Below are 115,343 nucleotides of genomic sequence, written 5' to 3'. Positions count from 1 at the left end.
TGGTAGTAGTCCTGCGGATGCAGTGATGTATTGGTTGTTAAAATGTGATTTTTATCAAAAGCCTCCGCGGCTTTCGACGAATTCTAAAACTTCTTCTTGGGTAGGCATAAAGTTGGCGCAGCCCTCGCGGGTGACAATAATAGCACCGCAGGCATTACCCATGCGTACGCTCTGGTAGAGGTCCCACCCACTTAATAGACCATAAGAAAAGCCGGCACAGAAAGCATCACCGGCTCCTAAAACATTGAGTACGTCTACAGGGAAGCCTGGGACTTTTACCTCCTCACAACCCCACTGAAAGATAGAAGCGCCTTCCTTACCACGTTTTACTACCAATGTCTCTACCCCTGAGCGCATTATTTCAGAAATTGCCTCTTCAATATCTCCCTGAATTTCTGGGGCGGAAATCTGCTGGTGCTTAATAAGCAGTTGCTCTTTATCGGTGAGAAAGGTAGCTAGTATTTCTTCTTCGGTACCCACGACGATATTGAATCGGGGCAAGGCAGCGCGTAGGGTAACTCCAAAAGCACGGGCGTCGAACCATTGGTCGGCCCGGAAATCAATGTCGAGGATACAGGTTACCTGATGTTTTCGAGCCTGTTCCAGTGCAAAAAACATGGCCGTACGGCTTGGGTCCTTGCTAAATGCCGTCCCTGAAAATGCTGCCGCCCGGAACGATGCGAAGGGGATTTTGTCCACATGGTCCAAGGTCAGATTGATATCCGAGCAATTGTCGCGATAATAAACCAGTGGGAATTTGTCCGGGGGTTCAATTCCTAATATGACTGCAGAGCTCCTGGTTCCTTCTATAGTGGGAACAAACTGGGTTTCAATGCCTTCCTGCTTTAAGAAATGCCTTATAAAATTACCGACCTGGTCATCTCCTACTCCCGTCAGAATGGCCGTACGAAGTCCTAAGCGTTGGCTTCCGGTAGCAATATTCAGGGGACAACCGCCTACGAAGGCATTAAAAGCTTCAATTTCTACAAAAGGGCTGCCTACATTAGCAGAATATAAGTCAATTGAGGAGCGCCCCAATGTGAGCAGATCGTATGAATGCATGAATTGAGAAGTATAGGGTGAATTATGGACTTTGTTTATGATAGATTACCCCCGTTATTCATCTCTACCGTGACCAAAGGGAGACGGGCATCTCTCCCTTTCCAACTATTGTAAATCCAGTTATGGTCAGGGTCGGAAGAGTTGGCTAGTGACTGATCGCTTCCGGCCAGGAAATTGAGGTAGTAAACATGATAGCCATGGCCTGCAACCACCGGATGATAGCCCTTAGGGACCAGTACTGCTTCGTTATTTCGTACCCTAACAATCTCATCTAATGTTCGGTCGTCGGTATACACTTGCTGAATTGCATAACCTTGGGGCTTGTCGATTTTATAAAAATATATCTCTTCCAGTTCAGCCTCCAGCAGATTGCCCCGATCATCAAGAGTACGCTTGTCATGTTTGTGGGCAGGAAAGGAACTCCAGTTCCCTGATGGGGTATATACCTCCACACAGACAATTTTATGACAGGCAAAACCTGGCTCCAATAGGCTATTAATTTGCCGATTGGCATTATCTCCTCCACGAAATTCTATCTGCACTTCTTCCGGTCGCTTCATACAGGGAGGGTAATTCTGGTCTGTTTTTACCTTGCAGATGGCGATATCGGTTTTGGCAGATTGGGCTGTTAAAAGGAAATCGGTATCTCGGGAAAGATACATGGCATGGCCTATCCCACTAAATACATCCTTTCTTCCATTTTTCGTTTCCCAGATTTTCCCTGAAGATTCTACCGTGAAATTCCCGCCTAAAAGCACAATACAATATTCGAATTCTCCGGTATTTAGCTTAATTTGCTCCCCGTCTTCTAATATTCGGGCCTCAAAATTAAGATGCTTCCATCCTGCTTCATCGGCGGTAAGGTTATGATAGGATGTTGATTCTAAATTTGGTTTGACTAGTAGATCCTGCATGGTTATAAGGTTTCATTTACACAAGTATAGTATGGTATAAATGAAGTACAAAATATAACTATGTTAATATTCAATGCAAACGTTTGAAAAAAACAGACAAACGTTTGCAATTATTTTTTTATTCAATCTTGTAATCGTTCTATTATATGCCAGTCAATCGGCCAGTCACCATTAAAGACATTGCCCGACGTTTTAATTGTTCACCATCAACAGTTTCGCGGGCGCTTAACGATCACCAGGCTATCAATGAAGATACCCGGAAAAATATCCAGGAATACGCGCGGGAGGTGGGTTATCAGAAGAATGAGGTTTCGCTTAGTTTGTTGAATAAGAAAACCGCTACATTGGGCGTGGTGGTCCCTTCGATCGGTCATTATTATGAGACGGCCGTAATTGAGGGACTTCACGCCGTACTGCAACCTATGGGTTATACCTTGAATATTTGCGTAACCAATGAAAACTATTTATTAGAAAAAGAGTATCTGTCAAAGTTGCTCTCCAACCGTATAGAAGGAATATTTTTGTCTGTTGCGCAAGAAACATACGATGGCGGTTATTATGAACATTTGGAACAAGTTACCCATCGACAAACGCCACTGATTTTTATAGACAGGGAATACGAAGCCTTTGAGACGAGTCGGGCGACAGTAGATGATTATCATGGCGCCTATGCGGCCGTAGAGCACCTGATCCAGATGGGCTATAGGCGTATTGCTCACCTTAAAGGCCCCAATGGGCTGACCGTTACGGAGCAGCGCTTTAAAGGATACTTAGATTGTCTGGCTAAATATGAAATTCCAATTTCGGAGGAGTATATTATCAATACCAATTTCAAGGTCGAAAGTTCCATTGTGCCAACGAAAAGATTATTGGATCTTACAGTACCACCGGATGCTATCTTCGGAGCCAATGACCAGGTCGCCATTGGGGCCATGCGTGTAGCCAAAGACCGGGGGTTAAGTATTCCGCAGGATATTGGCCTGGTGGGTTTTGACAATTCGCCTATCACCGCCTATACCTTTCCGTCCCTCACTACGGTAAGCCGCCCAGGCCGTAAAATCGGAATGGAAGCTTCCCGGTTATTTTTAAATCAACTCAATGCATCCGATGACTTTGTGCCAGAAAATATTGTCCTTCCAGCGGAACTGATAATCCGGGAATCTTCCTTAAGACTGAGGTAGGCCCTGTACGTTGTTAGTACACTCACCCACCAAAATTGTCCAGTCGGGGTAGGGGATTGGCCTGATTTTTGATGATAAGGGTTCGTTATTAAATTACTGTGAATAATTGATAAGTAGTTCACAAACATTTAATTATGTAACCTTTTTTTTGACTTAAAGAATATTAATATGAAACTCAACGCTTACAAGAAATTCGGACTTATGCTACTGATCTCTTTTGTAATCATGTATGCTGTAATGTTTTTGAATGTTGATCAGTTTTCCCATATTTACCTGAGCTATACCCGGGTCTATATGACTCTGCTCATGATAGCACCTATGGCCATTCTGATGTTGCTTATGATGCCTCAGATGTATCCCGACAGTGTCAAAAACCTCGTTATATTATCGGTCAGTATCCTGGTTTTTGTCCTGGCTTTAGCGGGATTAAGAAAGCAGGTGTTTATCTCTGATATACAGTACATGCAAGCAATGATTCCGCATCATTCTTCGGCAATTCTGACCAGTGAGCAAGCCAACTTAAAAGACCCAGAAGTACAACAGTTAGCTAAGGATATCATTAGAGCTCAGAAAAAAGAAATTGCTCAGATGAAACAGCGCATTGAGGATCTGAGTAAATAATTAATTTACTTTATAACGTGCAGGGTTAAGCCTTTATCGGGAATGGACTTTCTCCAGCATACATAAGCCCCAAGATAAGGCCTTGGTCTCTTCCCACTTATAATAAACGGCGGATTATATCATCCACCGATATGCCCTCGGCTTCGGCTTTGAAATTTCTTATAATTCTGTGGCGGAGTACCGGTAGAGCCACGGCTTTTACATCCTCTATATCAGGTGAATACTTTCCGGAAATTATGGCATGGCATTTGGCGGCTAAAATAAGTGCCTGAGATGCTCTGGGGCCTGCACCCCATTCCAAATATTGCATGGTGTTATCAGTAGCATGCTCACCACTTGGCCGGGTTTTGTGAACCAATTTTACCGCATATTCAATTACATGATCGGTTACTGGTACCCGCCTAACCAATTGCTGGTAACGTAGAATCTCATCGGCTGTGATAACCTTGGCCACCTCATGTCTGAAATCGTTGGTAGTGGACCGTACTATACTAACTTCTTCAAGGAAACTGGGGTAATCCAGCTGAATCATGAACATAAAACGGTCTAACTGGGCTTCAGGCAAAGGATAGGTACCTTCCTGCTCGATAGGATTTTGTGTGGCCAGCACGAAGAAAGGTTTTTGCAGATCATGTTTGGCTCCGGCGATGGTAACTGAATACTCCTGCATGGCCTCTAAGAGGGCCGATTGTGTCTTTGGAGGCGTACGGTTAATCTCATCGGCCAAAATGATATTGGCAAATATTGGCCCTTTAATGAATTTAAAATTTCGATTTTGATCCAAAGTTTCTGACCCAAGAATATCTGAGGGCATCAGGTCTGGGGTGAACTGTATCCGGTTGAAGTTCAGGTCAAGGGATGAGGCGATTGTTTGTATCAGTAAAGTTTTGGCTAGTCCTGGTACGCCCACCAGCAGACAGTGGCCTTGACAAAAGATGGCAGTCAATAAACTTTTTACGACCTCGTCTTGGCCGACTATGACCTGGCTGATTTCATTTCTAATTTTTTCATATGCAACTTTCATTGCCTCTGCCGCTGCTACATCCGAAGCTGAATTCACCATTATGCTACTTATTTTTATGTGCAAAAACTAAATTAAAGCAAGATACAGGAAAGCCCAATAAAAAGGAGCCATTAATAGTGAATATTAAATGGCTCCTGCAAAAAATTCGATATCTTCTATAGATTATCTCGATCCGTATCCAGACCAAGAATTTTACAATTTTTGTATTCTGGCTCAACGCTGATATAAACATCTCCCTGCGCTTTAATGAACCATTCTTCTAAGGCATTATTTCGTTTATTACTCAGTACAATCTGAGCCATCTTCTCATAGTCATCCTTTAGATTGGCTGTATGAGGCTCCGATTTGCTTTTATACCAGAGGATACGCATACCGCTAGAACCATCGTCGGTTCGGTATGCCAAAGGTGGGCTAATTTCTCCTACCTTCATAGAATCAATGGCAAAGTAAAGGCTAGGGTCCATGGAAGCATCAAGAGTAAGACGGCCAAGTCCGGTATTTCTATCCTGAATAAGGCCTCCAGTCTCTGAAGTCATTTTATCTTCAGAAAAGTCCAGAGCTGCCTTGGCAAATTTCAGACTATCTATTTGTATCAGGTTCCGCAGGCTATCCAAGGTTTGAATGGCGCTTGTCATGTCCGTTCCTTTATTATAATCGGGGCGTAAGAGGATATGTCGGGAACGGTATTCCGCACCCCGGGTTTCAATCAGTTTTATCAGGTGAAATCCGAATTGAGATTCAATGATATCAGACATCTCACCCGGTTTCAGAGCCAATGCAGCACCTTCGTACTCAGGTACCATGGCTCCGCGCTTGGCAAAGCCCAAGTCACCACCCAGCTTAGCTGACCCGAGGTCTTCCGAATAAATTTGGGCTAACATGGCAAAGTCTTCACCTTTTTCAGCCCGAGCCTTTAATTCCAGCAATTGGTTACGCAGTTTATCTTTTTGCTCTTTGGTTACCGTACCCAAGCGAACGATCTGGCCTATCTCTACCTCGGCAGGAATATAAGGTAGGCTGTCTTTAGGGATCGAATTGAAAAAGCGGCGAACCTCACTAGGCGTAATTTTTACATTCCCGGAAATAGTCTGCTGCATTTTCTCAACCACCTTCTGCTCTTTCACTTGCTGGCGGAGCTCTGTTTTAAGGTTCTCAATGCTCTTACCATAGGCTTCTACTATATTTTTTTCAGAGCCAAAACGCTGAATCATATATCCCATTTTTGCATCAAGCTCTCCGCTTACCTCACCGTCTTCTACAATTACGGAGTCAATTTCTGCCTTGGCGAGTAGCAGCTTGTTGATTATTAGCGACTCCAATAACTGGCATTTTTCAGGAGCCTTCTGCCCTTGTGAGATATAAGACATATACATGTCCTCTACGTCCGAGTTAAGGATATAGTGGTTATCAACCCTGGCAATAATTTTGTCGATGCTCACTCCCTGTTGCCCTTGCGCGAAAGTAAGTTGGCTTGTACCCACAATCACAAGCAAAAGGATGTGAAAAAGTCTTCTATTCATGAAATTCATTTTTGTTCTGGTTCCCTGTATATTCTATACGTAAGATCTGATTGCTCTGTTGCCTTATTCTTATTAGAAAATGCTAAATTACACTTTATGGTGCTATTTTTTGTAATTCTTCTTCATTGACTTTTACTGGATACCTGCTTTTTAGGTTGGACATCCAGTTTTTCTCCAGTTCTTTTTGGAAATCATTGATCACACTGCCTCTTGCCTCCATGAATTTTTTGGGCCTGGGCATTTCTATTCGATCAATTTCAACATATTTTTTTCCTTCTGGGGTACTGATGCTCTGAATTCCTTTTTTCCACTCTACACCCTGTAAAAGGGCATTCGTCTTCGTAAAATAACCTTCTTCTATTTGTACGCCAATGTCCTGGTCTTCATTTAATACCATTTCAATGTCTTTAGAGGAGTTGCTAAACAGCTGGAAACTCACTCTTCTGTTTCTTTCTTCTGAAGCACTAGGTCGGTAGGACCCATAATCTTTTTCAATTATTCTGATAATGGGTATCTGGTTTTTTGTTAAATAGTTCACCACATTGCGAATACGACTACTCGAGGTTGGTTCTGGCTCGGTCGCCGTACGGTAACCCGCCACTTCTACCAGATAATTTGGATTCGATTTGAGGAGTACTAATAGTTCCTTTAACGCCACCTCGTGGTCAGCATCCAATTGTGCACTGCTGGCAGTGAAAAGAAGTTCGGGGGTTTTCCTTGAAAGAACATATGGTTTCTGTTCCAGAATATCCTGCACCTGCTTCAGCGTATTCTGATCGGGTGCAATAATTATTTTTCCAAAGGCTCTTTCCGGAAATTTATATTTATCCTGATGTTGGTTGTACCAGGCTACCTGTCCCAGAGAGTCTGACAGGGAACGTTGCCAAACCTGCTCCTCCATAATCTGAGAAAGCAAGATTCCCTCTTTGACCCGGTCCATTTCCATTTTAAAATTATTGTCAATTTCTTCCAGATGGGCAATTTCGTATTCGGATAATTTTTCTGTTAAATAGCTTTCATACAAATGACGAAATACTACCGCAGGAGAGCTCCCCACCTCAGAGGGGAATTGTTTTCTCTTGACATATCCGAAAAAACCCTGAGCGGGATAGGGTGTTTGAGCAATGCTAAATAAGGCTGTATTATTCCAATTATTACTTACGGCTCTATTTTCGCTCCAGTTCGCTGTAAGTAAGCTACTATCCGCGAGGGATAAGGCTTGTTTCCAATTATCCGCATATTCTACTGGCTTGTATTGCTGTCTCAAACGTTGTGCTCTCGCTTGTTCGAAGACTTGCCCCCGGGTATCCGTAACCACGCGCTGGCGCAATGAAGCCAGAAGGTTTTCATAGGATTCCAATGGTTTTTTGGATTCTAATCTTAAAATATGCCAGCCATAAATTGACTTGACAGGTTGGGAGTAGCTCCCGGTCTTAGTCAATGCATAGGCAGCATCCTCTATTTCCGGAACCATCTGCCCCACACCAAACATGGGAAGTATACCATTGTTAGCGATGGAATTTTTGTCATCAGTATATTCCCTTAGGACATTATCCCACGCACTTCCTTCTGATAACTTACGGTAGGCCTCAAAAATCTGCGCCTTAACAATTTCTTTTTTCGTTTCCGAATCCAGAGAATCGCTTTTAATCATGATATGGGCGACTTGAACAAGACCTCGGTTGGGTCTTCGATCGTTCACTTTCAGTATATGATAGCCACTACGGCTACGGACGGGCGATGAAATCTTACCTATGGGGGTAGTATAAGCGGCAGTTTCTAAAGGATAAATCATTTGGAATGCTGTAAAATACCCCAGATTGCCACGGTTCTGGGGAGCAGTAGGGTCCTTGGAGAATCGAACAGCCATCTTTTCAAAATCTTCTCCTTCTTCAAGCCTGCCTTTCATAGCCAGAGCGGCCCGATAAGCCTGTAAAGTATCGGCAGGTGAGGCATGCCAGGAAACGGGAATGAGAATGTGTGAGGCCTTTACCTCTAATTTCATCCGTTCGTAAGCTTCCTTTGCAAGTTGATCGACTAAACTCCTATCTTTTACATGGCTTTTGGCCAATTGAATCCGGTAAGAGGCCACTTGTTCCTGATAATCGGTGGTGGTGTCCTTACCTGAAGCCTGGGCCTGTTTAACTTTGAGTCGTCTCTCCGTATATATGGGGACATACTCATCCGGAGTTAAATTTAAAAGACTATCTTCACTTTTCTTGTAATTCTGATATGCCGTGTTGAATTCCTCTGCTGTCACTTCTTCTTCTCCAATTTGTAAAACTGGCACTTTTTGGGTAATCGCTTGGGGAACTGAAACCGGCTTTTTGCAGGAATACAAGGCAATGAGTGAAACAGATATATATAAACTGGTTTTTCCTAACATGTTCGAAAAATATAAAAACTGTATTTTTTTTAGTACAGTATATTATGACAAAGTTAATCCCTTTAGGGCTACTATAAAAATATCACTAGAGTCTTCAAGTGCTCAACCCTAGAGCATAACGGGAAATCCTTCCAATGAAACGATGGTAATAATAACAGTAATTCATCTTTTTAATTTCATCCAATAAATAGTTTTATGGCAAAAAAGATATAATTCATTCAAATTAAGACGCTTAGGTATGATATTTATCCAGATATAAGACATACTTAACGATAGAAAATATGAAAAACGGAGAAAATGTTCAATTCGAGATGATTTCAAAGATCAGATTACTCTGGAATCAGCAGTGCCTGAGAGAAACGCTGTATTTGAATGCATTGAAAATGGACCGGATTTGCCATTTACGAAAGAGCCTTACTCAGGGTCATTTTAGTTCACTCCTTTTCCAGAGAGAACTGAAATCCGTTTATGATTACTTAAAATGCTTGCTTACTGACGACGGATTGGCTATACCAAGTTATAGTACGGAACAGCACAACGGTATATTTCACCTCAGAGAGATGGAGGGAAGGCAAATGGAGGTGGCGGGATTCTTTAAGAAAACGGAAGCGACATTGTTGAATTCCTACCAAACTGTTTCCCAATATCTGGAATGGGATCAGTCAATACTGGACATGCTGGATGACCACCAGGTAAGTATCAAAGGTTTTTATGAATCTATGGCCCATAGAGAATCGCAGTTAGGAAAACTGGGTTTCGCCATCAGCTAAATTTTTGGTGCACAAGAAGGTTTATACCTGATATAATTCTAAAGGTAGTCCATCTGGATCAGCAAAGAATGTGAACTTTTTACCTGTCAGGGTATCTATGCGTACGGGTTCAGTGGACACACCTTTAATTTCTAAGAATTCTACAGCAGCTTCTAAATCAGTAACTGAAAAGGCCAGGTGGCGGAGTCCGGCAGCTTCGGGTTGGGACACCCGCTTGGGAGGTTCCGGGAAGGAGAAGAGTTCAATACAATACTGCCCCGATAGCGCCAAGTCTAATTTATAAGATTGTCTTTCTTCTCTATAAACCTCCTGTATAATTTCGAAGCCTAGAATTTCGGTATAAAAGGCTTTACTTATGGGGTAATCGGAGCAGATGATAGCAATATGATGAATGTTGTGTAACAGTTGCATATTATGTGGGGTTGTATTTTAAAGTATCAAATATACACCCTTCATTGCTGATTGATGAAATAAGTGTAAAATTGTGCAAAAAGGACTAGACTTTTATAAAGATTCGTTTGTTGAACATCCAGTTCAAAATCCAATATTCAAGTAATAGAATTACCGACCCGCTGATTAGGGTGCGGTAGGGCAGACCCAGTATGGTGTCATATTGATTACCCACATGAATTCGGAAGGATGAATCGATCAAATCATTGAGGGTATGTGCGATCACATAGGCCGCAATGGAGTTAGTGCCTACTACTATCAAGGGATGGGACCAACGGTTGTAGGATTTGTAATCGATGAAATAATAGAAAAAGGATAGTAAAATCATTGCCCAGGCTCCACTATAAAGGGTCCAGGAAGGGGTCCAGATACGTTTTACGATGGGATTAATCCCGGTGAAATCCAGAATTATGGCGATCAAGAAAAGTGCACCCGCTGTGGCCAATATCTTTTTTAGAAAATTCGTCGGCTCCAGACTACTTCTAAGCCATTGACCAGTTAGCAAGCCTAAAATCATAGTTCCTAAAGTAGGAATAAAACTTAAGGTACTATATCCGCCCCCATTATATAAGAAGGGTGACTCCCGCGGAAATAAATTCATAAACCAGGTATCAAAAGCCCAGGCAACATTATAATTTTTATTCCAGTGAGCCGCAAACCCTTTAAGGTGGTGAGGCCAGTCATTAGGCACCCCCGTTAAATTAGGATCCATAGGTATATTGGCGATGGGGTAGAGTGCAAATGCCAGCCAGTAACCTACTAAAATTATACTTAATGTAATCCATCGGAATCTTTGGCTACAGAAACCAAGGGCAAAAAGGAATGGATATCCTAATCCAATTTGAGTAAGGGTATCTTCAAATGTAAAGTTTGTTTGACTGGCGTGCATGGAGCGAAGGAAGATACCCAGCAATATTAAAATTAACGATCTACGTAGGGTATGGGCCCATAATTGCGCCTTACTTTGATTCTTCAGACTTCTGCTGGCCATGGAGTAGGGCAGGGCAACACCTACCAGAAAAGAGAAGGAAGGTTGTATAAGGTCATGGAGAGAACAGCCTACCCAAGGTACATGACTTTGATGCCAAGCTAAAAAAGACCAAAACTCAGATTCAGGAAGGGATTTAGAAACAGCACTTAGGTTCAGGACCTCGGCCATCATGAGAAACATAACAAAACCGCGGAAGGCATCTACAGAGGCTACACGTTGAGGAGCTGGATTTAGGGTTTTACTAGTCAAGTATTCAGGTCGTTTAAGCTTTGCCGATGTGGTCGGTGGAGGGAGAGCTGCTATCATACAACTCATAGTCATTGGGAAAAGCAGGGCAATGTACAAAAATACTATTGTAGCAGCTGGAAAGTGGATATAACGAAAAAAAACCGTTATAATATCCACTTATGGACATTATAACGGTTAGTTTTAAAAGTAGGTTTATATTAGAATCTTATAGATTCTGTTTCTTCAGTTCTTTTACGGCAAAATCTGCAGCGCGGGCAGTAAAGGCCATATATGACAAGGATGGGTTAACACAAGAGGAAGAAGTCATGAAAGAACCATCGGTAACGAAGACATTCTCAGCTCCCCATACCTGGTTATTTTTGTTGAGAACCGATGATTTGGCTTCTCTGCCCATCCGTGCCGTTCCCATCTCATGTATTCCTATTCCCGGATTTTTGGTCTCATCATTATATTTTGTCACATTTTTCAAGCCTGCAGCTTCTAGCATTTCTGCTGCATCGTTCATCATATCCTGACGCATCTTAAGCTCATTATCTCCATATGCGGCATCGAAGACGACAATTGGTAGCCCCCATTTGTCTTTTTCTGTGGGATGTAGGGTAAAGCGATTGGCCTCGTTAGGAAGCATTTCACCAAAACCACCCAGGTTCATAGACCAGCCTCCTGGCTCTGATAAAGAAGCTTTGAATTCGGCACCGAAGCCATCCATTCCTACGCCGCGACCCCAAGAAGCACGACTGGCACCACCTTGGTAGCCAAATCCGCGCAGGTAATCACGCTTGTCGTTCCCCCAGTTTCTATAACGTGGGATATAGATTCCATTGGCGCGGCGACCGAAGTAATATTTATCTTCAAATCCATCCATATCTCCTCGTGCACCCACTGCCAGATGGTGGTCCATGATATTACGCCCCAACTGGTCTCCATCATTACCCATTCCATTAGGGAAACGCTTCGACTTAGAATTCATCAATATGGAAGTAGACGCTATGGCTGATGCGTTCAGGAATATTATTTTTGCATAATACTCCTTAGTTTCCAATGTGTTCTGATTAATGGTACGCACCCCGGTTGCCTTACCCAGTTTGTCGTCATAAATGACTTCAGAAACGATTGTATCTGGAATCAATGTTAAATTACCAGTTTTCTGAGCCGCCGGAAGCGTTGCCGACTGCGTACTGAAATAGGCACCATAAGGGCAGCCACGCATACACATATTTCGGAACTGGCAGGCAGCACGGCCTAGTTCGGTATGAAAGCCTTGAGGCTTAGTGAGGTGAGCGGCTCGCCCGATAATAATATTTCTACCGGCAAATTTCTTTTCTACCTCACCTTTTACATGAGTTTCTACGCAATTCATCTGCATAGGAGGTAAAAAGGCTCCATCAGGAAGTACATCTAAGCCATCACGGTTTCCGCTGATACCGGCAAACTTTTCGACGTAATCGTACCAAGGGGCTATTTCATTATAGCGCACAGGCCAGTCTACCGATATACCATCTTTGGCATTGGCTTCGAAGTCCTCAGGATTTAGTCTATAGCTCTGGCGGCCCCAGAGCAAGGACCGTCCACCCACATGGTAGGCTCTTATCCAGTCGAAACCCCTGGTCTCCTTATATGGGTTTTCGGAGTCGTTTTCGAAGAGGTAACGATGCTCTTCATTGGCGGTATAACCGGTACGCATATTAGCCCAATACTCCTCCTTGGCCACCGTTGTAACACGGCCACGATGCTCAAGCTCCCAAGGAGCCAAAGTGGCGGTCTTATAGTCGGTAATATGTTTGATGTCACGGCCCCGCTCTAGCATGACTACTTTCAGACCTTTTTCTGTAAGTTCTTTAGCGGCCCATCCGCCGCTGATACCGGACCCTACTACGATGGCGTCATAGGTGTCCTGTTTGGTTGCTTTAATATTCAGATTCATTATTGAAAATTCTTTGATATGTGAAACTGGAAAAAATTCGGATATGTAATCCGAAAAACATTCAGCATAAGGGCCTACATGGCCCAGGCTTTTTGTCCAGGTTTATAATCGATACAGCCGTCATAGCGCCCAGGAACAGGTACATATTCCAGAGCCATGGTAGCTCCTTCTTCCGAGGTGAAATAGCCCAATAAAGTGAGTTCTTTCATCAAACGGAAGAAAGGCACGCCAGCGTCGGTGTATTCCTTTCCTGCCTCTGTATATTTTTTCTTATCTTCTCCAGCCTTGGAAAGTTCCTCCTTGGACTGAGCCTCCATATCTGTTAATATTTTGGTTTGCTCCTGGGGGCTAGCTTTTAAGAATCCCTTATCCTCCAATTGCTCCAGCCCTTTTTCAAAGCTAGATTGATCCTTGGCTTCATAACAATCCTTGAGCATCATCTCGATAAAGGGTCCTACCTTGGCATCTTTGGCGCCAGGGGTATCTGTCTTTGGAATAATGAGTTCAGCTACTTCCGAAATCAGATTTTGTCTTTCAGGAGAGAAGGGAAATGTCATTGCCGAGGTCGCGTCGCCTGATTTGTTACAACCTTGCAGGAAAGCCACCATGGTTGGTGCAGAAAGTGCACCACCCATCAATAGGGCCACACGGCCTAGTGCATCGCGTCTATTCATGTTATTTTATAAATTAGGTTAATGGTCTTTTAGTCGTATTAATAACTACAAAAGTGCAATTTTATTTAGAAGACGAAATTAATAAATTTTCGAACACCGTTTATCTTAGAACCATTCTATATAAAAGTTAAGGTATATACGGATGTGAATATCAGGTAACTATACTGATTAAAAAGCGATTAAAGTTGCAAACGGCCGTTTGGATTTATCTTTTACCATCATCAGCTACCGGGAAATACCTATTCTGATCCATAATTCCTTTTGTTCAGGGAAATACACTGGGTGATAATATTGAGTTGCTCTGCAATCCCAGCTTCCGCCTAAGGATTATATTTATCTTAGTTTTCCTTTTCTTGGTAAGCCGCCAAAGTCTAAGGGGACGATCCAGAATGTTGTTTTCGGATTTTCGGCAATTTTTAACCGGCCAGATTTTAAATTAATCCCGAGTAAGTTTTACTATTTTAAGGATATTAGAAGCGATATGCAATATTCTAAAAGTTATGAGCTTTAAGGGAAAAGTATAGCGTTATAATTGCTTCTATTGGTCAGCGGCCATACGACGCGGTTATCCGATTCCTGGGTTCTGTGACCGAATAAGCATGCAGTCCGAAGTTGAATGAAGCGCCAGTATACACGTTTTATTTAGCCAAGTAAAAGGAGATTACAGCCCCTGATGTCTGAATTGTCGAATCGACCTAAGACCCGGAAATGGTTATAATCCTTGCCAAATTGACCTAAATCCTGAGTTTCAATAAAAGAGCAGGAATCCAGGTTAGCAAGATCGATGACGTTAATTCCCCCTGTTCTAATATCTGGATGCGGTGCTTCATATACGGCAAACGGATCATGTATATCGCGAAGCAAAGCTCTGAAAGTATATCGAGAGCAAAATAGGCCATCTTCCTGTGCATATGCCTGGGAGATTAGTTCTGTCATACCATATTCAGAATGTATGGATTTCTGATACATCGAATGGCTTAAAAATTCATGTATCTCCTCCCGAATCCATTCCTTGCGTCTACCCTTCATTCCCCCGGTATCCATCACAATAAGTCTTGGCAGCATTTTTAATAAGGACAAATCATTTTGTTCTGCCATGTCCAGTAAGGCAAAGGTAACACCCATGAGTAATATCTTCTTATTGAGCGGGTCTATAATCAAACGCTCTAATTGCTCGAGAAGTACTTCGGTATTATGTAGGAAGAAGCCAGAGTATGGCGAGTCTGTCTGGGCAATAAAGTCCTCGATCATATATACCAAAGATGAATTATTTCGTTCCAAATAGGAGGGTAACAGGGCCAGAATATGGAATTCGGAGAGCGGACCATAATGCAGTTCGAAAATCTTTCGAGCAACCTTTTGATACAATTCCGGGTCATGTAACTGATGACGGCTCGTATTCATTCCTGTCGTTCCACTACTTTCAAATGTTTTGGCCAAGGGAGGCGGAGTTGCCGTAATAATTTGTTGGCTTTTAAAGAATTGAATGGGGAGGAAGGGGATGTCCTTCAGTTTGGTCACATCCTTTGGATTTTTGCCTATATTTTTGATGAATTGGGCATATATTGGGTTATATTCGGACTGATAATGAAATATGTCCATAGCCAAGGTTTCGAAATCTGAATCTCGAAGATCCAGGATTCGCTGTCTTAACTCTTTGCGCATTTGAGCGCTGGGGGTGTTGTTTGAGAGGCTCAATACTGTTACTTTCGTGAGGTTAAAACAATGTTGACTGTAGATTTAGGATTTAGGCACAAAAATAAGAACCGAAATATATTCTTCAGCTATAGACAGCTGGATATCTTCTGAAAGAATGTTGCTGATGGTTATGATTTTTGATATGTAAAAGTAAATACATTCGACGGCTAACATTGGAAAGAGTGTTATGAGGTTATTTGACAGAATCTGAAAATTTATAAAAATGAAATTAAATATATTCTTATTTGGTTTGGTAGGACTGGCTTTAGCGTCCTGTGTGGATATTCCCGAATATTCGGATACCCCCGTGATCTACTATAATGGAGTCGACCAGTATACCGAAATTGACGAAACGACCAACAAGAAACTTCGCGAAAATGTGATTATCACGGTAGACTTCGAAGATGGAGACGGAGACCTGGGCGCGTCCTCAGAAGAGCGTAGTGACCCTGATTTTACAGCAGCATATGGCGATTGGGGCAATTATGAGCTGGTTACCGTTAGGAAACTGAATGATGGTAGCTGGCAGGAATCCATCCTTTCGGAAGATCAAGTGAAATGGATGCCCCTATTAAAGCCCAGTGGGAAGGCCGGCCCCCTTAAAGGGAAAATTGATCTTAATACGTCTTTCCTTTATGGTAATTCAACCATTCCCGTGACTTTGAAATTTAAGGTCCGAATACGTGACCGTGCCTTGCGGGTAAGTAATCAGATCGAAACCGATACGATTCAGGTGCCAGGGTATCCGCTGTAATTATTCTTTATTTTTATTTAAGACGATGCGAAAGGTCGTCCCTTTCCCAGGCTCTGAGGATTTTACGAATAGTTTTCCATTATGGTAATTCTCAATTATCCTTTTGGCCAAGGTAAGCCCTAGGCCCCATCCACGTTTTTTTGTACTGAAGCCAGGGGCGAATATCTTCGAGGCAGCCGTTTTGGTCATTCCCTTGCCAGTGTCCGTAATGTCAATCAATATTTCTTTGGTATGTGGGGGCGACTGTAGAATAATATGAATGGCGCCAACTCCTGCCATGGCATCGACGGCATTTTTACAGATGTTTTCGATTACCCATTCAAAAAGATTCTTATTCATCGATATTTTCTGCCCAATGGCCAATTCATTGCTAATGGTAAACTTCACCTTCGAAGATACCCGCTTTTCCAAGTAATGAATAAAATTAGTGACCACAGCGGCTATTGACTCATCTTTCATAGAGGGGATGGATCCTATATTAGAAAAACGCGTGGTAATCATTTCCAGGCGGATTACATCCTTTTCTATCTCTTCAGCGATGGAAGAATCGATCTGAGGATCGCTTCTGAAATATTCTACCCATGCCATTAGAGAAGACAAGGGGGTGCCTAACTGGTGTGCGGTTTCCTTGGCCAGACCCACCCATACCCTGTTCTGTTCTGCTTTTCGGGCCGAACTAAAGGCCAAATAGGCCAGATATCCTATAAACAGCATGACGAAAAGGGAAATAAACGGATATAGTCGTAGTTGCGTAAGCAGAAAGGAATTGCTATAATAGATATAACCAACACCAATTCCTGTGATTTCAACTGGAATGGCTGGGTGCTCTTCTTTCATGCGGGCCAAATGACTATTGATGATTTCTTCCTTGAGTTTAGGGCTGGCTCCCAAAGGGAAATCTATATTTTTGATTTCCTGTGGGAATCCATTTTGATCTACATAAATGGCCGGAATTTGATAGAAATTAACAGCATCCTGGAGCACCTGCATCACCACATTAAAATTTTCTCCTGGCTGGCTATTAATGACATACCGTAGTCCTTCGGCATATAATGTTACTTCTCTCTGCTCTCGCTCTTCTAGCTTGTCTACGAGGTAATTGGTATAAAACAAGGAGCCTATGCTTAGGAACAATAATATCAGCGCAATAACATATTTATATAGGCTGGTTTTTTCGAACTTCTCCGTCATGGGTAAGCGTAAGCGTATCCCTTTCGCATTCTTTTTCGAGGACGGATTATTAGAGGATTTTTTCTGGTCAGAATTAGTTATCATCGTCAATGGGGCACGATATTGCCGCTCAAATTGTTGGTTGTTACAAATAACGTAAAATAATCCAGCTTAGTGGATTAAGGTCTTTACAATCTTGTAGGCTTAATCAGTCCATTACCTGATTTATATCATGATTTTTTCTGTATAAGAGTCGGAAATTCGTCCTGGATCTATCCTGTTATTTGTAGAAGTTCTAAATAAGTAAGCTAGTAAGTGAATAGGTTCTTATTCTAAGAATTGTAAAGTATTTTTGTGAATCGAATTGACCACAGTAATGTACAATCTGTTTAAATTAATAAGCTTATCGCATCAAAACGCCGCTCTAGAAGTTAGAGAGCGTCTCGCTTTGAATGAAGACTCTGCCAAGAGTATTATGCTTCGATTGAAGGATTTTTTTGAAATTACCGACGTTTTGGTAGTTTCGACCTGCAACCGAACAGAGGTATATTATTCTTCCTCAGTAGATCATAATGATGAGATTATAAAACTATTACTAATAGAAAAGGGTATAGCCCAGGTCGATTCTTATGCCCCATATTTCCAGAAGTATAATGATGGTGAGCAAGCAGCTCGGCATTTGTTTGAAGTAGCAACAGGACTACATTCGCAGGTGATCGGCGACATGCAAATTCCCAATCAGATCAAACATGCCTACCAATGGTCTGCGGATCTGAATATGGCGGGCCCTTTTTTACATCGTCTCTTACATACTATTTTCTTTGCAAATAAAAGGGTCGCTCAAGAGACTTTTTTCCGGGATGGAGCCGCTTCGGTGTCCTATGCGGCTGTGGAACTCATGGAAGGCTTGATGCCGAATCCCAAAATCTTAGTTGCCGGTTTGGGTGAGATCGGGACTGATGTTTGTAGAAATCTGGTTGGCAAGGAAGGGGTTGAGGTTACCTTGATAAATCGTACCCGAAGTAAGGCAGAGGATCTTTCCGGGGAGCTTGGTTTTCGGGTAGCCGATATGGCTGATTTAGAAAAGGAGGTAGCAATTGCCGATATTATCATCAGTTCAATCGCTATGGATAAGCCCTATTTTACCAAAGAGATGATGGTAAGACTCAGGGGAATGTCCTTTAAGTATTTTGTAGATCTTTCGGTTCCTAGGAGTGTATCTCCCGAGGTAGAAGAGATTCCAGGAGTCATGTTATATACCATGGATTCTATTCGATCCAGGGCGGATCAGGCATTGGAGAAACGCTTAAATGCGATACCGAAAGTACGCGAAATTATCTCTGAAGCCGTTTCTGAATTCAATGACTGGTCTAAGGAGATGGTGGTGTCGCCTACCATTCAAAAACTAAAGGGAGCCCTTGAGCAAATCCGTCGTGAGGAGCTTACGCGTTTCAATAAAAGTCTGAATGAGGTAGAAATGGAGAAGGTAGACCGCATTACAGCGAGTATGATGCAAAAGATTTTGAAGCTTCCTGTTCTGCAGCTTAAGGCCGCATGTAAACGAGGGGAGGCCGAGACTTTAATAGATGTTTTAAATGACTTATTTAATCTTGAAAAGGAGAAGTCAGACCATTGAAATTCTAGAAATATATTGGTAGCCATTTAGAGGCCCATGAATCATGTTCATGGGCCTCTTCATTTCGGAACAAAAAAAGAGCGATAGATATTTTTCTATCGCTCTAAGGATTACCTTACCCTCCACAATAACCTCAAATCAAGATACAGAGCAATCTGTTCTGGATTATAACCGGCTATAGTAAATTTGAAACCGCATCTCTGGGGTTCCATCCTGACATACGATAGGAGGAGCTGTTTAGATCATTCGCAGAAAAAAATAATTAAAAATTTTTTAATTATTTTTTTCCAGACCTTTTAATGGGGCGACCGTATTTCTGTGCTTTCTCGGCGTTATAATCCCGGCGCACGTTGACTTTTTGATTTTTAGCCTTTTTCTCATGAAAGGCGGGGCCCACATCCTCCATTTTAGGACGCTTGACCACTATATTTTTCATATGGACCTTAGGCTCCTCATCTGCAGTAAGAATCTCCGAAATTTTTAGGCCTTCAGGTAAGGATGTTTCGGGGATTTCGTATTTCATTAATGCCTCAATCTCTTCCACATATTCCTGGTCTTTTTCTGATACAAACGAGATGGCTGTTCCCATTTGGTCTGCCCGACCCGTTCGGCCAATTCGATGGATATAGTTTTCCGGTGTTTCAGGGATATCGAAATTGATAACGTGCGAAACTTCGGCAATATCCAGACCTCTGGCTATAATATCTGTGGCTATGAGCAGTCTATAGGTGCCATCCTGGAAGGCAGCGACTGTCTGAAAACGATTGTTTTGCGCCTTATTGGAGTGAATAACGCCTACTTTACCCAGCTGACTTACTTCCAACTGGCCAAATAGCTGGTCTGCAAGTTTTTTGGTAGCCGTAAATATAATGACTCTACTCAGGGATTCATCCTCGAGCAACTGATCTAAAAGATTAACTTTGGTATAGAAATTGGGTACCTTATATAGTCTCTGATCTATATTACTAAGGGGTGTGCCGGTAGGTGCTGCCTCGACCTTTACTGGATCGTTAAAATGCACTTTCATTAAGGCTTCGACTTCCGCCGTCAAAGTAGCAGAGAATAATAAGTTTTGCCGCTTCGGAGGAAGTAGGTCAAGTAACATATTTAGTTGGTGACGGAAGCCTAAATTAAGCATTTCGTCGACCTCATCGATAATCAGTTTTTTTACTGCTTTCGTTTTAAGCGTCCCATTCATGGCCATATCGATGAGTCGACCGGGAGTAGCTACTATAATATCGGCTCCGGATTTCAGTTCTGCCATTTGAACTTTAATGTTTCCACCTCCATAAATTCCCACCACCTGCAGCGTGAGATATTTACTAAGCTTTTCGACCTCTTCAATAACCTGCACCACCAACTCTCTCGTAGGTACAAGTATGATCAGCTGAGGAAGCCGGTCTTTGGAATATTGTAATTGTCGAAGGGATGGTAATAAATAGGCGAAGGTTTTTCCTGTACCTGTCTGCGCAATTCCACAAACATCTTTTCCAGACATGGTGACAGAGAAAACTTTATGTTGTATGGTCGTAGGATGAGTGAATCCCAGATCATTTAATGCATTTAAAAGTGGTTTGTTGATATTTAATTCTTCGAAAGTCATGCCGTAAGTATATGAATATAATGCAAAGATAAACTATTCCCCATGGAAATACTCGCCTTGGTGAAAGCGTATAGTACGGGTTAATTGCTTAGTTTATTAGAGCGTACCAAGAAAGGCACGCAGATTCCGAGGATCCTGCAAAGCTTTGGAGAATTCGCGTAATTCTCTTATTTCTGTTTTGGCCTGCCTTAGTTTTGTCTTAAACTGAATCTCCACAGCCTGAAGATTATGGGTATGGACTACCTCGATTTGACAAATCAATGCCAGCGTTTCTCGAAGGCTGGCAATTTCACTTTCAACTTGACATATCTGATTTTTAAAGCCTTTGATATAATGATTTAAGGCCTTGGATGTCAATTCGCTAAGATTCTGAAGGAGACCATTTTCCATTTCCTGTTGAAGTTGTAAGAGTCGGTAAAGGTTATCTTCGGCATAGCATTTCGTAATTTCCTGCATCAGAACAGTCTTGGTCTGCTTTATTGCTTCGTCCATTTCCCTGTCAGGATGATAGTTCTTGATGAGGTCGAGATAAATTTTTCTGACGGCAGCTTTGGTGAGACCTGCTTCCATCTCGGCTCGGTCATGTAGCTTCTGCTCCAAAGACCAGTCGTGACCCTGGGATCTGGCTTTTTCCTGAAAGGTAAATATTTCAGGGGATTCTAAGGTCCTTTCTGTGATTTCTATCCGTTTATCTTTCTGATTTTCTTCCGGAGCATATCTGTGATATTTTTCCCAAAGCGATTTTATAGCCATGCCATCGCTTTGTTGGAGTAAATATTGACTGTAACTGGCAATCAGACTACCCAATTTTTCCTTTTCCTGGGGGCCATAAAAGTTAGAACCATAGGCTATGTCCAAGGTTTGGACAAGGGCTAGATAATGCTGAAAATATACTTCGTGAAGTGGTCGTAACTCATTTAAAAAGCGATCCCTGAACAATGTATTGGCCCCATGGAGATCCTTTAAAATAGTGTGCAGAGATTCAATTTTTAAAGATAGCAAATTGAATTCCTTCTGTTTTTTGCTAAATCCTTCCTTAGGTTGTTCTATTCTCAGGAGCTGATGTTCTGTCATTTGATTTTATTTGGATACCAAACCTAATTCCTGATATGAAATGAGAATTACCGCTAGAATGGCAAGTAGTAAACCCAACTTATTTATTAAGTTCAACCGCTCTTTATATAAGATCCAAGCCGCCAGTGAAGAGAGAAGCATGGTAAGAATATTATAGATGGGGAATACGAAGGCGGCACTGTTACCGAAGGCTGCCAATGCCTTTAATAGGAAGTACAAGGATAAGAAGTTGGGAATTCCCAATATCAGGCCTCCTATCATGCTGCGCCAGCTAAGGGTTATGTCCTGAACTAATAATTGTCCCAAAAGGAGGGTGCTTCCAAAAATTATAGCCCCACTACAGGCGATGATCATAAAAATAGTGCTCTGATCGGGACCGTAATAGGTTGAGGTAAGGTAATTGATCAGGGTGTTATTAGTGCCAGCACCTAAAAAGGTGAGTAAGGGTAAAAGCATAACACCAGTAGAGATGGAGACAGTATTGGTATGATTTGGAATTTTCTTTTTAATGCCTCCAAGTCCAAGGGCAACTAGGGCGAAAAGAATGCCCATATAATTTAATGGACTAAATTCCTTGTTACTATTTTTGAATATAAATAAACCAAAGACTACAGGAATGACCAGGGACATATTGGCGGCAAGGGAGGAAGCGGTAACGCTAACCTTTTGTGCCGTGAGCCCGATGACCAGGAAGACCGTAATAAATAGAATGCCTAACGCCAGGGATAGCAGACTTCCCGAGCTGAAGTAGTCGATCTGTGAAAATACCTGCAGGTCTGGAGTGAGCAGCAGGCCTGTTGCAACACAGGCGAAATAGTTGAACACGATTGCGTGAAACGAGTTTACCTTGAAACTTGGATAAGCCCTCATAATCAGATAAAGGCATACCGTGAAACCAACAGACAATAAAAAATAAATCATTCTGGCCTAATCAGGGAGTTGGCTTACCAGCTCTTGCAGCACAACGGGGTAATGCTGGTGTTCGAGCTCTAAAACTTTTTGAGCGATTCCGATCGCGTCATCTTTTTCCGACAAAGAACATTTGGCCTGAAAGACTATATCGCCTTCATCGTATTGTTCATTTACGTAATGAATTGTGATCCCTGATTCTTTTTCGGCTGCAGCCTTCACCGCTTCGTGTACAAAATGTCCATACATGCCTTTTCCACCATATTTAGGTAATAAGGCAGGATGGATATTGACCATACGCTTTGGGAACTGTTTTACCAATGATTCCGGTATTAGCATCATAAACCCGGCTAATACGACGAAATCGATTGCTTCATTCTTTAATATTTGTTGAATTTTCTGTGTCTCATAAAAACTTTTTTTATCGAAGACTATCGTTGGGATACCAAATTTTCTGGCTCTTTTGATCACTCCAGCTTCTGGATTATTGGTAAGCACCAGGGTAATCTCCATTTCAGGATTCTTAGCAATATGCGCACAAATCTTCTCGGCATTTGAGCCGGATCCTGAAGCAAAAAGGGCAATACGTTTCATGATAAATAGGGAAAACGAGTCGGATGGTCGGGTGTAAGTATTATTTCGGCCTTTGAAATGCAAAAATAAAAAAAAGAAAGCGGCTTTCTTATTTGAAAACCGCTTTTACCTAATATTATAATTGTATGGTGAACAGGATTCGCTCTCCGAAGCTAGAGCGGATTAGAATACCCGGGACAATTCTGTACGTGAGATTAACTTTCCATTACGATACGATTCCGTGCGTATATCCCAGAGCATATCCGGGGATCTATAGGAAATACTTTGCATATCCAACTTCAGTCCCATACCCATTTTTGTTTCCATCACCATATTAGAATTGACTTTAAAGGTATCGAAGGTTCCTGCACCTACGGTTATGGTTTCTTTAGCCGTAACTTTTCTATCCTCGATAGTCATGTTAAAGGTTACCGGCAAGGGGCCTGAACTCCCTTCTCCTTTCATGGATGCATCGGGTAGGGTTTGACCTACTGTTAGTTTACTTGGATATACTATATCGGTCGAAGTAAACTTCATCTGGAAATTTTCCAGCGATTTTAATTGATCCTGATTAATCATCGAGCCCGCGTCAATGGTCATAGTATTACCATCGCAGACCATTTTATAACTATTCTTCATCTCTGATTTGCCCTTTGTGTTAAAGGATTCGAATTCTAGAGAAATTTCAGTCTTTCCACTCTTTTCCTCTACAGAAAGAATCTTATAGACTATCGTGCCTTCTTCTTTTCCTTTTCCATTAAACGTCTTCATTTCAAAACCCTGTCCGGTCTTCAATTCCACTCCCATACAAGACTGGGCTAGGGAAAAAGATAGTGGAGCAAGGAAAAATAAGAGTAACAGGTATAATGATTTTCTCATGAGTTTAGCATGTTATAATAGTAAATTGATATGGGAAGATACAAAAAACTTCATTGATAGCCCAGAACATTGAGCCATTGGTACTATTGAGGGCGCAGCCGTTACATTTTGTGGTGTAGTCCGAAGATATTGCTGAAAACTAAGCCGCTGCCATAGTTAAAAGTCCCAGAAGCATGATCACTTTACAGTAGCTACTCAATATTTTAAAGTCCTTTTTAGTATCGGCTTTGGATAGTTTGCGGGTAAACAATCCGATAGGTACCAGGAGAATCATAAATAGGCCTATCAGCAGAGGATTGTCTAATACGCTGGCTAAGGCAAAAAGGATAAGTACGAAGGTGCCAATAAAGAGATATAGAAAATTGCGCGTTTTAGGGATTCCCCATATAATTGGCAGGGTGCGACATCCATGGGCCTGATCGCCACGAATATCTTCCATGTCCTTTACTACCTCTCGGATGAAAGAAATAAAAAATGAAAAGATAGCATATATTAGAACCAGCTGCCGATTGGCCGGGAAGTGCACTGTAAGAATTAGCAAACTTGCTCCGGTGAGCAAGGAAACGATAAAGTTACCTATAAAGGGAAGCCGCTTGTAACGTTCTGAATAAAACCATAATAAAGTAATGGAGGCCACATTAATAATAAAAATCCATGGACTAACCAATAATCCTAGTAGTGCACCTGTCACATTTAGCATTTGATGCGCCCCCATGGCCCATCTTCTTTTAAGAAACCGGCCAACTACCACCCGATGTGGTTTATTGACTATATCAATTTTTATATCGAAATAGTCGTTGATTACATAGCCTGCAGCGGCAATGCATACAGTAGACAAGGAGATAAGGAACAGGTCACGATCTGCAATGATGGTTCTCCAGTTCTCGGCCGGACCTATCAGTAAGATTCTCGTGAAGTATTGGGTAAGCGCTACAATGACCAGATTGGTGATCCGAACCAAACGGAAGCTTCCTATTACAAATTCCTTGAACTTGATTTTTGGGCGTGCGGTCACATTCATTGTATTGTGGTATCGAAAAAACGTTGGGATAAAGATATTCAACTTTACTTTACAAATCGAAATTTTCCAACTTTACGTTCCTTTTGGGACGAAAAATAAAGGTTTTGTGTTATAATTCTGTCTGGTCGCTAGGGGCAGGCTAAATACGCTCAATATTTTACCATTTTAGAAGCTAATTTATGAAAATAGGAATTGTATGCTATCCTACCTTCGGTGGGAGTGGGGTAGTAGCCACAGAACTTGGAAAGGCTCTGGCCAAGTCGGGGCATCAAGTTCACTTTATTACCTATTCGCAACCCCAACGCCTTGATTTCTTTAATGAGAATCTATATTACCATGAGGTAAATATACCGGCCTACCCGTTATTTCAATACCCTCCATACGAGTCTGCCCTCTCCAGTGAAATGGTTCATGTGGTAGAAAGTGCAGCCTTGGATGTGCTGCATGTACATTATGCTATCCCCCATGCCTCATCTGCCTATTTGGCCAAACAGATACTTGCACAGCAGGGAATCCATATCCCTGTAATAACTACCTTGCACGGCACCGATATAACTCTGGTAGGAAAGGATGAGTCCTATGCTCCAGTTGTAACATTCAGTATTAACCAGTCTGATGGAATTACGGCGGTTTCAGAATCTCTAAAAAAGGATACGTATAGCCATTTCAATGTGACTAAAGACATCGAGGTTATTCCCAATTTTATAGATTTAGATCGCTTTAGTCGGCAGAAGAAGGAACATTTCAAGTTGGCTATATGCCCTAATAATGAAAAATTAGTGGTGCATACTTCCAATTTTAGGAAGGTAAAAAGGATCGATGATGTAATTTCTATTTTCGAAAAATTACTTAAAAAGATGCCCTGTAAATTATTGCTTGTGGGCGACGGACCCGACCGGGCACGGATTGAGCGGCGCTGCAAAGATCTGGATATTTGTAATGATGTGCGGTTTCTAGGGAAACTCGATGCCATCGAGGAGGTGCTTTCTGTTGCTGATTTGTTCTTAATGCCCTCCGAATCGGAGAGTTTCGGGCTTGCCGCTCTGGAAGCTATGGCATGTGAAGTGCCCGTGATCTCATCGAATGTTGGCGGTCTTCCTGAGCTGAATGTTCACGGATATTCGGGCTTTTTGAGTGATGTTGGAGATGTAGATGACATGGTAAAGAATGCGGCCTATGTGCTGGACGACTCTCGTCTCGATGGCTTTAAAGCGAACGCTCTGGCTAGAGCCAAGGAATTTGAGATTGCCAAAATCCTTCCCTTATATGAAGCCTATTACGAGAAAGTAGTAGAGGAAGCTAAGATGACTATGTAGCAGATATTGATAATAAAGAAAGGACCTGCAAGGAAGGTTGATAGGGATAACCCGCCATTCAGCCTATATAAGATGCCCCTTGTCCACTGGGGATAGAGTTCTTCCTTTTTCTTTTCGAAATTGTGCTATTTTTGGTAAGTTTACGTTATAGAGTAGGAAAATAACCTTTGAAAGATGAAGATTCTATTTAATATATTTCTGATTGTATTATTACTTATTGCATTTGTACCCCTCTTCCGTAGATTTTTGTTTCATTTATTAGTTGGCAGACAACTGGTGAAGGAGCAAAAGAAACAGTATCAAGCCTATTCCAATAAAAGAAATCACCAAGGTGTAAAGGTTGACAATGCTCCCCCAGATGGAACTCAGTCTAAGTTTAAAGGTGGAGAATATGTTGATTATGAGGAAATAAAATAATGCAAACCCGGTTTTACCGGGTTTTTTTGCTAATCTTCATTCTGTAATATTTTCCACTCCAACTGCCCGCATATAGATAACTCCTCTTATCTTTTTCGCTTGGCCTTTTGAATCTCCGAAAGCCTTTTCCCAGTCTCTCTTCCAAAAATGAAATGTTTAGGTTGTCCTATTACCTGTGATTGGTAAATACCCCGATGACCCGAAAAGAAATAAGCGGTAACGCAGGCAAGTGCGACAAATACAGCACTCTCTGCCCCAAAGAGTTCAATAGCCATTAGGGTACAAGCAATGGGTGTATTGGCTGCCCCGGCAAAAACGGCTACAAATCCCATTCCTGCCAGAAGGCCCATGGGTAATGGGATGATGGTAGACAATGCGTTGCCCAGAGTGGCACCGATAAAGAAAAGCGGTGTAACTTCTCCTCCCTTAAATGCAGCGCCAAGTGTAACGGACGTAAAGAGTATTTTCAGTGCGAAGTCATAAGCGGGTACAGGAGTCTGGAATGCTTCTACGATTACGGGGACGCCTAATCCGATATAGCGAGTGGTGCCTATAAAATAAACGGCCAATGCTACTAGGCACCCCCCCACAAAGGGGCGCAGAGGTGGATAGGAAATATATTGCTTAAATAAACTTCCTATTGCATGGGTGCTTCGGCTAAAGGCGACAGAGACAAGTCCGAAGGCAATTCCCGCAGCTATGGCATAAATGATATTGAGAAGATTAAATTCCGGAAGCAGGTCAATCTGGTAACTAGTATGCCCTACCCCCCAGGTGCGAGTGGCAAGATCGGCAAATATAGAGCTGGCAAAAGCTGGAAATAACGCATCATATCTTAGCTGACCTATTAAGAATACTTCGAGGCCAAATATGGCACCCGCCAGAGGGGTTCCAAAGACGGAACCAAATCCTGCCGCTATTCCTGCAATAAGTAGCAATCGTCGGTCCCGAGGCCTAAGTCTGAATAATTTGGTAAGCTGATCGGCAATTGAGGCACCCATTTGAAGCGCAGTTCCCTCTCTTCCTGCCGAACCTCCAAAAAGATGAGTCGTAACCGTTCCTATTAATACCAAAGGCGCCATTTTTAAGGGAATTGTTTTCTCAGGGTGGTGAATCTCCTCTAAGAGCAGATTATTGCCGGCCTCCACATTCTGTCCCCATAAGTAGTACGAAAGTCCCACCAATAGTCCTGCCAGAGGCAAGAGAGCGATAATCCATAGATTCTCTTCCCGCAAAGAAGTGGCCCAGTCTAAGGCTATAAGAAAAAAAGCAGAGGCAGAGCCGACTAAAATACCTATTACTGCAGATATAAGAATCCATTTAAGAATGAAAAATGCTACGGGTTTACGAAAGAAAAGCTTTGAAATAATTGAAACTCGCATACAGGTTATTATGGATTATAACGCTTATAAAGAGGGATCTGCTGTAGTTTTCCCATCCTGGTAGCAGTGCAGATTCCTGACAGTCGTCAGCGGAATCACCTTGTAAAATCTGCCAAAGATACATTTAATTTCAAGAATTTATCTGCCAGCGGTCGCTGACCTTGTTACGATGACCCTGTTCCTTAAATTTAGTCAATTCTTAACAGTCCATTCCACTGGAGGTCCTATTCATTTGGTTAGAAATTTCTTTGATTTATAAACCTTCCTCTACCAATATGTTTCCAAACTCTATTTTTATCAACAAGAACTTACTGTATCGAATCATAGAAATTTTGAGATATTTAAAAAATGATGATTCTATACATTAGGTTTTTAGAATGTTTTAAATCAGAGAAGGGTACAAGTCAAATGAATAGGAATACATTTGACAAAATAGTATGTACTTTGTACCTTGATACATGAATCGAAAATCAGCAACAAATGGAATATAGACAACTTGGTGCTTCAGGGCTACGCGTCCCAGTTTTAAGCTTTGGAACAGGGACTTTTGGAGGTACAGGAGATTTTTTTAAGACCTGGGGTAATACGGGGGTTGACGAAGCAAAGAAAATGGTAAATCTTTGCTTAGATGCTGGCCTAAATCTGTTTGATACAGCGGATGTATATTCTCAGGGCCTGAGTGAAGAGATATTAGGGCAGGCTATTCATGGTCTGCGCGACCAGGTTCTCATATCATCTAAGGCCACATTCAAAATGGGGAAGGGCCCTAATGATTTTGGATCATCCAGGCATCATCTGATCAAATCATGCGAAAATAGCCTATCTCGCTTAAAGACCGATTACTTGGATATTTACCATATGCATGGTTTTGATGGCATCACGCCTGTGGAAGAGACCTTGAGTGCGTTGGAAAACCTTGTTCAAAGTGGAAAGGTGCGGTATATTGCCTGCTCGAATTTTTCTGGCTGGCATGCGATGAAATCGTTGTCCATTTCAGAACGATATGGCTGGTCTCGGTATGTGGCACATCAGGCTCATTATAGTCTGCTGAGTAGGGAGTATGAATGGGAATTGATGCCCTTGGCCTTGGATCAAGGCTTGGGTACGATGGTTTGGAGCCCCTTGTCCGCGGGACGACTAGCAGGGAGGTACAGGCGTAATCAGGGAGAACCTACTGATGGGCGAATTGCTCAGGGTGGGGGTGAAGGTCCGCCTGTAGACAAGGAGTATTTATATTCAATTGTCGACGAACTGGAAGCTATATCCTCTGAGATCAATAAAACCATAGCCCAGGTAGCCCTGAACTGGGTCCTTCAGCGGCCTACGGTCTGCAATGTAATCATTGGTGCGCGTACGGAAGAGCAGTTAAAGGAGAATCTAGGTGCAATAGGATGGAGTCTATCTTCTGATCATCTGAAACGTTTGGATCGGGTGAGCGATAGGCATACCATTTATCCATATTGGCATCAGCGGATGAATTTGGATTTGAACCCCACACCAGATTTTTACAGTTAAGAAAAAGCGCTCCGGAAATACTTTCTGGAGCGCTTTTTCTTCGAATCATTAGTTCCCCTTAAGAATGTCTCAGTTCGGGTACGTAGTAACCATGTTTTATGGCATATACAATCATGTCCATTGTTCTTTTAACCTGGAACTTTTTCATGATTTTACGTTGGTAATATTGCACGGTATGTGAGCTAAGCTTCAGATCATCTGCAATTTCTTTAATGGTTTTACCCTGGCAAATGCTTTGAAGTACGTCTTTTTCGCGTTGTGATAACTGAAATACGGCCTGTTCATCATTGAATACGCTGTTGATCAGACTTTCGCGTACTGACTTACCAATATATTGTTTGCCCGCACTAATCTGCAAAATTGCATCTTTTAGTTCGGCAATGGTGGTGGATTTGGTCAGAAATCCATTTGCTCCGCGACGTATTACATTCCGTACAGTTTGGGAGTCATATGCCGATGAGAATACAATGATCTTGATATTTTCATCTAGATTTTCACGGCAGTAATCCAATAATTGGATTCCATTTACACCTGACATCATAATGTCGGTGATAATCAGGTCAGAGTTATTCTGGGGTTTGCTTTGAATGAACGATTCAGTGGAGTTGAATATACTGACCGATTCCACTTCTGGCATTCGGGTAAGCAGGTTACTCAACGACTCGGTGAGAAGCAAATGATCGTCTACTAGCGCTATGTTCATGATTTAGAGAGTCCTTTAAACGTTTGAATTAAAAAATATTTAGATGGGTTAATTTACTCGGTTTTGCTAAAACGAATTTTTACTAGAGAATGATATTATAAAATATACATCCCCCTTATTTTTAATGATCAAATTTTTTAATTTTTGTGTATAGCGCTATCATATTATAAAACTTGTTGGCCCAAGTGCTTATTCGAAAAATATGGGTGTGTTCACTTAAATTTAGAACTACATAAGACTTTTGTCTAAACTTATTTATCCCGAACTTAGAAGTTCTACGACAAATTAAGCCACTGCAAAGCGGATATGCAAGTGAATTTATAAAATCCGCTGCATATATTATGACTTTTATCAATTTTTATCCGGTAATAGATTAGGCGATCCATATTATATTCTTCTGACATTCTCTGCAAATTCTCACTAGTACTCCTATTAGTGAAGCTGGTTTTTTATGTTATGCCCTATGCATGATTATGGCCAACTCCATCAAACTACTCCGCTTATGGGCTATACCAGTACTGGTTTGTTATAATAAAACATTGACTAGTAATAAGTTGTGAGTAAGTTCCTGTCAGTTGATTTCATTTAGTTACCTTACTGAATAGTTTCTCATTTATGATCTGGTCAATTTAATAACTGCTCAAGTGGGGAAGCCAAATTTATGAATTTGGAAGAAGTTTAGTTTTATAAGGAAGAAAAATTACGATCGAATTTTTTTTTAGAAAATGGAAAAAATTACTCCGTTCTCAAAATTCTTTTAAGAATTGGCTAGCCCATTGCAAGCATTCAAAAAATCTATGAAGTGAAATCAAGCCCTATGTAATTCTAAGCCGCTGTATTAATTCTACTTCTCCTCTGCATTTCCATCGGATATCAGTAAAATCTAAAGATGATAAAAAATGCAATTGATTTTTTATCAATAGGAAGTCAGTTGTACTGCTGGCGAAAAATAACATGATATTCATTAATAATTAGTACGTTATTATCCAGTACCAATCCGCATGCTTCTGCGCAACAAAAAAAACATCCCGCAGGCAAAGCCCAGGGATGTTCGATTTTACTCAACGTTATGAGAACCATTTTACTGGTTTTCAAGAACAAAGTTAAATAATTCTTAATGATAAACTATTTAAATCACGATAATTTAAACAATTACTATATTTTTTTTACTTAAAAACCTATTCATTGAAGGGTTTAAATAATTGATTATCAGTTACATAAATGTCAAATCAATGATTTAGAGGCCTTCCAGAATTTACCTACTTGTTTTTAATGAAAAAAAATTACTTAAAAAATTAGTGGCCTTTTAGTTAATTCTATGTCTAATCTTTACTTATTCTAACTAACGAATCTGGAATTGACCTTAATTCTACCTTTCGGTGCGGTCATTTCCTTATACCCTTAATTGGCTCTTTGTGAAGATTTATTAAATCAGATGGTAAGAGAAATGTTCTATAAAAATTTAGAAAAAATATTAGTCATATAATTTATAAATTTGTCTTAATTTTATTTTGGAAAAGGTAGCATTTTATAAAATTATATTATTTTGATTGATGTTTTTAGAATTTTTTCTAAGTTCCATTTGTTAAGATTGAGGAAAGAAAGTAAGATTCATGCCGTAACCATACTTAGATGAAGCGAAACACAGATATTATTAAGAAATATGCCCTATTCGGCTCTAAGCTTAGAGGAGAAGCTTATGTTGAAAAGTATTTGGCTAACCTACTTAGTGAAATGGAGACTCATGCCAATCTATATCGCATGGGCGTACGTTTGCAACAAGAATGGGTTGAGCATGAGGAGGGGGTATGCTTGTTAACAGAAGCGTTCGGAGGAAAGGAACTTAGCCCAACAAAGGGTTTTCTTACGCTGACAAGTTCTGAACTGCCAGGTAAATCGCGTCCACGTCTGTTAAGAAGGACCACCAAAGGGAACAGGCGTGTTAGGCCTTTTCTTTTTGAAACAGACTAATTTTTTAATAGTTGTATCGCCCTTTCCATAAGTATTGCAGCTTCTTTCTGATCTCCTCTTCCCGGCTGTTATTACCGGGCTCATATATTGTAGTTCCATCCAGATCATCGGGTAAGTATTGCTGATCTATATAATTTCCCTGAAAATCGTGGGCGTAACGATAGCCTTCTCCATAGCCTAGCTCTTTCATCAGTTTTGTAGGAGCGTTTCTCAAATGAAGTGGTACAGGTAAATGCGCCGTATTTTTTGCTACTTCTATCGCTTGATTGATGGCCAAATAGCTCGCATTGCTTTTAGGTGATGTGGCCAGATAAATAGCTACTTGCGAAAGGGTGATCCTACACTCTGGAAAGCCTATAACTTTTACAGTTTGAAGACAGGCCTCTGCCATAATCATGGCTGTCGGATTGGCCATACCTATGTCCTCCGAAGCCATAATTAACATTCTTCTGGCAATGAATATAGGGTCCTCTCCTGCAACAATCATTCGGGCCATCCAGTACAATGCACCATTGGGATCACTGCCACGTAAAGATTTGATAAAGGCGGAAATGATATCATAATGCTGCTCCCCGGATTTGTCGTACCTGGCCATGTTTTGCTGCACTGCCTCTGTGACCATCTCGTCTGTAATCTCCAAACTTTCGGTAGTTGGTTGACTTGCCACCACAAGTTCTAATAAATTCAATAGTTTCCGTCCATCACCACCCGACAAGCGGAACAAAGCTTTCCGAGACAGAAAGCTGATTTGCCGCGATTTGAGCCATGGATCTTTCTCCAGGGCTCTTTCAATCATAGACTCCAACTCGGCTGCTGTAAATGCTTCTAAAACATATACCTGACATCTGGACAATAAGGCAGCATTAATTTCGAAGGAAGGATTTTCTGTTGTGGCCCCAATCAAAGTGATATGGCCTTTTTCAACTGCTCCCAATAAGGCATCCTGCTGGGTCTTATTATAACGGTGAATTTCATCTATAAACAGTATGGCCGGGAAAAGTCCTGTTGGACGGGCCAATATTTCACGCAGCTCTTTTACCCCGGAATTGATCGCACTGAGATTGTAAAACTGCCTTTTGGATACCTCTGCAATCAAAAGGGCGAGGGTGGTTTTCCCTACACCCGGTGGGCCCCATAAAATCATGGATGGAAGTGCATTTTGTAAAATGGCCCGTCTCAAAGGTCCCTTAGGGCCTAATATTTTTTCTTGACCTATATACTCATCCAAATTTCTAGGTCTTAACCGTTCAGCTAAAGGGGTACTCTGGTTCATATTCAAGTCTAATAGTTTCTCTATCCATTAAACAAAAAAAGCATGGCTTAGTTCGCCATGCTTTTTTTGCGGAGGGATGAATATACCCTATATAGTAATATGGTCCATGGCCATTTGTTTCTTCAGATTTCCCAGCGCGCCAAATATTAGATTGTAGACCGATTGAATGTTAATTTTCATCAGCTCGGCTATTTCATGATTATTCATATTCATATAAAATTTCAAGAAAACGGCTTCCTTCTGGCGCTTCGGAAGACAATGAATGGCTGCATTTAAATGATGGTTGGTAAGATCAAATTCTTCCTCAGAAATAATATGGTTTTCGTGAGAAGGCGTATGAATATGCCAGTACTCTACAGGTATGTCTTCATTACTCGTATGCTTTTGCTGAGCATTTAAATGACGCACCAATTTCCGCTTTATCGAGGCCATCAGATAGAAGCGTACCGAAGTGGTATCACCCAGGGTGGCTCGGTTCTTCCATAGTTCTACAAATAAGTCATGGATACAGTCTTTGATTAGCGGCTTGTCAATGGTAAACTGCGAGCAGTACTGGTATAAAATGTGTACGTACGAACTGTACAGGCATGCATAAGCATTTTCATCGCCTTGTCTAAACTGATCCCAGAACTGCAGTTCTTCTTCTTGCTTGTAGCGTAAATGAGCCATTTTAAGGTAGGTTGATTTGGGGTTAGGAATTACTTTTTATTAAGGGTCAATAATACACTTGTAAATATATTTATTTATTAGAAGATAAAAAAAAATATTTCATGCAAAAATGATATTTGTTATGGGCTGTATTATATTCAAGACCTTGAAAATATCATTATTCTAAGGCTACGAATTCAAATTTATTACCATCGAACAGACCTTTATCACTTAATTTCAAAGCGGGTATTACTAGTAAGGCCATAAATGAAAGGGTCATAAATGGGGATTTTAGGGTTGAATGAAGCTCATCTTTAACATATTGATCGAGTTTTGTATAATCCTTAGCCACCTGGTATCCGTCCCGGTCGGTCATTAATCCTGCAATAGGCAAGGGTAGTATCATTTCTCTATCCGGACCTACGGCCGCCAAGCCCCCTTTATTTTCGATGATTAAATTTACAGCCTTGCTAATACTCATATCGTCGCAGCCAACGGCTAGAATATTATGAGAGTCATGACCAACTGACGATGCCATGGCACCTTTGCTTAGGCCAAAGTTGCGTATAAATCCCACAGCTGGTTTGGCATTCTCATAGCGGTTTATAACGGTAATCTTCAACACATCCTGCTTTGGGTCCGATTGATAGCCTCTTTCCGTTAACGGAAGTGAAGCAAGTGAACTATTGGTAATTAGTTGACCTTCAAGTGCATCGATTACCCTTACTGGAACGGGTAAATTTTTTGCTTTAATAATGAAATCATCGGGTTTTGTAGGGAGGCAGTTAAAAAGATTTGGATGTTCACTGCGGAGATCCGGTAAAAGACTTTTGCCGTCTTTTGCCACCAGGGCCCCATCCAGATAGGTTTCGAGGATATTAAAATCGCTCAGGTTATCTATTACAATAAAGTCTGCAGGTTGTTGTGGATATAATAGGCCAACTGGAAGATTATAGTGATGAACGGGATTGATGCAGGCCGCCTTGAGGACATCCCAAAGATTGTAACCCAACAATAATGCTCTTTTAACCAGAAGGTTGATATGGCCCTCTTCCAGATTGTCGGGGTGTTTGTCGTCCGAGCAGAACATGAGGTCTGCAGGATGATGTTTGAATAATGGTACTAAAGCCTCGAAGTTTCGGGCAGCACTTCCTTCTCTGATCAATATTTTTGCCCCGTATTTAATCTTTTCTGAAGCCTCTTCATAGGTAAAGCATTCATGGTCGGTGCTAATACCGGCATCTATATAAGCCTTGGCATCGGCTCCCCTGAGGCCCGGCGCATGTCCATCAATAGGTTTTCCAAATTTTTTGGCCCATTCTAATTTTTTTAATAGATCCTGTTCCCCATTTAGCACACCAGGGAAGTTCATGACCTCGGCAAGGTAGCCTACTTCCTCTTTGGACAGGAGACTGGCTATATCTTCTGCGTCCAAAACGGCCCCCGCCGTTTCAAAGATAGTAGCAGGGACACAAGAGGGAGCTCCAAAGCAAAATTTAAAAGGTGATCGCTTCCCCTCCGAAATCATATATTCCACACCCTGCATGCCCAGGACATTGGCGATTTCATGGGGGTCAGATACAGTGGCCACCGTCCCATGCACAACTGCCAGACGGGCAAATTGGCTTGGAGTAAGCATTGAACTTTCTATATGTACATGGGCATCAACAAATCCGGGTAATACATAGGGTAATTGTTTGTCCTCTCCTCCTATACATGTAAGCGAAGTGATTGACCCATGGGCAAATTGGAGTTCTACAGCCTCTATTTTTCGTTCCAGGATATTAATATAATTAACCTTCATCATAATTTGGGAAGCATTGCTTGATTATTGTTAGTTTTTTGGATAGGCGTATGGGGCGACATGGAGAAAAATCGTCCTAACCATAAGATCCCGCTTTTTTTTGATATTGAAGGGGACTTAACCCGGTAATACTTTTAAAGCTTTTATTGAAGTTAGCAAAATTATTAAATCCACTTTCAAAGCAGATTTGGGCTACTGGAAGTCTTTCTTCCAGTAATAGTTTGCAGGCATGACCAATCCGAAGCTCAATTAAGAACTGAGAATAAGTTTTTCGGCTTCGACTTTTAAAATAGCGGCAGAAAGAATGCTGACTTATATTGGCTATGTCGGCGATCTCTGAAATGCTTATTTTTTTTTGAAAATTTTGAAGGGTGTATTGGTATATTTTATTGATACGATCCGTATCGAAAGAGTCATATCCTTTCAGATTAAATTGATTAGAAAGGCTAGTGGCTTCTGTACTGGAAGCCAAGATATTTAAAATTTGCAATAACTGCAGGACCCTGTTTTCGCCATTATCGACTAAGAGGTCTTGCATGAGTTGGGAAACTTTATTTTTGCCAATACCCGAAAATTTCAATCCTGTGGCTGATCGCTGAAATAGATCGAGAATGGATCTATTTTCGGGCAATTCCATAAAGGTTTCGCCAAATAAATCGGGAAGAAAATGCAATACGGTAGCCTGAGCCCGGAGGTTTTCTCTCCCCTCAAAATATTTGTCGTCGCAGCGCCAGTAGTGGGGGAGGTTTGGGCCTATGAGTAATAGGTCACCATTCTGGAAATTTTGTATGCTATCGCCGATAAATTGAGTTCCGGAACCTTGTTCGATTAGGACCAATTCAATTTCAGGATGATAATGCCAGCGATCATAGAAATATAAAACTACGTCGCGACGAATACTGTAGGATTGTTGGGTAGCTCTGGGAACCTTAATAAGTTGTGGTTTCATGATTAAATTTACAATTCCTGGACCAAATTAATCATTTTAATGCCAATATAGTTTAATATCTTGCTAAAAATGTAAAATTTCCGCTAAGAATTATTCAATTATTTTGCTTCTAAGAATATGAATAAGAAAATACAACATGATTCTGGCAGGTAAACACGTACCTTTTTTACTTTGGGTCGTATAGTTTATAGGTCGGATATACCGCCCTTAGCATCCACTTAAAATATTATTATAAATAGACATGGCGTCAAAACTTTTAAAAGTACATCCTTCTGATAATGTAATTGTGGCATTACGGGATTTAGAGACCAATTCAATTGTTGAATATGATGGTGCTCATTATCCACTGCCTTACGGTGTAATGGCCAAGCATAAGTTCGTTACTGAGGACATCGATACGGGTGGGGCGATCATTATGTACGGTGTATTGGTAGGTCGTGCCACGCAGCCCATTAAGAAAGGTGAGCCCATTACAACTTTCAACTTACGTCATGATGCTCATGATTATAGCACTGCCCTTCGCCAACCATATAGCTACACTCAGCCTGATGTGAGCAAGTGGGCAAACCGCACCTTCCAGGGGTATCATCGGGCCGATGGTCGGGTGGGTACTTATAACTACTGGCTAGTACTCCCTTTGGTTTTTTGTGAAAATAGGAATGTACTTATCATGAAGGACGCTTTTGAGCGCGAGTTGGGTTATGCCCAAACGGATTTATATAGAAGGCATGTGCAGGCAATGCTTCAGGCATACCAGACCGGGGATCAAAGCCAGCTAAAGAAAATTGAGACCTTTGTGGACCAGCAGGAGCGTACCGGCAAGGCGGATCGTCCCTTTCCCAATGTAGATGGGATCAAGTTTCTCACACATGAAGGGGGATGTGGCGGAACACGTCAGGATGCCAATACCCTTTGTGCGCTATTTGCAGCCTATGCCGTGCATCCTAATGTGGCTGGTATTACGGTTTTAAGCCTGGGTTGTCAGAACTCAGAATTGAAAACTTTAGAGGACGAAATCAAAAAGCGGGATCCTGAGTTTAATAAACCCTTCTTTGCGTTTGAGCACCAAAAGGGGACAGAATACTCCCTGATGGCAGGTGCGATTAAAGAAACTTTCAATGGTCTGACACAAATCAACCAGTTTGAACGTTCCGCTGCACCCCTATCAAAATTATCTGTAGGGCTAAAATGCGGCGGATCGGATGGATTTTCCGGAATCTCTGCCAATCCCGTCTTAGGTCAGTTATCGGATATTCTGGTTGGTCTTGGTGGTCAAACCTTACTGGCAGAATTTCCTGAACTCAACGGAGTTGAGCAGGAATTATTGAACCGTTGCAGTACCGAGGAGAAAGCTGCTAAATTTGAGAAGCTCATGCGTGACTATGCGGGTAAAGCTGAAGCGGTTGGATCTGCTTTTGCCTTCAACCCATCGCCTGGAAATATAAAGGATGGACTGATAACCGATGCAATAAAATCGGCCGGAGCGGCAAAAAAGGGGGGTAATGCTTTTATTGCCGATGTTCTTAACTATACGGAGCGGGCCACTGTTCCCGGCCTGCATCTGGTATGTACTCCTGGAAACGATGTAGAGGCCACTACGGGTCAAACTGCTGCCGGAGCCAATATAATACTCTTTACAACGGGACTAGGCACGCCCACTGGCAACCCTATTTGCCCTGTTGCAAAGGTTGCTACCAATACTAAGCTTGCAGAAAGGATGCCTGATGTAATCGATTTTGACTGTGGACCTGTTGTGGATGGCACCGAGTCCATTGAGGAAAATGCTGACAATTTATTGGAGTATGTGATTAAGGCTGCCAGTGGGGAGCTCACCAAAGCACAACAACTTGGCCAAGACGATTTCATTCCATGGAAGAGAGGTGTTTCCCTTTAATCTATAACATCTGCGCCAATTTTGAACGAGAGTTAATGAGCGCAAGAGAACAAAATAAAATATATGTTTAGTCTAGATAATAAAATTGCCATTATTACTGGAGGAGCTAGCGGCATAGGTTTAGCCATTAGCCAGACCTTCGCCAAACAAGGTGCTTTTGTCCATATTTTGGAACTAAACCAGGACTTGGCTTCACAAGTAGCAGCCGACATCGTCAGAGGGGGCGGCAAAGCCCAAGCTCATCCCGTAGATGTCAGTGATCAGTCTCAGGTTGTAAAAGTGGTGGATGCCATTGCCGGGGTAGCAGGAATTGACATTTTGGTAAATAACGCCGGAATCGCTCATGTGGGTAAGGCGGATACGACCTCAGAAGAGGATTTTGATCGCATTTATCGGGTCAATATTAAAGGAGTATATAACTGTCTTTTTGCTGCCTTGCCTCATCTTAAGGCTGGGGGCGGAGGCGTAATATTAAACATGGCATCCATCGCAGCAACAGTGGGTATCACCGATCGCTTTGCATATTCGGCTGCCAAAGGTGCAGTTTACTCTATGACTTTATCGGTAGCCAGAGACTATCTGGCCGATAATATACGCTGTAACAGCTTGTCTCCAGCCCGGGTGCATACCCCGTTTGTGGATGGATTTATTGCAAAAAATTACCCAGGAAAAGAACCCGAGATGTTTGAAAAACTCTCTAAATCGCAGCCCATAGGCCGTATGGCAAGGCCTGAAGAAATAGGTGCGTTAGCCTTGTACTTATGTTCGGATGAGGCAGGTTTCGTTACCGGATGCGATTACCTGATCGATGGCGGTTTCGAAAAATTAAATAACTAATTAATTCCCAGGGCCCGAAAAGCCCATAGTGAAATTTTTATTCATCATGGCCCGTATTTGTTGGACGGCCATTAAACATAAATAATAAAATGAAATTATTTCGATTTGGTGCTTTCGAACAAGAAAAGCCGGGTGTAGAACTCTCTGATGGTACTCAACTAGACCTTTCCTCATTTGGCGAAGATTATAATGAAGCTTTTTTTGCTGCCGATGGAATAAATCGTCTGGCTGCCTGGCTGGAAACCAATCAAGCGTCATGTCCAGTGTTAGCGTCTGGATTTCGTTTTGGTTCTGCCATAGCCCGTCCCTCCAAAATCATATGTATTGGGATGAATTATGCCAAACATGCCTATGAGTCTGGTGCTACTGAACTCCCTGCTGAGCCCATCATATTTTTTAAGGCTACCTCGGCACTTTGCGGACCTTTCGATGAAGTTGTCATTCCACGGGGTTCTGAAAAAACGGACTGGGAAGTAGAGCTTGCGGTGGTTATAGGCAAGAGAGCGAGTTATGTAAATGAGGAAGAGGCCATGAATTATGTGGCCGGCTATACCATCCATAACGATATTTCGGAACGGGCCTATCAGCTAGAAAGGGGTGGGCAATGGGTTAAGGGTAAAAGTAATGATACTTTTGCTCCTATGGGACCCTATCTGGTTACTGCCGATGAGGTAGCCGAACCTAATAACTTGGATCTATGGTTGTCGCTGAATGGCAAAAAAATTCAGGACAGCAATACCTCCGACATGATCTTCAGAATTCCATTTTTAGTGAGCTATCTTAGCCAGTTTATGAGCCTTCTTCCTGGAGATGTCATCACTACGGGAACCCCCGCCGGTGTTGGGTTAGGAATGAAACCTCAAGTATACCTTAAACCAGGTGATGTGATGGAGCTGGGTATCGAAGGACTCGGTCAGCAACGGCAGGAAACTATTGCCTGGCAGGCTAAATGATACCTGTAGATTGAGAATTCTTTGTAAAAAAATATAAGCATGCAAATCGATTCACATCAACATTTTTGGGTTTTCGATCCGGTTCGTGATTCCTGGATAACGGCAGATATGGCCGTTATCCAGAGGAATTTTTTGCCAGAAGACCTTGCCCCGATTCTCAGGGCTAATCATATTCAGGGCTGTGTAGCCGTTCAGGCCAGTCAGTCGGATTCGGAAACCACCTTTTTATTGCAGATGGCCGAGGCCAACGAGTTTATAAAAGGAGTGGTAGGTTGGACAGACTTAAGAGACCCTCAGATTTACAATAAATTGGAGAGTTTGAGCCAATTTGAAAAACTCAAGGGCTTTAGACATGTAGTTCAAGGGGAACCAGATGGTTTCTTGCTTCAACCCGATTTCATTAAAGGGGTGAAGGCTCTGGCTGCCTTTGATTATCGTTACGACATTCTGATATATCCTCACCAAATAAAGGAAGCATACCGCTTTGCCAGTCAGCTGTCCAATGTTCGTATGGTAGTCGATCATCTGGCTAAGCCCTACATAAAATCGGGTGATATCAAAGGTTGGGCTGAGGATATCACTATGCTTGCGACTCTTCCTAATATTCATTGTAAGGTATCGGGAATGGTGACTGAGGCTGACTGGAACAATTGGAAGCCATCCGATTTTACGCCTTATCTGGATATTGTTTTTTCAGCTTTTGGAGTGGATAGATTAATGTTTGGGTCCGATTGGCCGGTTTGTTTGGTGGCAGCCCAATATCAGGAAATGAAAGGAGTGCTGGATCACTATTTAGAATCCTTTGACCCGGCAGATCGATCAAAAGTGATGGGAAGCAATGCGATTGCCTTTTATAATATTGAAATATGAGGTAATTGAGTAGACCATTGCAATAGCTGTTACACCAGGACTGGCAGAAACAGGTCATGAGAATTTGAACAAAAGAATTTTAGACCATTATATTTGAAAGAATGCTTCAATTTTAGTTATTAAGCATGGAGTCCGTCAAAAATAATGTGTCCGAATATGAAAGGAAAAAGAAGTAATTATAGGGAAGTTGTGTGTATGTTCAATTTGCTGTTGCTGATAGGCAGCTGTTTGATACTTACAGGATCTCAACCCCGGAAAGCACTTGAAATAAAGGTAATGAGTTTCAATATACGACACGGGGTAGATATGAATGAGCAAAATAATCTGCTGGGTATCTTGAAAATCATTGCAGAGGAAAAACCCGATTTAATTGCCTTACAAGCTGTGGATAGTCTGATTATGGATGGTAAAATACAGTTTCAGTTGCGGCAACTAGCGGTTCAAACGGGTATGTCCTACGCTTATGGCATTACAGATCAATCTCAAAATGGTAGCCAGGGAGTAGGTTTGCTTTCGCGATGGCCTTTCGAACGGACCCAGACAATCAACCTTCCGGCGACGGCTGGTGCCGACCCCAAGGTATTATTATGTGGTTTGGTGAAACCATACCCTGGTTTTTCCTTTCGCTTTTGTAGCAGCAGATTAGAATATGCTTCTGTGCTGGATAGAGCCTTACAGGCAGCTTACATCAACAGGATGCTTGAGGAAAGCATTCAACCGGTTATTTTAGGTATGGACATGGGCGCACGTCCCAATGAACAGCCGTATTTTTCTTTTAGAAAAAAATGGAGAGATGCTGCTAGTGGGTCCCTGCTCTCCACCTGGAACGAAGGTATTCCAGGAGATAGGTTAGATTATATTTTCGTTTTATTGAATAACAAGGTAAGGGTAAAAAATTATAAGGTCATCCGGCAATTTCCGGAGGTTTCTGATCATTACCCGATTACAGCCACAATTGAATTTTGGTAAATATGCAAGCACTCAACAGGGTTAAAGTAGGATTATTCATTCCTTGCTATGTAGATCAGTTTTATCCAAGGGTAGGGATAGCCTCTCTGGAGTTATTAGAGAAGCTAGGCTGCCAGGTAGTATTTCCTACCACCCAGACTTGCTGTGGACAGCCCATGGCCAACTCTGGATTTGAAAATATGACTGGAGCTTGTAATCAGTTATTTTTAGACAGTTTTTCAGATTGCGACTATGTAGTTTCTCCATCCGGGAGTTGCATCTTACACCTGAAAGAGCATATGAAAGTTGCGGGTAAAGAAAACCAATCTAAAATACTCCGTGCCAAGGTATTTGAGCTGGTAGAGTTTTTGACAGATATATTAAAAATTAAGGAGATAAAGTCCGAATTTCCTTATCGGGTGGGCCTTCATCAGGGCTGCCATGGGCAGCGTGGATTGTTATTAGCTCAAATGAGTGAGCTGAATGCACCTGCCTATTCAAAACCTTTAGGCTTATTAAGGAAAGTTAAGGGTTTGGAACTTGTAGATTTGGATCGGGCAGATGAGTGCTGCGGATTTGGGGGGACTTTTTGTGTGAGCGAAGAAGCTATTTCGGTGAAAATGGGCAAGGATAGGGTCGCCGATCACATCCGAAATGGGGCCGAGTTTATTACTGGTTCTGATATGAGTTGTTTGATGCACCTTGAAGGTATTCTTCGGCGTAGAGAGTCGAAGGTGAAGGTGATTCATATTGCAGAGATTTTGAATGGTAGCTATATAACAGCACCGGCCCTCAGTTGAAGACCGGTGTTATTACTGGAAATAATAATTCAGAGCTCCCTTACGCTTACTCTGCCGATGCCACACGGCTCGTTTCCGTTAAAATGTCAAAAGACTGCTTGTGCAAATCTGCTCCTTCTCGCACCTCAAAAGTATAAGTGCCGTCGGCTAGGTGGGAGAGATCAAAATATTTAATAAGATGATTCTCGACACGACGATTTTCAGTGTAGAGTAAGTTACTGTTATGATCGTAAATGCGTAGGTTAATCGTTGCCGACTCTGGGGAATGGTACGTCAGGCGAAACTTCATAGACTCTGTTTGTCGTACATTGAGTTTTTCTCTGCCTAGAGTAAGACTGTCTTGAATCGAAGGCGCTGTTTGCGCCTTGGACACAGCAGAACTGAAAGAAAATAGTAGGGCCATGACGGCCATGGTGGTAAGAGATTTTAAATTTTTCATAGGAGTGAATATTTGTGTTATCTAAAAATAGTTAAATCTTATTTTTCGAATGATGTCGGGAGATTTATCTCTGAACTTATAATTCAAATATATAACTAGTTGCTATACAATAAAATAGCTTTTTAGAAGAATTTATTGAACTGGTGGTTATAATAAAGGTAGATCTTTAAATAGTACAGTGATTGTGAGGGTATTCACGTAAGTTCTTCCTATTGTACTATTAACTAAATGTTAAAATTACTATGAGCAAACCTAAAATGGATCACGCGACGGCTTCTGAGGCCTTCAATAAGGATGAAAATTATGTCGACTGGCACGATGAAACCCTCTGGTTTGTGCGCCAGAAGCGAGATAAGGCCTCTAAGGTTCTCCCGGAATGGGAGGCCTTGAGGGAAGCAGGCTCTCAGATCAAACATTATGTGCTATCACATTTGGACGAGCTGTTGATTCAATTTGAGAAAAATGCCCAGCAGAACGGGGTAAGGGTGCACTGGGCGTCCGATGCGGATGAACATAATGCAATCGTGCTAGACTTACTTCGGAAGCATCAGATTACACAGATGGTCAAAAGTAAGTCGATGCTCACCGAGGAATGCCATATGAATGAGTATCTAGCCGCCAACGGGATAGAGGTCATTGATACGGATTTGGGCGAGCGGATTGTGCAACTCCGGGAAGAGCCTCCTAGCCATATAGTACTACCAGCCATTCATTTAAAGAAAAAGGATATCGGCGATCTTTTCCATACTCATTTAGGAACCGAAGCAGGTGCAACAGATCCTCAGTATCTGACCGAAGCCGCCCGGCAGCATTTAAGAGATAAGTTTGTAACCAGAAGGGCGGCTCTTACGGGTGTTAACTTTGCAGTCGCGGAAACGGGGGGCTTTGTAGTGGCCACCAACGAAGGAAACGCTGACATGGGAGCACATCTGGCCGATATTCATATTGCTTGTATGGGTTTTGAAAAAATAATTCCTAAACAGGAGCATCTGGGCGTATTCCTTCGCTTGCTCGCCAGAAGTGCTACCGGTCAGCCCATCACGACATATAGCAGTCATTTCAAGACACCTCGTCCGGGTCAGGAAATGCATATGGTTATTCTGGATAATAACCGAAGTGTACAGTTAGGGCGGCCCGATTTTAGAAATTCCCTAAAATGCATCCGCTGCGGCGCCTGTATGAATACCTGTCCTGTATATAGGAGGAGTGGCGGCCATAGTTATCATAATGCGGTGGCAGGACCCATCGGGTCTATTCTGGCGCCCAACCTGGATATGACCAAAAATGCTGATCTTCCTTTTGCCAGTACCTTATGCGGAAGCTGTTCCAATGTTTGCCCGGTGAAGATTGACATTCATGACCAATTGTATAAATGGAGACAAGTGCTTGCTCAGCAAGGGCATGTGCCTAAGGCCAAACAAATGGGTATTAAGGCCATGTCGGTAGTGTTGTCTCAGCCCCGGTTTTATCAATGGTCTGGTAGGATAGGCCGAACTCTGATGCGCTCCGTTCCTTTTATGGTGAATAATGGCTTAAATCCTTGGTTCAAACAGAGGGAAATGCCTGAGCCACCACAAGAAAGTTTCAGAGATTGGTATGTTCGTAATCGTCAGGATTAAGCTAGGCATTGCGAGCTTAAAGAAATAGATATGCTAAACCAAATATGTGATGAATGCTAGAGAAAAGATCTTAGAACGGATTAAAATAAATAAACCGGAGGAGACCTCTTTGCCTGAAGTTTCCACTTTTCCTAATGAATTTGCCAATCTTCAGGAGACCTTCACTGAAATGCTGGCAGCGGTGTACACCGAAGTAGTACCTGTCAAAAATATAGGGGCCTTGTTGGCTCAGGTAACCGATCGATATCAAGGTGTCACTAATAGGGCTACTACCATAGATGCCCTCATGCCTTGGGCTGATTTCAGCTTGACTGTTAACGACCCACACGAGTTGGAGACCTTAGAACTTGCCGTTTTGAAAGCAGAATTTGGAGTAGCGGAAAATGGTGCCATATGGATATCTGATGATCATCTTTCGCACCGTGTGTTACCCTTTATCACGCAAAACCTGGCATTGGTTATTCCAGCATCTTCCCTGGTAGGCAATATGCATGAGGCCTATCAAAAATTGACAGATACATCGGGGTGGGGATGTTTCATTGCTGGTCCGTCTAAAACCGCCGATATTGAGCAGTCTCTGGTTATAGGAGCACATGGCGCACGCAGCCTGGTGGTATATCTCTTAGAGGATCAATGATTTCTTTGTTTAATCGTCATTCTTAGAGAGACGGTCTTACTATTAACTCATTCATCCAGAAAATTTTAATGGTCGAACTATACCTTTGATTTCTAGCAAAGGTAGCTACCGAATGAAACGTTATATGGAATAGGCGCATAGCGGCATTATGGAATTTTGTTGAAGAATGCCTTATAAATTCCGCTATATTTACATAATTTCGATTTTTAAATCACGATGTAAGTACGAATTGGTACGCCTTTTATACCCCTATCTACTAATGGTGAGGGCATGTACTGGGTTGCAGGGTAGAGGATGCCCCCTAAAAGAGTAGGTCTGCACCCTGTTCCAATATCCTATTTAACGCAAGTTCTATATGCCCAAAATAATTGTTGCCATCGATGGCTATTCTAGCTGTGGCAAAAGCACAACGGCCAAATTAGTGGCCAAACAACTAAATTATCCCTATATCGATACCGGTTCGATGTATCGGGCCGTCACTCTTTATTTTATCCAGAACCACATTTCCGTTTCCAATCCTAAGGAAGTGGAATCTGCCCTGGGTAATATTCATATCACTTTTAGGCTCCATGGCGAGTCAGGAAAAAATCACACTTATCTGAATGGTCTGAATGTAGAAGAAGAAATTCGGAAGATGTATATTTCTGATAAGGTCAGTGAGGTGAGTGCAGTGGCTTCCGTTCGTCATGCCCTGGTTGCTCAACAACAGCGTATGGGCAAACAAAAGGGTATAGTAATGGATGGCCGCGATATAGGCACCGTGGTATTTCCTCAGGCAGAGCTGAAAATATTTATGACAGCTGACCCTACTATCCGAGCACAACGACGGCAGTTGGAACTTATGGAAAAAGGAGAGCTGGTAGGCATAGAGAAAATACTTGAAAATTTAAGATACCGCGACGAGGTGGATACCACCAGAGCGGAAAGCCCCTTGAAACAGGCCGAGGATGCTGTTTATATTGACAATTCACTGATGACTTTGGATGAACAAGTGGACATGGTAGTGCGACTGGCAGATGAACAGATTGGTCTTACACTTCGTAAGCGAAACTTTGGTGAAGGGTAAAATGTCTGAAAATAAATATGATTTCGACTACCTGATAGTCGGTCAGGGGGTTGGTGGAAGTGTGCTAGCCTGGAATCTGATGGAAAGGGGCCATCGTGTATTGGTCCTTGACGATCCTTCTCTTCCCTCATCTTCAATGGTAGCGGCGGGAATATTCAATCCGTTAACAGGGAGAAAACTTGTAAGAACCTGGATGGCTGATGAGTTATTTCCTGTTGCACAAAACTTTTACAAAAGGCTCGAAGACAGATTAAGTGCCTCATTCCACCATTCCATGTCTTTTGTAAGACCTTACCGTTCTTTGGAGGAACAAAACGCATATATGGCTCAGTCTGCGGAGCCGCATATTGCCCCCTATATTGGCCCTTCGATGGATACCGCCACCCTGCTTCCTTACATTCACGCGCCCTATGGAGGACTTCCTATCATTCACTCGGGATGGGTGGACCTGCCCGTTTTTCTGGAAGCATCCCGCAGGTTCTGGCAAGAGCAGGGGCTCTTTCGCGATGAATGTTTTCAGGTACAGGACCTGGCTTTCAATGAAAGTGGAGTATCATGGAAGGGCCTTAGTTTTAGGAAGGCCATTCTGTGCCAAGGAGCCCTGGCTATGGAAAATGATTATTTCAATTGGCTACCCTTTACCCCCGTAAAAGGGGAAATTTTGGAGATTGAAACGGAGCAAAATATCAAGCCTTATTTAATTAATCAAGGAATATTCTTCCTGCCGCTCGACCGTCATAGGCTAAAAGTAGGGGCTACCTATTCCTGGGATCCGTTGAACTGGGAAACTACCATGGAGGCCCGTAAGGAGCTGGAAGATAAAATTCGACCAATTTTTACGGCTCCATTCCAGACCGTCAATCAAAAAGCAGGAATTCGGCCTTCGGTTCGAGATCGCAGACCGCTCGTAGGGATGCATCCAGAATTGCCACAGCTGGGTATTTTTAACGGATTGGGTACAAAAGGGGTGACCTTAGCCCCATATTTTGCTAATAATTTCGTAGAACACCTCGAATATGGCAAAGAATTGAACCCATTAGTGAATATTAAAAGGTATTTTTCGTTATATTTCCGTTGAAGACTGACCATTAAATTATGCGGATAAAATCTATATACAAGCGGATCTTCCTGATCTCCCTCAGCCTCCTGATTGGTGCCTTTTCAAACCTTTCGGCACAGAGATACCCTTCTCAGGAAACTTTTGGTAAAAACCGAATTCAATACAAAAAGTTTAACTGGAAAATTTTCAGGACGACTAATTTTGAAATCTATCATCATCAAGGTGGGACGGCACTTGCTAAATTGACAGCGCAGCACGCGGAAAGTGAGTTTGACCGAATTACCGACTTGCTGGGTTGGACTCCTTACAACCGGGTGAAAATATTCCTGTACAACTCCCCCGCCGAGCTGGAACAAAGCAATATGGGCTTGACTAATATTGACAATCTGGAAGATCAGAAACTAGACTTGGCTCAATCAAGAATCGAGATCGCTTATACCGGCGATCAGGGCGGGTTTAAAAAGAAACTCGTCAATGACATTAGTCTGCTGTTTGTCTACGATATGCTTTATGGGGGCAATATGAGAGAAGCCCTTCAGAATTCCCTATTACTCTCCGTTCCGGAGTGGTTTATGTCTGGGACTGCTGCATACATCGCAGAAGGTTGGTCTCCGGAGCTTAACGATTATATGCGAGATTTCTTCCTTAACAGAAAAGTGCGAAAGCCGACCCTTCTGGAAGGTAATGATGCTCGTTTGATTGGTCACTCCATATGGAACTATGTGGCGGAGCAATATGGGAAGGATAAGATTTCGGATATTTTAAATCTTACCAGAATTATTCGCAACGAGCAATCGAGCATTTCCAGTACATTGGGCTCTCCCTCTTATAATAGATTTTTAAGAGACTGGAAGGCATATTACGTCGACCGTAATAAGCTGGCTGAACAGAGTTATATAAGGCCAGCACAATCCCTGACTATCAAGTTAAATGACTTTGGTGCCATAGACCATCAGGACCAGGTACAGATTTCCATGGATAATAAATGGACGGCCATTAGCGAGATCAAGAATGGCCGCTATCGTGTAAGTATAGTTGATAATGTATCGGGAAATAAAAAGATAATTCGCCAGGGAAAAGTGGATCAGACTGGAGGGGCAACTAAAACAAAAGCTCCTTTAATTGGCTGGACGAAGAAGAATTTATTAGCTATTTTGGCGTACGAAAGCGATCGAAACAATCTTTATATCTATGAAAATATAGGGACCAGAAAGATTAGGGTAAAGCTGAAAAGAAATATTAGGGGCCTCGATCAGGTCAATGATATGGATATTTCCGAAGATGGAACCATGTTAGCTGTGAGTGCCGATAAAGGTGGGCAAAATGACGTATTCCTTATAAGTGTTGCCCGGGCTTCTGCCTTACCGCTTACCAACGATATTTTTGATGATGTATCTCCTCGCTTCGTGGCAGGATCGACAAGAAAGATCGTCTTTTCGAGTAACCGCCCCACAGACACATTGGTAGTAGGGAAGGGTGACTACAAAATGATCACACCCTATCTTTCTATATTTGAACATGATGGTTCGCCACGGTCTGAGTCTATCCCCCTCTTATTACAGGGGAAAGGTCAGGCTAAAATGTTGCCAGTTTATGCTGATGATAACAAAGTGATCTATCTTTCCAATGAAAAAGGAATAAACAATCTTTTCCGCATCGAACGATCTTCAGGGAATTCTTCGCAGCTGACCAACTATATCTTTAGCCTCCGGGCAGCCGATTTAATTTCAGAGGGGAGCGGCGCTCTGGCTTATACTTATCTGGAGGATGGTCATTATCAGATGGGGTACCAAAATAACTTCAACCTGAATGCTACCGTCACGGCACCCTCTTTGAATGAACCAAAAAACAACCCTGCCGGGCAGCCCGATGGGTCCGAGACGGTAACGACAGATAGCACGAAGGTTAATAATCCTGTCGAACAGCGACTGGTACTGCGCGAAGGTGAAGTAGATACCGATCATTATGAATTTGATGAGGATGTACTCAAGACCTTCGAAAGTCGTGCCAGACGGGGAACCTTTGCCAGTGCTCCTTCTGGTGTATCACGAAAGCGCCCTGTACGTGAAAATATCGCAATTAAGGGCCCCTATCCGTATAAAGGACTATTTATAAATAATAATGCTGGTTCTGACTGGCGTATAGATCCCATACGAGGATTTGGATATGCTCAGAACATCGTGATGAATGATCTTTTGGAAAATCATGTGATCAAAGCAGGCTTGTTTGTGAATTCAACCTTTAAGAATTTAGATCTCTTCGCCGAATATTGGAATAATACCAACCGTATCGATTTTGGAATCAGGGTCGATCGTAAAAGCTTAAATCTGGCCACAGAAAACTATCCTCAGAAGTATAAATTCAATCAGGTAATGTTTTCTCTTTCCTATCCATTTAGTACTTCGAGTCGGCTCACCGTGTCGCCGATGTTTTCTTCGACGAGGATGATAGATGTATATATTCTTGCTAATCCTGATTTGGCATCCAGCTATGGTGGGGTAAGAAGTGAATACGTATTTGATAATACAAAGGTTCGTGGGGTAAATATGCTGGAAGGTACCAGATTCAAAATACGTTATGACAATCATCTGGGTCTTAGCAATAGCAATGAGAGTTTTAACCGTGTCAGTTTGGATTTTCGTCATTACCAGAAAATCCACCGGGAGATTATCTTCGCTATCCGGGCTGCTGCCAGCCACTCGGGGGGGAAGTCGCCTAAGCAAAATATATTAGGAGGGATGGAGAACTGGATTTCTAACCGTCAGGACTCCCGCGCCACGGATGATCCCTTAAATTTTGGCCCCACCATTGATAACCGCGATATATTCTTTGCCGATTTTGCTACTAATCTTCGAGGCTTTAACCTTAATAGACTCTCAGGATCTAGTTATATGCTGTTAAATGCGGAGCTTCGAATTCCACTTGTTAAATATCTTTACAGAGGTTCCATTACCTCTAGTTTTTTACGGAACTTCCAGGTGGTAGGCTTCGGGGATATTGGAACAGCCTGGACAGGAAAAGGTCCATTTAGTGAGGATAATAATTTAAATACTAAGGTGATCGGAGTAGATGGAGATCCGTTCAGAGTAACAGTTACCGATTTTAATAATCCTTACCTCATGGGATATGGAGTAGGCGTACGCTCTACCTTGTTCGGTTTTTATGTAAAACTTGACTATGCCTGGGGCGTAGATAATGGGTATACCAATAAGCCAATTCCTTATGTAACCCTAGGATACGACTTTTAAATCAGAAAAATAGGTAGGGAGGGGCTTTACTTTGCTCGTCACCATTATTGATGCAGATTGGATTAACACCATTTATGAAGAAAATACTAGGTTTGATACTGTTACTAGGATCACTCACGGAGACCTATGGCCAAAGGGAAGTGATGTTTGAGCAGTATGTTCAAAATCCTATGGCCATCAATCCGGCTTTTACCGGGGTACGAGGTGATTTTAATATGACTGCCATTTTTCGAAGAAAATGGTTTACCATCCGGAACTCTCCTTCCAGCCAAACTTTCGCTGCTGATGGGCTAACTGCCAATGGGCGTTGGGGAATTGGATTTCAAGCACTCAACGACCAGACCAGTTATTTTACAACCACAGGATTTTACGGTTCATTAGCTTACCATATGCCAGTGGCCTCCAACTGGAAGCTTTCTTTGGGAGGTCAAGGAGGTATTAATGTTTTGCCTATTGTAGATGTTAGTAACCTAGGTAACAACCGCGCTTATGGAAGTTTTGGACTGGGTGCTTGGTTGTACTCTGACCATTTATATTTCGGCCTTTCCAAACCAGAAATACTCAATCAGAATTTCGGTTCGCAACGCGTAGCTGCTTTGTACCGCCGGCCCCTGTATATGACTGTAGGAGGAAGCTATGACTTAGGAGACGAGCTGCTGTTATTGCCTTACGTACTTATGGTGCAGGAGAAAAGCAGAAGCTTTCGGGTCGATTTGGGAGGCAAACTTTGGGTTCATCAGAAAGTGGGGCTGGGCCTGTCGTATCGAATGGGTGGTAAGCCAGCGTATAGCAGCGAAGCGGTTAATTATTTTCAGATATCTGGAGAAGTTCAGGTAGGCCCCAATGTACGCTTAGGTTATAATTATAACAGTCGCCAGGCGGAACAGCAGTATATCTCGGCTCAGGGGCCTAAGGGAATACATGAGTTGATGTTGAAGTTTACACCTTCGCCAGTCGGCTTTCAAAAATTTTAAATTTTGTTTTTTAATTAATATCATTTTTAGCTGGGTAAAATGGAGATTTTTTGCTCGTTGTAAGCATAACTCTCTTAACTTTGTCGGTCAAAAGCAATAATCACATTGGTGATGGAAAAATACACGTATATAGCAAATTCCGAAGGCGCTTACATTGAGAATTTATATAATTCCTATAAGCAAGATCCGGCCTCTGTAGATGCAGGTTGGCAGAAATTTTTTGAAGGGTTCGAGTTTTCCCAGAAGTATCCCGCAACAGGCTCAGCGCCAGTGAATGGCACCTCCAATGGTGTTGCCACTATTGCTAAACCCAGCGATCCTTCGCAAACCAGAAAGGAAATGGAAGTAGTCCATCTCATTCGCGGTTTTCGATCTAGGGGGCACTTATTGGCCACTACCAACCCTATTCAAAAACGAAAGGATCGTAAACCCCAGCTCGACATCGCCGATTTTAATCTTGGCGAAGGCGACCTGGATACGGTATTTGAGGCGGGTATTGAGGTGTTTGGGCGACCGGCCACACTCCGGGAAATTGTAGATTCTCTCACCATTATTTATACTAAAAATATTGGTTTCGAGTATTTATATATTCGTGATCGTGAGCAAAAGGGATGGTTGCGCCGGAAGATCGAGAAAGAAGCCCTGGATATGAATTTTACCATTGATGAGAAAAAACATATTCTTTCTAAACTCAATGAGGCTGTAGTTTTTGAAAACTTCTTACATACAAAGTATCTGGGTCAGAAACGCTTTTCACTGGAAGGTGGGGAGACTACCATACCAGCTTTGGATGCAATGATCAATACGGCTGCTAAAATGGGTATTGTGGAAGTGATGATTGGGATGGCTCATAGGGGACGTCTCAACGTACTTGCGAATATCATGCAGAAGACCTATGGTCAGATATTCAATGAATTTGAGGGTAATATGCCGGACCAAGTTTGGGGAGATGGGGATGTGAAATACCATATGGGTTTCGATAGCCAGATCACCACTGCCGACGGGCATAAGGTTCATTTGAAGTTAGCCCCCAATCCATCGCACCTGGAGGCTGTAAATCCTGTAGTGGAAGGCTATGTTCGTGCTCGGGCCGACGGTATGTATGATAGCGATTATGACAGAGTACTACCTATTCTGATTCACGGCGATGCTGCAGTGGCAGGACAGGGCATAGTATATGAAGTAACCCAGATGTCTGGGTTGAAGGGATACTATACAGGCGGTACCATACACTTTGTAATAAACAACCAGGTCGGTTTCACCACCGACTTCAGCGACGCACGGTCTAGCATTTATTGTACTGATATTGCCAAAATCGTTGATGCGCCCGTATTGCACGTCAATGGTGATGATCCTGAGGCTGTGGTATTCTGTATGCGCCTAGCGGTAGAATATCGTCAGAAATTTAATAAAGATATATTTATTGACATGGTGTGCTATCGTCGCCATGGCCATAATGAGGCTGATGAGCCTAAATTTACCCAACCAGTTTTATATAAAGCGATCGATGGACATCAAAATCCTAGAGAGATTTATCAAAAAACATTGGCCGATCGGGGAGATGTAGACGCGAAGCTTGCCCATAATATGGACAAGGAATTCAAGCAGCTTCTTCAGGAAAGATTGGACATGGTAAAACAAAAGGCATTGCCTTATACTCTGCCCAAATTGGAGCAGGAATGGCATTCCTTACGCAAATCCCGACCCGAAGACTTCGAACAGTCACCCGATACCGGTGTTCCTTTAGAGGTATTGGAGCGTATAGGCAAGGCTCTTATTAAGACTCCCGATGGTTTTAATCGACTTAAGCAGATAGATAAGCTACTGAAAGATCGCGAACAGATGATCTTTAAGAAAAAGCAGGTTAACTGGGCTGCTGCTGAACTCCTCGCATACGGCTCCATCCTGACAGAAGGTAACATTGTCAGGCTCAGCGGACAGGATGTGCAGAGGGGGACCTTCTCACATCGTCATGCCGTATTGAAAGATGTGGAGACCAATGAGGCTTATAACAGCCTAAGCCATATACAGGAGGATCAGGGAAGATTTATGATCTATAACTCGCTTCTTTCAGAGTATGGCGTACTAGGTTTTGAATTTGGTTATTCAATGGCCAATCCGAATGCTTTGGTTATATGGGAAGCTCAGTTTGGTGATTTTGCCAATGGTGCGCAGGTTACCATCGACCAGTTTGTTACATCCAGCGAAACCAAATGGGATCGTTGGACAGGATTGGTTATGCTTCTTCCCCATGGATATGAGGGGCAGGGGCCGGAGCACTCCAATGCTCGTCCGGAAAGATATTTACAGCTGTGTGCGAACTACAATCTGATTGTTGCCAACGTTACTACACCTGCCAATTTCTTCCACCTGATGCGTCGTCAGTTGCATTTCCCATTCCGTAAGCCATTGGTGGTAATGTCTCCCAAGTCAATGTTGCGTCATCCCTTATGTATGTCTCCTATAGATGAGTTGGTGAATGGTCGCTTCCAAGAAACCATAGGAGATTCCTATGCCGACCCGGCCAAGGTCACCAAGGTATTGCTTTGTACCGGAAAAATTTATTATGAATTATTCCAGAAGCAACAGGAAGATAAAAGAGATGATATAGCCATTATTCGTCTGGAACAAATGCATCCTTTCCCGCAAAAGCAGATCGATGCGCATATGGCACAGTATAAGAATGCCAAGATGTATTGGGTTCAGGAAGAGCCCTTTAACATGGGAGGTTGGACCTTTATGCTCCGGATGTATGTAGGGCCTGAGCCACTTCAGGTGATTGCCAGGGAGTCCAGTGCTTCACCATCTACAGGATTTTCTAAAATCCATGCTAAGGAGCAAGAAGAAATAATTAATCGCGCTTTTGAAGCATAATTTATATATTTAAGACACTAACTACGATAACGAGATAGCGTAACAATGGCTGAAATAGAAATAAAAGTACCGCCGGTAGGCGAATCTATTACCGAGGTAACTATAGGAAACTGGTTTAAGAACGATGGCGAATTTGTGAAGTTGGATGAGGTGATCTGTGGCTTGGACTCCGACAAAGCGACCTTTGAACTCACTGCTGAAGCAGAAGGGATTTTGCACATTAAGGCACAAGAAGGCGATACGTTAAATATCGGCGATCTGATAGCGACCATCGATAAATCGGCCGATGGAGCGTCTTCTGCTCCCAGCGAATCGAAAGAGGAGTCTAAAGTGGAAGTTAGCGACGCACCAGTAGCCGAAGCCCCAAAAGCGACGGCAGCCCCAAAAAACTATGAGATGAAAGTTCCTTCCGTAGGAGAATCCATTACGGAAGTGACCATAGCGTCTTGGAATAAACAGGATGGCGATCAGGTGCAGCTTGATGAGATCCTTTGCGAGCTGGAATCTGATAAGGCTACCTTCGAGCTTCCTGCTGAAGCGCAGGGTGTTTTACGCATTGTAGGTCAGGAGGGAGATACCCTGGCTATTGGCGACGTAATCTGCGTGATTGAGCAAGGTGCCGGAGCTGCTGTTACCTCTTCTTCCGATAAATCGGAAGCTGCTCAAACATCATCAACTTCATCAGAAAAAGGGTTTTCTGAAAAACATACTTCTCCTGTAGCCGCTAAAATTTTGGCGGAAAAGGGTATCGATCCTAAAGATGTAGATGGTTCTGGTGCAGGTGGCCGGGTAACTAAGGAAGACGCCCTCAAGGCTGGATCCAAACCCGCACAACCTGCGAGCGCCCCAGCTCCTAAATCAGCCCCTGCTCCGGTTGCCGCTACCAACGGAAACCGTGGTCAGCGTCGCGAGAAAATGTCCTCACTACGCAAAACTATCGCTAGGCGTCTGGTAGCCGTAAAAAGTGAAACAGCCATGCTAACTACCTTTAATGAGGTAGATATGAAGCCGGTTATGGATCTGAGAGGTAAGTTCAAGGATAAGTTTAAAGAGAAACATGAGGTGGGGCTTGGCTTTATGTCATTTTTTGTGAAAGCCGTATCGGTGGCCTTGAAAGACTTCCCGGTAGTGAACGCATATATGGATGGCGAAGAATTGGTATATAACGATTATGCCGACATTTCCGTTGCCGTATCCACCCCTCGCGGGCTGGTAGTCCCTGTTATTCGCAATGCCGAAAATTTATCATTCGCTGGTGTAGAAAAAGAAATTGTACGTCTGGCCGTTAGAGCTCGGGATGGTAAGTTAGGACTGGACGAAATGTCCGGAGGTACTTTCACTATTACCAATGGCGGAATATTTGGTTCTATGCTCTCTACTCCAATTATCAATGCCCCTCAGTCAGCGATTTTAGGAATGCATAATATAGTTGAAAGAGCAGTGGTGGTAAATGGTGAGATCGTCGTTCGCCCCATCATGTACCTGGCACTTTCATATGACCACCGGATCATTGATGGAAAGGATTCTGTATCCTTCTTAGTGCGCGTTAAGCAACTTCTGGAGGATCCTACCAGATTACTATTAGATATGTAATATTTTTGAAGGCTGCCAGACTTTGGCAGCCTTCAATGATTATAAGCTACCTATTTTAGCTTATCATTCTCCCAATGCCTGTCCTTGTCTCGACTGGTTTTCTTCGCCATATTCTTTTCAAATGCCTCTGTGAGGTTTATTCCTGTTTGGTTTGCGAGACAAATAAGCACCCATAGCACATCAGCCATTTCATCGCCCAGATCTTTATTTCTGTCAGACTCTTTGAAGGACTGATCCCCGTAAGTCCTGGCCATTATCCTTGCCAGTTCCCCAACCTCCTCGGTCAGTATGGTCATATTGGTTAATTCAGAAAAATAGCGAACGCCATAGGTCTTAATCCATTCGTCTACGGTTGCTTGAGCTTGTTCCAGAGTCATATTTATATTCTGTTTTTAGAGTCAATAAGAATGGTTACGGGGCCGTCGTTGATCAGAGCTACTTGCATATCCGCTCCAAATTTTCCGCAGGCAATTTCCTGGCCCAAAACAGTCGATAGGTAATTTTTCATAGATTCATATAAGGGAATAGCCTGGTCGGGATGTGCAGCCTCAATAAAAGATGGCCGATTTCCTTTTTTTGTACTCGCATGCAAGGTGAATTGACTAACTAATAAAATCTTCCCTGCGACGCTGTTAAGGTCCAGATTCATTTTTCCATCTGAATCACTGAATATTCTCATCCCTACAATCTTTTTACCTAACCATTGGACGTCCTCTTCTGAATCCTCATGGGTAATCCCCAAAAGGATCAAAAGTCCTTTCCCTATGTGCCCTACTTTCTCTCCTGCTATGGTAACCTGGGCCTCCGCAACGCGCTGAACTACTGCAATCATTATTTAATTTAGGATTAATATCTGTTGTTCTGACAAATCTAAGCAAAAGCTGGAGGTTTCATGATTGTTTTCTTAAAATGCCTTCAGCACCCGGAACTGAATGAAAAAAGACTATATTCGTAACGTTTATAATTTCCATTTTGATTGACTTTAAAAATGACGGATGAGCAAATTTCGGTTTTTGATATATTCAAAATAGGGGTAGGCCCTTCGAGCTCTCACACGCTGGGGCCATGGCGAGCCGCTGAAAAATTCCTTGATGAACTTGATCAGAAGGACTGGCTGACCGAAGTGAAGAGCATTCAGGTACTCTTGTATGGTTCCCTGGCTAAAACCGGTATTGGGCATGGTACCGATCAGGCCGTAGCACTAGGCTTGTCGGGACATGACCCCATCTTAATAGATTGTCAACAGATTGGCACATATATATCGGAAATAAAAGAACAGAAACATTTAGAACTGAAGGGGATGCATCGTATCCCTTTCGATTATAAAAATGATATCGTCTTTCTTTTTAAGGAGTCCCTGGCCTTTCACCCCAATGCCCTACGTTTCAGAGTGAACCTCGCTAATGGGGCCACGCACGAGCGGGTATATTTTTCCATAGGCGGAGGATTCGTGATTCAGGAACATGAAGAGGTCATAACCTCCCCTGATTTCCAATTGCCATACCCTGTAGATACAGGGTCAGATCTTTTATCCCATTGTAAGGGCTCCCAACTATCTATTTGGGAATTGGTAATGGCCAACGAGTGCTGCTGGAGAGAGGAACAGGAGGTGCGTGCAGGTTTGCTTCATATTTGGAAGGTGATGACCGAAAGTATCTTTGCCGGTTGTAGGAATTCGGGTATTCTTCCAGGAGGGCTTCAGGTGAAGAGACGTGCTGCTGCATTAAGTAATAAATTATTGCATCAGAAGCCAGCACAAGATTATGAGCAATGGCTGAGTTTAATTACCCAGGAGGGGAATGGATTTCATTATACCCTGGACTGGGTCAACTGTTTTGCCTTGGCCGTTAATGAAGAGAATGCATCTTTTAGCCGGGTAGTTACAGCACCCACTAATGGAGCGGCAGGTGTTATACCGGCAGTGCTCCAGTACTATATGATATTTTGTGAGGGGGACGAAGCGTCTGTCGTGAAGTTTTTACTGACCGCTGGGGTCATAGGAAGTATCTTTAAGAAAGGCGCTACCATATCGGCAGCTATGGGTGGTTGCCAGGCTGAAATAGGTGTATCGTCGGCAATGGCTGCTGCCGGACTGACTCAAGTACTTGGGGGCTCCGTGGAGCAATGTATGGAAGCGGCCGAAATTGCCATGGAGCATCATCTGGGCCTGACTTGCGACCCCATTGGTGGGCTGGTTCAAATTCCCTGTATCGAACGTAATACTATGGGCGCTATTAAAGCCATTACCGCGAGTCAGCTCGCCTTGCAAGGAGAACCGGGTGACGCAAAGGTATCGTTAGACCATGTGGTGCAAACAATGTGGGAGACGGCCCAGGACATGCATCACCGCTACAAAGAGACCTCCGAAGGCGGACTGGCTCTCCGTATCCCTATTAGCCTGAGCGATTGTTAGGATGAAATTAACTCCATTTCAGGTGCCTCAGTACCATGAAAGCCCCTGAAATGGAAGTTGGTTATAGGTTGAGTAATAAATGGGCCAATCCGAAGTACACCGCATAGCCGATCAAGTCGTTTGCCGTAGTGATAAAAGGCCCTGAAGCAACGGCGGGATTGATACCAATTTTATCCAGAAAGATGGGAGTTACCGTTCCCATAAAGGACGCCAGAAATACTACAGACATCAGGGCAGAGGAAACGACCAGCGCTAGGCGCATCTCATTTCCTATTAACAGGTTAAATCCAAAAACGATACAGCTGATAATAAATCCATTGATAAAAGCCACGGCAAACATCCTGATCAGGCGTTGGCCAAGACTATCATCCATCCCCGATTTGTCGGCCAGGCTTTGAAGGATGATGGAGGACGTCTGAATTCCGACATTTCCTCCTGTTGAGCCTATGATGGGAATGAAAGCTGCCATGGCGGGTACAATTTTTAGGTCACCTTCGAAAAAACTGATAAATTTTGCCGCCAAAATCCCCCCCATCATACCTACTAGTAACCAGGGAAGACGAGCTTTGGTTTGCTCCCATATGGTGTCATCCACCTCCACATCTCCGGTAATACCAGCCATGGCCTTGGTGTCGGAACTTGCCTGCTCCGTAATAAAATCCACAACGTCATCAATCGTAATGCGTCCCAATAGTTTGCCTTGTACATTTACTACTGGGAGGGCGTCAAGGTCATACCGCTGCATGAGTTCGGCCACTTCCTCGGCAGGGCGATAGGTCTCTACGTAGATAACATCTTTTTCATAGAGACTCTCAACTTTGGTATTTTTGTGGGCTAGAACTATTTTTTTCAGAGATAAAGTGCCCAACAATTTTCCGTTATCGTCGACAACATAAACTGTATATACCCGTCCAACATCCTCGGCCTGCTTCCGTAATTCTTCTATGGTTTCATTTACATTCCAATTTACGTTGGCCTTAACGAGTTCCTTTTGCATAAGGCCTCCAGCCACATCTTCGTCGTAATGGAGTAGGTCCAGAATGAAGCGAGCTTGTTCCCGATCCTCCAGAAGGGCAATAACCTCTTCACGGATGCGGATGGGCTGCTCGTTTAGCAAATCTACGGCATCATCTGAGTCAAAGAGGTTCACATACCTGGAGATTTCTTCAGAGGTAAAGTGTTTCAGAAACTCTCGCCTGTCATGAGGATCCAGATCGGCCAGAATTTCAGCCCCGGTCGACACATCCAGATTGGTAAGCAGAAATTTGGCAGGTTCAGTTTCCAGCTCGATGAGCAGATTGGTGATATCAGCAGGGTACCATTCTTCCATTTCAGCCCGAATGGCGGTCCGGTTTTTCTGCTCTACCAGTTCTTCTATATGTTCTACATATTCACGTGTTAACTCAAAATTCATAAGTGATGGCTGTTAGGCATTAATTTTTTTATTCACTGAAGGTTCTGGGTAGCTTCTTTTTCCTTCTGTGCAGCGGCTACCATTTGAGTTAAGGTAACAAATTCTGCAACGCCCAATCGTTCCGCCCTAAGTGTCAGCAATGGATGTTCCGGGAGGTCGGCCAGTGGTTTAAGGGCATTTTTCAGGGTTTTTCTACGCTGATTAAACGCCGTTTTTACGACAGTGAAAAATAACTTTTCTTCACAGTCCAAATTTTTTATGTTATTTCTACGGAGTCTAATCACACCCGATTGAACCTTAGGGGGAGGGTCGAAGGCGCCCGGAGGAACGGAGACCAGGTAGTCGATGTCGTAAAAGGCCTGTAGCAAAACACTTAGAATACCATAGTCCTTATTGCCGGGAGCAGAAGCAATTCTTACAGCAACTTCTTTTTGGAGCATGCACACAATTTCAGGAATCTGATCGCGGATTTGCAGAGCCCTGAAAAAGATTTGAGACGAAATATTATAGGGGAAGTTTCCGATGATAGCAAATGGCTTATCAAAAACGGTTTCCGTCTGATATTTCAAGAAATCACCTTCTATGATATTGGGTGTGAGACCAGGGTAATGTAACTTTAGATAGGCCACTGAATCCCTGTCTATCTCGATTACATAAGTTTCGTACTGCGGCTTTTCCAGCAGGAGCTTCGTAAGAACCCCCATTCCGGGGCCTATTTCCAGTACCTTATCGTAGGACATATGGCTAGAGAGTCCATCGACTATCTGTTGAGCAATATGCTGATCTTTTAGAAAGTGTTGGCCCAAGTGCTTCTTGGCGCGAACTTTCCCGTCGTTATGTTTTTTATAATTTGTCTTCACGATTCAAAATTAAGCCTTAATTTGTAGATTTAGCGAATAATGCCTGCGATCAACATTAAAATCTGAAGACAACATCATTTATGGAACTGATATCCTCACATACCAACTGGCAAACCCTTCATGCGACGCTACAACATCTGAACCTGATCGGGATAACGATTACCCCCGAATTCGAAATTCAGAGCGTAAGTTCTCATACCCTGGCAAAAACAGGATGGGAGGAGCAGGAACTGATCGGGCGGAGTATATTCGAGAGTCTGGTGCCCAAGGAAGATGAATACGAAATCAGACAAATGCTTGAAGAAGGTTTTCAGGGGAAGCGTAAACTGGAAAAAAGAGAAATTCCTTTTTTAGCGAAAAAAGGGACGGTTCGTACCTTTTCTATCAATTCAGTGCTTATTCAGACTCAGGGTAAGAGAATGCTGGGGATCACCTTGATTGGAGACGACATCACAAGACGTCGCCGCATGGAATCGTCTATTACCAAATCCAATTCGCAGCTGCAGGATCTTGTTGACAATACGAGTGACTTGATTCAGCTTGTGGCCATGGATGGTAAATTTATCTTTGTGAATAAAGCCTGGAGGGAGGTTTTAGGTTATGGTGTAGATGAAATCGCTTCTATGCAGATGAGTGATATCATTCATCCCCAACATTTTACCGAGGTGAATTTGCAGCTCGAGGAAATAAGGGAAGGCAAATCGAAACCCGATTTTGAAGCAGTTTTTCAATCTAAAAAGGGAAAAAAAGTCTTCGTAAGAGGTAGCGTAAATTGTCGATTTGATAATGGCAAGCCCACTGCTTACCGTTGCATCTTAAATGACTATACCGAAAAAATACGGGCAGAAAAAGCGCAAAATCTGTATTACAGCATTGCTAACTGGACGGTCAATACCCAAAATCTTTACGATTTCTACCATGCTATTCACGAGGAGCTAGGGAAAATTATTGACGTAAAGAACTTTTTTATAGCCCTTTACGATCCGAATAAGAGTTATCTCTATTTTCCCTATTACGTAGATCAGTATTTTAAAGGGAATGTCCGTTTTACCCGGCGCCGATTAGGAAATGGACTTACGGAATATGCTATTGCTTCTAACCGGCCCCTTTTTCTTTCGGATGGAGATATAGAGCAGTTGGCCAAAACGAATAGCCTATATCTATATGGCGTTACTCCCAGGCAGTTGCTTTGCGTACCCTTGCGGATAGGAGATCGGGTGACAGGCATTATTGGCGTGAAGTCTTACGATGATCCGAAAATGTTTGATGCCAGAGACCTGGAACTTCTGGAATTTATCTCCGGGCAGGTGGCATTGGCCATTGCTCGAAAACAAAGCGAGGAGGAACTCAGCCGCTATGTAGCACGCCTTAATGCGATATTCGATAGTAGCTCACACCTTATATGGTCAGTTAACAAATCACTACAACTGACCTCATTTAACAGCAATTATGCCGATCTGATACAAAAACAGATCGGTATACGCCCTACTTTGCAGGTAACTCCAGAAAAATTTGGCTGGCGCATGGTCGGGAATGCTAACCGCCGGATTCTGGAATCGAAGTATCGGCAAGCCTTACGGGGAGAGCCCCAGTATTTCGAATTTAAGATTGATAGTAATAATGGCCCAGATATGTGGTTGGAATTTTACCTGAATCCGATCCGCTACGCCGAGGGGGTTATAGAGGAAGTATCTGGAATTGCCCGGGACATTACCCGTAGAAAGGAAGCGGAGCTATCCCTTCGTCATTCAGAGGAACTTTTCCGGGGGATATTTGAAAATTTGCAGGATATCTATTGCCGTATAGATCGGGAAGGAAGGATTACCATGGTAAGTCAATCGATTTTGAAACGTTTGGGATATCTACCCGAAGAGGTAATTGGTCATAAAATGACGGAGTTCTTTTCCGATAAAAAGCGCATACATTCCGCCCTGTTCCGGCTTCGAAGGACGAAAAGTCTCAGGAATTTCGAAATTTCAATGAACCGGAAAGATGGTACTGAACGCCAGTTTATGATCAATATGTTGATGTTTGTGAATGACAAAGGGCATACGGCTGAAGTAGCAGTATTAGCGCGCGACATTACCGAACTCAAGCGCAATGAACTGGAGCTGCTCAAGGCCAAAGAGCATGCCGAACACTCGCTCAAGGTCAAAGAAGGCTTCCTTGCCAATATGAGCCATGAGATCAGAACCCCTATGAATGGAATAATTGGGATGATCGATCTGTTAGGTGAATCGGAACTAAACGAAGAACAGCGCGATTTTGTTATGACCATCAAAAGGTCTTCTGAAACCTTATTGACTATTTTGAATGATATTTTGGATCTATCCAAAATAGAAGCCGGCAAAATGGCGCTTCATCATGCCCCTCTTTCAGTTCAGGAGTTATTGCTCAAACTGGTTTCATTATTTGGTCAGGCTGCCAAAAGCAAAGGAAATACTCTGTCCTATCAGATCGGGCCGGATGTACCTCCATTCCTGATGGCCGATCAAACGCGTTTGCTGCAAATAATGTCGAACCTCACCAGCAATGCACTAAAATTTACTGAAAAGGGAACCGTCGAAGTAAATTTATCCCTCGTGGAGAGAGATGGAGACAATGCCAAAATCAAGGTTGAAGTTAAAGACTCTGGAATAGGCATTAGCGCCACCGATAAACAAATACTCTTTACCTCTTTCACCCAGCTAGATAATTCCTCCAAGAAATCCTTTGGCGGTACTGGGCTAGGGCTTTCGATCAGCAAACAACTGGCAGCCATGATGAAAGGCGAGATTGGAGTGGAATCGGTGATAGGAGAGGGGAGTACTTTTTGGTTTACTTTTGTGGCAGAGATCACGACTGGAGCCTTGGTTGCCAGTGCAGAAAGCGAAGACAATCAACCGATCGATATGGTACTTTCCGAGGTCAGTCCACTTATCCTGCTGGTGGACGACAATGCCGTGAATAGGAAAGTGGCCATGGAAATTCTGAAAAAGAGTGGCTGCATAGTGGAACTTGCCGAAAGTGGCTTTAGGGCGATAGAAATGGTTGAACAGAGACATAAGGGGCAGGAAAAAATGTATGATGTCATATTTATGGACATCCAGATGCCGGATATGGATGGAGTCCATGCCACCCAGGAAATCAGGAAACGGGTGTTGGCACTGCCGCCCATTGTGGCGATGACGGCCTATTCCATGAAAGAAGATAGGGATCGATTTATAAGCAAAGGAATGGATGATTACCTGGCTAAACCCATCAGAGCGCATTTATTAATTCAGAAGGTAAAAGAACTGATAGGGTATAAGGGGAGGCCAAAATCTGGAACCTCTGCTAAGCCTGTCCCGGTCGAACCCACCATTCCAGTTCTGGACAAAGAAATTATCTACCAATTGAAAAGTATTGGAGGTAGTGATTTGGTTTATTCTGTTTTTGAGGATTTTGTAGAGGAGTCCGGGCAGCTCGTTACTGAGTCGCTAGCCGCATTTGAAGCCGATGATATAGCTACTGTAAAGAGCCATTTGCACACTCTGAAAGGAAGTGCAGGGACTGTAGGTGTCTCACAGCTTGCAGAAATCGCCAGAGATGCAGAGTGGTTGTTGAAGTCGGACGATAGAAGTTCGCTACCTACAGCCCTGCCGGCACTCAAGAAGGCCTATGATTTGTTTTTGGAAAGCTATCAGGATTTATTAAAATCCTGGATGTAGACTTTTGAGTGGTATAAAAAAATTGTGAGTAGGCCAAATCTTTATTTTTTTCTAGAAAATGGTCGGGTATAATTGATGTTTCGTCGATTAAAAGGGCTTGTTCATCGATTGTCTTTAAATGAAGTACGTATAGGGTTAAACTTTGGGACCTGTATTGCCTCTAACCAGCGAAACAATTCCAGAATCCCCTTATGAACAAGTTTCTTACTATCGTTGCCCTGTTATGTATATGGGCCATACCAGCAGTTTCTCAGAACGCTACGCTGTCTTTGACAGGAACCGTAGTGGATAGCACCCAGCAGTCGGCCGTTGTAGGTGCCTACGTGTCCGTCACCCAAAAGGCTGCCAACGCCAAACCGGTATATGTTACAACCGATCAAGATGGTCAATTTATGTTCGGAGGACTTTCTGCCCAAACCGACTATGAGCTTAAGATATCCTATCTGGGATATCAGGATATTCAGCGTTTTTTTTCAACGAAAAACAGCTCTATAAAACTGGGGAAGATTTTATTATCTGAAGTCGCCTCAGAACTTAACGAAGTTAAGGTTATAGGTCAGGTGGTGGCCATGGAACAAAAAGGCGATACCACCCAGTTTAACGCTGCGGCTTTTAAAACGAATCCTGATGCATCTACGGAGGATCTTATCCAGAAAATGCCCGGGATCACCGTGACAAATGGAACTGTTACGGCGCACGGAGAAACAGTAACAAAAGTATTAGTCGATGGAAAGCCCTTTTTTGGAGAGGATGCTGCTTTGACACTAAAAACCATTCCTGCTGAAATCGTAGATAAAATAGAGGTTTTTGATAAACTTAGCGACCAGTCACAGTTTACCGGCTTTGATGATGGAAGTGGTCAAAAAACCATTAATATTGTTACGAAATCTGACCGCCGGAACGGGCAATTTGGCAAGGTATATGCGGGAGCTGGTCTGGATGAACGTTATCAGGCGGGAGGTAATGTTAGCTATTTCAACAAAAATCAGCGCATTACACTTATTGGTCTTAGCAATAATATTAACCAGCAAAACTTTTCCAGCCAGGATTTACTCGGCGTATCTAGTTCTTCAGGCGGTGGTCGGGGAGGACGAGGCGGAGGAGGTGGAAATAGTAGTAGCAATTTCCTGGTTGGAAATCAAAGTGGCTTGACGGGTACCAATTCCTTTGGCCTTAATTATTCCAACAAACTGAGCGATAAAGTAGAACTTTCCGGGAGTTATTTCTTTAACCGAACTAGTAATACCAACGATCAGATAATGCAACAGGAATACTTCCTTGGCGACGGCTCAAATAATCAATTCTACAATAATAATAATCTGAGTTCATCAACCAACAGTAATCATCGTCTGGATCTGCGTCTGGAATACAAGATGAATGAGAAGAATTCATTTGTATGGACACCTAACCTGAGTTTTCAGGACAATCGGTCGGGTAGCAGCAGTTCGGGTCGCACGGACCTGGCCGATGGAACCAGACTAAATGAATCGAAGACCAATTCCTTAAGTCTTAATGATGGTTATAACTTCTCCAATAATATTTTATGGCGTCATTCTTTTGAGAAGCGTGGCAGAACCTTTTCGGTTAATTTGAATACCCGTATCAACGACAAAACAGGAAATAACGAGTTATATTCTCAAAATTTATTCTTCGATAACACGCGTATGCCCGGCGACACCATAGATCAACGGAGTTATACGGCCAGCGATGGGAAATCCTTGGGTGGAAATGTGAACTATACGGAGCCAGTAGGGGAGAATGGACAGATCCAGGTTAATTATGGTCTGACATTGTCCAACAGCAATTCCATGAAAGACACTTATAATATGAGTCCTGACATGGGGGGATATACCTCGTTGGATACGCTTTTGACCAATAATTTTGATAATCGGTATATTACCAATCGTGCCGGATTGGGGTACCGCTATCGACTGGGTAGCTGGATGGCAAATATAGGTCTTGACTTTCAAAATACTGGGCTGTACAGCGAGCAACTGGCCCCCAATAATACTAAGGTAGACCAGTCTTTTACCAACTTTCTGCCTAATCTAATGTTAATATACCGCTCGAAATCAGGAACGCAGTTTCGCACCTTTTTCAGAAGTTCTACAAACCAACCTTCTATTACCCAGCTTCAAAACGTGGTTAATAACAGCAACCCATTAGCTTTGACCGCTGGAAATCCCGACCTTAAGCAGGAGTACCGGAATATGTTGAGCATGCGCTACTCCAAGGCTGGTGCCGATGTTCCCTTTAGCTTCAACGCCATGTTATATGTGACTCAGACCAATAATTCAATTGTTAATTCAACCTTTATAGCTCAGGAACCCACCACTTTACCCAACGGATTGTTTCTAGAAAAAGGATCGAAACTCACTGCGCCTGTCAATATGGATGGTACCTGGAGCGCCCGCAGTTTCTTTGCGTATGGAAAACCCGTTTCGAAATTGAAGTTGAATGTCAACCTTACGACCGGTCTTAATTACACCAGAGCTCCTGGATTAGTCAATAACATAGCCAATTTCTCCAATACCTATGCTGCAAGTCAAGGGGTAGTGCTAAGTAGTAATATAAGTGAGAAGGTAGATTTTACCCTGTCCTATTCAGCCAATTATAATGTCGTACGAAATACCATTCAGCCCAATCTTAATAATAATTACTTTACCCAAGGTATCACTGGGGGAGTCAACTGGATTTTTGGGAATGGCTTTGTGTTCCGGACCGACTTTAATAATCAATCGTACCGAGGTTTGGGAGAAGGGTTTAACCAGAACTTTACCTTATGGAATGCCAGTATTGGCAAGAAGTTCCTGAAAAATAATGCTGGTGAATTGAAGTTGTCAGTATTTGATATACTTAAACAGAATAACAGTATCAGTCGTGACATCACTGAAACCTACGTTCAGGACTTATCCAATACCGTATTGACCCAGTATGCGATGCTTACCTTTACCTATACCCTACGTAATTTTGGCAAAATGCCCGTACAAAACACAGAGCGTCGTCGTGGTGACTGGGGTGGTGAAGGTGGTGGAGGCGGAGGACGCCAGGGTGGAGGAAGGTTCTGAGAAGATGAAAAAAATAGATCCCGGATCTCTTTCTGATCCGGGATCTATTAGTCAACTGGATTTGCCATTGGTTATTTCTTTGACGGAAACGGGATAATGAGTTTTTCACCTCTTGCTGCGTAATCCTTGGTCTTACCATTGGCTTGCATAAGGGCACTTTTGCTGATACCGTACTTGCCTGCTACTACTCTAAGGACGTCTCCCGGACCTACGGTATGGATGTCTTTTACCTGAATGTTCAAAGTCGTAATATTGGCTTTCAGACTGGTCGTTTCTGAATTCAATCCCTGGAGTGTTTCCAGTTTTAGGTTGTATCTGCCTGCAATACTGGTCCAGGTTTCACCACTTTTAACTTTATGGGAAATTGTTTTACCTCCAATAGAGCTACTACTGATTTTGGCGACTGTGGGTTTGGCAGGTTCTACCTTTTTGGGCTCCGGACTTACCGTCGGCGAATTGCTCTGCTCCGCTTCAAAATCATCTACATCTTCCCTTGAGACCTCTGAGTCTACTACAACTGTAGTGAGTTCCTCGGAACTAGAAGCATCATCTGAGATGTATTCATAGCCAATGTACAATATGGCAAAAACCAATAGTACCAATACGGATAACGTGATAATCGGCAAATTAGATTTTTCAGTCGGACGTATATTTCTTTTTTTTGGGAATTGGTCTTCCATAGCGTGCTTTTGTTCTAAATAAATTACGAATAGTTAGTCTTCAAAGTCGATGATCTATACTACACAACGTTAATTTTTCAACTCCTCGTTCATCAGAGCCACTTTTTTCTTTAGATTGAGCTTAAAATCATCGAGTCGACTCCCAATTTCAGGATCGGAAGCGCCTAGAATCTGAGCCGCTAGGATTCCGGCATTTCGAGCCCCATTTAGGGCTACAGTAGCAACGGGAACCCCTGATGGCATTTGGAGAATGGACAAGATCGAATCCCAACCATCAATGGAATTGCTCGACAGTACCGGAACACCGATCACTGGAAGACTAGTAACGGCTGCTACCATACCAGGAAGGTGGGCAGCCCCACCAGCACCAGCGATGATAACCTGCAACCCTCGCTCACGTGCTGTAGCAGCATACTCCAGCATACGCTCGGGAGTACGATGAGCCGAAACGATTTCCATTTCGAAAGGTATATTCAATTCTGTCAGTGCTTCTGCGGCTTCCTGCATTACTTTCCTGTCGGAAATGCTGCCCATGATAATTCCTACCATATTAGATTTTAAAGGTTTTTGCAGAGAACGCCACGGCTCTCCAGTAGTGAGTTCCTTCTTTATTTTGATTTAACCTTGATATGTTTCTTTACAAAGTCTACTTTTTCCTTCAGAGACGAAAGGTCCTCGTCCAGAATGGTGATATGACCCATCTTACGGAACGGCTTGGTATGTGTTTTCCAATAGAGGAAGGGATATACCTTCGGGGTAGCCAGGAGCAGTTCCATACCCTCGTAGACGGCTGTTCCTTCATAGCCGTCCTCTCCGAGAAGGTTGACCATGGCAGAAGGGGCCAGGGCCTTGGTGTCTCCTAATGGAAGATTCAGAATCGCGCGCCAATGCTGTTCATATTGAGAAGTTGCATTGGCCCGGATGGTATGATGGCCACTGTTATGTGGACGTGGAGCCACTTCGTTAATTAAGATTTTGCCGTCCTTGGTCAAAAACAACTCTACGGCTAAAATACCGATAATGCCAAATGCCTCCGCCGTTTTACTGGCTATGGCCTTCGCCTCCCGATCGACGCTCTCCGAAATCTCTGCAGGAGCGAAGAGATATTCAACTAAGTTGTGCTCGGGATGGAAAACCATCTCCACCGTAGGAAAACAGCGCAGTTCACCACTCTCATTACGTGACACAATAACGGCTAATTCTTTTTCGAATGCTACGGCTTTTTCCAATAAACCCGGCTGGTCGAAAGCTTTATGGAAATCGGCTGGTTGAGCGATTCTCTGCACACCACGCCCATCGTAGCCATCTTTACCTAACTTATGGAAAGCAGGAAGAAATGACTCGTGACGGGCGGCGTCCTCTTTGTCCTCCGTTAAGATGAACTCGGCGGTAGGCAGACCATGATCGGCGTAGAACTGCTTTTGCGTCCTTTTGTCCTGTATTTTTCGAATAACAGAGGGTTGGGGATAGATTTTCTTACCCTCCTGTTCTAGTCTCTCCAGAGCCTCTACATTTACTTTTTCTATTTCAATAGTTATAATATCCAGTTCCTTGCCAAAAGCGTAAACCGTGTCGTAATCTTGCAAGGATCCTTGCTGGAAATGGGGAGCAATTGATTTACAAGGTGCATGGGCGTCGGGATCCAATATATGAACATCCAGGTTCCAGTCTATGGCTGCCTGAAGTAACATTAATCCCAACTGACCGCCACCTAATATTCCTATTCGGGATGAAAGCATTGGTTCTTTAGTTTTTATCCCTGCAAAATTGGGTTAAAAACTCATAAACAGAAAGTATTTGCCCATGCATATTACATTTTTATCCATATTTACCCGTTATGCACGCATAAATCGCAGAATTCCAATCTCCACTAAGAGGAAGAACAGTGCCGCATACAGAAAGTACTTCCATAGATCGCTGGATTGCTGCTGGCTGGCAAATGCCTGAGTAAAGGATGCTTGTTGAATGTCGTCATATACCTTAACCTGTCTATGATTCCGAAAAATCTGGCGCAGGGTGTCGGCAGAGTAATACAATAATTCGGATTCTGACTTCTCATAATTTAGTCCCAACCAACCTCTGGTCTTGCCGTCTTGTTCCAAGGAATAATAGCCTGGACTGAGTATATCAGTTTCATCTGAAGTAGGTAATTCTAAGAGTAAATTATTACCGACAATGCGTTGGGAAGGAATAACCTCTGCCTTCCCATTTCTGAGCTTAAATAAGGCTTCTGTATTGGGTTTGTCCAGTAAAGGATACACAATAGGATTTTGGTCAAAGGTGTAAGCCAAAGGAGGTGCCTTCATGCTGCTGGCTGCTATTTTGTAAAAGGTTGGAACGAATAGGGCATGTTCGGCCATACTGCCATGGGTTGGCAGGAGTGGGGCCGATAGCAGGTAAACCAAGCCAGCTCCAGAAGAAATTTGATTAAGGTAGGGGAGACCACTTCGAAGCGCCAGTAAGCTTTGCCCACTTTGCCGCCATTGCCATACCGGACGGGCAGTGGGCATAATGGTATTGGCATCCTGTTGAACAGAGGCTTCAAAAACATCCCGGTAAAATGGAATGTTTCGGTCTGCTGGTTGTAATGCTACCATGTTATGCGAGTCCGAGCCGACCATGAGCTGACCAATCCCCATGGGGCTTAATAACTGATTATAAGTAGTGACACTCGGCGTGGGAGCAGGGATGACCACTAGGGCGCTTCCCTTGAGAATCCGTTTTTGAATCTCCTGCTGTATTCCATTACCCAGTTGGTTGACACCATTTAACACGATAAGATCTGATGAGGCAATGTTTCCCGGATCGATGGATCCCGACTTTTGTTGCTGATAGGAAAACAGACTGTCATTAGAAAAGACTTGTCGTATGGCCTGATGGTTCGCTAAATCATCATAGATATGGAGAATCTTAATTTTGGGTGAAGCCTCCAGGATAAAATAGTATTCATTATCAAATAGGATAGGGTAATCATCAAAACTCACCTTCCCTTTCTTAAAGCCCGCTCCAGTGACGTTGAAATTGAATCGAGCCGTGCTGCTGCTATTGGCCTTAATGCTTACCGATGCAGTGGAGGTTTGGGTATTGTCCAGAGTCAGTTTCAATACTAAATTTTGGACATCTTCGGCTCCCGAATTCTTGATTTTGACATTCAAACTATTGTTTTGTCCTTCTCTGACAAAAGGTGTATTGAGCCATAGCGTATCGATGTAAACATTTTTCTGGGCAGGTGCCTGTATGGGAATAATATGTAAGGTGGAGGTGCTGTCTATGTTAAGTTCTGACAGATCGCCTGCGGTGCTTTTCTGAAAGTCAGAAAACCAAAATAAGTGATTTCCCTTCCCCTGATGATGGCGGTTGATAAGGTTGACTTGCCTATTAAGAATATCTTGAAAACTGCGAGAAGTGGTAGCAAGTTGCATAGTGGTCAGTCTGTCTTTAATTTGACCGGCATCGGAAAGGCTACCTTCCTTTGGACTGAAATCGTTGGTAATGAGCTGTAGATTTCTTGCATTTGTAAATTGTCCTAGTAAGTCATCCAATCGGCCCGTGGCTATGTCCAGGTAACGCTTCGTATTCAGCTCCCCCTGCATACTATAAGAGTTGTCCAGATATAGACTGGTAACAGCGCGCTGGGTTAGGGGTTGATTTTCTCCGCTGTTAAGATAGGGCTGGGCGAATGCCAGAACCAAGGCTGCAATGCATAGAATCCGGGTGGCCAGAACCAGCCAGTGTTTGATGTGTCTAATGGTTTTGGTCTTGGTGTCTACAGCCTTTAGGAAGGCCACATTGGAGAAATATACCCGCTTAGTCTTACGGAAATTGAACAAATGAATCGCAATGGGGATGGCCACCGCCAATAGGCCCCACAAGAATGACGGAAATAAAAAGCTCATGTGTCTTTATTTAGAAACGGCTAGGCTGCCTTATGACAAAGTAAATTGGCTTTTTGAAAACGAAATTTTACTTATTTCATTTTTGCAGCATATACCCTGCAAATTAGCTTAATTTCTTTTAACCCCTTTTTATTTCAATACCTTTCTGAATAAGTCTTTGGCTTTTTTCTAACTTTGCATTTTAATTGGGGCCTTTTTCCTGTTTTTTGAGAGCGAATTGGAGCCAAAAGGTTCTATAATCCTTGCAACTGATCTAATTACTAATAATAAAGTTATGGCCAAAATATCGGTAAATAAACACCAGCCAGTTTATCAAATGCCCTCGAACCCAGCTGCGGTTCGTACCAAAAAGTATGCCCTGCCGACCAAAAAGTATATTCGTCTTGCTATGCTGCATTTTTTTAAGTCGCAGTACAAGTGGTCCTTAATTCCTATAGCTCTTATTTTTATCAATGCTGTATTGAACCTGACGGGAGTTTACCCTAATCTATGGATTTATATCACGGTATTCGTGGCCACTTTATTATATGTTCTGTTTTGGTTGGTTCAGTTCGCTGGAATCACCCAATTGGATCAATATAAAACGATGTTCCAAAAATTTAGCTACGAAATAGATAGTCGTCAAATTTTAATGAAGCTAAATCAAAAGGAAGGTAGCATTATGAAGTGGGAACAAATTCAAAATGCTTATAAGGACAAGGAAGGTTATATTTTGGTCATCTCCAAGGGTCAATTTATTTATCTGCCGTTCACCGTTTTTAATTCGGATCATGAACATAAAATGTTTGAAAGAATATTGAAGCAAAAGGAATTTTTAGAGGCCTAAATTTTTCTTTGGTAAAACCCTAGCAAAAGAGCCCCTTAGCCATATTGGCTAAGGGGCTCTTTTGCTAGGGTCTGTTTCCCCCATTACGAATTTGACAATCTGTCAATCTCGGTTTCTACTTCGGAACGGGTTTTACCCATTTTTTGCTGTAACTTTCCTAATAATTCATCTTCCTTACCTTCAGCATAGGTCAAATCGTCGTCAGTAAGATCGCCATATTCCTGCTTCAACTTACCTTTCAATTCATTCCAATTACCTTTTATTTTTTGCGTGAATGCGCTCATAGCTAATCTGGTTTAAGTTTTAATCAGTTTGACCTACCAGAGGGTAGGTCGTTATCTGCTGGTAAACTTAAATAAACTATACCAGTTAAATCCATAACTAGCCCAAACAGGTTTTAATTCTAGGTAAGTGGCTTTATGTCAGCTAGATAATGTTTTGTAATTGCCGGGTACAAAATGGGTTCAATCCATGTCATCGATTAGAATATGAGTAAAATATTCCCTATTACCCTCTTTTTTTCAACAGTTCACTATAAGGTATGGCTTTCAACCGAATTCATCTTATTAATAAGTTTATCCAGACGAATGATACTTTGAACCATCGAGCGCACTGAGTGATAATTCACCTTCCAGGAGTGGCTCATATGTCTCCATATAGGTTCTCCATCCCTGCTCAGCAATGGGAGCCATTCCCCAACCGGGGAAATCATATGGTTAAAGACAAAACGATGGGTTGCGTCATAAGCTTTTAAATATTTTTCGTCCTGATACACCCTATAGGCATCTAGCATGCCTATCAGAACTTCTGCCTGTTGCCAAAATTCCTTCTCTCGGTCGTAGACCATTCCTTTGTGAGATCCTTCGACATACACGCCACCATATTCCCAATCTATACCATAATCGACTGCATGATTGAATGACTTTAAAATTTGATTTTCATAGCAGTCATAAGGTTCGCCAGCTATATCCAGAGCATGCATAAGTAGCCAAGCAAATTCTACATTATGTCCATAGCTTGTATTATCTTCTGCTGAACTCTTAAAACCGTCTTCAGAGAACCGGTCCCAACCCCAGATAATATCAAATTTGATTTGCGGTGCCACCCGCCAGTCTGCCCAAAATTGTGGGATGCCGGTTCCATATTCCGGATGCATCACTTTTGCTACCAACAGTTCTATAATTTCCAGGAGTTTTCGGCGGTGAACCTGCTTGCCACTGGCCTCGTACAGAGTTGTAAATGCCTCCATAAGGTGCATATGTGCATCTAAAGTTTTCCTGTCCCCCCCTTCAGAGCCGGATCCTTTTAAGTCCCAGTTTTTTAAGAACATTTCAAAATAACCCCCATAGTGGATGTCAGCGCCATGGATTTGAAGTAAGTCAAATACTTTCTCTGCATATTCCAATCCCCTGGGATCTCCGGTTGCTAATGTATACTCACTAAGGCTATAAATGGCGAAACTATGCCCGTATACTATTTTTTCGTCGATAGCAACATCTCCTTTTCTGTTCATCAGCCAATAAAAGCCCCCGTTTTCTTTGTCCCACATCTTTTCGATCATAAAATCGACGCCATGACCTGCGATTTGCGCATACCTTCCTTCTCCGTAGCCTGCTCTATGGGCAGCAGAAAAGGTGTATACTGTTCTGGACTGAGCAATTAACGATTTCTCATCCTCACCCGAATCGTTACCCGCATGGTCGAAGTGAGTGATGAATCCTCCGTTAACGTGGTCTACACAGCGTGTTTCCCAAAAGGGTAAAAGCGCCGTGGTGAGATGTTGATAGGCTTGGTCGCGATAGCCTTGAATTTGCTCGATACGCATATTGAGTTTCTTAATTGTATGAATAATTGGTAAATTCAAAATATAGCGACCAAGACCAGCATTCCCCTTAAGCGAGCTTCACACTTTTACCCGTCTTGGCCGCTTGATAAATGGCTTCCACCACCCGGATATCCCGCATGCCCTCCTCGCCAGGGACAAGTTGTGGCTGGCTCTTTAGGATGCTCATAGCATCCTCGTCCATCTGTTTGGCCTGCTGACTGTCCAGGGCAAAATTAATTTCACCTAATGTACTATAACCCTTATTTCCCTTGTAAGAAGAAAATGGCTCCATATACAGCTGGCCTTTTTCATAGTTTACCTTCAGAAAATTAGACTGAATTCCAAAGCTACTCGTACAGGTAGCGATGGCGCCACTTGGAAAATGTAGTTGAAAATTAGTCGTCTCATCCACTTCGTGATAGATATCGGGCCTGTTATTGATATGCTGAGCAGTCACCAATATGGGTTCCTCTCCCACGGACAGTCGGGCTCCTTGTAAGGCATATACCCCCATGTCGTACATTGAGCCACCACCCAGGGCTTTGTTTTGTTTCCAATGAGTAGTCCGTTTGTCATAATAGCCCGCCGCACAGGATACAAGCTGAATCTTACCGAGTGATTGCTCCTTGGCAATGCGCATAAATGCTTGCGTATTTGGATCGTGCTGACAACGATAACCTATAGAAAGACTTTTTTTATTGTCCTTACAGGCTTTAATCATTTCCTCACACTCTTTCACGTTCATGGCCATGGGCTTCTCACAAAATACATGCTTGCCCGCCTTCGCTGCGCGGATGGTGTATTCCTTATGCATGGAAGGGGGTAATACTACATATACTACGTCGATATCCGGATTATTGGCTATTTGGTCGAAGTTTTTATAATTATAAATATTTTTTTCAGGAATATTGTACTTCTTTTTCCAGGCCTCTGCTTTCTCAGGTGTACCGGTTACTATGCCTGCCAAATAACAGTTTTTAGTTAACTGAAGGGCTGGGGCAAGTAAGTCAGTACTGTAATACCCCAGCCCAACCAAGGCTACACCCAATTTTTCTTTCGGCTTGTTAAAAGCGAAAATATGAGGAGAAAACATCGCCGTAGCGGAAAGTCCAGCTCCGGTCAGTATGAATTTTCGACGAGTAACATTTGTCATAGTGATTTCAGATTAAGTAGTGGTTTTTTAAGATGAGAACAAAATGCAAAACCTTGGGTCATCATTTAGCCAAGGTCTTGCATAGAGGACGAATAAAAGGTGGGGCCGATCCGACAAAAAGCTTGTAGAAAGTTATAAATTCTGTTTTTTAAGTTCGGAAACAGCATGGTCTGCAGCCCGGGCGGTTAGTGCCATATAGGTTATAGAAGGGTTTACGCAAGATGATGAGGTCATTGCGGCTCCATCCGTAACGAAGACATTTTTACAGGCATGCACCTGATTAAATGCATTGAGTACCGAATCCTTGGGCGACCTCCCCATCCGCGCTGTACCCATATCGTGAATACCTAGTCCTAGGTGCGTATCCTGGCGATTATTGCCCGAAACGTTTTTAAAGCCTGCTGCTTCTAGCATCTCTGCTGCCGAGTTCATCATATCTTTCCGCATGGCCAACTCGTTTTCTCCAAAAGCTGCATCGAACACAATTTGAGGAATACCCCAAGCATCAACCTTGTCCGGATGCAGGTACATACGGTTTTCCGGATTTGGAAGTACTTCCCCAAACCCGCCGAATCCGATAGACCAGCCGCCAGGCTGGGTAAGATCCTTTTTAAACTCTAATCCAAAACCTTTTGCGCCTACTCCTCTTTTCCAGTCACTGCGACTCGCTCCGCCTTGATAACCGAAACCTCGGAGATAGGCCTGCTTGTCGTTCCCCCAGTTTCTAAATCGAGGAATGTATAAGGCATTGGGGCGCTGGCCATAGAAATATTCCTTTTCGAAGCCCTCTACTCTTGCGCTGGCGCCTACGCCCAAATGGTGATCCATAATATTACGTCCAACCTGATCGCTGTCATTCCCCAAGCCATTCGGGAATCGGTCCGACTTTGAATTGAGCAATAGGGCGGCAGTATTCATAGATCCCGCATTCAGGAATATGATTTTTGCGAAAAATTCCTGAGTCTGCTTTGTATGCTGATTGACCACCCGCACTCCTGTGGCGCGCTGGGTTTTTTCGTCATAAATAATTTCTGAAACTATACTGTCGTGAAGTACGGACAGCCTGTCTGTTTTCCTGGCTGCAGGAATCGATCCGGAAAGAGAGCTATAATACGCACCATATGGGCATCCTCTGGAGCATTTGCTGCGGTACTGGCAGGAAGCACGGCCAAGGCTAGTGTGAATGTCTTGCGGGGCGCTAAGGTTTGCCACCCTGCCTATGGTAACGGGCCTGCCTAGTTTTTTCTTCATCGCTTCAGAAAAATGCCTTTCTGGAGCATGCATGGGCATGGCAGGCAAAAAATGTCCATCGGGTAAAACAGATAAGCCTTCCTTTTGACCACTAATTCCTACGAATTTTTCTACGTGCGTATACCAGGGCTCCAGGTCCTCATATCGGATGGGCCAGTCTATAGCAATACCATCTTTGGCGTTAGCTTCAAAATCAGCCTTGTTCCAACGATAGGATTGCCTACCCCAATGCATGGACTTTCCCCCTGTATGATAGGCACGGATCCAATCGAAAGGTCGTTTCTCTATGAAAGGATTTTCTTTGTCATTGGTGAAAAATTTGCCTGTTTCCTCATTTGCCAGGCTTCCAAATCGGCTGTTGGACCATAATTCTTCGGCGGAATAATGTGGTACCTTTCCCCGATGTTGAAATTCCCAGGGGGCCATTAATGCCGTGTCATAGTCTTCTATATGCTTTATTTCTTTTCCTCTTTCAATCATCAGCACCTGAAGGCCCTTCTCGGTAAGTTCCTTCGCTGCCATTCCTCCCGTCATTCCCGAGCCTACCACAATGGCATCGTACCGATGGCTCTTATCTATAGTTAAATTTAAAAACATGTCTCCTGAGGTTTAATTAGTAGGCGTATATTTTTTGCCCCGGTGCTAAACGGGTTAGCTCAAATTTTCCTGGTACCGGCACATATTCAAAAGAACCTTTAATGCCTTCTTCAGAAGTGAAATATCCCAGGAGCGTGAGTTCTTTCATTAGTCTCCAGAAGGGTAGGCCAGAGGCCTGTTTTTTGATTTGCTCCCTATCTTCATTATCACCCATTTTGGTCTGTTTAACCTGAAAGGCTTTCATCTCCTGAATGGTCTCCTCTTCCATTCTGGTAAGCGATTGAAGGCGCTGCTCTGCAGACAAGCCCATAAAATTCTGACGATGAAGCCGGTCCAGGCCTTCCCGGAAACTAAGTTGTTCTGGCTGGTGATAGCAGTCTTGAATCATCATAATAATAAATGCAGGCACCCCGGCCCTGATAGCTCCTGCCGTATCTGATTCCGGGATGATCATTTCAGCTACCATTCCTATCAGTGCATTATCATCTGCTGAGATGGCACTGAACTGAGACTCTGGCCCCGCTTCCCCTGCTTCCCGCCGATTCATGGCCATTAGGGTTGGCGAAGAGAAGGCCATGCCTGCAGCCATGGCGATTTGTTTAAGGGCATTTCTTCTATTGAGCATAAATCATACGTATTAAGTTGGCAAAATAGCTTCCCCATTAAAAGCCGAATCAGGTTTTTATTAGATAAAACTGGATTTGTCTGGGAACTATTGTCAATATAACAATTAATAATGTTAAATCTACCTTCCTTTGTAAAGAATAATTTTTAGTGGAAGTAAATAACAGGAAGAAATGGGAGGGAATTTTTTAAATATTTTTTGAAATAGTTTAAAAAATCTGGGTTGAAATGAGCGCTTGGCCCTTTAATTGCGAGGAAAAGGACATAGGGATCGTGGACGTACCCGGAAAAGATTGTGGGGAGGGGAGAGGGGGAGCTGAAGGATATTTTTTCGTAAGGTGTTGTTTGTCAATGGATTGTGGGTCCAGTATAAAAAAACACGCGGGTTTCAAGGTGAACCCGCGTGTCAAATTACACTTCATCAACAAACTAAAAACCAAATAAAACTAATACGAAAATAATCGCTTGTCAAGTTTTTTTTGCTGTAGGAGGGGGATTCGAACCACCCACGGTGAGGTTAGCTACGATACAAATACTGTTGGTGGTCCACCCCAGTCGGCATGAGCCGGCATTATATCGCGTTTATCCCTGGATCACCACCCCCGAGACAGGAGGGCATGGCTGCCAATTTCATCACCCTACAAGGTAACTCAATTTTCGAACAGGTTCGTTTACCTTTCTCGATTGATGATGCAAATTTAGACCAAAGAAATTTAATTATAAAATATTTTCATTAAAAATTATCAAAATTTACAATTATGGCATAAATTCGTCAGTATTATTGTAAATCATTCAATCGGAAAGCCAGAAATGCAAAAATATTCGGATATTGATAATACCGATCTGCGAATCCTCGCCCTGCTGATCGAGAATGCGGCCCTCCCATATACGGAAATTGGAAAGCGAGTTTTCGTTTCGGGAGGTACAGTACATGTGCGGATGAAAAAGATGGAGCAGATGGGCATAGTCAAAGGTTCTCAGCTAGTCATCGAGCCTGCTCGCTTGGGCTGGGACATTAGCGCCTTCTTAGGGATTTATCTTGATAAAAGTTCATTATATGAACAAGTCGCCTCAGCCTTGGAGCAAATTCCGGAAGTGGTGAATATTCATTATACGACGGGTATATATAGTATCTTTATAAAAATTGTCTGTCGGGACACCAATCACCTGAGGGAAATACTACATGACAAAATTCAAAAAGTGAGTGGGATTCAGAGGACGGAAACTTTCATTTCATTGGAAGAACGTATTAATCGTTCCATTCCATTGATTGAAGAGCCGGAAGAATAAAAAATATAATTTTAATTGCGGTATGTATCAAATAATTATATATTTGGTATAAATATTTTAAACGATATGGAAACGACTCCCACTAGTAATGAATTTGTACGTGGCACACTCAAGACCATTGTACTGAACCTCTTGGCTGAACATCAGCGTATGTATGGATATGAAATAACTCAGGAGGTAAAGGACCGTACGCAAGGTGCAATAGCCCTTACCTTTGGTGCTTTGTATCCTGTTCTGCATAAGTTGGAGCAGGACGGGCTCCTAATCACGGAAACGGTGCAGGTAGACGGGCGCACCCGTAAATATTATTCCCTAACTAACCCTGGATCGGAAATGGCTCAGACCAAAACAGATGATCTAGAGCGATTTGTAGAAGCCCTTAAATTACTTTTAGCACCAAGGGTGGAACCGGGGCTGGCTGCTTCAGCCATTAAGTAATAAGAAGCCTTATATTGAGCTTGCTGAGAACTAATTCGCTTGATCATGATTCGCTTACACCAAGACCGACTCGCACTTTTACGTAAATACCTGAAAGAAAGCCAGGTGAATCCAGCCCTGTTTGAGGAATTACTGGATCACCTGGCTTGCGAGGCCGAGGAACGCTTATGGGATGGTGCAGCATTTGAAGAGGTTCTTAAGCTTATAGAAGCGGAAGCATCTCCACAAATTCTACTGGACTTAAACGCGGATCTTCGCGCGCTCTTAGAGGAGGAGCAATCGTTAACCGATATGGTCTTTGAGGGGCGTAACAAACAGTATGGGGCCTACGACTTGAGGAAAGGATATGGGCACACGATTCAACATTCCTTGGTGATGGGGGTGTCGTTTTTTTTACTGCTGGTACTGTTGCCTGATCTTTATGCCAGGCTAACACCTTCTCCCGATGCGACTTCCATAGGTTATGAACTGGAATTGAATCGAGTGGATATTCGCCCCACGGTTACCCTTGACTTAGGGTCAGATCTAACTTCTCAGCCGGAATCGGCTCTTGATGAAGTAATCCATCAAGAACCTATAAGTTTGGAATTGCCTGTTCGGGATACGGATGAAACCGCTTCTTTACCTATACTAATTCGCCCTACTTCGGTGCCGGAGGAAGCTGTTTTGCCCCATGCACAGCAAGGTTGGATGGATCCCAATGACTGGCATCGTAAGCCGGAGTTTCCTGGGGGAGTGGAGCGTTTAATGGGATATATAGAAACTCAATTGGAATATCCATTGCCGGCCATTCAGAATAAAGTAGAAGGAAGAGTGATGGTAGAATTCACCATTAATCCCGAAGGTAGAGTACAGGATGTAAATATCATTGAAGGGATAGGCTATGGTTGTGATCAGGTAGCTAAAAAGATTGTTGCCACAATGCCCAATTGGAAACCTGGGAATAAATCTGGAAAACCCACTTCCTATCGGTATATTTTGCCTGTTTCATTCCAGATTAATAAATAAGAATTAAGATTATATTTGCTCATGGCCTTAAGTTCTCTTAATTGGAGGACTTTTTGTTTTTTAATGGGTAGCCATATAATCAGTTCAATATATAAATCATGATTTTACGGAATGTACGCAATAGTTGATATTGAAACTACCGGGAGCGGACCCCGTGCCGGTATTACAGAAATCGCCATTTTTCGGCATGATGGCAAAAATGTGATCGACCGGTTTCACTCTTTAATAAACCCTGAACAGCTTATACCTAGCTATATAACAGGAATTACGGGTATTACCAATGAAATGGTGAGGTCTGCACCCACGTTTGCTCAAGTGCAGGATGAGGTACGACATCTTACAAAAGACGCCTGGTTTGTGGCTCATAACGCTCATTTTGATTATGGATTTATTAAAAGAGGATTTGAATCAATTGAGGAATATTATGAAAGAGATCTATTGTGTACCGTCAAACTTAGTAGAAAAATATTCCCAGGCTACCGCTCCTATAGCCTAGGCAACCTTTGCCATAGTTTGGCTATCAGTCTGGAAAACAGGCATCGGGCCGAAGGAGATGCCAAGGCCACTGTAATATTATTTGAAATGCTGCTTAAAAATGATGCTAAAAATCTAATCCCTATCGATAATATTGGCTAATCCAGTCAGTGGTATGGTTATTGTGTGTAAGCCTTCATTATAACATTAACTTGCTTACGACATGAGAAACATAACGAATTTTTTGGTAATTTTTATATTGGCCATCTCCCTAACCAGCTGTGAGTTGGTAGGCACTATTTTCAAAGGAGGCGTATGGACCGGCGTCATCATGGTAGTGGCCGTATTAGCATTTATACTATGGGGAGTCGCTAAACTTTTTAGTGGAGGAAGATAAACACTTTGATATTTTTCAGAAATATTTTCAGGTATTGGGTTGCTTATCAAATATTTAAAAAATTTGAGTTGAGAGAGCAAGGATAATTTTTCCTATGGTACTAGGATATTCATAATTTATCGCACATATTTGCAGCCCAGTACGAGGGGATGTAGCTCAGTTGGCTAGAGCGCTTGCATGGCATGCAAGAGGTCGTGGGTTCGAATCCCATCTTCTCCACACAATCCTGATAATGTTCTCATTGTCAGGATTTTATGTTTTCTGGCCTTAGACTGCGACTGTAATTATGTCTAATCCACGTAGCTCCTCAACGTTTGGTCTTGATCCCGGACCAGCGTCACTCGCCTTAATCTAACCCGGATCGAAATATAAACTTCCTACTTTCCAGTAATAGTCTTAGATTGTCGGGGCAGTGTCTCATTTTTAGAGTCTACAAAAGATAACATATTAAGAAGACGCAGCTTTTGAAGCTATTGGGTACGCGTCCTATTCAAACATCCAACACATCAGAGATATGAAAATTAATTTTATAAAAGATCAGGAGCTGGACTGGGAAACGGTAGGGGAAGGAGTGAGAAGGAAGATTATGGCTTATGACGAAACGATGATGCTGGTAAAAGTGTCATTTCAGAAGGGTAGCATCGGGGCCATACATGACCATATCCATAGACAAATGAGTTATGTAGAACGAGGTTCCTTTGAGGTGACTATAGGAGGTGAGCAAAATATCCTTGGTCAGGGCGACGTATTTTTCGTACAACCTGGTGTACTCCATGGCGTATTGTGCTTGGAGGCAGGTATCCTGGTGGACATCTTCAATCCGATGCGTAAGGATTTTTTAGCTTAGCGATGTGGTTCACGCTATTGGTTATAAACCTCGGACCTCGTAGCAAAGAAAATAGGCTACGAGGTCCGAGGTTTATCTATAAAGCATATCGTTGATTCGGAGCTGCTCTTTGAACTGCCGAAGATTTGTATCCTTTCCAATTTGGAGTAGTTCCAGATCAAGCATTTCGGCTAAATCTGTAAAATGTTCTAGGCTCAGATTTTGACTGTAAAGAGTATGGTGCGCCCCTCCAGCTAAAAGCCAGGCCTGAAGGCCAGTTTGCATGTCGGGTAGTGGTTTCCATAATGCTCTGGCCGTTGGGAGGTAAGGAAAGCCCTGAGTAATTTCTACTGCTTCAACCTCATTTATAATCAGCCGGAAACGATTTCCCATATCGACCAAAGAGACATTGAGGGCAGGTCCACTGTCGGCATTGAAAATCAGGCGAACGGGGTCGTCCTTTCCACCAATGCCAAGGGGGTAGATGGCGCAGTCTATGGAGCCAGTTGTGATACTGGGGCAGATTTCCAGCATATGCGAGCCTAATACCATGGGATTTGCCGGGTCAAAATGGTAGGTATAGTCTTCCATAAATGAGTTGCCTCCTGGAAGCCCAACTGCCATTACTTTGGCCACATGTACCAAGGCGGAGGTCTTCCAGTCTCCTTCACCGCCATAGCCAAAACCTGAGGCCATCATACGTTGTGATCCGATCCCTGGGAGCTGACTCATACCATGCAGGTCCTCAAATGTATTCGTATAGGCACCATAATTCCCTTCTTCCAGGAAGGATCTGATACCCAGCTCTATCCGAGCTGCCTCTCGGAGTGAGCTGCGTTGCGAGCCTCCTTTCCGAAGGTCGACGGACAGCTGGTAACTATCCTCATACTCCTGAATGAGTCGGTCTACTTCTTCTTCTCCCAGCTGCCGGATTCTATGAACCAGGTCACCTACTCCATGAGTGTTTACCTCCAAGCCCAGTTTCATTTCAGCGGCTACCTTATCCCCATCTGTAACGGCTACATAGCGCATATTGTCACCGAATCGGACCACTTTCATATTCTGTAAAGTGTGCTTACCTACTGCGGCCCGGACCCAGTTCCCGATTTGAGATTGCGCAGATTCGGACTGCCAGTGACCCACTACCACCTTGCGGCGGATTTTCATTCTTGATAAGATGTGTCCAAACTCACGGTCTCCATGAGCCGACTGATTTAGATTCATAAAATCCATGTCAATCCGTTCAAAGGGGATGTCCCGGTTAAACTGGGTATGGAAATGCAAGAGCGGTAATTGGAGCGAATTAAGTCCTGATATCCACATTTTCGCAGGAGAAAATGTATGCATCCAGGCGATTATCCCTACGCAATGATGAGTAGCATTGGCTTCTTTTATAACCTTTAATATGACCTCAGAACTCGTTACAGCTGGTTTGAATACCACCGTAACGGGTATGGAGGCAGATAGATTTAAATATTCCGCAATGATTTTGGAATGTTCGTTTACTTGCCTGAGGGTTTGTTCCCCATATAGATCCTGGCTTCCGGTAAGAAACCAGACTTCAAATTTTTTAAGATCAATCATTTGCTTCTATAAATTGGCCTAGAGATAGGTATCTTTTGTATAAATCCTCATATATCTTTACCCGTTCCTCTCTGGGGGTATAAATTCGGTTGTAATCGGAGGCCATGGCTTTTTGGGCTTCCTGAACGTTGGTATAAACAGCACTGGCAACGGCGGCATTTATGGCAGCCCCCAGGGCACAGGCTTGGTCGGAGCTGGTAATTTTGATGGGCAAGTTGAGTACGTCGGAAAGGGTCTGCATGGCAAAAGGAGACTTAATAGCCACCCCTCCCAGGGCGATTACCTCTTTTATGGGTACTCCTTCCGCGCGATAGCGGTCCACAATGGCTTTGGATCCGAAAGCTGTAGCTTCTACAATGGCCTTAAAAATTTGCTCAGCTGATGTGCCCAGGTTAAGTCCGGAGATGGCCGCCTTTAAGGTATGTTTGGCATCTGGAGTCCGCCTTCCGTTAATCCAGTCTAAGGCCACCATATCATCTTTGCAAACCGGCAGAGCAGCAGCTTTTTCGGATAGGTAAGGCAAAAGTTTGTCCCTCATCACCTGGTATGCTTTTTCCCCTACTAGTTCTCTTACCGGCTCTAGAAGGATATCTCTGAACCAGGCATAATAGTCTCCATACGCCGATTGGCCAGCTTCTGTGCCTTGCATGCCCGGGACGATCGAACCATCTACTTGCCCGCAGATTCCTTTTATAAGTAGATGTCCGATTTCGTCGTTGGGCGCCATTAACATATCGCAGGTAGAAGTTCCCATGACCCTTACAAAACTATAAGGCTTGATATGGGCCCCTACTGCGCCCATATGCGCATCGAAGCCTCCTACACCGATAATTACATGCGCGGGTAGGCCTAGCCTGTTTGCCCATTGAGATGAGATGGTCCCCATCGGCTGGTCGCTGGTATAGGTGTCGGTATAAAGTCTACTTCGCAAACCGGCTAAAAGGGGATCTAATTTGACCAAAAATGCTTCGGATGGAAGGCCTCCGAAGGCCTCATTCCACATAGCCTTATGCCCTGCGGCACATCGACTACGGCGCAGGGTCAGGGGGTCGGTATTTCCCGTTAGCTCAGCCGATATCCAGTCACAGTGTTCCACCCATGAAAATGCATCCCGTCTTATATCAGGATCGGTGCGTAAAACGCGCAAAATTTTGGACCAGAACCATTCTGAGGAATAAACCCCTCCACTGAATTGGGTGAAATCCGTTTCCCATTCTTTAGCCAACTGATTGATTTCTATAGCTTCTTGATTGGCCATATGATCTTTCCATAAAATGAACATGGCATTAGGATTGTCGGCATATTGGGGCAGCAAGGCTAGGGGAGTGCCCTGGCGATCCACTGGAGCCGGGGTAGAGCCTGTACTGTCCACAGACAGTCCTACTATTCTGCTGCGAATCTCGGAAGATACTTGTTCTAAAGCTTTTGAGATGACTTGTTCTAAACTCTCTAAATAGTCTAAAGGATGTTGTCGGAATTGTGAAAGGTTTGGTTGGCAAAACTGACCAGACTGCCATCGCTTATATGTGCTGACTGCAGCTGCCTCACAGTTTCCTGTTTGGGTGTCGACGACCAGGGCACGCACCGAGTCAGTGCCGAAGTCAACCCCTATAGTATATTGATTATGTTTCATGGTTAGTTAGTAAGGGCGCCTGAACGACACCTATTTGATAATTCGTCGCCTCGTTCCTGTTACGAATTTTAAACTTTTACGTTTATCGGCGGTACTGCGTCATTAATTATCCTTGGAAGCCTCTAGCTAAGCTTTTTCTACTATTCAAATAGTCAAAATTTTGTTTATACCCTTATTAAAAAGTTTCAACTAATTAAAGGATATGGTCCCTGATAGAGCAACCAAGGCTATGTGTCGCAAGAGTAGTTTCAGTTTTTAGATATGCATGAATACAGGCATTAAAGCTACGCTCCCGGCAGTTGGCGGGTGCAAATATTATCAAATATGCAAAAGTGATCGGAAGCGAGAGAATATGCCACTGAGCAAATAGCAGCTCAAGGGAACAGAAATTTAGGGAAAGACAAAAAGGATGCAATGCTCTAGTGGGCACGTACGGAAAGTATTCATGGAAATTTAGAGTCAAATGGGAACAGAACATTCGTTTAGCCTAGTAAGCTGCGGGTCAGGACCGAAGGGAGAAGTGAGTAAACCTTGTATAAAGTCAAGAACTTCGCATTTAAGCTAAATTGTGCCGGCTACCAATTGATCGGGCATAAGTGAATTATCTGACATTGATCGGACAACAACTTCAGCCTTTTCTTCAATACATAATGATGCCTTTGGCCATCTCTGTCAGGGGTAATTAAATGGCTCATTCTTTGCCGACCTTGACAGCCTCGTCCATAAGGAAACGTTCAAAAATTCCATTCGTCTTGGGGCTCGTTGCTTTCATCTTTATATGATTTACATCTTCCATTGTCGAACAGAACTGGTATCGCACTGGCGATGCGTCTTGGTCTTCTCTGGCTTTGCAATACCCGGATACCGCGCACTGCAAGTATCATCCTAAATGGTTTATGATACTGCAATGGTTTATGGTACTGCCGAATGAAGGGTTGTACTTCATCGTTAAAGGTATCAGCAACCACGAATGCTGTTTGAACGATTATAAAATTTGGCAGACGCAATCCTATTGTAGGTTTAAATAAATGATTGGTTATAAATTCTGCCTAGAGTTATTATCCATTTCGCATCATATCTGTCCTGCGCTCCACGGCACTCGAATGATAAATAACAATTTCGACATGCACCGCCTTTTAAATGGTTGTAGACCATGCTTTAACCACACTGAATGTACCCTGTCTGATGATACGAACAGATCCGGTTGATTTAAATTCTTCAACCAGCCTTAACACTTCTATACTCTTTGATTTTCGTTTTGACATTGTTTTCTATGTTTAGATTACAGTCTCAAAACTTTATACTCGCTTGCGAACGGAATATAAGTACTTGCTTGGATGGTCACCAAGAAACAGTAGAAGTTATTGTAAATTATGCAAATCTTGTAAAATAAAAATGGACAAAATTGAATTTTTTTTGAATATCAGAGAAATTCCTTGTTAAATAAAAAATGGTGAAGTTTAGTTTAAAAATAATATCCAAATTCTAAAAATTTAGTACGCATTATGGTTCACATTAGAACATTCGAGAATGAAGAAGCCCTCTTTACTCCACAAAGACTGTTGAAATACGTCCTGATCTGGTGTGAAAGCGGACACTTGTCAATTGTTATAGATGAAAAAGTATTTGAATTAAAATCTTATGAAGCTTTAACAATAACCTCAGGACAATACCATTACTTTAAAAAACTGGAGAATGCAAAAGGCTTCGTTCTTGATTTTACGCTAGATTTTTTTTGCAAAAAGGAGCACGATATCGAGTTAATATTCGAAAATGGTCTTTTCTGCCATTTTGATATGAACGAGATTATATCTATTGATAATCATCTCCTACTCAATGAGCAGTTAAAAATTATCCAAGAAGAATTGAGATCCAAACCATATCAATACCTTACCTCTATTCATTCAAGGATCGAGCTTGTTCTGATAGAAATCAATAGGTCTAAATTAAAACGAGGTGATGAGATTTGGAAACCAGATGCACTTTTTCTAAAGTTCTTAGAGTTGGTTCGTAACAATTTTGATAAAAATTATCAGCTTAAAAAAATTGCAGAAAAATTGAACACCACAGAATTGATATTAAATGAACAATCAAAATTACATACAGGAAGAACAGCTCAAAAAGTTATTTCTGGATTAATCGTTTCAGAGGCAAAGCGGTTGCTTCAGTATGAAAATCTTTCTATTAAAGAAATCGCCTTTAGACTTGGTTTTAAAGATCCTTATTATTTTTCAAACTTCTTTAAAAAACACACTGATTTGTCGCCAAAAGCCTATAAAAGAGATAATGTTATCTAAAGTTTACATCCTTTACATAACATTATCTATTTTATTAAAACCTTCTTCAGCTGATATTTACATTAAAATTTAATCACTTTATGAAGTACTATTAACTATTGCATTAATGCTTTCAGTAAACTGCACCATTTCAGTGGACTATAATTTAAATTCATAATATATGGAATTAAATATTAATTTAAAAATTACCCAAAATCGATATTCTTATTATTATGGTTTTCTAACTTATGATGTTTTAGCTTTAATTTATTTTTTTACTAAAAATGATTCAATTGGTAACAAAACTTTTACTGTGGTACACATTGCAAATTAGAACACAACATAAAGTTTTGAATAAGGCTTGCGTGAATTGCTCAATTACGTAAATGGATACTCACCCAAACTGGCCGAATTAATAGTACCAAACTTCGCAAATCTCTATAACCAGTCCAGCAACCCCATACTTCTTGATTTTGTCATAAAACAAAATGAAACCATGGTTTTAAAGCAAGTTACTGTTCATGTGTATATATACTAGGAAAAACAGATGTTGCAAAAGTAAAAAAACGTAATATACCGTTCTGGTGATAGCAGGCTGCTTGTAGATTATTTAGGAACTTTTTGTAATGGATGACAGTAAAATAGCTGTCGTCAATAACGAAAAAATTTATTTCATAAAAAGGTAGCCTTATAAGCTATATGGCATCTCTTGATAAAATGGAATAAATTACAAATCGGGTAAACCGGTAAATGGTCGAAAATGAATTATTAATCCATAAATTAAAAATATTTTGAAAACTGAAATAAAAGAATTTATAGTAGATACATACCAAAAAGAATGGCAACCTTTAGTAGAAAAGGGTATAAATTATGATGGTATTTTTGTAAAGTCATTACTTTACGATGACAAAAAAGGGCGATCTACCACTATATTATTAAAGTTTGAACCGGGTGCAGTCTATCCTTACCATAATCATCCTGGCGGTGAAGAAATATATGTTATTGAAGGATCTTGCACACTGGAAGGTGCCAGGTTAGATTCGGGAAATTATTTGTATACCCCACCAAATTTTAAACATTCCGTAACATCTAAAAATGGTTGTATACTTTTATTTATAATTCCTGAAGAAGTAGAAATTTTATAAGTTCTTGTAAGAGTTTGAATTAATTGGAATTAAGAAAGCAAAATAAACTTTAACTAGATGAAAGATCAATCAATATATCTTTGATAATTAAATCATTTAAATTAATAGTATATACATATGGTAAATTTGGTAGCGTTAGATGACCAACAAGGGCTTATCATATCAAAAGGATTCGGAGTTTCTATTTCGTAGGCCTTGATTAATTTTCATCACAATTTAACAGCATTGAGACGAAGAAGGGATTTGCTCTAACTTTCACAAGCCAAATAATCCGAAATAAAATTATCAAGAAGTAAAAAGTCAATACCTGAATTATTAGAAGGAATGGGGGTAAAATGATCGACAAGTATTAACCATCCAGTTAGCTATGAAAAACTATCCTAAAGACCAATTAATACAAGCCGCAACAGTTATTGAGTCACTATTAAATAAATGTGAAAAGTCGATGCCAAAACTTACGGATAGAACGTCACAGCATACTTTACTTAAGAATAGGATTGAGGCTCTAGGAATTGCTTTAGCACTTATAGAACGTGAGGTTGAACACAAAACGTTAGGCAATGGAAAATAAAAAAACAGTAAGTAATCACCCATCCCCAGCTTTCCATCCAACTCCTTTATTTGGAGCTTTGTCACATGGAAAATATACAAAGGGAAAACGTGCATTACTATCGGCAGGCATTCGGGCAGTGGAAGGATATTAACTAAGGAGCCAAGGCCTTTTGCGAGCAGCAATCGGTCAAATACACCGCTATTAGATAATGCATTCAAAACTGGATCAATCTAGAAAAGGTGCTAGAGGTTTTACTAAGCTAATTTTGGAAGATGGAAAAGTTAACCAATAACAGCCTAAGCAGGGAGAAAAGCGCAGTAATGCAGTGCACTTCGCACTCATCTATGATCTTCCTGGATATTTCGGTGGGACCGGTTCTTAATCATATTTGGGGAAATCTACGGACTAGAGAGTTAAGTTTAATCGACTGATAATTAGGCGTTTAAGTGCATTTATTCCTTGTTTTATGGGGCGGTGTCAATTATCTTTAAGTAGTTAATAGACAGCTACTTATTACCATAAAACAACTAATTGGCATGCCTGGACTAATTGTAAATAATATTGATTACTCTTTTTCTCTTGTGACAATATATGCATCAGTAAAAGCCAAGCGAGGAAAGTGTCCCGTTTGCGAAAAGCACAGTAATAAAATCCATGATCATTATACCAGAACAATATCAGATCTCCCGGTATTTCAAAACAAAGCCACTATTTTCCTAAAAACCCGCAAATTTAAATGTCAAAACCCTCAATGTAACCGAAAAGTATTCTCAGAGCAAACACCCTATATTTTGAGATATTCGCGAAGAACACAAAGGGTATCAAAGCTACTGGATTCCTTGTCAATTGAATTAACCGGTAAACTGGGCAGTATGCTGTCCCAACAACTACTGATTGCAATTAGCAGATCAACCATACACGAATAGCGCTCAAACAACAGCTACCCCAGATAGCCCAACCAAAGGTACTTGGTGTTGATGATTTTGCATATCGAAAAGGGGTAAGCTATGGAACCGTTCTTATTGATATGGAGACTTCGAAGCCTATTGATATTTTACCTTTGAGGGAGGGTAAAGAGCTTAAAAAGTGGCTGTTAAAATATCCTGATGTAAATATTGTCACCAGAGACAGGGCCAGTTCGTATTCTTCTGCCATTAATGAAGTTTGTCCAAGTGCAGAACAGGTTGCGGACCGATTTCATTTATTAATGAATCTATCGGATGCTTTAGACAAGTATTTCAAAAGTGTGAATCCGAAAATCAAAAAACTAATTAAAGAAAAAAGCGATGAGCTTTTAAAAAAGCCCGATGGTCACATTACTGCCAATGCGAAAGTATAAACAGCGGAGTCATTATCAAAAGTCCAAAAAAGGGTTGAAATAAAAGTAGACCAGAGGCAGGATGTTTTCAATAAGGTTAAGGAATTAGAGGCCAAGGGTATATCCAACCGAAAAGTAGCGAGGGATTTGGGCATAAGTCGCAATACAGTTCAATCATACCTCTCCTTAGAAACTTTACCTCATAGAATAAGCTCTAAATCAACCAATATTGAGTTGTTCTCCCAGCACATTGTTGCTCGATTAAACGACCAAGGATATATGATGAAAGATATAATAGATGAAATATATGAATTGGGATACAAGGGAAGTAGAACTCAGGCCTATCACAATATCAACCTCATAAAGGAAGAATTTGAAATATACACGCCAGATTTTGCACAAATTCAAAAGTCAAGAATTCCCTATATAAAACCCTTAAGCTCCAGGAAGCTGGCAAAATATATTGGTTGCTGCCCAACTGTTATCAAGGATCCCGATGACCGAAAGTATCTACAAACTCTATTGGATAATATCTCAGAACTACCGGTAATTCAAAAGTTGGTACAGATTTTTAGTACGATGATAAGAACAGGGCGTGGTAATATAAACCGAAGGATCGAATTTATTAAACGTTCAAAATACAAGATGGTAGGATTGACCACTTTTGCTAATGGTTTGTTAAGGGATATCAAAGCTGTTAAAAACGGGATCCATATGTCTTGGAGCAATGGTGCTGTAGAAGGCCATGTAAACCGGATAAAGAGTATAAAAAGACAAATGTATGGCAGGGCTTGCTTTGACCTATTACGAAAGAAGGTGATACTATCTCAAACTGGTTAATGTTTCCCCAAATATAAGGAAGAACCCATCCGAACCGTAGTATCCACTTCCCTGACGAGTTAGTAAGAGAATTATAGAACATTGAGCCTAAGGCGTATCAGAGCAAGAATACAAAGTAACCGAATAGGAAGTAACTGAAGTCTGGGTTGTGGTGCCGGCTTCGTTCAAGAAAAAAAGGGAGTAGTTATCGGTCCGTTCCCCGACAAAACGATCTAATGAGAACTCTTCGATGAATCAGGCCCGGTATTTCATCTTGTATCTAAGTTTGTAGATCACTTACCGTTCCAATGGCAGAAACAAATTTTTGAACGAATAGGATTGAAAATCGGAAAGTCCTAAGCTTATGCTTTGCGCTTGATGGACAATCAAGGCGGCTTATCACATGGAGTATTATATGCTGTATGGGGATCTGCAACTGGACAATAACCTGATCGAAAATGCCATCAGGTCATTGGCCTGAGGCCGGAAATAGCGAGATGTCGTACTTTAACGGTTCGCCGGTACACACGGTACCACCCAAAATGCGACCAGGATCTATTTAATATTTGCTGGATTCAAAAAAACACTAGGTGAATTCGAATGATTGGCTACTGGACGTGCTAAGGCAGCTCAACGATATCAATTACGACTGTAAGTTCTGCGAATTGCTTTCACATAGGAGGAAATCATACTTAACCCTGTTAATTAAATGACATTAGGGGATGCTCGATCGCTTACTATTATCTCACAAATCAAAAATAATATTCTGATTGTCATTATAAGTTAGTGAGACACCAACGTACTGTCTCTAATTTTTTACAAATCTGCTGCATGTCAGATAGAGCGATTCGTCTTTAACCTGAAATTCACATTCCTAAGCAACTTGAAAAAAATTTCCGTCTGATATATATGAAAATGCCCAGGTAAAAAGAATGAATCGGACCCCTGCTCAAGTCCATGCTTAATTTTACTTAATGATGTAAAATGGAGATGCTTACTCAGAGTATGGCGGGTAATCTACAATATTGTCGATCGAGCTTTTTCTTATTTCATTTGGATTTTTACCATATATTTTTTTAAATTCTCTGCTAAAATATTTTGTATCATTATAGCCTACTGCAGTGGCTACTTCATTAACGTTATGTAAGCCAGTTTCCAATAATTGCATCGCTCTTTTCATTCGCAACACTTTCACGAAATCGTTAACTGTCATGCCTGTTAATACCTTGAGCTTTTTATACAAAACGGAAACGCTTATTCCAGATTGAAGGGCTATTTCATTGACGCCGAATTTAGGGTTTGCCAAGTTATCAATAGTAAGATTCTTCAGTTTAAGTATAAACTCTCCGTCCACGTCATTGAGGGGCAAATCTCCTGGTTCCAGATATGAGCTATTATTATCCCTCAATAAACTTCTTACCTTTATAAGGTTGCTCACCTTGAGTTCAAGTACTGCTAGATCATAAGGTTTAACCAGGTAATCGTCTGCTCCCATTTCCAGCCCTTCAATAATATTGGGAATACCGCTTTTGGCTGTTAGTAGCAATATGGGGATATGACTGATCCGAGCGTCGGCTTTTATTTGCCTGCACAGCTCTAATCCATCCATCACAGGCATCATTACATCGCAAAGAATTAAGTCTGGAAGATGGGCCTTCGTCATATCTAGTCCACGCACTCCATCTTCTGCTTCCAGAATGTTATATTTGTCCTTGAACGCTTCCTTTGTAAAAGTTCTGAGTTCCGTATTGTCTTCAATTATCAAGAGCGTTTTTTTTCCTACTAACTCAATATGGTCATCGATATGAGATTTCCCATTAATCTCGTTTTGACTGACGATCGGTGCAACCGAAATTTGAGAATCATTAAAATGATTTTTGCCTTTTAATAGCCTCATAGTGAAGCTGGTGATGCCCGAATCTCCATACTTCCTATATTGACTAGTCACGGAAAGATCGCCGCAATGTTGATCTACAACCTCCTTAGCGATAGCAAGTCCTATCCCATAACCGGTATTTTCACCTTGATTCTCATCTATTTGAAAGAAGTTGGTGAAAATACGTGACAGGTATTCCGGAGCAATGCCAGTGCCTGTGTTGGTCACTTTTATACATACTTCGCTGGAAATTTCTGTAACGCCTAGGTCTATTCGTCCACCCTTAGGAGTGAATTTGACGGCGTTATTCAGTAAATTGTAGTAAACTTTTTGAATCTGATGCTGGTCAACCCACACGATCACAGGTCCTTCGGGAAAATCGGTATTCAGGCTTATTTCCTTTTCCAGCAATACATGTTTAAAGGATTCTAATACTTTTCTCAGGATGTTGGTCATATCATGCGGAGCTACCTGAAGCTGAACATGCCCGCTTTCAAGTTTACGAAAATCCAAAAGCTCATCTACCAAATACATCAATCGGTCAGAACTGGACTTTGCCTGAGCAATGAAGATACCGGTATCCGAATTGATGAGCGGTGAGCGGGATGCCTTTTCTAATGGTCCGTTAATGAGCGACAGGTGTGTACGTATTTCGTGTGATACATTTGTAAAAAAGGTAAGTTTCTGTAATTGTAACTCACTCTCTTTTTTTAGTGTGCTCCTAAACCAGAAAAAGCGGACGATTACATATGTGATAATTATGAATACTAATGCATAAAGCAAATATGCATACCATGTATGCCACCAGGGGGCGAGAATCACAATACTGACCCGGAGTGGATTTTCACTCCAATATCCATCGCCATTAACTGCTTTGACAAGAAACGTATATTTCCCTGCTGGAAGATTGGTATATGTTGCTGTCGGAATTTCAACATTATTCCAATTTTTTTCAAAACCTTCGAGTTTGTAGCTGTACCGATTTTGATCCGACTTATTGTAACTAAGCATTGAGAAATCAAGTGTAAAAATATTCTGGTCGTGCCTGAAAATCAATTCAGACTGCTCACTTATGTCCTGATTCAGAATATTCGTATGATCGCCTATATTTACTTCCTTATTGAAAAGTCGGAGGGAAGTTAAAACAATTGGGCTGGTATAATACTCCACCATGACCTTATTCGGATTGAAGGAGAAATACGCATTATTACCAGGTACGTAAAACAGTCCATCACCATCACTTACTGCTGAGCTAAGTCGTAGTGTGGCATGGTAAGGTAATCCGTCTTCATAGGTAAATAATCGGGTTGTTCCATTATCTGGATGATAACGTATAAGATTGGAACCACTAGATAACCAAAGATATCCCTTACGATCCGCTTGAATATCGCTCAGATCTTCTGGCAGAGCATCGGCTCCAGTGGGATACACAGTAATTCGATGATGTTCTTCATCATAAAGCTTTAATTTTTCACTTGTGATGAGCCATATTCTTCCTGAGGTATCTTCAGTAATACGCCATATGTCACTTTTTCCCGGGTTATCCTTAGATTCGATTTCAACTTTCTGAAAGTGTGACGCACCAGTTTTAAGTAACCAAACGATACCCTTTCCACCACTCCATATATTCCCTTTGCTATCTTGGAAAATGCAGATCATATAATCTTTAATACCGAAATCATGAAAGGTTTCTTTGTTTTTGTCAAAACTAAGGAGTCCGAAGCCCCCGGCGATCCAAAGTTTCTCTTTCTTGTCTTCAATCATACGGTAAACCCTGCTACTGTTAGGAGGGAGCTCTAACGTATTAGGAATTTTAAAATCCTTGAATTGTTTATTGTTTATATTGTATTTACTGAGAGATTTGTTCCCGCTATACCATATGTTATGATTTGCATCAACATAAAAATGATTGGAGTGTTGGGAGAATCCCAGGTTCAGATTGTGGACCGATGTTTTTTCAGTTTGTTTGTCATAAATCATCATTTTTCTACGGTCCTCCGCAATTATCCAGAGGTTATCCTTAGGAGTTATTCCCATCCACCCGTCCAGTAATTTTCCGGAATGGGACGAATTCAGGTAAAAGGGATACTTGCTGAAAGGCGATATACGTACATTTAAATAGCTGATACCACGGTAATAACATCCCAACCATATCCCGTCTTGTGTATCTTTATACATTGTCAAAATTACGTTGTCGACAAGTGATAATGGGTTGCCTAGATCCCTTGTATACCATTGGGTCTTATTTGTATTCCGATCGTAGTTTACCAATCCCGACCAGGTGGAGATCCACATCTTTCCCTGTTTGTCCGAAGCAAAGCCTGATACGATCGGCCATTCTCCATTACTGTCAAGAAAATTACCTTTTAGTTCAAATTTTTTCGATGAGAGATGGTAACGAAGCAGCCCCCCCTCTTTGATCCCCAACCAAATACTGCCTGTTTTATCGTAGTATATTGACTTAAAATTGTTAATAAACGGGAAGTGAGCGTTAGCATCAGCCCTAAACATTTCTATTCGCTGGTTATTGGGATCCATACATAACAGACCGTTCACCGTAGCAAGCCACAACTGATTGTTGTCACCTATTGCTATTTTGTTTATTTGTTTTGTCTCTTTGATACGTTTAGTTTGCGCGTAGCTGGTAAATTCTACTTTTTGGTCAACATACGCCAAACTATTTAACCCTTGGGAGGTGCCAACCCACAGTTTTTTTTGACTGTCTTCGGCAATGCAGTAAACGGTGTCTCCACTAATAGAGCCCGCTTCCTTCGGATTATGCTTAAATCTTGTAAACGTGTTGCGACTGCTGTTATAACGGTTCAATCCATTCCTAGTCCCTGCCCAGATAACACCATCTGAGTCGCAGAAGAGGCTTTCGACAAGGTTCGAGCTAATGGTGGTAGTATCATCTTCTTTGTAAGAAAATTTCTTGAATGTACGAGAGTCATATCTGTATAAGCCATTTGTGGTTGCATACCAAAGAAAACCTTTTTTGTCCTGTACTATGCTGAGAACGCCTTCTTCCGGTGCACCCTCTTTCTGTGAAAAATGACGAAAAACCTGAGCAATAGAAACATCATATGGAATACAAGATATTAAGAAGGAAACTATCAGAAGATGAATTTTACTTCGCATCAAAATAGAATTAATTTATTTATCAAAGACCGATTTTTTGAGGGAGGAAATTTAGGAACATGTTTTTTTATAAAGTAACTGCATGCCTCCCAAATAGGTAAGCTGATAAATTTTTCACACCAATTAAATAAGAAAACCGCCCATATCTACTCATTTTAACCAGTTAAATCATGTCTGAGTATTTCTATATTCTATAATATATGTAATATCATTAAGAAAAATAGTTTCAATTCCCTGCTTCTTTTTTCGAATAGTTCATAGTAAAGTCTCTTCTTGACTTTTCCATAATGCCGCTATAAATGTCATGTTTTATACTTCAATAGTAGATGAAATTTGAGCCTACCAATGTGGTTAAACATGCAATTAAAATTTTTTCTGCTTCTAAAATAATCTAACCATTTCAGAGGCCTTCCTGCCGATGATTGTTCTGTAACAACAAATATTAAGTATCGCAATCTTAATATGTGAACGCCTGGTACTCATATTCCAAAGATGGAGAGATAGGAGTATACGGGTACTACTTTGTCAAAAAGAACTGCAACAATTTAAGAAGGAGTAATCTTTATTGCTACAATTCTAGGTCGCAGTACATGATACAGCTGGTCCCCTTTTAAGGAAACCTAGATATTAAATTTTCTTTATTGACAGCTTATGGTAGAATTTCTTATTCGGTGGGTTGTTTTCTTTTGTGGTTCTATTTTAGGTGAAATAAAATAAAATAAGAGCCTAGTATTGATAAGATATTCGACCTATTAATATTTTCAAATTAAATAAATTGCACAAAGATAAATAAGTATTACTTCTTGATTATTGTCGTAGAAACGTCAGGCTGATCTCAAGAAAATTTCTAAATGATGTAGAATGATCAGCATTGGGAATTAGTAATTCTAACTGTAGATATTGCCGAATACCAGCTTTCGGAAGCTGTTTTAGATTATAAGGCATCCTGAAATTTCCGAAGGAATAACTAGAGTTTCAATCGTAAAATTTATAATTCACCCTATACACACTACTTAAATATAGCCAGATAGAGTGTTTTAATAGCAAATCTTCCTATTTCTTTTACTTATTAATTAGTCAAATAAATTCTCAATAAACCTTAAAAGCAAATGAAGTATATGGCAATGAAGAGTTAACTACACATTTATCGTATCTAAAATTAAATATCGATTATGAACACACTTTATTCTAGTATGAACACACTTTATTCCGGTTATTTTAGGCTTTCGGATGTGCTTTTGAACCGGGCAAAAAATAATCTGTTTAGGATTATTATTTTAATCCTGATCTTAGGATCCTTCGAGCTCTATGCGCAGGATGTACCTGGGGGGATTGCACCTGCTGCATGGTACCGATCTGACGGCTCGTTATACTCCGACGCGGGTACAACACTAGCTGCAAACAATGCAACAGTATATCAATGGAATGAAGCTCTGGGTACAGGGCGAAATCTCATTCAAACCAGTGCTGGAGCACGGCCGGTTTTCTCAAACGGTACCGTTTTAGCCAACTTTAACCCTACGGTCACCTTTGACGGAAGCAATGACATTCTTCAGCACACACCTTCCGGCGCAGGCTATATAGATCGGGCTGACGGTACCATCTATTCGGCAGGCTATGTGAATGTTCAAAAAGGGAATGGATTTGCCGGGTTTCATGCCAGCATGAACTATCCAGGGTTGCATATGTATAGTGCCAACAACAAATTACTCTTTTTTACCTCTGGTGGTCCGGGCTATCAGGGGCTGAGTATGGACATGATGCCAGCTAAAAGGCATTTTATTGCAGGGAGCGGCTGGCAAAATGGTGCAGGCGGATCGGCCAACCATGCACTGGCAACCGTTTCTCTTAATGGTATAAGAGGTGATATTACTGGCTCGAAGATCTATAATGTCAATACAGCTGCGTCCTACAATGAATTCAGGATTGGCCGGGACAGCGACTACGGAGCATTCAACGGACAACTGAACGAAATACTCATATTTGAAAATAAGCTCACTGTTGACGAAATGGACAGGGTAGAAACTTACCTGGCCATTAAATACGGTACTACATACGCCAACGGAACAAGAGATTACAAAAATGCTGGAGGATCGCCGGTTTGGACCGCTGCCACCAACACAGGTTATATCAATAACATCGCTGGTATTGCCAACGACGGCGCATTGCAGCAAAAACAATCGTGGAGTACGAATCCCGGACAGCAAGTGCTGATTGGCACCACCGGCCTTACCGGAACCAACTCCGGAAATGGAATTGCATTAACTGCCGGGCAGTATCTGATCTGGGGAGACAATGGTTTAGCCAAAGTACCAACTGTGGCTACTTCTGCATTTCCATCGGTTTCTCATCATTTTCAGGCTATTTGGAAAGTACAAAATACGGGAACTGTGGAGACAGTTCGCGTGGCCTGGCCGAAAGGTCTTAAAAGCCTGAGCCTGATCCAAAGCAGCGACCCGACAATCGGTGCTGGCGATATATTGACTCCAATGACATCGCAGATTACGATAAATGATGTTGATTACAACTATGTAGATGTAACGCTGACTAATGGTCAGTATTTTACATTTGCGGCCAAGGTGCCCGCCCCCGGTGGTGTTACAGCAGGTTTGACCCAGTGGTATCGTGCCGATGAAGGCTTGGTTAAAGCTGGTGGGGATGGTACTAATGTAACCACTTGGACAGATGTTGCGAGAGGTACTGTTTCCGGTAAAATTGGAACAGCGCCTGTCCCAGTATTCAAGGAGGGAAGTACAAACTACTTCAATTTCAATCCTGGAGTAAATTTTACAGCAATCCAACAGATGCTCGGCAACATCACTACACAGACCCTGGAAAATACTTCCTTCGATATTTTCACCCTGACCAAAGAGGGGATGAGCGGAACGAGGTATTTCAACATTGGGAGGAACAATACCTCATTTAGTGGTGCAAACTGGGATCAACCGGGATTGTATGTGAGTGGAAATGTAGCTACTCGAAATAGCTCGGGAGGTGGACTGGGCATTACAAATCCTGGAAACATTGATTTTTCTACTACAATACCGAGTATCATGTACCATACTTTTACCAATACTTCCATCAGAAAAGGTGTGAACGGGGCCGGTCTGGGCACACAATATAATGTTTCGGCAAGAGGTCAGATGACTGGTGGGCATATTTTTGGTTCTAATGGAGGTACAAATCCTCCCGGAGGTGATGACTGGGGTTTTAAAGGTCATATCGGTGAAGTGATCATATACGGTGCCGGCAATTTGACTGCTACAGAGAGAAATAGGGTAGATTCTTATTTGGCATTGAAATATGGGGTTACCTTACCTTCAGGAGTCAACTACCTGAATTCTAATGGGGATATAGTCTGGAATTCCACAACCAACAGTGCCTATCATAATAATGTAGCTGGTATTGTGAACGATGAAGCATCAGCATTAAATCAAAAGCAGAGTATCAGCGTAAATAAAGGACAGCAGGTGATTATTTCAACAACAGGCTTGACCGATACCAATGTCGGAAACTTAACTTCACTATCTTCTGATGGTCAATATCTGATTTGGGGAGATAACGGACTGGCCAAAACGCTTTCCGCATCATTCAACTTTGCAAGTGTACCATCCTTGAACCTGCGTTTTGCAGCCATCTGGAAAGTGCAAAATACCGGAACCGTTGGAACGGTGCGTGTGGCATGGCCCTCGGGAATTCCAAGTCTTACGCTTATTCAAAGCGCTGATGCAACCATTGACGACTCGGATATGAGAACAGACATGACTGCCAATACATTACTTGTAAATGGCATTTCTTATAATTATGCCGATGTTACCCTAAGCGATGGACAATACTTCACTTTTGCGGGGTTTGTGTCTGGACCGGGCAATGTAGCGTCGGCAGCATGGTATAGGGCAGATGGAGCAGGACAGCAGTTTTCCGATGCAGGCACAACCGTGGCTGAAGATGGGCAGACTCTGCAACAATGGAATGAGTACAAAGGTACGGGATACAATCTTGTGCAGGCAACTTCAGGGGACAGACCTGTTTTTTCTAATGCAACTAAGCTGGCCAATTTTAATCCCACTGTAACCTTTAGTGGTAGACATTGGATGAGATATGACGTAACAGGAACTACCAATCTGATAGATCGAGCAGATGGAACAATTTATGCTTCGGGATATTTGAATCGATTGTCGAATGTAGATATCGCAGGCTTTGGGGAGACTACATTGGATTATCCGGGATTGCATACCCATACTACTGGAGGCAATACAAAAACATTGTTTTATGCTGCCTCACATGGTGGTTATCCCGGAGTAAGCGACAACAATCTTGTGAATAAAAACTATTTCACAATGGGTGGAGCTTGGCAAAACGGTGCTGGAGGGGATAATAACCATCTCGGTGCCACGATCTCGCAAAACGGAATTCGCAAGTATTATACTGGCACCGAATTAAATAATGTTACCCAAGTTGCTAACACAGCGAGTAATATTTATAGAAGTTTTAGAATTGGCGAAGGTAATTATGGCCCTTTATATGGGCAGTTGAATGAGGTAGTTGTATTCGAAAATCGACTTACTGAAGATGAAATGAACCGGGTTGACACCTATATGGCGATCAAATATGGTACCACTTATGCAGAAGGTACAAAAGATTACCTAAACTCGGCCTCTGGTGTTGTATGGGCAACCGGAGATAATAACGGCTATCATTTTAACATTGCCGGAATTGCCCGCGACGATATGGGTTCTTTGTATCAGAAACAGTCATGGAGTACCAATCCTGGCCGTCAGGTTTTGATCAGTACAACCGGATTGGACAATACCAATGCAGCCAATTCAGGTGTTCTGACGAATGGTCAGTTCTTAATCTGGGGTGATAACAATCTGGCAAAATCTCCATCTGTTACCATTGCGGGAATCCCTGATGTAAACTACCGTTTTGCATCCATTTGGAAAGTGCAAAATACCAACTCTGTTGGTGTGGTAAGAGTTGCATGGCCAAAAGGATATGCTAACTTAAAGCTGATCCAAAGTCTCGATGCCACTATCGACGCTTCGGACCAAATAACCGCTATGGAAAATAGCCAGGTCGTGAACGGGATAGAATATGCCTATGCCGATGTGACTTTGGCTAATGGACATTATTTTACATTTGCAGCATTTATCCAGGCACCAGGCGGAGTAACCAATAACCTGAGCTACTGGTACAGAGCGGACAAGTTTGCGACTGCTTCAGGTGTGGGTGCTGATGTTACAAGCTGGACCGATTTTACTTCGGGTACCACCGTTACTGAATTGGGTGACAATGCTTTGCCGATTTTAGCAGAAGGTAGCAGTACCTACTTTAATTATAATCCTGGAATAAATTTTACCTCCACAGCACAAGCATTAGGAAATTTAAATGTTCAGACTGTATCCGCTTTAAATTTTGATATTTATACCTTAACTAAAGAAGGTATTACAGCAGGCGGTAACGGAAGGATTTTCAGCTCGTTAGTAAATAATACCAACGTATCCGGAAGTATTGCGTACTGGGACGGAATTGGAATAATGGCTGATCAGAGACTTGAAAGGGTAAATAATGCGTTTGGCTCCAGATATTTAGCAAATCCTGGCGGTACCTGGGCTGCAACGTATCCAAGTATTACTTATAATAAATTTACGGACCTCTCGCTTGGAAAGGGTATAAATGGTAATGCAAGTATATCCAATGGTACACATAGTGCCAGAGGGACTATGACTGGCGGACACGCATTCGGGTCTACTCAGTTTTCCGCTAACAGTAGTGACAATGCGGGCTTCACTGGTAACATCGGCGAGTTGATTATTTACGGAAACGGTAACAATTCGGCTGTTGAAAGAAATAAAGTCGAGTCCTACCTGGCTATTAAATATGGCATTACGCTGGCAAACACAAATAACTATACTACCTCACAGGATGTGGTGGTTTGGAATGCTTCAGATAACGCTGGTTATTACAATAATGTCGCTGGTATTGGGAATGACTTTAATTCGGCCTTACACCAAAAGCAGAGCCGTAGTCAGCATCCCAACACCAATAATCAGGTGATCATCGGTTTGGGTGAAATTGCTGCAAGCAATGCTGCAAATACCGATTCGCTGAACGATGGTCAGTATCTGGTGTGGGGTGACAATGGGAATACACAGGCAATGACTAACACCGCAAGTACCTACACGGCTTTTAATTTTGCAGGAGGCACCAACAATGCCCGTCGCATGAACCGTGTGTGGAAAGTACAGAATACCAATGCTACCAGTGAAGTGCAGTTACGCTTCCCGGTTTCATCAGTGGGTACAACTACTTTCGCGGGAGGTATTGAAGCTTGTGCGCAATATGTATTGTTGACTGCCAGTGATGCTGCCTTCACAACCAATGTTACGGCCATGCCTCTGACCGTTAATGGTTCGGATTATGATCTGTTGACCAGCTTCCCTAACGGAGCGAGCTATTTCACTTTTGCGAAAGTGACGCCTATCAACAGTGGAGAGATTTACCTTCCATCGGTTATTGAAACTACAACCAGTTACAATGATAATTGCGGAGCCGGTGAGTGGAAATACTATTACAAATCTGATGATAATACGCAAAATTTGTTTGCCGCTGCCGGATTCACAGGTGCAGAGTTGAATAGCTTTACCGTCACGATTACACCAGAAGGAACCAGCTACAACGACGGAGCGCAGACTACGAATCTTATGCCACGTATAACAACGGTTGAAGATGCTGGTGCTTTCACTACCGTTGCCAACAAAGTTAGGGTATATTACAGCGCAAGTGAGCTAAGCCAAACCAACGTAGCCGGAGCGAACGCCAGTGGATGGTATAAGTATGAAGGCAACGCAGAGGAGGTGATTGTGGATATATACGGCGATGGTTTAATGGATCCAACCAAGGCAATCTCACTTACACCGGATGCATCTGGTGTAGAAAACGGGGTGAATTATGTAGAGTTTCATAATATAACTTCATTCAGCAGTTTCATATATGTAAGCACTACTGAACAATCTCCACTGCCTGTAACACTGGCTCAGTTCAATGTTAACAAGCATGAGAAGAACGTTATATTAACCTGGAAAACTACGAACGAGCAAAACAGTAAATCTTTCATTATTGAAAGGAGTACAGATGCAAAAAGCTGGGACGTGGTAGGGCAGGTTGCTGCATCAGGAGAATCCACATCTGAACGTCCTTATGACTTTACGGATGTGTCACCATTGTCTGGTGTTAACTACTACCGTCTGAAAATGATTGATCAAGACGATACGTATGCTTATAGCCGTATCCGTTCTGTCCGTATGGACGGTGTAGCTGGTGTTGTTCTATATCCAAATCCGGTTTCCAACAGATTGTTGTTTAAAGAAGTCAAAGCTGAAACGGTTAACCGGGTGTTGGTTTATGATAACGCGGGTAGGGCTCATATCGAGTTAAACAAGCTTCCATCTGATGGAATCAACGTTGCCGGCCTGTCATCAGGAATTTACATCGTTGTACTTAAAATGGCAGATGGGTCCGTTACCCGTCACAAAATCACGGTACAGAAATAAAGCATAGTACAGAAATAAAGAAAGAGGCTGTCTCAAAAGGGCAGCCTCTTTTCGCATTTTATGCCTGAACTAGGAAAGTGAATTTAGATTTAATATTGTTCTGGATCAATCTTTTAACGGTGTACTGATACTTGTATTTTGAGATATCAAAATACAGATATGTAACATCAAAACCTCCTTCTTTTAAAGCCTGCTATCAGGATCAAATCATGCTGCTTCCTATAAGTATGAAAGACCTGGCTCCCAAGGATCATCCGGTTCGAGTGGTCAATGTTGTATCAATAGGATTAATACTGACCCTTACATGCTGCATAAGAAGGTGGAGGTACCTCTCGTTACCACTCTAGGATGCTTCTTAAACTGCTGGTATATGGTAAGCAGCCGCCTCGTCCTATATGTATCCTATTTTGTATGTCATTAGAAAGCCTGCAACTGATATTGACTACTCAGTCATTAATAATTTATTCAAATTATTAGATTAATTTTATTAAGGGAATAAAAAGAGGTCGGACCACTTTGGATGGCCCGACTTGAGGGAGGTGGTTTACTGATCTGCTAGTTTCTGGGTCTTCCCTGGCGCCCGCCTTGTCCCTGACCTTTTCTTTCAGACTCCATCGCCTTTAGCTTTTCCTGCTGTTCGGGCGATAAAATTTTGGCCAGTTCAGCATTAAAGACCTCATTAGACTCTTTCATTTTGCTGCGGTCCATATTCTCTGCTTTCCGCATTTCACTCATGGTGGTCATGCGCTTTAGATTTAAATCATATACTTGTTTCTTTTGTTCCTCAGAGAGTTTGAGGCTCTCAGTCAGTCTAGCAGTTTGTTTTTCGGCTTGTTGCTCTGGCGTGCCTCCTTGATTCGGACGTTGGGCAAAGGCTGTTGTGCTAGCGAATAGCAGCACCATCATTAATACTTTTTTCATCTGGCTTAAATTTTGTTTTGTTCAGCCCATTAGAGTCATGAAAGTAGATGAGGTTTAAAAGTCTACTAAATTTTTTTTTCATGCCTAATGGTTACTAAGTCGAGCTGGCTCCTAAGGCTTACGGATCGATGAAGCTCTCTTAATGAGAGTAGGTTTCAGCATGATGGTCTGGCTAGGTAAAATGTGTTCACTGTTGAGCTGTTCGACCAGCAGTTTGGCGGCCATTCGACCCATTTCAAAGGCCGACTGAGCCACACTCGAGATGGGAGGAGTGAGTAAGCTTACTACCGGTTCATCGTTAAATCCAACCAAGGCAATATCCTCGGGGATTCTCAAGCCTCTTTCTTTGATCGCTAATTGTGCGCCAACAATAAGCCGATCGCTTACACCAAATATTGCATCGGGGCGATTGGGGCTGTCTATTAGTGCCAAAGTCGACCTATAAGCAAATTCTCTATCAAATTCACTAAATACAATCAATGACTCATCTATAGCAAGACCATACTTTTCCAAGGTATGCTTGTAACCAATCATACGTTGCTGACTAATCGAAAGATTGGCGGGTCCAGCTAGATAAGCAATACGACGGCAACCTTGTTCAATCAGATGCGTAACCGCCTGGGTTGCCCCGGAAATATTATCGAGAACAACGCTAGTTGCATCCAATTCACTGCTAACCCGATCAAAGAAAACGATCGGGAAATTTTTGCTGAGCAAACGTTGATACTGTTCGGTATTAATGGAATCACTGGAATTGGAAACAATTAGTCCGTCCACATGCCCCTTCATCAAGCGTTGCGTATTAACCAGCTCCCTGGCGTAGGATTCGTTAGACTGACAAATCATTACGGTATAACCGGTTTCAAGGGCCATATCGTCTATTCCTCTTACGGCCATAGAGAAAAAGTAGTCCAGGTTAGGAATAATTACACCAATAGTATGTGTCTTTTGAGTGATCAGGCTAAGGGCTATCTGATTTGGCTGATACTCCAGTTCTTCCACCATTCGTAAAACAGACTGTCGCGTCTCTTGATTGACGTCAGGTTTATTACGCAGGGCTCGGGAGACGGTAGAAATGGAGATATTAAGTGCCTTCGCAACATCTTTAATGGTGGCAGGCTTGTCGGGTCTATATCCTGATCTGTTCATAGATTATATAGGTTTTGTCAAGTAGTAAATATCACATTTTAAAGTTAGAAGACTTTTCAAAGACCTGAAATCTCCTGTTGTCATTCAGATCATATAGCCTTTAGAGCAGCAAGGTATAACCTTTGCAAGTTATCTGCTATAATTAATTTCATTTTTTTTAGAAATAAATTATTTACCGGCAACGTTGCCGGTACCGTTATCGGTAAAAAAAAGCTGAAATAGAGCAGAATAGATCAATTAATTATTGGGATAAGTCATATTTGGCTACTACCTTTAGTATATACAAAGAAGGGAAGGAAAAAGGACGAATAGGTACTAAATTGTATTTTACTAATATATGAAACATTTATTTACTCTGGCTTTTGTAGCGCTTTTGTCCTTATACGCAGGGCAGTCGAATGGTAAATCTATCCTGGTAAAAGACCTTGCTGCCTACCAAAAGGCATTGGAAGGTGTACAGGCAGGTGATACCATTATAATGGCCTCCGGAATATGGTCGAACGTGGCTTTGGTTTTTAGGGGTACTGGCACTGCTACCAAGCCAATCGTATTGAAGGCCGAAACCAGGGGTAAGGTTTTCATGGAAGGGAATTCTAGTTTAAAAATATCTGGAAACTACCTTATTGTTGATGGGCTTTATTTTAGAAACGGACATACTCAAAAGGGAGCGGTCATTGAGTTTAGGGAAAACGCAGACAAACTGGCCTTTAATAGTAGAGTTACACAATGTGTGATCGATTCCTATAATAAAGAGGATCGGTTCGATGAGGACACCTGGATTCAATTATATGGTCAACACAACCGATTCGATCATAATTATATAGCGGGCAAGAAAAATGGGGGAGTAACCTTGGCGGTAAACCTTAATGACGAAAGAAACAGGGACAACTATCATCGTATCGATCATAATTATTTCGGCCCAAGACCACGACTAGGTTCCAATGGAGGAGAAACCATTCGAATAGGAGTATCGACCTACTCGCTGACATCATCCCGCACCATAGTAGAGGATAATTATTTTTATCGCTGTAACGGAGAAGTTGAGATTGTTTCAATAAAATCAGGTGATAATCTGATCCGCAGAAACAGATTTGTAGAATGTGAGGGTGGATTGGTTTTACGCCATGGCAATAATAATAGAATTGAAGAAAATTATTTTCTGGGAAATGGAAAGCCACATACTGGTGGCGTGCGGATCATCAATGCAGGCCATCGTGTAATTAATAATTATTTTGCGGATTTGAAGGGTGATCGGTTTCGTTCGGCGCTCACCATCATGAATGCCGTCCCCGACTCACCTATTAATCGGTACCACCAGGTAAAGGATGTGACCATAGCCTATAATACTTTTGTCAACTGCGATCATATTGAATTGGGCGCAGGGAAAGATCTGGAAAGAACGGCAGATCCTGAAAATGTAAGATTTGTAAATAATGTATTCTATAATCCTTCAGTCGACAGTCTTTTTCATGTTTATACGGATCTGAAGGGGATACAGTTCTCTGGGAATAAAACAGAGCTTGCCAAATCTCCATTTTTATCAGGAATGCAGAATGTCAAATTTAAAATCGCTAAGGGAGCTGACGGATTATTATATCCAGTTGACGATCAATTATTAGCCAAAGGGCAAACGCTTACCGATCCGAAAACTGATCTCATGGGTAATTCCAGAGGAAAGGCAGATCGTGCAGGAGCAGTAATTAACAGCAAGAAATTGGCATTGCCCTGGACACTCCAGGAGATAGGTCCCGATTGGTTTGAAAAGGAAAAGAAAAATGAAGTAAGGCCTTCTGTAGTTCATAAGGTAGGACTGAGAGATAAGGACGGTTTGGTGCGCGCGGTTGAATCTGCCGCAGCAGGGGACATTATTGAGCTCACAGAATCGGGACGTTATCTTATATCGAAAACAGTTTATATTAATTCCCCAATTGAAATCAGAGCGGTTTCGGGACTAGGCAACCGGCCCGAGGTAACTTTCGAAGGGGAGGGGGGGAATTTCGCCTTCTTTATAATTCAAAATCAAGGGAGCCTGCGCTTAAAAGGGATATCCTTTAATGGCACCTCTGAGAGTGGTGTGGCCGACTGTATCATTCGGACTACTACGGAACCTATGATTGAGCATTATAATCTGTTTGTGGATGACTGTTCGTTTTCAAATTTGGCTGATAGTCGGAAGAATGCATTTAGAGCCAGTAAAGGCACTTATGCCGATACAGTTCAATTCCGAAATAGTATTTTCTATAATATTTCTGGGGATGTATTGAGTTTGGCATCAGAGAAAGAAGATAAAGGGATTTATAATGCAGAATATGTCATTTTAGAAAATTGCCTTTTTAAAAATATATTAACAGGCGCATTGGACCTATATCGGGGAGGGAATGATGAAAGTACTTTAGGCCCCTTCCTGACGATCGATCATTGCACATTCGATGCGGTAGGCAATGTAGAGTTGGGCCATGTACTGAAGGTGATGGGGGTGCAATGGAGTGATATCCGTAATAGTATCTTTCATAATAGCGGGAGAGCGGGGCGCAGCATTAGGTACGAGGATTATGGCTGGGCTGTCAATGGGTTATCCAACTGCAATTTCTACGAGGCTGGACGGCTTGAGTCCTTTTACCCTATCCCTCAAAAGAATATTACTAACATTCCTACGGTCTTTGAAAATCCCAAGGAAATGAATTATACGCTGATCTCTACCTCTCCTCTAAAGGGGGCAGGCACCGATGGTCAGGATGTAGGAATCACTAGGAATATAGGTTTAGGGGCAAATCAGTAAGCATTTTTTTTACAATTTATATATACAAGCATGAACAACTTACAAGGTAAAGTGGCCATCGTTACCGGTGGAGGTCGGGACATAGGTCGTCAGATTTCTATTTTGCTCGCTAAGGCTGGTGCCAAGGTTTGCTTCAACTATTTTGATTCGGAGGAGCAAGCGGCCGAAACCAAGGAAATGATTGCCGAAGCCGGCGGAGAGGCCATAGCAGTACAAGGTGACATGACCAAAGCCGATCAGGTTCAAAAGATGGTTAGTGCCTGTGTAGAGCAATTTGGGCAACAGATTGACATCGTTGTGAACGTAGTAGGTGGACTGGTTGCACGTAAAACCATTGAAGAAATGGATGTGGAGTTTTGGGACTTTGTTATGGACGTAAATCTTAAATCGGCCTTTTTAGTCTCCAAATATTCCGTACCGTTTATGAGTCCGGGTGGGGCGATCGTAAACTTTTCTTCTCAAGCGGCACGCGATGGAGGAGGACCTGGCGCTATCGCTTATGCTACAGCCAAAGGGGCGGTGTTGACTTTCACCCGCGGCCTTGCCAAGGAGCTAGGGCCTAAGGGAATACGGGTTAACGCCGTATCTCCAGGGATGATTGCCACGACCTTCCATGATACCTTCACCAAATCTGAAGTTCGTGAGAAAGTAGCAGGCATGACCCCATTACGTCGGGAGGGTAAGGCTGAAGAAGTAGCAGAGTTAGTAAAATTCCTGGCCTCGCCCGAAGCGAGTTTCGTAACTGGCGCCTCTATGGAAATTAATGGCGGAACCTATTTTATTTAGGATCCTCCTGTAAATTTATAATTTTATTTAGCACCCTTTCCATCCTTAAAATGCGTTTTCTCTATTTACTACTGGTAATGATATCCGTTCAGGCTGCTCCTAGTTTCGGACAGCAAGCCATCTTGACCACGTCTCAGGACGTGAAGGCCGTACGGGAGTCTCTTGGTAAGTATCCTTTGCTAAACAAAAGCTATGCTGAGTTGGAGCAGCTTGCCGCAGAAGCATTGAAGAGACCCATGGACGTTCCAGTGCCGAAAGATCCGGCGGGCGGGTATACGCACGAGCAGCATAAACGTAATTATCAGGCAATGCATGCTGCCGGGATCATTTATGCTATAGGGAAAGACCAACGGTATGCCGATTTCGTAAAAAATATGCTTTTGGTGTATAGTGAGCTGATACCCTCTTTAGGGAATCATCCGCAGGCTAAAGGCTCTTCACCAGGTCGGCTCTTTCATCAGGCCCTTAACGATTGTAACTGGATTGCGTATAGCATACAGGGTTACGATGCCATTGCGGCCGGTTTGACGGCAGGTGAACGAAAAAAAATTGAGGAAGGCGTATTTCGTCCTATGAGTAGTTTCCTTACCAAGGACCTCGAGTCCTGGTTCAATCTGGTCCATAACCATGGCGTTTGGGCAGTCTCGGCGGTGGGTATGACTGGTTTTGTGTTGAGAGATCAACACTTGGTACAGCAGGCACTCCTGGGTACCAAAATGGATGGAAAGGGTGGTTTTTTGTCTCAACTGGATAATTTATTTTCTCCAGATGGATTTTATACAGAGGGGCCATATTATGTACGTTACGCCCTTTTGCCGTTCTTTTTGTTTGCACAAGCAATAGAACAAAATATGCCTGAGCGTAAGATATTTGAATACAGAAATCAAATTTTGAAAAAGGCATTTTACGCAGCGCTACAACAAACCGATTCAAAAGGAAAGTTTTTACCTATTAATGACGCTCTGAAGGAAAAGGGGTGGGATACCAGAGAGATGGTTACAGCCCTGGCCATCGTTTTCCAGCGTTATGGAGAAGATGCCTCCCTCCTAGAAATAGCAAGACAGCAGGAGCGGGTTTTACTAACAGTAGGTGGAACAAAAATCGCCAAGATGGACCTTATGATGAAGGGTAAAAGTCCTCGATTCGTACGCAAATCCATACTGTTTACGGATGGTGCTCAAGGTCAGGACGGAGGTATGGCTTTATTACGAGCTGAGCAAGGTCAGATGAGTTTGTTATTTAAATATACAGGTCATGGACTTTCTCACGGACATTTTGACAAACTTATGCTGGCACTTTACGATGGGGGTAATGAAATTCTTTCCGACTATGGTGCTGCACGCTTCTTAAATGTAGAGCCTAAGGCAGGAGGGCGTTATCTACCCGAAAACCATAGTTTTGCCATGCAGACAATTGCGCATAACACGGTTACTGTGGACGAGCAGTCGCATTTTCAAGGAAAAGAGAAGGTTGCCGAAAAAGAGTCGGGAAAACTCTTCTTCTCGGATATTTCTCATCCCGATCAGCAGATTGTAAGTGCCCGTTCTACGACAGCTTACCCTAATGTAGGCCTGCAGCGGACTCTTATACTGCTTAAAGATAGTAGTTTAACTTACCCAATTATACTGGATATTTTCAGGGTAAGTTCTGAAAAACAACATCAGTACGACCTGCCTTTTTACTATAGCGGTCATCTTATTAACACCAATTTCCCCTACGAGGCGGAGACAACATTACAGAAGGCGTTAGGAAACCAGAATGGGTATGAACACCTATGGAAACAAGCCTATGCCACACCAAAAATCTCACCTGCCCGTTTAACCTGGCTAAATGGAGAAAAATTTTACTCAGTAACAACAGCAGTCGATTCGACTACTCAATTGATCATGATGCGTGTAGGTGCTAATGATCCAAAGTTTAACCTACGTCCCGAGACAGCCTTCATGGTTCGTCAGAATTGGGCTCAGGGAGGCACATTTGCCTCCGTGATTGAGCCGCATGGTGCCTTTGATCCAAAGGCAGAAATAGCCAACGGAGCAGAAAGTGAGGTTGCTGACATCAAAATCCGATACGATCAGCCTGATGCTACTATTGTTGATGTACAGTTTCGAAATGGCAGGGCTTTCCGGATAGCCTTAAGCAATATCGATGCGAACCCATCAATGACTCACTCCGTAACCCTGGATGGTCAAATTTTCAGCTGGAAAGGACCATATTCTTCACGCTTCTTATAAGAAAAATTAATTGATTTCTGGTTTAGGAATATCACAATCTAAATACAATGACCGATGAAAAAGTATATTACAATTCGACTATTAAGTTTGATAATACTGGGTCTTGTTTCGGTGTCCAACAGCTGGGCACAAGGGTTACAAGTGTCAGGGAAGGTTACTGATGTAGCCGGTGAGGCTCTTCCTGGTGTTACCATTACTGCCAAGGGCACGAGTATAGGTACCTCTACTGACGCCAATGGAACTTATCAGCTTTCCAATCTTCAACAGAATACCACATTGGTTTTTAGCTATATTGGCTTCAAAACTATTGAAAAGGTAATTGCTAATCAATCCACCCTCGATATTACCATGACGGAGGAAAACCAAACTCTTAGCGAGGTAGTTGTGGTAGGTTATGGGACGCAGCGCAAATCTCATATGACAGGGTCGGTGGGAAAAGTTTCTACGGAGAATCTGAACCAAATTCCGGTTGCCCGGGCCGACCAGGCGCTTATAGGTAAACTGGCAGGGGTACAGATACAGACCAATAATGCGCAGTCGGGTTCGGCACCGACGATTCAGGTTCGTGGTTCGGCCTCCATTACGGCAAGCTCTTCGCCGCTAATCGTGGTGGATGGTTATCCAGTCCCTACCGACTTATCGGCTATCGATATGAACGATGTGGAATCCATAGAGGTGTTAAAGGATGCCGCTTCTGCAGCAATTTATGGATCAAGGGGCGCAAATGGAGTAATTATGGTAACCACCAAATCGGGTAAATCTGGCAAAACAAAGATCAGCTTTAATATTAATGGTGGTTTCAAAGAAGTTGCTAAAAGACTGGATATTCCCTCCTTGGACGAGTGGACAGATTTTGTCAAAAGAGATAATGAAGGAATTATCTCGGATCAGATAACATTAGCTCAACGATTCAATGCCAATACCGACCCTCAGGATGTTATTTTTAGAAAAGGTAGTTTCCAGAATTATCAATTCAGTGCCAGAGGAGGAAATGAAAATGCAAAATTTTATATTTCAGCAGGGGTATTGAAAGACAAGGGAGTGGTATTGAAAAACGATTATACCAAGTTTAACCTAAGAGCAAACGTAGATTTTAAGTTGGGTAAAAATGTGGACATGGGTGTGAGTATCAATCCTTCCTATGCCGTTCAGAATGAAATGCCTATTTCTATTCATGATGCGATTCGCTCGATTGCCCCCTGGATGCCCCTGTATCATAATGAAGAGACTGCCGCAGTAAGTGGAAAACCAGTTGGTTCTAATTTTCATCAACGTGATTTCGATCCTAGTAGAAACAGTTTTTATAAGGGAACTGGCTTGCTCAGTCTTTCGGCCACTGGTGATAATAACGGATATACCCAGGTAATGGGCCAGAATATGTACAATACAGAATTGCGTACCTTAAGCAATTCCTTTGTTAATTGGAATATCTTAAAAGGTTTAAGCTTTCGTACATCTATTGGGGTCTACACCAGGCAACAGGATAATTATTTTTATAGGGCCTCATGGGCCCGTGTCGATGAGCTGATTCAGGGAGCGGCAGCAGCAAAGGCGAGTACCTTAGGTCAGTATAGCAACAGTCGGGTAATTGACTGGTTGAATGAAAATATCTTTAATTATAAAACTACCATCGGCAAGCATGATCTGGATGTAGTAGCAGGATGGACGGCACAGGGTACGGTTACCAATACTTCTTCGTCCTCAGCCATTAATTTTGCAACTGATAATATAGAGACGCTCAATGCTGGTACTGCTTCGGCCCTGTCAACGAACCGCCAGAAAAACCGTTTACTATCGGCATTGGCGCGTGTCAACTATTCTTACGACGATACCTACCTGCTTTCTGTAGGCTCGCGTATGGATGGTAGCTCTCGCTTTGGATCAAACAATCGTTGGGGATACTTTCCTTCGGCCTCATTCGGATGGCGTGTAAGCCAGATGCCATTCCTTCAGGGAAATCGTACGCTTAGCGAG

At 42.4% G+C, this 115,343-nt stretch carries 87 protein-coding genes and 1 tRNA gene (1 of these 88 cut by a window edge); 45 read left to right on the top strand and 43 right to left on the bottom strand.

Annotated features, from left to right (window positions below; genetic code table 11):
- Nucleotides 1–54: 54 nt before the first annotated feature.
- Nucleotides 55–1,062 (bottom strand): 5-dehydro-2-deoxygluconokinase, encoded by a 1,008-nt coding sequence (iolC, locus tag X939_RS0104795; protein WP_025762131.1) that lies wholly within the window; start codon nucleotides 1,060–1,062, stop codon nucleotides 55–57.
- 35 nt (nucleotides 1,063–1,097) lie between these two features.
- A complete protein-coding gene (gene iolB / locus X939_RS0104790) occupies nucleotides 1,098–1,976 on the bottom strand; it encodes a 5-deoxy-glucuronate isomerase (protein ID WP_025762130.1) in 879 nt (292 codons plus the stop codon).
- Nucleotides 1,977–2,122: 146 nt separating this feature from the next.
- Here iolB and X939_RS0104785 point away from each other — a divergent pair, with 146 nt between their 5' ends.
- Nucleotides 2,123–3,157: a LacI family DNA-binding transcriptional regulator gene (locus tag X939_RS0104785; protein ID WP_025762129.1), complete on the top strand. Its 1,035-nt coding sequence runs from the start codon at nucleotides 2,123–2,125 to the stop codon at nucleotides 3,155–3,157.
- Between the two features lie 168 nt (nucleotides 3,158–3,325).
- The gene (locus X939_RS0104780) at nucleotides 3,326–3,778 is read left to right on the top strand and encodes a DUF305 domain-containing protein (RefSeq protein WP_025762128.1); all 453 of its coding nucleotides are present in this window, start codon (nucleotides 3,326–3,328) and stop codon (nucleotides 3,776–3,778) included.
- Between the two features lie 97 nt (nucleotides 3,779–3,875).
- On the opposite strand, the gene X939_RS0104775 is transcribed toward X939_RS0104780, so the two are convergent.
- From X939_RS0104775 to X939_RS0104765, 3 genes are all read right to left on the bottom strand, one after another.
- The gene (locus X939_RS0104775) at nucleotides 3,876–4,838 is read right to left on the bottom strand and encodes an AAA family ATPase (RefSeq protein WP_131694700.1); all 963 of its coding nucleotides are present in this window, start codon (nucleotides 4,836–4,838) and stop codon (nucleotides 3,876–3,878) included.
- Between the two features lie 119 nt (nucleotides 4,839–4,957).
- Nucleotides 4,958–6,322, bottom strand: a complete 1,365-nt coding sequence (locus X939_RS0104770; RefSeq protein WP_025762126.1) for a peptidylprolyl isomerase — start codon at nucleotides 6,320–6,322, stop codon at nucleotides 4,958–4,960.
- 94 nt (nucleotides 6,323–6,416) lie between these two features.
- Entirely contained in the window at nucleotides 6,417–8,708 is a 2,292-nt protein-coding gene (locus tag X939_RS0104765; RefSeq protein WP_025762125.1) for a peptidylprolyl isomerase, read from the bottom strand.
- Between the two features lie 281 nt (nucleotides 8,709–8,989).
- On the opposite strand from X939_RS0104765, the gene X939_RS0104760 reads away from it, so the two are divergent.
- Nucleotides 8,990–9,478: a hypothetical protein gene (locus X939_RS0104760; RefSeq protein WP_025762124.1), complete on the top strand. Its 489-nt coding sequence runs from the start codon at nucleotides 8,990–8,992 to the stop codon at nucleotides 9,476–9,478.
- A gap of 21 nt (nucleotides 9,479–9,499) precedes the next feature.
- Here the strand turns inward: X939_RS0104760 and gloA2 are convergent, their stop codons facing one another.
- The 5 genes from gloA2 to X939_RS0104735 all read right to left on the bottom strand — a co-directional run bounded on the left by gloA2 (nucleotide 9,500) and on the right by X939_RS0104735 (nucleotide 15,431).
- Nucleotides 9,500–9,889 carry an SMU1112c/YaeR family gloxylase I-like metalloprotein gene (gloA2, locus tag X939_RS0104755; protein ID WP_198034363.1) on the bottom strand — a complete coding sequence of 130 codons (390 nt, stop codon included), beginning with the start codon at nucleotides 9,887–9,889 and terminating at the stop codon, nucleotides 9,500–9,502.
- Between the two features lie 85 nt (nucleotides 9,890–9,974).
- Nucleotides 9,975–11,168: an acyltransferase family protein gene (locus X939_RS0104750; protein ID WP_262485428.1), complete on the bottom strand. Its 1,194-nt coding sequence runs from the start codon at nucleotides 11,166–11,168 to the stop codon at nucleotides 9,975–9,977.
- Between the two features lie 205 nt (nucleotides 11,169–11,373).
- On the bottom strand, nucleotides 11,374–13,092 hold the full coding sequence (locus X939_RS0104745; protein WP_025762121.1) for an FAD-dependent oxidoreductase: 1,719 nt from the start codon (nucleotides 13,090–13,092) through the stop codon (nucleotides 11,374–11,376).
- Nucleotides 13,093–13,166: 74 nt separating this feature from the next.
- Complete coding sequence (locus X939_RS0104740; RefSeq protein WP_025762120.1) at nucleotides 13,167–13,766, bottom strand: gluconate 2-dehydrogenase subunit 3 family protein; 600 nt, start codon at nucleotides 13,764–13,766, stop codon at nucleotides 13,167–13,169.
- Nucleotides 13,767–14,408: 642 nt separating this feature from the next.
- Nucleotides 14,409–15,431 (bottom strand): acyl transferase, encoded by a 1,023-nt coding sequence (locus X939_RS0104735; RefSeq protein ID WP_131694662.1) that lies wholly within the window; start codon nucleotides 15,429–15,431, stop codon nucleotides 14,409–14,411.
- A 256-nt stretch (nucleotides 15,432–15,687) separates the two neighbouring features.
- Here X939_RS0104735 and X939_RS0104730 point away from each other — a divergent pair, with 256 nt between their 5' ends.
- Complete coding sequence (locus X939_RS0104730) at nucleotides 15,688–16,218, top strand: hypothetical protein (protein WP_025762118.1); 531 nt, start codon at nucleotides 15,688–15,690, stop codon at nucleotides 16,216–16,218.
- Here the strand turns inward: X939_RS0104730 and X939_RS0104725 are convergent, their stop codons facing one another.
- A complete protein-coding gene (locus X939_RS0104725; protein ID WP_025762117.1) occupies nucleotides 16,219–17,493 on the bottom strand; it encodes a sensor histidine kinase in 1,275 nt (424 codons plus the stop codon).
- Nucleotides 17,494–17,764: 271 nt separating this feature from the next.
- Between X939_RS0104725 and hemA the strand changes: the two genes are divergently transcribed.
- Nucleotides 17,765–19,024 carry a glutamyl-tRNA reductase gene (gene hemA, locus X939_RS0104720; RefSeq protein ID WP_025762116.1) on the top strand — a complete coding sequence of 420 codons (1,260 nt, stop codon included), beginning with the start codon at nucleotides 17,765–17,767 and terminating at the stop codon, nucleotides 19,022–19,024.
- 277 nt (nucleotides 19,025–19,301) lie between these two features.
- Here hemA and X939_RS0104715 read toward each other — a convergent pair whose 3' ends face one another.
- The 6 genes from X939_RS0104715 to X939_RS0104690 all read right to left on the bottom strand — a co-directional run bounded on the left by X939_RS0104715 (nucleotide 19,302) and on the right by X939_RS0104690 (nucleotide 25,083).
- Entirely contained in the window at nucleotides 19,302–20,627 is a 1,326-nt protein-coding gene (locus X939_RS0104715) for a DEAD/DEAH box helicase (RefSeq protein ID WP_025762115.1), read from the bottom strand.
- 96 nt (nucleotides 20,628–20,723) lie between these two features.
- Nucleotides 20,724–21,701, bottom strand: coding sequence for a hypothetical protein (locus tag X939_RS0104710; protein WP_025762114.1), 978 nt, complete (start codon nucleotides 21,699–21,701; stop codon nucleotides 20,724–20,726).
- 6 nt (nucleotides 21,702–21,707) lie between these two features.
- Nucleotides 21,708–22,622, bottom strand: coding sequence for a hypothetical protein (locus X939_RS0104705; RefSeq protein WP_025762113.1), 915 nt, complete (start codon nucleotides 22,620–22,622; stop codon nucleotides 21,708–21,710).
- A gap of 6 nt (nucleotides 22,623–22,628) precedes the next feature.
- Nucleotides 22,629–23,204, bottom strand: a complete 576-nt coding sequence (gene purN / locus X939_RS0104700; protein ID WP_025762112.1) for a phosphoribosylglycinamide formyltransferase — start codon at nucleotides 23,202–23,204, stop codon at nucleotides 22,629–22,631.
- Between the two features lie 162 nt (nucleotides 23,205–23,366).
- Nucleotides 23,367–24,062, bottom strand: a complete 696-nt coding sequence (locus X939_RS0104695) for a TapB family protein (RefSeq protein ID WP_025762111.1) — start codon at nucleotides 24,060–24,062, stop codon at nucleotides 23,367–23,369.
- Between the two features lie 139 nt (nucleotides 24,063–24,201).
- Nucleotides 24,202–25,083 carry a geranylgeranylglycerol-phosphate geranylgeranyltransferase gene (locus X939_RS0104690; protein WP_044198491.1) on the bottom strand — a complete coding sequence of 294 codons (882 nt, stop codon included), beginning with the start codon at nucleotides 25,081–25,083 and terminating at the stop codon, nucleotides 24,202–24,204.
- Between the two features lie 179 nt (nucleotides 25,084–25,262).
- On the opposite strand from X939_RS0104690, the gene bshA reads away from it, so the two are divergent.
- Both bshA and X939_RS0104680 read left to right on the top strand, forming a co-directional pair.
- On the top strand, nucleotides 25,263–26,399 hold the full coding sequence (gene bshA, locus X939_RS0104685) for an N-acetyl-alpha-D-glucosaminyl L-malate synthase BshA (protein WP_025762109.1): 1,137 nt from the start codon (nucleotides 25,263–25,265) through the stop codon (nucleotides 26,397–26,399).
- Between the two features lie 174 nt (nucleotides 26,400–26,573).
- Nucleotides 26,574–26,816: a hypothetical protein gene (locus X939_RS0104680; RefSeq protein ID WP_044198489.1), complete on the top strand. Its 243-nt coding sequence runs from the start codon at nucleotides 26,574–26,576 to the stop codon at nucleotides 26,814–26,816.
- 86 nt (nucleotides 26,817–26,902) lie between these two features.
- Here X939_RS0104680 and X939_RS0104675 read toward each other — a convergent pair whose 3' ends face one another.
- Nucleotides 26,903–28,198, bottom strand: coding sequence for a voltage-gated chloride channel family protein (locus tag X939_RS0104675; protein ID WP_025762107.1), 1,296 nt, complete (start codon nucleotides 28,196–28,198; stop codon nucleotides 26,903–26,905).
- Between the two features lie 480 nt (nucleotides 28,199–28,678).
- On the opposite strand from X939_RS0104675, the gene X939_RS0104670 reads away from it, so the two are divergent.
- On the top strand, nucleotides 28,679–29,713 hold the full coding sequence (locus X939_RS0104670) for an aldo/keto reductase (protein WP_025762106.1): 1,035 nt from the start codon (nucleotides 28,679–28,681) through the stop codon (nucleotides 29,711–29,713).
- 58 nt (nucleotides 29,714–29,771) lie between these two features.
- On the opposite strand, the gene X939_RS0104665 is transcribed toward X939_RS0104670, so the two are convergent.
- A complete protein-coding gene (locus X939_RS0104665; RefSeq protein ID WP_025762105.1) occupies nucleotides 29,772–30,416 on the bottom strand; it encodes a response regulator transcription factor in 645 nt (214 codons plus the stop codon).
- Nucleotides 30,417–32,048: 1,632 nt separating this feature from the next.
- Here X939_RS0104665 and X939_RS0104660 point away from each other — a divergent pair.
- A complete protein-coding gene (locus X939_RS0104660; RefSeq protein WP_025762104.1) occupies nucleotides 32,049–32,387 on the top strand; it encodes a hypothetical protein in 339 nt (112 codons plus the stop codon).
- A 4-nt stretch (nucleotides 32,388–32,391) separates the two neighbouring features.
- Here the strand turns inward: X939_RS0104660 and X939_RS0104655 are convergent, their stop codons facing one another.
- From X939_RS0104655 to X939_RS0104640, 4 genes are all read right to left on the bottom strand, one after another.
- Entirely contained in the window at nucleotides 32,392–33,660 is a 1,269-nt protein-coding gene (locus X939_RS0104655) for a replication-associated recombination protein A (protein ID WP_025762103.1), read from the bottom strand.
- Between the two features lie 87 nt (nucleotides 33,661–33,747).
- On the bottom strand, nucleotides 33,748–34,329 hold the full coding sequence (locus X939_RS0104650; RefSeq protein WP_025762102.1) for an RNA polymerase sigma factor: 582 nt from the start codon (nucleotides 34,327–34,329) through the stop codon (nucleotides 33,748–33,750).
- A gap of 157 nt (nucleotides 34,330–34,486) precedes the next feature.
- Nucleotides 34,487–36,115, bottom strand: a complete 1,629-nt coding sequence (ade, locus tag X939_RS0104645) for an adenine deaminase (protein ID WP_025762101.1) — start codon at nucleotides 36,113–36,115, stop codon at nucleotides 34,487–34,489.
- A gap of 73 nt (nucleotides 36,116–36,188) precedes the next feature.
- The gene (locus X939_RS0104640; RefSeq protein ID WP_025762100.1) at nucleotides 36,189–37,061 is read right to left on the bottom strand and encodes an AraC family transcriptional regulator; all 873 of its coding nucleotides are present in this window, start codon (nucleotides 37,059–37,061) and stop codon (nucleotides 36,189–36,191) included.
- 241 nt (nucleotides 37,062–37,302) lie between these two features.
- On the opposite strand from X939_RS0104640, the gene X939_RS0104635 reads away from it, so the two are divergent.
- The 6 genes from X939_RS0104635 (at nucleotide 37,303) to X939_RS0104610 (ending at nucleotide 43,363) form a co-directional block, all read left to right on the top strand.
- The gene (locus X939_RS0104635) at nucleotides 37,303–38,955 is read left to right on the top strand and encodes a UxaA family hydrolase (protein WP_025762099.1); all 1,653 of its coding nucleotides are present in this window, start codon (nucleotides 37,303–37,305) and stop codon (nucleotides 38,953–38,955) included.
- A gap of 63 nt (nucleotides 38,956–39,018) precedes the next feature.
- On the top strand, nucleotides 39,019–39,792 hold the full coding sequence (locus X939_RS0104630; RefSeq protein WP_025762098.1) for an SDR family NAD(P)-dependent oxidoreductase: 774 nt from the start codon (nucleotides 39,019–39,021) through the stop codon (nucleotides 39,790–39,792).
- Between the two features lie 89 nt (nucleotides 39,793–39,881).
- Nucleotides 39,882–40,745, top strand: coding sequence for a fumarylacetoacetate hydrolase family protein (locus X939_RS0104625; protein ID WP_025762097.1), 864 nt, complete (start codon nucleotides 39,882–39,884; stop codon nucleotides 40,743–40,745).
- A gap of 39 nt (nucleotides 40,746–40,784) precedes the next feature.
- Complete coding sequence (locus X939_RS0104620) at nucleotides 40,785–41,615, top strand: amidohydrolase family protein (protein ID WP_025762096.1); 831 nt, start codon at nucleotides 40,785–40,787, stop codon at nucleotides 41,613–41,615.
- A gap of 156 nt (nucleotides 41,616–41,771) precedes the next feature.
- Nucleotides 41,772–42,584, top strand: a complete 813-nt coding sequence (locus X939_RS0104615) for an endonuclease/exonuclease/phosphatase family protein (protein ID WP_229235995.1) — start codon at nucleotides 41,772–41,774, stop codon at nucleotides 42,582–42,584.
- Between the two features lie 2 nt (nucleotides 42,585–42,586).
- The gene (locus X939_RS0104610) at nucleotides 42,587–43,363 is read left to right on the top strand and encodes a (Fe-S)-binding protein (RefSeq protein ID WP_025762094.1); all 777 of its coding nucleotides are present in this window, start codon (nucleotides 42,587–42,589) and stop codon (nucleotides 43,361–43,363) included.
- 46 nt (nucleotides 43,364–43,409) lie between these two features.
- Here the strand turns inward: X939_RS0104610 and X939_RS0104605 are convergent, their stop codons facing one another.
- Nucleotides 43,410–43,802 carry a T9SS type A sorting domain-containing protein gene (locus tag X939_RS0104605; RefSeq protein WP_025762093.1) on the bottom strand — a complete coding sequence of 131 codons (393 nt, stop codon included), beginning with the start codon at nucleotides 43,800–43,802 and terminating at the stop codon, nucleotides 43,410–43,412.
- A gap of 242 nt (nucleotides 43,803–44,044) precedes the next feature.
- Here X939_RS0104605 and X939_RS0104600 point away from each other — a divergent pair, with 242 nt between their 5' ends.
- From X939_RS0104600 to odhB, 8 genes are all read left to right on the top strand, one after another.
- Nucleotides 44,045–45,421 carry a lactate utilization protein B gene (locus X939_RS0104600; RefSeq protein WP_025762092.1) on the top strand — a complete coding sequence of 459 codons (1,377 nt, stop codon included), beginning with the start codon at nucleotides 44,045–44,047 and terminating at the stop codon, nucleotides 45,419–45,421.
- 49 nt (nucleotides 45,422–45,470) lie between these two features.
- Nucleotides 45,471–46,058, top strand: a complete 588-nt coding sequence (locus X939_RS0104595) for a LutC/YkgG family protein (RefSeq protein ID WP_025762091.1) — start codon at nucleotides 45,471–45,473, stop codon at nucleotides 46,056–46,058.
- A gap of 355 nt (nucleotides 46,059–46,413) precedes the next feature.
- Entirely contained in the window at nucleotides 46,414–47,124 is a 711-nt protein-coding gene (cmk, locus tag X939_RS0104590; RefSeq protein ID WP_025762090.1) for a (d)CMP kinase, read from the top strand.
- A gap of 1 nt (nucleotide 47,125) precedes the next feature.
- Nucleotides 47,126–48,202, top strand: coding sequence for an NAD(P)/FAD-dependent oxidoreductase (locus X939_RS0104585; protein WP_025762089.1), 1,077 nt, complete (start codon nucleotides 47,126–47,128; stop codon nucleotides 48,200–48,202).
- Nucleotides 48,203–48,219: 17 nt separating this feature from the next.
- Complete coding sequence (locus tag X939_RS0104580) at nucleotides 48,220–51,432, top strand: hypothetical protein (protein ID WP_025762088.1); 3,213 nt, start codon at nucleotides 48,220–48,222, stop codon at nucleotides 51,430–51,432.
- A gap of 74 nt (nucleotides 51,433–51,506) precedes the next feature.
- On the top strand, nucleotides 51,507–52,406 hold the full coding sequence (locus X939_RS0104575) for a PorP/SprF family type IX secretion system membrane protein (protein ID WP_229235994.1): 900 nt from the start codon (nucleotides 51,507–51,509) through the stop codon (nucleotides 52,404–52,406).
- A gap of 111 nt (nucleotides 52,407–52,517) precedes the next feature.
- Nucleotides 52,518–55,280 (top strand): 2-oxoglutarate dehydrogenase E1 component, encoded by a 2,763-nt coding sequence (locus tag X939_RS0104570; protein WP_025762086.1) that lies wholly within the window; start codon nucleotides 52,518–52,520, stop codon nucleotides 55,278–55,280.
- 45 nt (nucleotides 55,281–55,325) lie between these two features.
- Entirely contained in the window at nucleotides 55,326–56,873 is a 1,548-nt protein-coding gene (gene odhB, locus X939_RS0104565) for a 2-oxoglutarate dehydrogenase complex dihydrolipoyllysine-residue succinyltransferase (RefSeq protein ID WP_025762085.1), read from the top strand.
- Nucleotides 56,874–56,923: 50 nt separating this feature from the next.
- Here odhB and X939_RS0104560 read toward each other — a convergent pair whose 3' ends face one another.
- Both X939_RS0104560 and dtd read right to left on the bottom strand, forming a co-directional pair.
- Nucleotides 56,924–57,250 (bottom strand): nucleotide pyrophosphohydrolase, encoded by a 327-nt coding sequence (locus X939_RS0104560; protein ID WP_025762084.1) that lies wholly within the window; start codon nucleotides 57,248–57,250, stop codon nucleotides 56,924–56,926.
- Between the two features lie 2 nt (nucleotides 57,251–57,252).
- Nucleotides 57,253–57,705: a D-aminoacyl-tRNA deacylase gene (dtd, locus tag X939_RS0104555; RefSeq protein ID WP_025762083.1), complete on the bottom strand. Its 453-nt coding sequence runs from the start codon at nucleotides 57,703–57,705 to the stop codon at nucleotides 57,253–57,255.
- A gap of 156 nt (nucleotides 57,706–57,861) precedes the next feature.
- Between dtd and X939_RS0104550 the strand changes: the two genes are divergently transcribed.
- Complete coding sequence (locus tag X939_RS0104550; RefSeq protein ID WP_025762082.1) at nucleotides 57,862–59,286, top strand: L-serine ammonia-lyase; 1,425 nt, start codon at nucleotides 57,862–57,864, stop codon at nucleotides 59,284–59,286.
- Between the two features lie 61 nt (nucleotides 59,287–59,347).
- Here the strand turns inward: X939_RS0104550 and mgtE are convergent, their stop codons facing one another.
- Both mgtE and rsmA read right to left on the bottom strand, forming a co-directional pair.
- Nucleotides 59,348–60,700, bottom strand: coding sequence for a magnesium transporter (gene mgtE, locus X939_RS0104545; protein ID WP_025762081.1), 1,353 nt, complete (start codon nucleotides 60,698–60,700; stop codon nucleotides 59,348–59,350).
- 32 nt (nucleotides 60,701–60,732) lie between these two features.
- On the bottom strand, nucleotides 60,733–61,560 hold the full coding sequence (rsmA, locus tag X939_RS0104540; protein ID WP_025762080.1) for a 16S rRNA (adenine(1518)-N(6)/adenine(1519)-N(6))-dimethyltransferase RsmA: 828 nt from the start codon (nucleotides 61,558–61,560) through the stop codon (nucleotides 60,733–60,735).
- A gap of 80 nt (nucleotides 61,561–61,640) precedes the next feature.
- On the opposite strand from rsmA, the gene X939_RS0104535 reads away from it, so the two are divergent.
- Entirely contained in the window at nucleotides 61,641–65,249 is a 3,609-nt protein-coding gene (locus X939_RS0104535) for a PAS domain S-box protein (protein WP_025762079.1), read from the top strand.
- Nucleotides 65,250–65,440: 191 nt separating this feature from the next.
- Nucleotides 65,441–68,317 carry a TonB-dependent receptor gene (locus tag X939_RS0104530; protein WP_025762078.1) on the top strand — a complete coding sequence of 959 codons (2,877 nt, stop codon included), beginning with the start codon at nucleotides 65,441–65,443 and terminating at the stop codon, nucleotides 68,315–68,317.
- A gap of 71 nt (nucleotides 68,318–68,388) precedes the next feature.
- On the opposite strand, the gene X939_RS0104525 is transcribed toward X939_RS0104530, so the two are convergent.
- From X939_RS0104525 to X939_RS0104510, 4 genes are all read right to left on the bottom strand, one after another.
- Nucleotides 68,389–68,997, bottom strand: a complete 609-nt coding sequence (locus X939_RS0104525) for a LysM peptidoglycan-binding domain-containing protein (protein ID WP_025762077.1) — start codon at nucleotides 68,995–68,997, stop codon at nucleotides 68,389–68,391.
- A 69-nt stretch (nucleotides 68,998–69,066) separates the two neighbouring features.
- Nucleotides 69,067–69,546, bottom strand: a complete 480-nt coding sequence (purE, locus tag X939_RS0104520; protein WP_025762076.1) for a 5-(carboxyamino)imidazole ribonucleotide mutase — start codon at nucleotides 69,544–69,546, stop codon at nucleotides 69,067–69,069.
- A gap of 59 nt (nucleotides 69,547–69,605) precedes the next feature.
- Complete coding sequence (locus tag X939_RS0104515; RefSeq protein WP_025762075.1) at nucleotides 69,606–70,736, bottom strand: 5-(carboxyamino)imidazole ribonucleotide synthase; 1,131 nt, start codon at nucleotides 70,734–70,736, stop codon at nucleotides 69,606–69,608.
- Between the two features lie 96 nt (nucleotides 70,737–70,832).
- Nucleotides 70,833–72,893 carry a BatA domain-containing protein gene (locus X939_RS0104510; RefSeq protein WP_025762074.1) on the bottom strand — a complete coding sequence of 687 codons (2,061 nt, stop codon included), beginning with the start codon at nucleotides 72,891–72,893 and terminating at the stop codon, nucleotides 70,833–70,835.
- Nucleotides 72,894–73,167: 274 nt separating this feature from the next.
- Between X939_RS0104510 and X939_RS0104505 the strand changes: the two genes are divergently transcribed.
- Complete coding sequence (locus X939_RS0104505; protein ID WP_025762073.1) at nucleotides 73,168–73,719, top strand: YcxB family protein; 552 nt, start codon at nucleotides 73,168–73,170, stop codon at nucleotides 73,717–73,719.
- Nucleotides 73,720–73,802: 83 nt separating this feature from the next.
- Here the strand turns inward: X939_RS0104505 and X939_RS0104500 are convergent, their stop codons facing one another.
- From X939_RS0104500 to X939_RS0104480, 5 genes are all read right to left on the bottom strand, one after another.
- Nucleotides 73,803–74,003, bottom strand: coding sequence for a CsbD family protein (locus X939_RS0104500; protein WP_025762072.1), 201 nt, complete (start codon nucleotides 74,001–74,003; stop codon nucleotides 73,803–73,805).
- A 248-nt stretch (nucleotides 74,004–74,251) separates the two neighbouring features.
- Nucleotides 74,252–75,544, bottom strand: coding sequence for a beta-1,2-mannosidase (locus tag X939_RS0104495; protein ID WP_025762071.1), 1,293 nt, complete (start codon nucleotides 75,542–75,544; stop codon nucleotides 74,252–74,254).
- Nucleotides 75,545–75,611: 67 nt separating this feature from the next.
- Nucleotides 75,612–76,697, bottom strand: a complete 1,086-nt coding sequence (locus tag X939_RS0104490; protein ID WP_025762070.1) for a Gfo/Idh/MocA family protein — start codon at nucleotides 76,695–76,697, stop codon at nucleotides 75,612–75,614.
- 132 nt (nucleotides 76,698–76,829) lie between these two features.
- Nucleotides 76,830–78,545 carry a GMC family oxidoreductase gene (locus X939_RS0104485; protein ID WP_025762069.1) on the bottom strand — a complete coding sequence of 572 codons (1,716 nt, stop codon included), beginning with the start codon at nucleotides 78,543–78,545 and terminating at the stop codon, nucleotides 76,830–76,832.
- 16 nt (nucleotides 78,546–78,561) lie between these two features.
- Nucleotides 78,562–79,170: a gluconate 2-dehydrogenase subunit 3 family protein gene (locus X939_RS0104480; RefSeq protein WP_025762068.1), complete on the bottom strand. Its 609-nt coding sequence runs from the start codon at nucleotides 79,168–79,170 to the stop codon at nucleotides 78,562–78,564.
- 809 nt (nucleotides 79,171–79,979) lie between these two features.
- Between X939_RS0104480 and X939_RS0104470 the strand changes: the two genes are divergently transcribed.
- From X939_RS0104470 to X939_RS0104440, 7 genes are all read left to right on the top strand, one after another.
- Nucleotides 79,980–80,459, top strand: coding sequence for an Lrp/AsnC ligand binding domain-containing protein (locus tag X939_RS0104470; protein ID WP_025762066.1), 480 nt, complete (start codon nucleotides 79,980–79,982; stop codon nucleotides 80,457–80,459).
- Nucleotides 80,460–80,525: 66 nt separating this feature from the next.
- Nucleotides 80,526–80,897, top strand: coding sequence for a PadR family transcriptional regulator (locus X939_RS0104465; RefSeq protein WP_025762065.1), 372 nt, complete (start codon nucleotides 80,526–80,528; stop codon nucleotides 80,895–80,897).
- A 45-nt stretch (nucleotides 80,898–80,942) separates the two neighbouring features.
- On the top strand, nucleotides 80,943–81,905 hold the full coding sequence (locus tag X939_RS0104460; protein ID WP_025762064.1) for an energy transducer TonB: 963 nt from the start codon (nucleotides 80,943–80,945) through the stop codon (nucleotides 81,903–81,905).
- A gap of 111 nt (nucleotides 81,906–82,016) precedes the next feature.
- Nucleotides 82,017–82,541, top strand: a complete 525-nt coding sequence (locus tag X939_RS0104455) for a 3'-5' exonuclease (RefSeq protein WP_025762063.1) — start codon at nucleotides 82,017–82,019, stop codon at nucleotides 82,539–82,541.
- A 61-nt stretch (nucleotides 82,542–82,602) separates the two neighbouring features.
- Nucleotides 82,603–82,776, top strand: coding sequence for a hypothetical protein (locus X939_RS23755; protein ID WP_198034362.1), 174 nt, complete (start codon nucleotides 82,603–82,605; stop codon nucleotides 82,774–82,776).
- 145 nt (nucleotides 82,777–82,921) lie between these two features.
- A tRNA-Ala gene (locus X939_RS0104445) sits at nucleotides 82,922–82,995 on the top strand.
- Nucleotides 82,996–83,290: 295 nt separating this feature from the next.
- Nucleotides 83,291–83,623 (top strand): cupin domain-containing protein, encoded by a 333-nt coding sequence (locus X939_RS0104440; RefSeq protein WP_025762062.1) that lies wholly within the window; start codon nucleotides 83,291–83,293, stop codon nucleotides 83,621–83,623.
- Nucleotides 83,624–83,695: 72 nt separating this feature from the next.
- Here the strand turns inward: X939_RS0104440 and araA are convergent, their stop codons facing one another.
- The 3 genes from araA to X939_RS24000 all read right to left on the bottom strand — a co-directional run bounded on the left by araA (nucleotide 83,696) and on the right by X939_RS24000 (nucleotide 88,084).
- On the bottom strand, nucleotides 83,696–85,186 hold the full coding sequence (gene araA / locus X939_RS0104435; RefSeq protein WP_025762061.1) for an L-arabinose isomerase: 1,491 nt from the start codon (nucleotides 85,184–85,186) through the stop codon (nucleotides 83,696–83,698).
- Nucleotides 85,179–86,819, bottom strand: a complete 1,641-nt coding sequence (locus X939_RS0104430) for a ribulokinase (RefSeq protein ID WP_025762060.1) — start codon at nucleotides 86,817–86,819, stop codon at nucleotides 85,179–85,181. Before X939_RS0104430 ends, araA begins: the two co-directional genes overlap by 8 nt.
- A gap of 1,136 nt (nucleotides 86,820–87,955) precedes the next feature.
- Nucleotides 87,956–88,084 carry a hypothetical protein gene (locus tag X939_RS24000; protein ID WP_262485427.1) on the bottom strand — a complete coding sequence of 43 codons (129 nt, stop codon included), beginning with the start codon at nucleotides 88,082–88,084 and terminating at the stop codon, nucleotides 87,956–87,958.
- Nucleotides 88,085–88,324: 240 nt separating this feature from the next.
- On the opposite strand from X939_RS24000, the gene X939_RS0104420 reads away from it, so the two are divergent.
- From X939_RS0104420 to X939_RS23260, 6 genes are all read left to right on the top strand, one after another.
- Nucleotides 88,325–89,116, top strand: coding sequence for a helix-turn-helix domain-containing protein (locus X939_RS0104420; protein ID WP_025762058.1), 792 nt, complete (start codon nucleotides 88,325–88,327; stop codon nucleotides 89,114–89,116).
- 770 nt (nucleotides 89,117–89,886) lie between these two features.
- A complete protein-coding gene (locus X939_RS0104410) occupies nucleotides 89,887–90,240 on the top strand; it encodes a dimethylsulfonioproprionate lyase family protein (RefSeq protein ID WP_025762057.1) in 354 nt (117 codons plus the stop codon).
- A 367-nt stretch (nucleotides 90,241–90,607) separates the two neighbouring features.
- Nucleotides 90,608–90,811, top strand: coding sequence for a hypothetical protein (locus X939_RS0104405; protein WP_025762056.1), 204 nt, complete (start codon nucleotides 90,608–90,610; stop codon nucleotides 90,809–90,811).
- Between the two features lie 518 nt (nucleotides 90,812–91,329).
- The gene (locus X939_RS24100) at nucleotides 91,330–91,719 is read left to right on the top strand and encodes a transposase family protein (protein WP_084299316.1); all 390 of its coding nucleotides are present in this window, start codon (nucleotides 91,330–91,332) and stop codon (nucleotides 91,717–91,719) included.
- Nucleotides 91,701–92,132 (top strand): transposase, encoded by a 432-nt coding sequence (locus X939_RS0104395; RefSeq protein WP_084299314.1) that lies wholly within the window; start codon nucleotides 91,701–91,703, stop codon nucleotides 92,130–92,132. The genes X939_RS24100 and X939_RS0104395 overlap by 19 nt, the downstream gene beginning before the upstream one ends.
- 258 nt (nucleotides 92,133–92,390) lie before the next feature.
- Nucleotides 92,391–92,951, top strand: a complete 561-nt coding sequence (locus X939_RS23260; protein WP_025762054.1) for a transposase — start codon at nucleotides 92,391–92,393, stop codon at nucleotides 92,949–92,951.
- Between the two features lie 973 nt (nucleotides 92,952–93,924).
- On the opposite strand, the gene X939_RS0104385 is transcribed toward X939_RS23260, so the two are convergent.
- Nucleotides 93,925–97,944 (bottom strand): hybrid sensor histidine kinase/response regulator transcription factor, encoded by a 4,020-nt coding sequence (locus X939_RS0104385; protein WP_025762053.1) that lies wholly within the window; start codon nucleotides 97,942–97,944, stop codon nucleotides 93,925–93,927.
- Between the two features lie 1,172 nt (nucleotides 97,945–99,116).
- On the opposite strand from X939_RS0104385, the gene X939_RS0104380 reads away from it, so the two are divergent.
- Nucleotides 99,117–105,500, top strand: a complete 6,384-nt coding sequence (locus tag X939_RS0104380) for a T9SS type A sorting domain-containing protein (protein ID WP_084299312.1) — start codon at nucleotides 99,117–99,119, stop codon at nucleotides 105,498–105,500.
- Nucleotides 105,501–106,055: 555 nt separating this feature from the next.
- Here X939_RS0104380 and X939_RS0104375 read toward each other — a convergent pair.
- Both X939_RS0104375 and X939_RS0104370 read right to left on the bottom strand, forming a co-directional pair.
- Nucleotides 106,056–106,421: a DUF4890 domain-containing protein gene (locus X939_RS0104375; RefSeq protein ID WP_025762051.1), complete on the bottom strand. Its 366-nt coding sequence runs from the start codon at nucleotides 106,419–106,421 to the stop codon at nucleotides 106,056–106,058.
- Nucleotides 106,422–106,532: 111 nt separating this feature from the next.
- Nucleotides 106,533–107,570, bottom strand: a complete 1,038-nt coding sequence (locus tag X939_RS0104370; RefSeq protein WP_025762050.1) for a LacI family DNA-binding transcriptional regulator — start codon at nucleotides 107,568–107,570, stop codon at nucleotides 106,533–106,535.
- Nucleotides 107,571–107,907: 337 nt separating this feature from the next.
- Between X939_RS0104370 and X939_RS0104365 the strand changes: the two genes are divergently transcribed.
- The 4 genes in view from X939_RS0104365 to X939_RS0104350 are tightly spaced (at most 54 nt apart) and all read left to right on the top strand, a layout consistent with a single transcriptional unit that may run on beyond the window.
- Nucleotides 107,908–110,349 carry a polysaccharide lyase 6 family protein gene (locus X939_RS0104365; RefSeq protein WP_025762049.1) on the top strand — a complete coding sequence of 814 codons (2,442 nt, stop codon included), beginning with the start codon at nucleotides 107,908–107,910 and terminating at the stop codon, nucleotides 110,347–110,349.
- A gap of 30 nt (nucleotides 110,350–110,379) precedes the next feature.
- Nucleotides 110,380–111,135 carry an SDR family NAD(P)-dependent oxidoreductase gene (locus X939_RS0104360; RefSeq protein ID WP_025762048.1) on the top strand — a complete coding sequence of 252 codons (756 nt, stop codon included), beginning with the start codon at nucleotides 110,380–110,382 and terminating at the stop codon, nucleotides 111,133–111,135.
- Nucleotides 111,136–111,185: 50 nt separating this feature from the next.
- On the top strand, nucleotides 111,186–113,369 hold the full coding sequence (locus X939_RS0104355; protein ID WP_044198482.1) for an alginate lyase family protein: 2,184 nt from the start codon (nucleotides 111,186–111,188) through the stop codon (nucleotides 113,367–113,369).
- Nucleotides 113,370–113,423: 54 nt separating this feature from the next.
- Nucleotides 113,424–115,343 carry the 5' portion of a SusC/RagA family TonB-linked outer membrane protein gene (locus X939_RS0104350; RefSeq protein WP_025762046.1) on the top strand. 1,146 nt of this gene lie beyond the right edge of the window, so 1,920 of the gene's 3,066 nt are visible here — the first part of the coding sequence; its start codon is at nucleotides 113,424–113,426; the stop codon falls past the right edge of the window.

Source organism: Dyadobacter tibetensis Y620-1 (assembly GCF_000566685.1).
Classification (GTDB): Bacteria; Bacteroidota; Bacteroidia; order Cytophagales; family Spirosomataceae; genus Dyadobacter; species Dyadobacter tibetensis.
Note: the sequence above shows the minus strand (reverse complement) of the source record. Positions and strands in the feature narration are given on the sequence as shown.

Excerpts from the sequence above, each read along its gene's own strand:
- iolC (WP_025762131.1), bottom strand. The coding sequence starts at position 1,062 with ATGCATTCATACGATCTGCTCACATTGGGGCGCTCCTCAATTGACTTA.
- iolB (WP_025762130.1), bottom strand. The coding sequence starts at position 1,976 with ATGCAGGATCTACTAGTCAAACCAAATTTAGAATCAACATCCTATCAT.
- X939_RS0104785 (WP_025762129.1), top strand. The coding sequence starts at position 2,123 with ATGCCAGTCAATCGGCCAGTCACCATTAAAGACATTGCCCGACGTTTT.
- X939_RS0104780 (WP_025762128.1), top strand. The coding sequence starts at position 3,326 with ATGAAACTCAACGCTTACAAGAAATTCGGACTTATGCTACTGATCTCT.
- X939_RS0104770 (WP_025762126.1), bottom strand. The coding sequence starts at position 6,322 with ATGAATAGAAGACTTTTTCACATCCTTTTGCTTGTGATTGTGGGTACA.
- X939_RS0104765 (WP_025762125.1), bottom strand. The coding sequence starts at position 8,708 with ATGTTAGGAAAAACCAGTTTATATATATCTGTTTCACTCATTGCCTTG.
- X939_RS0104760 (WP_025762124.1), top strand. The coding sequence starts at position 8,990 with ATGAAAAACGGAGAAAATGTTCAATTCGAGATGATTTCAAAGATCAGA.
- gloA2 (WP_198034363.1), bottom strand. The coding sequence starts at position 9,889 with ATGCAACTGTTACACAACATTCATCATATTGCTATCATCTGCTCCGAT.
- X939_RS0104745 (WP_025762121.1), bottom strand. The coding sequence starts at position 13,092 with ATGAATCTGAATATTAAAGCAACCAAACAGGACACCTATGACGCCATC.
- X939_RS0104740 (WP_025762120.1), bottom strand. The coding sequence starts at position 13,766 with ATGAATAGACGCGATGCACTAGGCCGTGTGGCCCTATTGATGGGTGGT.
- X939_RS0104735 (WP_131694662.1), bottom strand. The coding sequence starts at position 15,431 with ATGCGCAAAGAGTTAAGACAGCGAATCCTGGATCTTCGAGATTCAGAT.
- X939_RS0104730 (WP_025762118.1), top strand. The coding sequence starts at position 15,688 with ATGAAATTAAATATATTCTTATTTGGTTTGGTAGGACTGGCTTTAGCG.
- X939_RS0104725 (WP_025762117.1), bottom strand. The coding sequence starts at position 17,493 with ATGATAACTAATTCTGACCAGAAAAAATCCTCTAATAATCCGTCCTCG.
- hemA (WP_025762116.1), top strand. The coding sequence starts at position 17,765 with ATGTACAATCTGTTTAAATTAATAAGCTTATCGCATCAAAACGCCGCT.
- X939_RS0104715 (WP_025762115.1), bottom strand. The coding sequence starts at position 20,627 with ATGACTTTCGAAGAATTAAATATCAACAAACCACTTTTAAATGCATTA.
- X939_RS0104710 (WP_025762114.1), bottom strand. The coding sequence starts at position 21,701 with ATGACAGAACATCAGCTCCTGAGAATAGAACAACCTAAGGAAGGATTT.
- X939_RS0104705 (WP_025762113.1), bottom strand. The coding sequence starts at position 22,622 with ATGATTTATTTTTTATTGTCTGTTGGTTTCACGGTATGCCTTTATCTG.
- purN (WP_025762112.1), bottom strand. The coding sequence starts at position 23,204 with ATGAAACGTATTGCCCTTTTTGCTTCAGGATCCGGCTCAAATGCCGAG.
- X939_RS0104695 (WP_025762111.1), bottom strand. The coding sequence starts at position 24,062 with ATGAGAAAATCATTATACCTGTTACTCTTATTTTTCCTTGCTCCACTA.
- X939_RS0104690 (WP_044198491.1), bottom strand. The coding sequence starts at position 25,083 with ATGAATGTGACCGCACGCCCAAAAATCAAGTTCAAGGAATTTGTAATA.
- bshA (WP_025762109.1), top strand. The coding sequence starts at position 25,263 with ATGAAAATAGGAATTGTATGCTATCCTACCTTCGGTGGGAGTGGGGTA.
- X939_RS0104680 (WP_044198489.1), top strand. The coding sequence starts at position 26,574 with ATGAAGATTCTATTTAATATATTTCTGATTGTATTATTACTTATTGCA.
- X939_RS0104675 (WP_025762107.1), bottom strand. The coding sequence starts at position 28,198 with ATGCGAGTTTCAATTATTTCAAAGCTTTTCTTTCGTAAACCCGTAGCA.
- X939_RS0104670 (WP_025762106.1), top strand. The coding sequence starts at position 28,679 with ATGGAATATAGACAACTTGGTGCTTCAGGGCTACGCGTCCCAGTTTTA.
- X939_RS0104665 (WP_025762105.1), bottom strand. The coding sequence starts at position 30,416 with ATGAACATAGCGCTAGTAGACGATCATTTGCTTCTCACCGAGTCGTTG.
- X939_RS0104660 (WP_025762104.1), top strand. The coding sequence starts at position 32,049 with ATGAAGCGAAACACAGATATTATTAAGAAATATGCCCTATTCGGCTCT.
- X939_RS0104655 (WP_025762103.1), bottom strand. The coding sequence starts at position 33,660 with ATGAACCAGAGTACCCCTTTAGCTGAACGGTTAAGACCTAGAAATTTG.
- X939_RS0104650 (WP_025762102.1), bottom strand. The coding sequence starts at position 34,329 with ATGGCTCATTTACGCTACAAGCAAGAAGAAGAACTGCAGTTCTGGGAT.
- ade (WP_025762101.1), bottom strand. The coding sequence starts at position 36,115 with ATGATGAAGGTTAATTATATTAATATCCTGGAACGAAAAATAGAGGCT.
- X939_RS0104640 (WP_025762100.1), bottom strand. The coding sequence starts at position 37,061 with ATGAAACCACAACTTATTAAGGTTCCCAGAGCTACCCAACAATCCTAC.
- X939_RS0104635 (WP_025762099.1), top strand. The coding sequence starts at position 37,303 with ATGGCGTCAAAACTTTTAAAAGTACATCCTTCTGATAATGTAATTGTG.
- X939_RS0104630 (WP_025762098.1), top strand. The coding sequence starts at position 39,019 with ATGTTTAGTCTAGATAATAAAATTGCCATTATTACTGGAGGAGCTAGC.
- X939_RS0104625 (WP_025762097.1), top strand. The coding sequence starts at position 39,882 with ATGAAATTATTTCGATTTGGTGCTTTCGAACAAGAAAAGCCGGGTGTA.
- X939_RS0104620 (WP_025762096.1), top strand. The coding sequence starts at position 40,785 with ATGCAAATCGATTCACATCAACATTTTTGGGTTTTCGATCCGGTTCGT.
- X939_RS0104615 (WP_229235995.1), top strand. The coding sequence starts at position 41,772 with ATGAAAGGAAAAAGAAGTAATTATAGGGAAGTTGTGTGTATGTTCAAT.
- X939_RS0104610 (WP_025762094.1), top strand. The coding sequence starts at position 42,587 with ATGCAAGCACTCAACAGGGTTAAAGTAGGATTATTCATTCCTTGCTAT.
- X939_RS0104605 (WP_025762093.1), bottom strand. The coding sequence starts at position 43,802 with ATGAAAAATTTAAAATCTCTTACCACCATGGCCGTCATGGCCCTACTA.
- X939_RS0104600 (WP_025762092.1), top strand. The coding sequence starts at position 44,045 with ATGAGCAAACCTAAAATGGATCACGCGACGGCTTCTGAGGCCTTCAAT.
- X939_RS0104595 (WP_025762091.1), top strand. The coding sequence starts at position 45,471 with ATGAATGCTAGAGAAAAGATCTTAGAACGGATTAAAATAAATAAACCG.
- cmk (WP_025762090.1), top strand. The coding sequence starts at position 46,414 with ATGCCCAAAATAATTGTTGCCATCGATGGCTATTCTAGCTGTGGCAAA.
- X939_RS0104585 (WP_025762089.1), top strand. The coding sequence starts at position 47,126 with ATGTCTGAAAATAAATATGATTTCGACTACCTGATAGTCGGTCAGGGG.
- X939_RS0104580 (WP_025762088.1), top strand. The coding sequence starts at position 48,220 with ATGCGGATAAAATCTATATACAAGCGGATCTTCCTGATCTCCCTCAGC.
- X939_RS0104575 (WP_229235994.1), top strand. The coding sequence starts at position 51,507 with ATGAAGAAAATACTAGGTTTGATACTGTTACTAGGATCACTCACGGAG.
- X939_RS0104570 (WP_025762086.1), top strand. The coding sequence starts at position 52,518 with ATGGAAAAATACACGTATATAGCAAATTCCGAAGGCGCTTACATTGAG.
- odhB (WP_025762085.1), top strand. The coding sequence starts at position 55,326 with ATGGCTGAAATAGAAATAAAAGTACCGCCGGTAGGCGAATCTATTACC.
- X939_RS0104560 (WP_025762084.1), bottom strand. The coding sequence starts at position 57,250 with ATGACTCTGGAACAAGCTCAAGCAACCGTAGACGAATGGATTAAGACC.
- dtd (WP_025762083.1), bottom strand. The coding sequence starts at position 57,705 with ATGATTGCAGTAGTTCAGCGCGTTGCGGAGGCCCAGGTTACCATAGCA.
- X939_RS0104550 (WP_025762082.1), top strand. The coding sequence starts at position 57,862 with ATGACGGATGAGCAAATTTCGGTTTTTGATATATTCAAAATAGGGGTA.
- mgtE (WP_025762081.1), bottom strand. The coding sequence starts at position 60,700 with ATGAATTTTGAGTTAACACGTGAATATGTAGAACATATAGAAGAACTG.
- X939_RS0104535 (WP_025762079.1), top strand. The coding sequence starts at position 61,641 with ATGGAACTGATATCCTCACATACCAACTGGCAAACCCTTCATGCGACG.
- X939_RS0104530 (WP_025762078.1), top strand. The coding sequence starts at position 65,441 with ATGAACAAGTTTCTTACTATCGTTGCCCTGTTATGTATATGGGCCATA.
- X939_RS0104525 (WP_025762077.1), bottom strand. The coding sequence starts at position 68,997 with ATGGAAGACCAATTCCCAAAAAAAAGAAATATACGTCCGACTGAAAAA.
- purE (WP_025762076.1), bottom strand. The coding sequence starts at position 69,546 with ATGGTAGGAATTATCATGGGCAGCATTTCCGACAGGAAAGTAATGCAG.
- X939_RS0104515 (WP_025762075.1), bottom strand. The coding sequence starts at position 70,736 with ATGCTTTCATCCCGAATAGGAATATTAGGTGGCGGTCAGTTGGGATTA.
- X939_RS0104510 (WP_025762074.1), bottom strand. The coding sequence starts at position 72,893 with ATGAGCTTTTTATTTCCGTCATTCTTGTGGGGCCTATTGGCGGTGGCC.
- X939_RS0104505 (WP_025762073.1), top strand. The coding sequence starts at position 73,168 with ATGGCCAAAATATCGGTAAATAAACACCAGCCAGTTTATCAAATGCCC.
- X939_RS0104500 (WP_025762072.1), bottom strand. The coding sequence starts at position 74,003 with ATGAGCGCATTCACGCAAAAAATAAAAGGTAATTGGAATGAATTGAAA.
- X939_RS0104495 (WP_025762071.1), bottom strand. The coding sequence starts at position 75,544 with ATGCGTATCGAGCAAATTCAAGGCTATCGCGACCAAGCCTATCAACAT.
- X939_RS0104490 (WP_025762070.1), bottom strand. The coding sequence starts at position 76,697 with ATGACAAATGTTACTCGTCGAAAATTCATACTGACCGGAGCTGGACTT.
- X939_RS0104485 (WP_025762069.1), bottom strand. The coding sequence starts at position 78,545 with ATGTTTTTAAATTTAACTATAGATAAGAGCCATCGGTACGATGCCATT.
- X939_RS0104480 (WP_025762068.1), bottom strand. The coding sequence starts at position 79,170 with ATGCTCAATAGAAGAAATGCCCTTAAACAAATCGCCATGGCTGCAGGC.
- X939_RS0104470 (WP_025762066.1), top strand. The coding sequence starts at position 79,980 with ATGCAAAAATATTCGGATATTGATAATACCGATCTGCGAATCCTCGCC.
- X939_RS0104465 (WP_025762065.1), top strand. The coding sequence starts at position 80,526 with ATGGAAACGACTCCCACTAGTAATGAATTTGTACGTGGCACACTCAAG.
- X939_RS0104460 (WP_025762064.1), top strand. The coding sequence starts at position 80,943 with ATGATTCGCTTACACCAAGACCGACTCGCACTTTTACGTAAATACCTG.
- X939_RS0104455 (WP_025762063.1), top strand. The coding sequence starts at position 82,017 with ATGTACGCAATAGTTGATATTGAAACTACCGGGAGCGGACCCCGTGCC.
- X939_RS23755 (WP_198034362.1), top strand. The coding sequence starts at position 82,603 with ATGAGAAACATAACGAATTTTTTGGTAATTTTTATATTGGCCATCTCC.
- X939_RS0104440 (WP_025762062.1), top strand. The coding sequence starts at position 83,291 with ATGAAAATTAATTTTATAAAAGATCAGGAGCTGGACTGGGAAACGGTA.
- araA (WP_025762061.1), bottom strand. The coding sequence starts at position 85,186 with ATGATTGATCTTAAAAAATTTGAAGTCTGGTTTCTTACCGGAAGCCAG.
- X939_RS0104430 (WP_025762060.1), bottom strand. The coding sequence starts at position 86,819 with ATGAAACATAATCAATATACTATAGGGGTTGACTTCGGCACTGACTCG.
- X939_RS24000 (WP_262485427.1), bottom strand. The coding sequence starts at position 88,084 with ATGTCAAAACGAAAATCAAAGAGTATAGAAGTGTTAAGGCTGGTTGAA.
- X939_RS0104420 (WP_025762058.1), top strand. The coding sequence starts at position 88,325 with ATGGTTCACATTAGAACATTCGAGAATGAAGAAGCCCTCTTTACTCCA.
- X939_RS0104405 (WP_025762056.1), top strand. The coding sequence starts at position 90,608 with ATGAAAAACTATCCTAAAGACCAATTAATACAAGCCGCAACAGTTATT.
- X939_RS24100 (WP_084299316.1), top strand. The coding sequence starts at position 91,330 with ATGCCTGGACTAATTGTAAATAATATTGATTACTCTTTTTCTCTTGTG.
- X939_RS23260 (WP_025762054.1), top strand. The coding sequence starts at position 92,391 with ATGATGAAAGATATAATAGATGAAATATATGAATTGGGATACAAGGGA.
- X939_RS0104385 (WP_025762053.1), bottom strand. The coding sequence starts at position 97,944 with ATGCGAAGTAAAATTCATCTTCTGATAGTTTCCTTCTTAATATCTTGT.
- X939_RS0104380 (WP_084299312.1), top strand. The coding sequence starts at position 99,117 with ATGAACACACTTTATTCTAGTATGAACACACTTTATTCCGGTTATTTT.
- X939_RS0104375 (WP_025762051.1), bottom strand. The coding sequence starts at position 106,421 with ATGAAAAAAGTATTAATGATGGTGCTGCTATTCGCTAGCACAACAGCC.
- X939_RS0104370 (WP_025762050.1), bottom strand. The coding sequence starts at position 107,570 with ATGAACAGATCAGGATATAGACCCGACAAGCCTGCCACCATTAAAGAT.
- X939_RS0104365 (WP_025762049.1), top strand. The coding sequence starts at position 107,908 with ATGAAACATTTATTTACTCTGGCTTTTGTAGCGCTTTTGTCCTTATAC.
- X939_RS0104360 (WP_025762048.1), top strand. The coding sequence starts at position 110,380 with ATGAACAACTTACAAGGTAAAGTGGCCATCGTTACCGGTGGAGGTCGG.
- X939_RS0104355 (WP_044198482.1), top strand. The coding sequence starts at position 111,186 with ATGCGTTTTCTCTATTTACTACTGGTAATGATATCCGTTCAGGCTGCT.